The following is a 114464-nucleotide window of genomic DNA, read 5'->3' on the forward strand; positions in this document are numbered from 1 at the left end:
AGTACAGGTTGGCGAACTGCTGGGTAGGGAGCTGATAGAGGCTGCCATCGGGGCCGGTGCCATACTGCAAACCGATGAAGTCGTCCAGGTCCAGCGTGGGCAGGGTGTAGTCCGCCCACTCGTTCTCCATCGCTTGGCTGAGGTTGATGGTAGTGCCGTAGCGAATATGGGTGCCGATGGAGTCGGTGTCGTTCACGAAGCCGTCGTAGATGCTGTTGCCCGACTGCATCTGGTTCTGCATGGTGTCGACCACGTCACCTTCGCCAATGATGTTATGGGTCAGGTTGATGCCGGTCAGCTCGCTAAACGCGGGAGCGAGCACTTCGCTTTCATACACGTGCGTTGTCAGGCCTTCGGCTACGGTCTGAATATCCATGCCGCGGAACGGCTCGGCCGCTTTGGCAAACCAGAGTAGTTCTTCGATCTGCTCCTCGCGGCTGAGCGTCGAGTCTTGGAAGTGCTCGTCTACCAGGCGCTCCGCTATGGCCCGCGCGTCGTGGTCATCTGCCATGAGACTTCCCGATGCGAGCATTAGGCTAGCGGCGAGGGTAGTGAGTTTGAACTTGTTATTACGCATATTGACCTCGTTTTGTTGTGCTCTTCCTTGATGACGTGAGCGTCCTTGATACCGCCGTACATCCGCTGAGAAAGCCGTTGGCCTAGCCCCAGCGCATCAACACCAGCAGCCATACCGCTGATAGTGCCAGCGCTATCCAAATGGATAGCGTTGTGAAGCCAATCACCCCCAGGTGAATAAACGCGGCGGAGAGTAGGCCGATGAACAGCCGGTCGCCGCGGGTGGTGCTAATGGGTAGAAACCCCTTGCGTTCGACGGTGGGGGATAAGATCTCCCACAGCGTCATCCCTGCTAGCATCGCTGCAATGGATGAAAAGAAAATGGCAGTCGGTGTCGTCCATACCATCCAAGACATAACGGTGCTCCTTAGGTGCGGCCCAGGGCAAAGCCCTTGGCGATATGGTTGCGAACGAAGTACACCACCAAAATGCCCGGCACGATGGTCAGCACCCCGGCGGCGGCCAGTGTGCCCCAATCGATACCCGACGCGGTGGAGGTCCGTGTCATGATCATGCCAATCGGTTGGGCATCGGTCGCTGTTAGCGTGCGAGCCAGCAGCAGCTCGACCCACGAGAACATGAACAGGAAGAAGAGCGTCACACCGATACCGGAACGGATCATAGGGATGAAGATCTTGATGAAGAAGCGTGGAAAGCTATAGCCATCGATATAGGCCGTCTCATCGATCTCTTTCGGCACGCTGCTCATGAAACCTTCCAAAATCCAGATGGCCAACGGAATGTTGAACAGGCAGTGGGCCAACGCCACGGCAATGTGGGTATCGAACAAGCCTACCGAGTAGTAGAGCTGGAAATAGGGCAGCAGGAACACCGCAGGCGGTGCCATCAGGTTGGTGAGCAGCCAGAAGAACAGGTGCTTGTCGCCGATGAAGCGGTAACGGCTGAACGCATAGGCGGCAGGTAGCGCCACACAGATGGTGATCAGCATGTTGAGCGCTACATACAACATCGAGTTCACATAACCCATGTACCAGCTTGAGTTAGTGAAAATACCGATGTAGTTATCGAACGTTAGGTTTTGGGGCCATAGCGTCATCGAGCCCAAAATCTCGCTGTTGGTTTGCAGCGACATGTTGATAAGCCAGTAAATTGGCAAGATCATCATAAACAGATAGAGCCCCAAGAGAAACCGCGCGCGAAAGCGACTGCGAGCGTTGCGCTTGCGCCGTTGGGCCGGGGTCGTGCGGCTAAATATGGTGTTGTACTTCTCGCCCTGCTGGGCGTTGTCTATGCGGTACATATCATGCTCCCCCGTGCGGGTTCTTATCTTTTTGCATGTGCATGATGGTGGTGTAGAAGACCCAGCTCACCAGCAAAATGACCAGGAAGTAGATGATCGAGAACGCGGCAGAGGGTCCTAGATCCTGCTGGCCGATGGCCATGGTGGCCAGCGACTGGCTCAGAAAGGTCGTGGAGCTACCCGGGCCGCCGCCGGTCAGTACGAAAGGTTCGGCGTAAATCATGAACGAGTGCATGAAACGCAGGAGCACCGCAATGACCAGCACGTTGGTGAGCTTGGGAAGCTGGATGTAGCGGAAGATGGCCCACTTGGAGGCGCGGTCGATACGCGCGGCTTGGTAGTAAGCCTCGGGAATCGAACGCAGGCCGCTGTAGCAGAGCATGGCCACCAGTGGGGTCCAGTGCCACACGTCCATCAAAATGATCGTCGCCCAGGCATCCCCCGCATTGCGGGTAATGTTGTAGTTGATGCCCAACTCCCGCAGACCCCAGCCCATCAGGCCGATATCGCCACGGGTGAAGATCTGCCAAATGCTGCCCACCACGTTCCAAGGGATCAGAAGCGGCAGGGTAATCAAGATCAGTACGGCAGAGGCCTGCCAGCCGCGCTTAGGCATGATCAGCGCAATGCCAATGCCCAAAGGCACTTGGATGGCGAGAATGGTCAGGGAAAACAAAATCTGACGCACGAAGGCATCGCGCAGCGCCGAGTCGTTCAAGATGCTATGAAACCACTCGGTACCGGTGAAGAAGCGGGCATTAGGGCCGAGCACGTCCTGTACCGAGTAGTTGACCACGGTCATCAAAGGAATGATGGCGGAAAAGGCCACCAGCACCAGCATGGGAAGTACCAGTAGCCATGCGCGGTTATTGAGTACTTTGTTATTCATGGCCGATCTCCACTAGGTATTCATCGACATAAAGCGCGATGTGCTGATCGGAAAACGTGGCGTGGGCCGCGTCCCCGATCGGCGCATGCCCCTCGGGCAGCCTTGCCTTGAACAACTGGCCATTGAGGGTAAAGCTCAGCAATGAATAGGTGCCCAAGTCCTGCAGGTTGACCACTTCAATAGGTACGCTGTCAGCCCCGGGGGTTTGGCTGACGGAAATGAACTCAGGGCGAATGCCGAGTTTGATATTGCTAGAGCTAGACGCCGCCACGCTGCGGCTAATGGCCTCGTTCACAGGTAGTGGCAGATCGCCAAACATCACATTGCCCGCTCGATGGGTAACGCTCATGAAGTTCATGCCTGGGCTGCCAATGAAGTAACCCACGAAGGTATGCGCCGGTTTTTCGAACAGCTCACGAGGCGTGCCGAACTGCACCACCTGGCCGTCGTACATCACTGCGATCTTGTCCGCGAAGGTAGAGGCTTCGAGCTGATCGTGGGTGACGTAGATCATGGTGATATTGAAGCGCTCATGGATCTCTTTGAGCTTGCGGCGCAGCTTCCACTTCAGCTGTGGATCGATCACCGTGAGCGGCTCATCGAACAAGATGGCGGAGACGTCGTCACGCACTAGGCCGCGGCCCATGGACACTTTCTGCTTCTCATCGGCGGTGAGGTTTTTGGCTTTCCGAGAGAGCAGCGGCGTGAGATCGAGTATGTCGGCAATTTCACGAACTTTCGGGTCGACCTTGTACTCGGGAGTGTTCATGTTGCGTAACGGAAAAGCCAGGTTGTCGTACACCGTCATGGTGTCGTAGATCACCGGGAACTGAAACACCTGGGCAATGTTGCGCTCCTCCGGTGGCAGCTCGTTCACGCGATGCCCGTCGAACAGTACGTCACCTTCTGAAGGCTCCAGCAGGCCCGAAATGATGTTCAACAGCGTTGATTTACCGCAGCCCGACGGGCCCAGCAGGGCATAAGCGCCGCCCTGATGCCACACGTGATCCATTTGACGAATCGCGTAGTCGCTGTGGCTGCTAGGACTTTTGCTATAGCTGTGCGCCAAGCCTTTTAAAGTAATCTCAGCCATGGGCAACGCTCCCTTGAACAGAAGAGGGGATGTGCACGGTGCTGCCCTGTTTATCGAAGGCGTAGAGCTGATGCGTTGGGAAGTACACGTTGATCGCATCGTTGACGTGAAACTCGTGAATTCCCGATAAATGTAGCACCAGAGGGAAGCGCTCATGGCGCACGTGTAAGAACGTTTCAGAACCGCTTATCTCGGCGACGTCGACCCTGACTGGCAGCTCGAGATCGTCGACTGACTGGGGGTTGAGGGTGATATGAGAGGCGCGCACGCCAAAGTCGTAATCGCCAGGGGCTAGCATCTGCAGCGCTGGGTCGCAGGGAAAATGTAGCGACTGATCGAAGGTGATGTCCGTCGCGGTGAGTTTGCCGGGCACGATGTTGATCGGCGGCTCGGAGAACATTTCGGCACTATGGCGGCCGTTGGGTTCGCGATATACCTGCTCGGTGGGGCCGTACTGGAGCAGCCGTCCTTCGTGCAGCACGGCCGTATTGCCGCCGAGTGCCAGCGCTTCGTTGGGTTCGGTGGTCGCATAAACGGCAATGCAGTTACGGGCTTTGAACAGCTCACGCAACTCGTCGCGGAGTTCTTCGCGCAGTTTGTAGTCCAGGTTGACCAACGGCTCGTCGAACAAAATCAGATCGGCATCTTTGACGAGTGCCCGTCCCATGGCCGTCCGCTGCTGCTGTCCGCCGGAGAGCTCTTGCGGGTAGCGATCAAGGAGATGTTCGATATGCAGCATTTCGGCAATGCTGCCGACACGGCGATCGATTTCCTGCTGAGGCGTTTTGGCTAGTTTCAGCGGTGAAGCAATATTGTCGCGTACCGTCAGGCTGGGGTAATTGATGAACTGTTGGTAGACCATCGACACGTTGCGTTTGCGAACCGACACGCCCGTGACGTCTTTGCCGTCCATGAAGATGCGCCCGCGGGTAGGTTGCTCCAAGCCTGCCATGAGACGCATGAGCGTGGTTTTGCCTGCCAAGGTCCGTCCCAGCAATACGTTGAAGGAACCGGGTTCCAGTTCGAGATCCACCCCACTGATGTGGGATTGACCCCCGACGACATGGTCGATGTGTTGCAAATGTAAGGACATGCCAATCTCGCTAGCGTCGTTGTTATTGATAGGTGGTATCGATATGGGTGGTATCGTCGATAGTTGCGCAGCGCGCTGATCGCGGGATGGGTGGTTGGTCATGTTTGTTGACCGTTTATTATCAGACAACCTACCCAGGCGATATTTTCATTAACGAAAGGCTAGTTGATCATTTTCGAACTTGCAACGCTTTTGATGGCCGTTTGTATTCGCTTTTAGGCGTAGAAAGAGCCCGAATGGTGCTTTTTTGACTCGTTGAATCGACAGCTGAGCGTTCGGCAACGGCTTTTGAGTGCTTTCATGTTCGTTTGCTTCGTTTTAGAACATGACGTCCGCGCAAAAAAAACCGGCCCCAAAAGGGCCGGTCGAGGGTCTCGCTAGATGAGGGTCGTGTTATTTGACGCTGGTTTCTGCCGATGGTGACGCCTTGGCCGATGTTGCGTTGTGGTCGATCAATGTCGACTTGTCGTTGGCAAAGGCGTCGTAAGCGAAGTCATCGACGGTCAGCATTTCCAGTACTTCGGCTTCGAACGTGCGCATGAAGGCAGCGTCCTCTTCGTTGATCAAGCCTTTCTCCAACGCGGCTTCCACACGTGCTTCGGGGTGCAGCGCGGTTTGTGGCAGTTCCCCTTTGGAGTAGGCTTTGTTGACCGTGCGGTAGATCGCCTCGGCGCGGTCGTAATCACCCAGCAGAGCGTTGTAGCGTGCCAGCGGATTGCTCACCGCACCGTCGTCTTTGTCCCAGGTGTTCGAAAGCAGCTTGCTGCGCAGCGCGCTATGCGTCGATACCCGCTGGGCAATATCCCGCGCCAGGTCGTCATGGGGTTTGTTCCAACGGCGTCCCGTCGGCATGACGACTACTTTTAGCGTCTTGCCAAGCGCACGGTTGGGGAGATTGTCGAAAATCTCCACGAAGGCCTGTTCAGCGCGATTCAGCAGGAAGCGAAGACTGTAATGCAGGAGGGCTTCTTCACCTTCGACCTGATTACCGGTATGCCACTGCTTGAGCACCATGGAAGCCAGGTAGAGGTTGGAAAGCACGTCGCCCAAACGCGCCGAGAGCATTTCGCGTTTTTTCAGCGTGGAGCCCAGGCTGGCCATGGCGGCGTCGGCGCAGAGGCCAAAGCCGGCTGAGAGGCGTGCGATATCCTGGGCGTAGCCAGCAGCGGGGCCGCTAAACGGTACGCTCGGCTTGCCCATGCCTAGCCCAAGGGTGAAAGCGCGCGCCGCGTTGCCAAAGATCAAGCCCGCATGCCCGAAGAAGGCTTTGTCGAAGGCTTTGACGTCATTGGCGTCTTTCGCAGCCAGCTCTTCAAGCACGTAAGGGTGGCAGCGAATAGCCCCCTGGCCAAAGATCATCAGGTTGCGGGTCATGATGTTCGCGCCTTCCACGGTGATGGCTACCGGGTTGGCACTATAGCCAATGCCCAGGTAGTTGCGCGGGCCAAGCGTGACCGCTTTACCACCGTGAACGTCCATCGCATCGCTGAGCAGCACGCGCTGGAATTCGGTCAGCTGGCTTTTCAGAATGGCAGAGGGGACCGCTGGTTTCTCGCCGTGGTCGATCAGGTTAGCGGTTTGGTACACCGTGGCCGCCGAAATGTAGGCCAGCGACGCCATACGTGCCAACGGCTCTTGCACGCCTTCCATCTCGGCCACCGGCACGTTGAACTGACGACGCACGCGGGTGAAACCGCCGCTCCAGCCCAACGCGTAGCGCGCGGTGCCGGTGGCGCCAGAAGGCAGCGTAATGCAGCGGCCAATGGAGAGACACTCGACCAGCATACGCCAGCCTTGGCCGATCATGTCCGGGCCGCCGATGATGGTTTCCAGCGGTACGAACACGTCTTTTCCCTTGATCGGGCCGTTCATGAACGGGCTACCGATGGGGTGATGGCGACGACCGATCTCCATGCCTTGGGTATCGCGGGGAATTAGCGCCAGGGTAATACCACGGTCTTCCTCATCGCCCAGCAGGTTGTCCGGGTCGAACAAGCGGAACGCCAAGCCAACCACGGTGGCGATGGGCGCCAGGGTGATCCAGCGTTTCTCGAAATTCAGACGAACGCCGACCACTTCCTCGCCATCGATGACCTGCTTACACACCACGCCGGTATCCGGCAGCGAGGTCGCATCAGAGCCTGCACGGGGACCGGTAAGACCAAAGCAGGGAATTTCACGACCATCGGCCAGGCGCGGCAGATAGTGATCTTTCTGTGCTTGGGTGCCGTACTTCAGCAGCAGTTCGCCCGGGCCGAGAGAGTTGGGCACGCCCACGGTGACCATCAGCGTTTCGTTGGCGGAGAGCTTTTGCAGCACCATGGATTGCGCCTTGGCCGAAAAGCCCAGGCCGCCGTACTCCTTCGGAATGATCATGCCGAAGAAGCCCTCTTTCTTCAGGAAGTCCCACAGCTCCTGGGGCAGGTCGGCGCGCTCACGGGCGATATCCCAAGCGTTGCACATGCCGGCGGCTTTGGCGCACTGGCTGTCTAGAAACGCCTGCTCTTCATCACTCAAGCCGTCGTCTTTGAAGTCGAGCAGCGATTGCCATTGGGGTTTACCCGAGAAGAGTTCACCGTCCCAAGAGACGCTGCCCGCTTCCAAGGCGGTACGCTCGGTCGCCGATACTTTCGGGGCGACCTTTTTGAAAGTGGCAAAGATGCGCGGTGTCAACCATTGACGACGCAGCACAGGCAAGCCTGCAACGGCCACTGCCGCAGCGCCAATCAACAGCAGTGTGCCCACGACCGGGGCGCCGAGTACCAGGCCGACTAAGCCCAATACGCCTAATAGAGCAAGCGCAGGGGTGGCCCCTGCCTCGCGACGCATCACCACGAGCAAGCCGGCAGCGGCGAGCACGATGAGGAGTAAGGTGAGCATGGGTGTTCTCCGTGGGGTGGTTATCAATGAACGTATTTAAACGTATGTTTGAATATTCGCAGAGTCATGATGCTTAGTGCAAGCCTTTCACCGTTATACGTTCGCTTTATATCTTCAATGTAGCGCAGTTAGGGCATAAAAAAACGCCATGGCGCGGAACCATGGCGTTTTGACGCAGCGGGTCGATAAGCCCGCACTCGTCTCGGACTACGATGCCTGTTTGGCAGGCGCGCCGTTGGCGACGTAGTAATCGACGCTGGCACGGGGCAGGGGCTCGCGACCGCGAATACGGTCGGCGATTTTTTCGGCCAGCATGATGGTGGGAGCATTCAGGTTGCCGGTTGGAATGACCGGAAATAGTGATGCATCCACCACTCGCAGTCCTTCGAGCCCATGTACCCGGCCTTGGGCATCGGTCACCGCCATGTCACCCTCGCCCATGCGGCAGCTGCCGCAGGGGTGATAAGCAGTTTCGGCGTGCTGCTTGACGAAGTTGTCGAGCGCTTCGTCGCTCTGCACGTCTGGGCCAGGGGCAATTTCCCGGCCCCGGTAGCGATCAAACGCGGGCTGGGCGATGATCTCGCGAGTTAGGCGAATCGCGTCGCGGAACTCTTCCCAATCCTTCTCTTTGGCCATGTAGTTGAACAGAATGCTCGGTGCTGCATAGGGGTCTTTCGACGTAAGACGAATGCGTCCACGGCTCTCAGAGCGCATGGAACCGACGTGGGCTTGGAAACCGTGCGCCTCGACGGCACTTTTACCGTTATAGCTGATGGCAATGGGCAGGAAGTGGTACTGCAGGTTGGGCCACTCCTCGTCATCGCGGCTACGGATGAAGCCACAGGACTCGAACTGGTTGCTGGCGCCCACTCCGGTGCCCTTGAACAGCCATTCTGCGCCGATTTTCGGCTGGTTGTACCACTTCAGCGCCGGGTAGAGCGAAATGGGCTCCTTGCACTCGTACTGAATGTACATTTCCAGGTGGTCTTGCAGGTTTTCGCCGACGCCGGGCAGTTCATGCACGACGGGAATGCCTAGCTCTTTCAACCGCTCAGGATTGCCCACGCCGGAGCGCTGGAGGATTTGCGGCGAGGCAATCGCACCACCGCACAGCAGCACTTCGCGACGCGCGCGAGCCTGCTTGGGCTGGCCTTTCTGCTCGTAGCGGACGCCGACGGCACGCTTGCCATCGAATTCGATCACGTCGGTGACGGCGCGGGTTTCGATGGTCAGGTTGCTGCGCTGTTTGGCCGTGTCCAGGTAGCCGCGAGCGGTGGAGGCGCGGCGGCCCTTCGGCGTCACGAAGCGGTCCATCGGGCCGAAGCCCTCTTGTTGGTAGCCGTTGACGTCCTCGGTTTCTGGATAACCGGCTTGCTTGCCCGCCTCGATAAAGGTTCGGTAAAGCGGATTGTTGCCCGCTTTGGGCGTGGTCACGCTGACGGGCCCGTCGCCGCCGTGGTAGTCGTTCGGGCCGATATCGCGGGTTTCGCTCTTCTTGAAGTAAGGCAGGCAGCTCAAGTAGTCCCACTCCTCCAAGCCGGGCTGTTTGGCCCAGTGGTCGTAATCAAGCGCGTTGCCGCGGATGTAGCACATGCCGTTGATCAGCGAGGAGCCGCCAAGGCCTTTGCCACGGCCGCACTCCATACGGCGGTTGTCCATATGGGGTTCGGGGTCGGTTTCGAACGCCCAGTTGTAACGCTTGCCCTGCAGCGGGTAAGCCAACGCTGCGGGCATTTGGGTGCGAAAATCGAAACGGTAGTCAGGGCCACCGGCTTCCAACAGCAGCACGCTGACATCGCTGTCTTCGGTCAGGCGCGTGGCCAGCACGTTACCTGCTGAACCGGCGCCGATGATAATGTAATCAAACTCAGTTGCTTGAGACATAGCGGTTCTCTCATCCAGAAGGGGGAGTTCGGTGTACGAAAGCTGGGCTCAGCCTTTAAAACACCGACTCGAACGGCCCCATCTCGATCTGCACGGACTTGGTTTGCGTGTAGTGATTGAGCGTTTCCACTCCGTTTTCACGGCCAATACCGGACTCTTTGTAGCCACCCACCGGCATTTCAGACGGAGATTCACCCCACGTATTGACCCAGCAGATGCCGGCTTCTAACTGGTGAATCACACGGTGCGCGCGGTTCAGGCTTTCGCTGAAGACGCCGGCGGCTAGGCCGTACTTGGTATCGTTGGCGCGACGGATGACTTCCTCTTCGTCGTCGAAGGCCAGTACTGACATTACCGGTCCAAAGATCTCCTCTTTGACGATACGCATCTCGTCGGTGCAGTCGGTGAATACCGTGGGGGCCGCCCAAGCGCCTTTGGCCCATTCGCCGCTGTTCCACGCGTCGCCCCCGGCCAGCACGCGTGCGCCTTGCTCTTTGCCCAGTGCGATATAGGAGAGCACTTTTTCCTGATGCTCGAAGCTGACAAGCGGACCGAAATTGACGCTTGGATCCATCGGGTCGCCCGCTTTGATACGCGCTACACGCTCGACCAACTTGGCTTCGAACGCCTCTTTGACGCTGCGCTCGACGAACACGCGGGTACCGTTGGTGCAGATTTGGCCGCTGGAGTAGAAGTTCGCCATCATGGCGGCATCGGCTGCGCGATCAAGATCCGCGTCGGCAAACACGATCAGCGGAGATTTACCGCCGAGTTCCATCGTCACGTCTTTTAGCGTGGAACCACCGGCAGCGGCCATGACCTTCTTACCCGTGCCGACTTCCCCCGTGAACGAGACTTTGGCAATGCCCTCGTGCTCGGTCAGCATGGCGCCGACGCGACCATCGCCCTGTACCACGTTGAACACGCCGTTCGGTAGGCCTGCTTCGGTGAAAATGTCGGCAAGCTGCATCGCCGTCAGCGGCGTCACTTCGCTGGGCTTGAAGACGATGGCGTTACCCGCTGCCAGCGCCGGAGCCGCTTTCCAGCAGGCGATTTGAATCGGGTAGTTCCAGGCACCAATGGCGCCGATCACACCTAGCGGTTCGCGGCGGGTATACACGAACGAGCTGTCGCGCAGAGGAATCTGGTGGCCCTCGATGGCGGGGGCAAGGCCTGCGTAGTACTCCAGGGCATCGGCACCGGTCACGATATCGACGCTGGCGGTTTCGCTGATGGGTTTACCGGTATTGCGGGTTTCCAGCTCGGCGAGCTCATCGTTGCGTTCGCGCAGAAGTGCCACGGCGCGTAGCAGGATGCGCGAGCGCTCCATGCCGGTCATCGCGGCCCACTCGCGCTGGCCACGCTGTGCGGCCTGAACGGCGCTATCGACATCGGCTTGGCTTGCTTGACCAATGGTGGCCAGCAGGCTGCCATCATAAGGATTGGTCACGGTAAACGTTTCGCCGGAGGTGGCATCAACCGGGCGACCATCGATGTAGAGGGGCTGTACGTCTTGAGCGGCCATGTCGATCTCCTTAGTAAAATTCGGCAGCGGATGCGTCTTCGAAGCACCCGTGGTGTGTCAGTAACTGGTCGAGATAGGTGTGCGCAAGGAGCCGTGCCTCGTCGGCATTCAAGCCTTCGGGCGCCAGTGCACCGCGCAGCCAGAGCCCATCGATCATAGCCGCCAGACCACGGGCAGCGTTGCGGGCATCGGCTCGGGGCATGACGCGATGAAACTGGTGGCAAAGATTGGTATATAGGCGGCGGTCGTTGACGTACTGAAGACGTTGCAACACTGGCTTGTGCATGCTGCTTGCCCAGAAGGCAAGCCACGTCTTCGCGGCGGGCCCGGTGACCTGAGTCCGGTCGAAGTTACCCTCGATAATGGCACCAATATGGGCGCGGGGAGAGTCATCTTCTAGTGCACGGCGTCGCGCCGCAACGGCATCGCTGAGATCGGTCAATATTTGCCGCATCGTGGCTTCCAGCAAGCCATCCTTACCGCCGAAGTAGTGGCTAATGATGCCAGCGGAAACCCCCGCATGACGGGCGATACGCATGACCGTTGCCTCGGCAAGACCCATTTCGTCAATGGCCGCCATCGTTGCCTTGATTAACTGCTGGCGGCGTATTGGTTCCATTCCCACCTTTGGCACAGCTATCTCCTAATGACGTTGAATGCCCATTGGCTCCTCACCTTGAAATGAAGGAGTAGGCATGATTACCTAACCATGATGGCATTTTTTTATTGAACGTTCAATCAATAAAAGTGTGTCGAATAGTTTCTCGCCTCTGCATTGCTCGCCGTAGAGGGCGTTTCAACATAACGGATAACGAGGAAAGACGACGGATGAAACAGCTAACCAAACGCCACTTGAGTGCTCTGTTCGTGACCGCCTGCCTGCCGATGACGGCTGCTGCCAATGAGTGTAGTAGCGTTCGTTTTGCCGAGGTGGGCTGGACCGATATCACCGCCACGACGGCCTTGGCCAGCGAAGTATTGGAAGCGCTAGGCTATGAACCCCGTGTCGATACGGTCTCGGTGCCCATTGCCTACGCCGGCATGCGTAATGACGATTTCGACGTCTTCTTGGGTAACTGGATGCCCTCCATGGCCTCCATCAGCGACCCCTACATCGAGCGTGGCGAGGTCGAACGTCTAACGGCCAACCTCGAAGGGGCCAAGTACACCCTGGCAGTGCCGCAGTACGTATACGACGCGGGCGTGACCTCGGTGAATGATCTAGCCGAGCATGCCGATCGGTTCGAGCAGCGCATTCACGGCATCGAGGCGGGCAATGATGGCAACGAACTCATTCAGCAAATGATCGATGATGATGCCTATGGGCTAGGTGATTGGCAGGTGATCGACTCCAGCGAGGCGGGCATGCTGGCCGAGCTGAGTGCGCGGGTTCCCAATGAGAAGTGGATGGTGTTCCTGGGTTGGGAGCCGCACCCCATGAACACCAATTTCGAGATGGCGTACCTGTCTGACGCAGACGACTATTTTGGACCCAATCTCGGTGGCGCGACGGTCTATACCAATACCCGCGCTGGTTTCGTCGAGTCTTGCCCGAACGTCGGTGAGTTGCTGAGCAACATGACGTTCACGCTGGAGATGGAAAACCAGTTGATGAGCGCCATCATGGACGAGGGGGTCGAACCTCGAGAAGCGGCGCGTGACTACCTGAGTGCACATCCCGATGTATTGGAGGCGTGGTTGGAAGGCGTGACGACGCGTGATGGCGGCGACGCACTACCTGCCGTACAGTCGGCGTTGTAAGCGCGTGCGTTGAGCGCATGAAAAGGCAGGCCATTTCGGCTTGCCTTTTGCCGCTAATATAGGCATACTCTGCACCCGCTGATGTCGGAAAGGCTACGTAGCTCAGTTGGTTAGAGCACATCACTCATAATGATGGGGTCCCCTGTTCAAATCAGGGCGTAGCCACCAATCAGCGTCAGTATGCATTCAAACGCATACGATTATGGTGGCCCCTTAGGTCCTCCCGCAACGCTAAACTGCGAACCCCGCCAGGCCCGGAAGGGAGCAACGGTAGTGGTGGCTGCGTGTGCCGGGATGTGGCTTTTGGGGCCGCCTCCATTTCTGAGTTCTACTTTCCAGACAATTACCCTTCGTCCTAATTCGTTACCGCCTGTTAAGTCTACTGATTGCTCATGATCGCATCGTCGGAACGTGGGCAATGTCATCTGTCCGGTAAAAGTGCCAGTCATGGAATGGCGAGGGCGCTTCTGGAAAGCACCCTCGCTCTTGGCATGTGCTGATTGGCAACCCTCGTTATCACTCCGTGTGGAGTTGGTTGGAGGGAAGGGCGGGGCCACCCAACGAAGCGCCGTGATGGCTGACGAGCGGTCGCGATCCCGAGAGTTTACGCAGTGACACGTAAAACACCGGTGTCAAGAACAGGCCAAACAGAGTAACGCCGATCATGCCCGCAAACACCGCCGTGCCAAGTGCTGCGCGTACCTCGGCGCCTGCGCCGGTAGCGATCACCGACGGTAAAACTGCTGCCGTGAAAGCAATCGAGGTCATGATGATCGGCCGCAACCGTAGTCGGCAGGCTTCCAGGGCGGCTTCCACGATGCTCTTGCCCTGCAGTTCCAACTCGCGGGCGAATTCCACGATCAGTATGGCGTTTTTACACGCCAGGCCAATCAGCACGACCAGCCCTACCTGCACGAAGATATTGTTATCGCCACTGCCAAACCATACGCCGATCAGCGCGGCCAGCATCGACATGGGTACAATCAGAATGACGGCGAGTGGTAGCGTCCAACTCTCGTAAAGCGCGGCCAACACCAAAAATACCAGTAGGATCGACAGCGGGAAGACGATCATGGCCGCATTACCCTGGGTGGATTGCTGGTAGCTCAAGTCGGTCCATTCAAGCGCCATGCCTGGTGGTAACACTTCTTCCGCCACGGCGTTAATAGTCTCCATTGCTTGGGCAGAGGAGAGGTCGCGGGGATCAAATTCGCCGGCCAAGTCCGCCGCTGGGTAGCCGTTGTAGCGCAGCACCGGGTCGGGCCCGAAGGTTTGCTTGATATCTACCATCGTGCCGATGGGAACCATCTCCCCCCGATCATTACGGGTACGTAGCCGGGCGATATCTTCAACGCTGGTGCGGTAAGGGGCGTCCGCTTGGGCGATTACCTGCCAGGTGCGGCCAAAGCGGTTGAAGTCATTCACGTAGGTCGAGCCAAGATAGGTCTGCAGGGTATCGAACAGTTCGGTCAACGGCACGCCCTGGGCCTTGGCTCTCAGCCGGTCCACCTCGGCATCCAACTGCGGTACGTTGGATTGATAGCTGCTGATCGGAAAGCCCATCCCCGGTGTTTGCGCAATCGCGCCCTGGAGTTGATTGACCGCCTGCTGCAGCGCCCCGTAGCCAAGATTGCCGCGATCCTCAATGAATAGCTGGAACCCCGATCCATTGCCCAAGCCAAGAATCGGTGGTGGCATGAAAGAAAACGCAAACCCCTCTTTCAAACCACCAATGCCCTGGTTGATGCGGGCGTTTATCTCCGCGGCGCTAAGACTTCGCTCATCAAAGGCGCTGAGGGTCAGAAAGGCCACCCCGGTGTTGGAGGTGTTGGTGAACTGCAGCGCGTTCAGGCCGGGAAAGGCAATGGCGTGCTCCACGCCTTCGGTCTCCATGGCAATATCCACCACGTCCTGAAGCATCTCGTCGGTTCGCTCCAGCGACGCCCCTTCCGGCAGGATGACACCAGCAATCAGGTAAAGCTTGTCTTGCACTGGAATGAAGCCAGGCGGCACTGCTTTGAACATCACGCCGGTGCCTAATAGAAGTAGGGCGTAAATTACGAACACCGCGCCACGATGCTTTAGGGAGCGGGCCACGCTGCTCTGGTACTTGTTGGAGCTGGCATTAAAGAAACGGTTGAAAGGACGGAAAATCCAGCCGAACAGGGTATCTATCACACGGGTGAGGCGATCTTTGGGCGCGTTATGGGGCTTGAGTAGCATCGCCGCCAGCGCGGGAGAGAGCGTCAGGGAGTTGATGGTGGAGATCACCGTGGAGATGGCAATCGTCACCGCGAACTGTCGATAGAACTGACCGGTCACCCCAGACAGGAAAGCCATGGGGATAAACACTGCACACAGTACCAGGCCTACGGCAATGATAGGGCCAGAGACTTCCCGCATGGCCTGATGAGCGGCGGCCTGTGGCTTTAAGCCCTCTTCGATATTGCGCTCGACGTTTTCCACCACCACGATGGCGTCGTCCACCACGATACCGATGGCCAACACCAGGCCAAACAGTGTCAGCGTGTTGATGGAGTAGCCCAGCAGGTAGAGCGCGCCAAAGGTGCCGATCACCGAGACCGGTACCGCCAGCAATGGAATGATAGAAGCTCGCCATGTTTGCAAGAACAGCGTGACGACCAGCACCACCAGCAGTACGGCTTCCAGTAGGGTGGCGATCACCGACTTTATAGAATCATTCACAAAGATCGTGGTGTCGTAGACGGCTTCGTACTCGACACCTTCTGGGAACTGCTCGGACAGCTCCTCCATGGTGGCAATCACCTGCTCGCGAATCTCCAGCGCATTGGCACCCGGTGCCTGGAATATACCCACTCCTACCGCGTTATTGCCGTCTAGCTGCGAGCGCAGCGTATAGTCCCCGGCACCCATTTCCAGCCGGGCCACATCCGCCAGCCTCAGTATTTCGCCGCTGTCACCACGACTAAGTACGATGTCACCAAACTCTTCCACCGTTTCCAACCGCCCGCGGGCGTTGATCAGAGTGAGAAAATCGCTATTCGCGATGGGTTCGGCGCCCAACTGCCCGGCAGAGACCTGCACGTTCTGCTCGCGCATGGCCCCAACGACATCGCTGGCCGTCAGGCCTCGGGCGGCTATTCGGTCTGGATCCAGCCATGCGCGCATGGCGTAATCTCCGCCACCGAAGATTTGCGCATCCCCTATCCCTTCGAGCCGGGCGAGTCGGTCGCGTACATTCAGTCGAACATAGTTGCGCAGATAAAGGGTGTCGTACTCACCGCTAGGTGAGGTTAGATGAACGACCATCAAAAACGTTGGCGATTGTTTTTGGGTAGTGACGCCTTGACGACGTACGGCTTCCGGCAACCTAGCCTCTGCCTGGCTAACGCGGTTCTGCACGCGAACCGCCGCCTGTTCAGCATCGGTGCCGGGACGGAAGGTGACGGTCATTTGCAGTACGCCATCAGAGCCTGCAACAGACTTGAGGTACATCATGTCCTCAACGCCATTGATGGCTTCCTCCAACGGCGTCGCTACGGTCTCGGCAATCTCCTGCGGATTGGCACCGGGGTAAACGGTTCTCACCACCACTGAGGGCGGCACGACATCCGGGTACTCGCTTATCGGTAGATTGGGAATGGAGATCAGCCCCACCGCCAGAATGATGATCGATAGCACGGCCGCAAAAATCGGACGGTCCACGAAAAAACGGGAGAAATTCATGGCGATTTACTCTTCCCTGGCCGCAATGGCGGGGGGCTCATTGGAAGCACGGATGTTAGCCACCGGTGCGGTCGCTACGCTTTTGGGGCTCACTTCCATACCGGGGAAGAACACTTTTTGTACACCATTGACGATCACTCGATCACCTGCTTGAAGCCCATCGATGATGACGGTACGTTCTGCTACCTGCCTTCCTGTGGTGACCTGTCGCTGTTCTGCTAGGTTATGCTCATTGACGACATAGACGTAGCGGCGATCTTGATTAGTCAGCACTGCCTTACGGTCTATCAGTAAGGCTTGCTCTAAGCGAGCAACCGGCATTTCGACCCTTGCAAACTCTCCAGGCCGAATGCGGCCATCTGGATTGGCCAGCACCGCCCGGAATTGTAAGGTGCCCGTACTGGGATTTAAGCGATTGTCGATAAAGTCTAGGGTGCCCGTGTACTGCCGTTGCGGGTCGCCGCCCAGTTCGATGGCCAAGTGATTCGACACCTCATTGCTGAAGAGTGCACGGCTGGCAAATGCAGCTTGCTCGTCTGCATCAAAGTAAACGTGTACCGGATCAATACTCACCAGCGTGGTCAACAGGCTCTGGTCGGCATTGGCTAGGTTGCCGCGAGTTACCATCGCCCGTCCGATGCGTCCACTAATCGGAGCCGTTATGCGTGTATACGCGAGGTCAAGCTCGGCGGTCTGCAGCGCAGCTTCGGCAGCAGCCACCATAGCGCGGTTATTATTCAGAGCCGATTGGCGCTGATCATGCACCTCTTGGGAAATGGCCTGACGCCCCAGTAACACCCTGGCACGCTCGGCCTCGCTGCTGGCCTGAGCCAATTGGCTCCTGGCTTGTGCAAGATCCGCTTGGGCCGCGCTCACGCGGGCTTGGTAGGGACGTGGATCGATGAGAAACAGTAACTCTCCCTGTTCGACCAGGTCGCCCTCTACAAAGGCCACCTCTTGGATATAGCCGCTAACCCGAGCTCTCAACTCCACCGTTTCGGCGGCTTCTACCCGTCCAGTGAATGACTCACTCAACACCATCGGCTGAGTCACTACTTCCACTACGTCAACCTCGGGTGGCGGCTGCGAGGGGGCGGCTGCCCCATCGCTCTGAGCCTCGCAGCCAGCGAGTAAGACCATGATGAGTAAAAACGGTATGACAGCCCGACTACGTTCAAGGCGGACTCTTCGAGAAAAACTTCTCATGAGGGTTTGCTCCCTTGGCTACCGGCAACCGGTAGTGGCTTTCGTTATGCTGTTGGAGGGCGCGTTGGCAGTCATGTCGTTGATTCAGTAGCGCCAGATTCGACCAGAGACCCTAAGCACTGATTGGATACGAGCTAACATAGGGGATCGGGGATCGTGAGAGGTATCAGGTTCCTGCGGAAAGATTGCCTAATTCTGTCGCAGTGAGTGAAAGCGCAAAGAAGCCGGTGGAGGCGAAACAACGACGTGTGTCAACGACGTGTTTCGGTGCAAAGGAAAGATGACAACCTGATGACACTGAGTGCGAATTGTCGGTTTCGACGGCGTACTTGCCTAATTCTGCAAAACCAACCGAAAAGCCTTCGGTTCTTCAGGAGAGGGCATATACTGCAAATTATTAAGGAGGAAATCCCGTGACCGTTATCGCGCCCGAACAGATTGCACAGTGCAGCGACAGCTTGTTACCGCAATTGAGCCAGGTCGTCCGCCGTTGGTCGCCGCTGGAAGCCCTTCAGGACACGGCGATTGCCGAAGTCCAACTGGTGCGCACTGATGCCCCTAGTAGTTTTCACTGTGCCGTCTATGAGCCGTGCCTGTGCTTCGTTATTCAGGGGAGCAAAACCGTATTGCTGGGTGACAAGGAGATCATCTACACCGGCCCCAGCTACATGGCGAGCGCCGTTCATTTACCGGTGGTGGGCAGGATTGACCATGCTTCACCAGAAAAACCTTTCCTAGCAGTAAAGGTCTCGGTGGACCCCCAGGAGGTGGCGGGGCTAATACTAGAGTTAGGGGATAGGGCTCCAAATGGGGGGCGTGATGCTATCTGTCCTGAGATGGACTGCGGGTTAACGTCGGCGTACATGGATCCCCTGATGCAGGGCGCGCTCTATCGTTTGTTAAGTCTACTCGACTCACCGGAAGATATTCAGGTGCTTTCGCCGCTAGCGCGACGAGAGTTAATCTATCGAGCATTAACGGGTGCCATGGGCCCGCACATGCGTCGGTTTGCTGCCTCAGACTCCCAGGCTAATCGGATTGCGCAAGTGATTGACACGCTTAAAGAGCACTATGCCCAGCCGCTTAAGATCCGCGAATTGGCAGCGACCGTTAACATGAGCGAATCGACGCTTTATCATAGCTTTCGTCAAGTGACACGCATGTCGCCCCTGCAGTACCAAAAGAAGCTGCGTCTACACGAGGCGCGACGGCTGATGCTGGCGGAGGGGCTCGAGGCAGCCACTGCAAGCTACCGGGTAGGCTATGAAAGCCCTTCCCACTTCAGCCGCGAATATAGCCGCATGTTTGGCGCACCACCACGCGCCGACGTTAGCCAGTTGCGAGGGGCATACGCAGAGTCGCAGCCCGCCTGAACAATAGCGTCATGGATAGTTGCTGCAGTGGATTCCCCTCTCTCATCTGGATAGTTTCATGAAAACCGTATTGCGCTGGCTGGCTGCCGTGACGGCCTTGTTGGTCTTATTGCTGGCAGGCCCGGTGTGGATATTGGCCAGTCAACAGGTCATTACCGATGGGCACTGGTCGAATCTCGATCGTTCGTCTGCAGGGTTGGCCCCCTCTCCGGATCGCGTCCAAGATGCTGTCGTACAGGTCTATGCGGCCCGTGCCTATAGCTGGCGCGGCGCCTTTGGTGTGCATATTTGGATTGCGACCAAAGCAGAGGGCGCGCGGGAGTATCAACTGCATCAAGTGTTGAGCTGGCGACGCCCAACGGTCGTCTCCTCCATCGATACGCCTGACCGAGCCTGGTTTGGACACCCGCCTGAGCTGCTTGCTGACTATCGCGGCGCGGCGGCTGCCGATTTGATCCCCCATATACAAGACGCCGTAGCGCGCTATCCGCAAGCCGATCTGTACCGAGTTTGGCCAGGCCCCAATAGCAACAGCTTCATTGCTTGGGTGATCCGCGAGGTCGATGGTTTCGATGTGGCGCTACCCACGACCGCCGTGGGGAAAGACTATCTGTTCAATGGCGTCGTCGCCCGCGTGCCCAGCGGGACGGGGTATCAGCTCTCGCTGGGAGGCGTGTTGGGCATTATGCTAGCGCTGGAGGAGGGCATCGAGCTCAACCTGCTGGGCATGAGTGTCGGTATCGATATTATGCGCCCCGCTCTCAAACTGCCTGGCATTGGTCGACTGGGTATGCCTGCCAAGGTGGCGGGAAGCAGTAACGCATCGTCGTTAGCGCAGTGATATGGCGTTGCCAGTCTTGAGTAGACGCGCACATGTCTTTCTAGGCACTTTTGTTCTAGAATGGTGTTTGTAGACATTAAGCTGGGAAGTGCCATGCAAACAGCGCAAGAGTTTGCCCATGATAAGTCAGCGGCTGCGGTGGGGTTGAAAGCCGCGGTACGTATTCTCGAGAAGTGGCGAGCCTCTGGAGAGCAGGGCGAGGCGATTCTGCGCGTCTCTCACAGTACCTACGCTCGTGCTCGGCGCGGCGATCTGGCAGCGATCAAGTTAGATAGTGACCAGCTTACGCGTATCAGCTATGTGCTGAACATCCACGCGGCACTGCGTATGATCTTCGACAACCCGGACAACCTGTATGGGTTCGTGAACATGGTCAATCACAACCCTTTTTTCAATGGTCGCACACCGCTGGCCATTATGGGCACGGGGGACTTTGCCGCGCTTTACGAAACCTATAAACGCATCGACAGCCTGCGGGGTGGGCAGTGGTAAAGGCGGCTGATTTGCCCGTACTGCCAGCCCGTGACGTCACCGGCTATCGATTGGTGAACAGTAAATTCCCGCCCATCGATTTGTTCGATGACGTGGCAGACCCTGACGAGTTCGCCGCTCTCCATGCGCTTCAGTCGCTCACCAACCCGCGGTTGCAAAACGAGGTGGGCGACTTGGCGCTGCTGCCGCTCGACCAGATTCCTTTCGGTATTCGTGGCTGCTCGTATGCCGTGGCACCCTTTACGCACATCAATCCCGAAGGGTCACGTTTCAGCGATGGCAGTTTTGGCGTGCTGTATTTTGCCGATACGCTGGAGACTGCGATTGCGGAGGTCAAACATCATCAGCAAACGTACTGGCGGCGCGTGCCAGGTCTTCGCTATGAGCGGTTCGTTTTTCGGGGGTTGAGAGGCGTCTTCAATGAGGTATCAATAGGCGATGCGCTGACGCTGCCGAGCGATCATCTTGTCTACGCCCCCGATCATTACACGGCGTCTCAGCCCTTCGGTACAGACGTCCGACGTACGCTAAACGGTCTCCGTTACCGCTCGGTCCGTCGACCCGGTGCCCACTGTTGGGCGCTCATGACGCCGCGTCATGTGACGGACATCATCCAGACCACCCATTTGGAGATGATCTGGAGCGGCGCCATCACCCAGGTGAATCATCTACGTGTCACCCAGCCATAGCGGCGTGCGGAAAAGAGGTTCAGTTATTTTGCTGCTGGTCAGTGAAGCGCTGCATGATCGTGAGCGTCTCATCGCTGACATGGTGTTCCATGCCTTCTGCGTCGATGCGGGCAGTGCTGTCGTCCACGCCTAACGCTCGCAAGAAATGCAGCACGATATCGTGACGAGCACGAGACGTTTCCGCCATTTTTTGACCTTCGTCGGTCAAAAACAGCGAGCGATATGGCTTGCTGGTCACCAGACCTAACTCGTTCAATCGACGGATCATTTTCGATACCGTCGCTTGACTAACGGCCATTCGGTTAGCAATGTCGGCCGCGCGCGCCTCACCGCGATGACGAATCAGGTCGCCAATCAATTCGACGTAGTCTTCGATGAGCTCCGTTTCGTGGGCATTGCGCACGGCTTCGTATTGCTGGGCGTGCTGTTCCACAGGCGGTAGTGCATCACCACTGTGTCCAGAGGGGGGTGAGGTGCGCCGCTGTTGGTGATCACTCATTGGCAAAGGTTATCAAAGTTAGTGGAAACGTTAATTGGCGATGGTAGCGCATTTTTGAAGATAATTGTTAGCCAAGGCTAAACTGTTTGCACATTGCTTTTTTGTTGAGCTAAAGTTATCTGTAACACGAGCCTAGCACAGAGGAGAGATCCAGTGGCTAAACCATACTTGCTAGCAGTCTTGAGCGTGCCGTTCGCTTGGTGTGGCGTTGTGACCAGTGCTCAGGCCGATGAGTTGCAAAACCCGCCCATCGAGATTGCCGTGACGTTTTCAGTTCTTGGCGACTTGGTGAAGAAAGTGGCCGGCGATGATGCGAACGTCACGGTGCTGACACCGATCAACGCCGAAGTGCACGAGTGGGAGCTCACCCCAGATAATTTTGCTGCGCTCGAGGACGCCGACATCGTTTTTTATAACGGCTATCAGCTCGAGCAGTGGATGCGCCAAGTATCGGCGACGGTCAACGATGACATACCTATGATCGCCGTGGCAGAGGCGTCGGGTTACCCGACGCAAACGATCGTCACCGGTGAGATGGAAGGCGACGTGGACCCACACCTGTGGATGGACCCGCGGGCTGCCAGTGCCTATGTGCAAGCCATTGCCAACACGTTGGAGGATAGCCTGCCCCATCAAGCCGATGCGATTCAGCAGCGTGCAGCGGCACTGGAAGCGCAACTGCACGACCTACATGTCGAGCTCCAAGAAACGCTCGAAGCCATTCCCGAAGAGCGCCGCGTGCTGCTCTCCAGTGAAGCAGCCTTTCTCTACTTTGCCGACGCGTATCGGTTCGAGCACGACGGCATTTGGGGGACCAATGCCGAAACAGAGGGCTCTCCACGTCAGTTGATGCGGGTCATCGATCGAATCAACGAGCGTCAACCGGCGGCACTGTTTTGGGAAAGCACGATTTCTGACCGCCATGTGACCAGTATCGCACGTGATACGGGGCTGCCCGTTGCCGGGCCGCTGTATGTCGACTCGTTGAGTGAGCCTGACGGGGAGGCTGCCGACTACTTTGCCATGCAGCGTCATAACGTTGCCTTGCTGCGTCGCTACTTGGCTAGCGAGTAAATCACGATGTCCTCACTACCGTCTCAACCAGCCAGCGCCATCGATGTGAGCGGTGTCTATGCGGCTTACCAGCGTCAGCCCGTGCTAGAGGATATTCACCTCTCGCTGCCAAGCGGGCGTTGGACGGCCATCGTCGGGCCGAACGGCGCAGGCAAGTCGACGCTGTTTCACGTGCTGACCGGTAGTATGAAACCCTTACGCGGCCGCGTGACGGCATTTGGTCAAGCCATCGAGCACCATCGAAAAGCCGGGCGCATTGCCTACATGGCCCAGCGAGAGGCCATCGAATGGGACTTCCCTATTTCGGTGTGGGAAACCGTGATGAGCGCCCGCTATGGCCACATGCGTCAAGATGCGTGGTGGCGGAGGCTACTGTCTGCGCGGTGGCATGCGTCACGGCATCGTGATGCGGTGGAAAAGGCATTAGACGACGTTGATATGCTGGCATATGCCGAGCGGCCCATCGGGGCCTTATCGGGTGGACAAAAAAAACGCGTGCTGTTAGCGCGTGCGTTGGCGCAAGAGGCGAGTATCCTGCTGCTCGATGAGCCGCTCGCGGGGGTCGACCCACCTAGCGAGCGACTCATTCTCGACGTGCTCAAACGCGAACGCGAAGCCGGACGAACCATCGTGATGGTGACGCACGATATGCCGGGCGCGCGTCGCTACGTGGACCATGTGGTACTGATCAATCGATGCATTCGCGGCGAGGGCGCGCCCGACGAAATGCTGAGCGATAGCAAGTTGGCCGAACTTGCGGTGAGTTCTATTGCAAATTCTCCAGCGGATGCCGAGCGTGTCCGTCTTCCTGCATTTGCCAGCAAAGAATAGGCGACTCGAATGTTAGAAACGTTGGATGCTTGGAGTAGTGCGCTGGTGGCGGGGCTCATCGCGGCGCTGATGGTGCCCGTGAATCTAATGCCCGACAGCGTATCAGAGGCGTTTCAGTACGCCTTCATGCAGCGTGCGCTGCTCACGTCGATGATGGTGGGAGCCATCTGCGGCATGCTTTCGTGTTACGTCGTGCTCAAGCGTTGGTCGTTGCTGGGGGATGCGATCTCTCATGCGGTGCTGCCCGGGGTGGCGGTTGCCTACCTGCTGGGCCTGCCTTTTTTTATCGGTGCCTTCGTCACGGGAGCGCTGACGTCGCTCGGCATTGGAGCAATCGAACGGCATACACGGATCAAATCCGATGCCGCCATGGGCATCATGTTTACCGGGGCATTTGCGCTGGGCGTCGTGCTGATCAGTAAAATCGCCTCCAGCACCCACTTGATGCATATTCTGTTCGGCAACGTGCTCGGAGTGCAACAGTCGGCACTACTGCTCACGTTGGCGGCCAGCCTCGTTGCGCTGCTGATGGTATGGCTAGCTTATCGTCCGCTCATGCTCTACGCCTTCGATCCCACGCAGGCCCAAGCGCTTGGCTTCAATACGGGAGTGATTCATTACGGTTTGATTCTACTGCTCACGCTCACCATCGTGGCCAGTTTGGAAACCGTCGGTATCATCCTCGTGGTGGCCATGCTGATTACGCCGGGCGCCACGGCCCACTTGCTGACCGACCGCTTCAAAACGATGCTGTTTATCTCCGTGGGGATTGGGGTGGGGTCTGCTGTGTTGGGGCTATGGCTGTCGTTTGCGTTTGACGTAGCGTCCGGTGGCACCATCGTCTTGGTGGCAACGGGGTGCTTCTTCACGGCGCTGCTGTTTTCGCCCAAGCACGGTGTGCTGATGCGGCTTTGGCGGCATCGGAACTTGGGCGGCGCTAATTAGTTTCCCACCCGATGACGAGCCGTGGGTAGTCGATGATCCCAATGACGCTGTGTTTTGCATCCACGACCGGTGCTTGGGATAAACCAAACTGAGCAAACAGGCGAGCGCAATAGCGAATATTCATTTCCGGACGGACGCTAATGATCGGTTTGCTCATGATTTCGTAAAGGCTTACACGGTCTGCAGAGCGATTGACTGCGAGCACTTTTTTAGCAATATCAGAGGCTAACACAAGCCCCAGTTCATCTTTCTCATCACGCCTATCAACGATGATAGCGGTGGCATCGTATTGCCTCATTAGTTCAATGCCGTCAGTAACGGTCATAAAACCATCGGTCGTCACATAGCGGGAGTGCATGACGTCCTGGGCAGTGCGCTCCGTCAGTGATGGGCTTGCCATTGTTAAAGCCTCTCTCTAGCCTAGCGGTTGATCGAATGCATCTTCGAGGGATTTCACTTGGTGTGCGACGCCTACCGCATCCTCGACGTCTAGCTGAAAGGCGATGCCTGTTCCCGACGTGTCGTCAAACGCACCCACTTCCGCGATCGCTTCGAGAATTGAACGGCTAATATGCTCCTCCACTAAAAAGAGCAGCACGTCGCGTTGCGACGTAATGTCCATGCCAAAAATGCCTTTTGCTTTTTTTAAGCCTTCGCCACGCGCGTTATTGATGACAGTGGCGCCGGTGGCTCCAGCATCTCTAGCTGCCTGAAGTATCTGGTCGCTTAGCTCATCTTCTACAAGTGCGACAATGAGTTTAAAGCGCATGGGTATCTCCTTGATGAGACTTTGTCACTGACGTGCCTGAGAGCGACTGTATTTTCGATGGCCTATTGCTTCGCCATCGAGCAATTTGGGCGTATCCCATTACCGTGATAATAGGGAATAGGCAGGCAAGCGCGATCATTCCAAAGCCATCCATTAACGCGCTACGACCGGGTATCGAGGAGGCTAATCCAAGACCTAGCGCGGCGATGATCGGCACGGTAATGGTCGATGTCGTGACGCCCCCGGAATCGAATGCCAGGGGGATAATCGACTTTGGGGATCGTAGGGTTTGGACAATCACTAGGCAGTAGGCTCCTAGCACGAACCACTGCAAAGGTAGGCCCATGACGATGCGCCATGCGCCCAGGGTGATTCCAAAGGCCATGCCGAGGGCAACGGCGAGCCGCAGGGTAAAAGGGTTGATCGTACCGCCGGATATTTCGCCAGCTTTGATCGACACCGCGATCAGCGATGGCTCGGCAATCGTAGTGCTTGCGCCAATCGTAAACGCGAAAATATAGACCCAGTAGTAGTCGCTCCAATGCCGCTGAGCTCCCTCTGTCATGGCAGGTAGAAAATCGGGGTGCGTCAATTGGCTGGCCATCAACTCACCCATGGGAAACAGGGCTTGCTCTAGCCCTATCAAAAAGAAAGAGAGTCCTACCCATACCATGAAAAAACCAACAGCGACCTTTAGAAACCGTTTGACCGGCTTGCGGATCACCAAATATTGGAAGCCAAAAATAATCGCCACAATGGGAAGAATATCGCGTAGCGTGCCCCAAAAAATAGCCAGCATATTCATGATCTTCCCTCTGCAACGAGATCAAGGCCAACAATACCGAAAAGCAGTACGAAAATGATGGGCATAACGGAAGCAAATGCAATCAAACCAAAGCCGTCCAGCATAGGGTTGCGGCCTTTGATGGCCGTGGCCAAGCCAACACCGAGTGCCGTAACAAGAGGGACGGTAATGGTGGATGTCGTGACACCGCCCGAATCATAAGCAATGCCAACGAGCTCAGCAGGCGCTAACAGCGTCAAGAGCAGTACAAGAATATAACCACCAATGATCATCAAATGCAGCGGCCAGCCTTTAAAGATACGCAGTACGCCAACGACCACGGCGGTGCCTACGGAAAGCGCTACGATCATGCGGAGCGTAAACGCAAAGGACGTTTGGGCGAGACTGCTATTCTCGATCAGACCACTTTCGGAGACGACAATCGCTGCACGAGCCGCCACGGCAATCAGTGCTGGCTCTGCGACGGTGGATCCAAACCCCAGTGCAAAAGCAAATAGAAGGAGCCAAACGACAGAACCTTTATGAACGAAAGCACGTGCGAGGTTCTCTCCTAAAGGAAACAGTCCCAGCTCTAGCCCCTTGATGAAGAGCGTTAGCCCGATCACTACAAACAGTAGCCCTAGTGCTAAATCGAAAAGCGCCAATGTATCGGGAAGAGGTTGTTGGATGACGAGCGTTTGAAAGAAGCTCATAACCAGCACAACGGGTAGTAAATCCCGAAGGCTGTTTTTGAGCTGCAGGGCGAGAGAGTGAATAAAGTTCATTAGCGCCCTTTTTCAATGGCTGATACGTCTATGCTCATCAGTGTAATGGTTACGCATGTCGTCTCTTTTGATCTAGGACACGTTGCGAGTGTTCTCTAGTCAACAAAGTTGGCTGCCTAACAGCAGCATCGAAGGGTCTAGTGCGTGCCAGCCCCACCATGCCAGCAATATCAAGCCACTCACTATCGGTAGAGCAATCAAACTCCACCATAGACTTGAACGCATCATGTCGTCACCTGTCCCGCAGAGGGGCGTGACAGCGGCTTCTCACTGATGAACCAGTGGAGCGCGGCGGCGACCACGGACAGCACGATGGCAATCTGCCACACCGTATCGTAGTGGCCGGTGAGGTCGTACAAAAATCCACCCAGCCAAACGCCCATGAACGAGCCCAGCTGATGAAAGAGAAACACGATGCCGCCCAACATCGAGAGATGGCGAACGCCAAACACCGATGCGACGATACCGTTGGTGAGCGGAACGGTGGAGAGCCATAACAGCCCCATGGCGATCCCGAAGAGATAAGCGCTGGTCGTCGTCAGGGGCAGGGCGATAAAGGCCGTGATGATCACGCCCCGGATGAGGTAAAGCCAGCTCAACAGGCGCGGTTTCGACCAGATACCCCCCATCCAGCCAGCGGTGTAGGTGCCCACGATATTGAACAGACCCACCAGCGCGAGCACCGTGGTGCCGACTTGGACGGCCAAGCCGTTATCGAACAGGTAGCCTGGCAAGTGGACCGCAATGAACACCACTTGGAAGCCGCAGACGAAAAAGCCCAGGCAAAGTAGCCAAAATCCTTTTTGCCCCGCCGCTTCGTTAAGCGCATCGCGCAGGCTCAAGTCGCCCAGTGCCTTGGGGCTGGGCCGGTCTTTGAGCATGGCGCCCAGCGGTATCATGAGTGCGGCAATCGCCCCCATTGCCAGGAGCGCAGAGGACCAGCCTAGCCACTCGATCAATCCCAGCGTGCCGGGCAGCATGGCAAATTGACCAAACGAGCCCGCCGCACTGACGATCCCCATGGCCATGCTGCGCTTCTCAGCGGGAACGGCCCGGCCGACGGCGCCCAGAATCACCGAAAACGTCGTTCCCGATAGGCCGAAGCCAATCAGCAGGCCCGCGCTGACGGTCATGCCGAGCGCGCTGGTCGAAAGGCTCATGAAGCAGAGCCCCAGTACGTAGAGGATGCCGCCCGCCACGATGATTTTGGCCGCGCCAAAACGGTCGGCCAGCGCCCCGGTAAACGGCTGGGACAGCCCCCAAATGAGGTTTTGGACGGCCAGTGCGAACGCAAAGACGCCGCGCCCCCAGCCGAAATCGCTGCTCATTGGCTCGAGAAACAGCCCGAACCCATGACGCAGCCCCATGGCCGTGGAAATAACCAAGCTGGCGAGCACGATCAACAGCAGCGTATGGTGTTTCTGAAGGGCCATGGCACGTCTCTTATGGTGGATTGGTTAACGCGTTAATCAACTATCGCATGGCATTGGCGACTTTAGAAGCTTCCAAATAGGGTGCCGAGCGTAATCACACTCGTCAGCGCAGCGATGGGGAGCACGATGGTGACCATGGCGACATTGCCATACGACTGGCGGTGGGTCAGCCCGCAAATTGCCAGAAGTGTAATGACGGCGCCGGAATGGGGGAGCGTATCCATGCCGCCCGCGGCCAGCGTCGCCACGCGGTGCATGAGCTCTGGGTCGATGCCAGCCTGTTGCGCCATGGCCAGATACTCGCTACCCAAGGTTTGGAGTGCAATGGAGAGCCCGCCGGAGGAGGAGCCGGTGATGCCTGCCAGCACGCTCATCGCCATGGCTTCGGAGATGAGGGGGTTACCGGGGGAAACATTGAGCACCGCATCGCGAAGGATGGCAAAGCCTGCCAAGCTGGCGATGACCGCGCCGTAACCGACTTCAGAGGCCGTGTTGAAAATAGGTAGCAGCGAACCAAAGCAGCCTTGATTGATGGTAGCTTTCAAGTCTTGCCAGTGGCGCCAGCGGGTGATGATCAGCCAAGCCGAGGCGCTCAGCAGGGCAATCAGAATGGCCCAAAGCCCGGTCTGTCGGCTGGGTGTGACGTTATCGAACGCGTCGCTGATGAAGCTCAGGTCCATGGCCGGGAATACCCCGTAAGTAAAGAGGGCATTGAGGCCAATCACCATAACCAGTGGAATCAACGCGATGGCCAGCGGCATGCCGGGTGCTGTGTCGGTGTCGCTGTGGGTATCTGTTTCACGCTCCGTGTGGGTACCGTAACCCTCCCCTTGAGCAGCGGCTTTCTTGACTCGGGACTGAAGGTAGAACGTTCCTAGACCTAGCATGATCGACCCAGCAATGATGCCAAGCCCCGGTGCCGCGAAGCTGTTGGTGCCAAAGTAAGGGATGGGAATCGCGTTTTGGATGGCTGGCGTGCCGGGCAGCGCCGTCATGGTAAAGGTGAAGGAGCCTAAAGCGATAGAGGCGGGGATGAGGCGCTTGGGCACATTGGCCTGGCGGAACAGCTCACGGCTGATCGGGTAAATGGCAAAGGCCACGACGAACAGCGAGACGCCGCCATAGGTCAGAACGGCGCAGGCCATGACGACCGTCAGTACCACGTGATGAGTGCCCAACCGTTTGACGATGCCGTTGGAAATCGACTGAGCGGCGCCTGAGTCTGCCATCAACTGACCGAACAGCGCACCAAGCAAGAAAAGCGGGAAGAACTGCATGACATAGTTGCCCAGGGCGCCCATGAAGGTGTCGGTGTAAATCGGCAGTAAAAAAGCGCCGTCGCCTGATAGTAAAACCGCTAACGCGGCCATTAACGGCGCAAGCAGGAGGACCGAGATACCTCGGTAGGCCAGCAGCATCAACAGCGACAATGAGACGATAATAGCGAGCATGCCCATACAGGCTCCTAAGCATTTGTTAATTTAGTCATCGGTGCGTGTAAACGAAGGCCGGGATACTAGGCATTATGTTGCATAGCAGCAATAGCGTTGGGACTAAAGTCGTAACCAAAAGAGAGCGTCACTTTCGCCTGCTTAAGCGCGCCCCATCTGTTAGAATCCGCCACCTTTGGCGTTGATGACCTTCCAATAACCCTGGGTATTTCCATGAATGCAGTAATTCTCGCAGTGCTCGTCATGGTGGCACTGTCGCTTCTTCGTGTGTCCGTTGTATTTGCGCTGGTGGTCGGTGCGTTAGTAGGGGGGCTGGTCGGAGGCCTTTCCCTGGACGATACGCTCAGCGCGTTCAACGAGGGCGTCGGCGGGGGCGCGCAGGTGGCGCTGGCGTACGCAACCTTAGGCGCTTTTGCCGTGGCCATCTCTCGTTCTGGGCTGCCGGACATGCTGGCAAATCGATTGATCACTTTGCTAGGTAAAGAGGCGACCGCCGCCCACCAAGCGCGGGTGAAGATGCTGCTGCTGGTGGCCGTGTTACTGGTCGCCATCTCCTCACAAAATGCCATTCCGGTCCACATCGCGTTCATTCCCGTGCTGATTCCACCGCTGCTGGCGGTGATGAATCGCCTGCAACTCGACCGCCGTGCCGTGGCCTGCGCGCTGACCTTTGGTCTTACGGCACCCTATATGCTGCTGCCGGTAGGATTCGGGGCGATCTTCTTGAACGATATTTTGTTGGCAAACCTGAACAGTGCCGGAGAGCCACTAGGGCTGGAGATCTCGCGTGGCATGGTGCCCATGGCCATGGCGATTCCGGTGGGCGGCATGGCCATGGGCCTGTTGGTCGCCCTGCTGTTTAGCTACCGCGGCCAGCGTAGCTACGCGAGCAAGGACGTGGCCGCGCCCAATGGCCAGACACACACGCCTGTCGAACCGCACCTCTTAGGCTTAGTCATGTCAGGCGTGGCGATCGTGGCAGCGTTAGGCCTTCAGCTCTACACCGGCTCGATGATCGTTGGAGGCTTGGTGGGTATCGGCTTGCTGTCATTGGGTGGTATTTTCAAATGGCGCGAGGCTGATGATCTGTTCACCAGCGGTATGCGGATGATGGCTTTGATTGGCTTTATCATGATTTCGGCGGCAGGCTTTGCGGAAGTCATGAAAGCCACCGGCGATATCGACTCGCTGGTTGCGGGTGCCTTCAATCTGTTTGGCGATAATCGTGGCTTGGCCGCTTTGGTCATGCTGCTGGTCGGCCTGTTCATTACCCTGGGCATCGGCTCTTCGTTCTCAACCATTCCCATCATTGCGGCGATCTTCGTACCACTGGCCGTGCAGTTTGGTTTCTCACCCATGGCGACTGTAGTGCTGGTGGGCACCGCTGCCGCCTTGGGCGATGCGGGTTCGCCAGCCTCGGATTCCACTTTGGGGCCCACCTCAGGATTGAACGTAGACGGTCAGCACGACCATATGTGGGACAGCGTGGTGCCCACGTTCCTGCACTATAATCTTCCGCTGATTGCGTTTGGCTGGCTGGCGGCCATGACGCTTTAAGCACACTCAATACTTACCAAAAGGGCAGCGCTAAGGCTGCCCTTTTTTGATGGAAGTGCTTGATGAAAACGCGTTGAGTGGATAAGACGTTACTGTTTAGGCAAGTGCGCTTCAAAGGCACTTAGCAGACCACGGAGTAGGGACAGCTCTTTGCGGCTCGGCTGTGCACGGGCAAACAGCGCTTGGAGCTGCTCTTCGGTACGTGCGTGGGGCTGGGTTAAAAAACCGCTTTGCTGCATCAAGCGGCCAAGATGTTCCTGGAAATAGCCAAACTGTTCGCGGCTAGGCGGCGTGGTTTCCAGCGGTCGCTGATACTTAAAACCGCTGACGTCGCGCTTGCGCCAGACGCGATGCACTTCGTAGGCAAGAATCTGGACCGCTTGCGATAGATTGAGAATGCCATACTCGGGATTGGCGGGAATGCTGACTTGGTGGCTGCAGCAGCGAATCTCATCGTTGGTCAACCCGGAGCGTTCGCGGCCAAACACCAGGGCCACCGGGGCTTGGTGGGCGTTGTCGATGACTTGCTGGGCCATCTCGTCAGGCTCGTCGAAATGGGGCAGCGGCATGCTGCGCAGCCGAGCGCTGGCACCGACCACTTGCACGCAGTCGTTCACGGCCTCTTCGAGTGTCTTTACGCAGCGAGCGTTTTCTAATACGTCCGTTGCACCGGCGGCTAGGCGAGTGGCTTCTTCATCGGGGAAGCTACGAGGATTGACCAGCACGAGCTCCGTCAGCCCCATGGTTTTCATGGCGCGGGCTGTTGCGCCTATGTTGCCCGGGTGGAACGTTTGCACCAGCACGATACGAATATTGGAAAGCACGAGAAGTCGAACCTAAAAGCTGCCAAATAAAGTCGGTGATGGTAGCACGCTTTATGACGCCATGACGTCGGTACTAATGAAAGAACCCCGCCGAAGCGGGGTTCTCGTTCAACGTCAGAGCGTTAGGCTCATGGGTGCATTACATCATGCCGCCCATGCCACCCATTCCGCCCATGCCACCCATATCCGGGGCAGCTTCTTTCTCTTCCGGGTCGTCGGCGATCATGCACTCGGTGGTGATCATCAGGCCAGCGACAGAACCAGCAGACTGCAACGCAGTGCGGGTTACTTTTGCCGGGTCGAGTACGCCCATTTCGAACAGGTCGCCGTACTCGCTGGTTTGCGCGTTGTAGCCGAAGTTGCCTTCACCATCTTTGACGCGATTGATGACCACAGCGGCTTCTTCGCCCGCGTTGGTGACGATCTGACGCAGCGGTGCCTGCATGGCACGCAGCGCCATGTTGATACCGTGGTTCTGATCTTCGTTGTCACCGGTCAGGCCCTGTACTTTGGCCATCACGCGAACCAGGGCAGTACCACCGCCAGGTACGACGCCTTCTTCTACGGCAGCGCGAGTCGAGTGAAGCGCATCTTCGACGCGGGCTTTCTTCTCTTTCATTTCGACTTCGGTCGCCGCACCGACGCGGATAACGGCAACGCCGCCTGCCAGTTTGGCAACGCGCTCTTGCAGCTTCTCTTTGTCGTAGTCAGAGGACGTTTCTTCGATTTGCGCGCGGATTTGATTAACGCGTGCTTCAATGTCGTCCTCGGCACCTGCGCCATCGATGATGGTGGTGTTCTCTTTGGACATGGTCATGCGCTTGGCAGTACCCAGGTGATCCAGGTTCGCCTGCTCAAGGGTCAGACCTACTTCTTCGGAGATCACGGTGCCGTTCGTCAGGATAGCGATATCCTGCAGCATGGCTTTGCGACGGTCGCCGAAGCCAGGTGCTTTGGCAGCCGCGACTTTCACGATGCCACGCATGTTGTTCACGACCAGCGTTGCCAGCGCTTCACCTTCGATATCTTCGGCGATGATGGCCAGCGGCTTGCCTTGCTTGGCAACGGCTTCCAGCACCGGCAGCAGTTCGCGGATGTTGGAGATCTTCTTGTCGACGAGCAGGATGTATGGATCTTCCAGCTCGACGGTCATGGTGTCTTGGTTGGTGACGAAGTAGGGCGAGAGGTAGCCGCGGTCGAACTGCATACCTTCGACCACTTCCAATTCGTCTTCGAAGCCGCGACCTTCGTCAACGGTGATGACGCCTTCTTTACCGACTTTTTCCATCGCTTCGGCGATGATTTCGCCAATGCGCTTGTCGCCGTTGGCAGAGATCGTGCCTACTTGCGCAATGGACTTGGTGTCGGTGCAGGGCACGGACATCGCCTGAATCTCTTTGACCGCTGCGGTCACGGCTTGGTCGATACCGCGTTTCAAATCCATCGGGTTCATGCCCGCGGTCACGCCTTTCAGGCCTTCCGCTACGATGGCCTGTGCCAGAACGGTGGCCGTGGTGGTACCGTCACCGGCGGCGTCGGAAGTCTTGGAAGCGACTTCTTTCACCATCTGGGCGCCCATGTTCTCGAACTTGTCTTTCAGTTCGATCTCTTTTGCGACAGAGACACCGTCTTTAGTGACGGTCGGCGCGCCGAAGGATTTGTCCAATACCACGTTGCGGCCTTTCGGGCCCAGCGTGACTTTAACGGCGTTCGCCAAGACGTCGACACCACGTGCCATGCGTTTGCGAGCATCATCGGAGAACTTAACTTGCTTAGCTGCCATGTTCGTTACTTCCTAACAATTGAAATAAAAATGGGAAAGTAATTAGCCGAGTCGGATTAGCCTTCGACGACGGCCAGAATATCGGCTTCGCTCATGATCAGAACTTCTTCGCCGTTGATTTTTTGCTTCTCAACGCCAAAGCCGTCTTTAAAAATCACCGTATCGCCCACTTTTACATCCAGTGGACGTACGTCGCCGTTATCCAGAATACGGCCATTACCAACGGCCAGAACTTCACCACGCGTGGGTTTTTCCTGCGCATTACCCGGTAGCACGATGCCGCCAGCGGTTTTCTGCTCTTCTTCCACGCGACGGATGACGACGCGATCGTGCAAAGGACGGATATTCATGCTCACGTTCTCCTGAGGTTCGTCAAAGCCCAAAAGGGGCAGTTAGCTTAAAGGGATTTCCGCGGGCTCAGCCCTCGGAAAGCGAAGGCGTGCTGCCTTCATGTCAATGGCGAAAGCAAAGCCTTCGCCGAACCTGTGTGCTGACACAAAAGTGGGGGCTGCCCAACGCCTTTCAAGGGGTAGGTATGAAAAAAAATACCTCGCCACCTTTGGCAATCAGGTGAATGACTTAGCGACGGCGCGGCTCATCGTCACCGCTTATGAATTCACCTTCGATAGGGCCTTCTTCACGATGGGAGGAGGGCTGTTCGTTCGACCGCCCCCAGTCTTCTGCGCCACGCTGATACGTGTGCCGATGCGAAGCGCTTTTTAAACCAATCCAGGTCAGGGCTTTCATGAGTAGTTGGCGAGCGTTGGGAATCAAGCAGGCGATACCCAGCGCGTCGGATAGGAACCCTGGGGCAAGCAAAAGAGCGCCACCAAAGATGAGGGCGGCGCCAGTCAGTAGCTCCTGAGAGGGGATTTCACCCATTTGCATGCGCTGTCGGGCGCGGGCGAAGGTGGAGACACCTTCCTTGCGAATGAGGTGAAGTCCGATGAAGCCGGTGCTTAACACCAATATCAGTGTGGCCAATAAGCCTATCTGGCTGCCGATTGAAAAAAGCAGCACAAAGTCCAGTAGCGTAAAGAGCGATATAAAGAGAAGAATAGGCATAGCCAGCTCCAAGACGGTCGTAATTAACGGATATGGTGACAGAAATATAAAAAACAAGCAGTCCCATGAGTGTCCCAACGCCCTGGTGGGCTCGATATTTTTCGTGGGCTATTCTATGCTGCAATGCAAAAAGAAAGGCGACGCGTGCTGGATGGGTTGTCGATGCGGCAGACAAACCTGCTAAGGAGAGAGAGATGCAAGTGGACAAGAAAGTGATTGCAATAACGGGGGGCGCTCGAGGCCTTGGGTTTGCTATTGCGCAACGGTTAGGTAGACAAGGAGCCCACCTTGCGCTGTTGGATATGAGTGCTGAGGCCCTGGATGGGGCGGTGTCTGCTTTAAGTGCAGAGGGGGTGACCGCTCAGGCTTTCGTAGTCAACGTTGCAGATGAGGCATCCGTCGAGCGTGCGTTTGCCGATATCGCCGATCGAATGGGCCCGGTCAGTGGCTGTGTGAACAATGCTGGGATTACCGATGATGGCCTATTGATCAAAGCTAGAGATGGCGTCGTTGAAAAACGCATGTCACTCTCCTCGTGGCAGCGCGTACTGGACGTTAATTTGACGGGGGTATTCTTATGCGGTCGTGAGGCGGCGGCCCAGATGGTCGAGGCGGGACATGACGGCGTTATCGTCAATATTTCCAGCATTTCTCGCGCGGGCAATATGGGGCAAAGCAATTACGCTGCCGCCAAAGCGGGAGTGCATGCCCTAACCGTTACGTGGGGAAAAGAGTTGGCACGCTACGGGGTGCGCACCGGTACCGTCGCGCCTGGCTTTATCGAAACCGAGATGACGGCCTCGATGCGTCCCGATATGTTAGAAAGAATCGAATCTAACGTTCCGTTAAAGCATTTAGGCGAGCCGGATCATATTGCTCAAAGTGTCGCGTTCATTTTTGATAATGATTATTTCACCGCACGCATTATCGAATGTGATGGGGGGTTGCGGCTTTAAAACCGCTTACCGATGACGACGCTGCGGTTAGAATTGAAAGTAGTCTCGCTGAATATCACGCTGAAAGTACATTTCTAAACGCAGTGTCATTGCCCAGCGGGGGTCGTAACTATCCTCGCGCTGAAAATGCAGCTCTGGTATGACATCGCCAAACAGAATGCCTTTGTGAAGATCGCGACGGTAGCGGGTTTGTAGGTAATAGTTGGTCATGCGTGGATTGGAAGCGCTTTCACCAATCGCAATGGCTGAATGACGTAGTGCACTGCGGTCGTTCAGACGCTGATTGAGCTGAGCGACTTCGCTAAACTCCAGCTTGTCTTCTTCCTCTCGCCATTGGACGGTAGTGATAAAGCGCAAATGTCTATTTTCGGAGAGCGGGCGACCTATGTCCCACGTCGTGCGTGCCGAATAGCCTTCATTATTGAACCAGGATAGACGGTTGAAGGACTCCAGCTGCCAGGGGCCGTCGCCAATGTCCCACAGCCGCTCGCTAGTGAAACGAACATACGGGTCGAGTGGCATACGTAGGCGAATACCTGCGCCTATCCGATTGCTCCAATTTTCTCGTTTATCACGGCTTTCTAACCAATCGAGGCCAAATGTCGAAGTGCTACGGTCTCTCTGATCATTGTAGAGGCGACCCGAACCTTGATCGGCTAGCGTACCCTGCGACTCTTCTGGATCGCTCTCGACCACGAGTCTCAAACGCTCCTCGGTGGTGGGTAGGTCGATGCGATAACGAACGCTAATGTCACCGTTGGTGCCGTCACCTTCCATCCAGTCGATTTCTTGGCCTAAACGTAAGTAGGACTTGTTTTGGACAGTGGCCGAGTGTTCACCGCCAAAAAAAGCATCAATATTACGAGACGTATTGTCGACCCAATTGCCGATGCGGGCGCGGAAAGGTTCTACCCGTTCTTCGGCCCAGTCAGGTAAGTCGCTGTCTTCCTCATCCGCATGCACACCGAACGAGAGGGTACTCAGCGCGCCTAACCAAACGAGCGCAATGATAGGTTTCATAGGAACGTCCCCGCCTTTTAATTAGGTGCGCACATCATTGTGCTTTATGCATCTCGATGGCTTTTGCCCACTCCAGTACTCGCTTACGATCGCGCCGACTGTTCATGCGCTCGGTATCTACTTTAAGCGGCGTGAGTTGATGGAGCGGATCTGCGTTTAAATCCAAAGCAAAGCGCCTCGAGGCACCGACCGGCATATCTTCGGAGCCATAAATTGCGATGACTCGTATCTCGAGCTCTGGTGTTTGCTCTTGCAAGGTGCCTTGGTCTAGCTTCCAGTGCTGAACCAACTGATCCACGATCGAGCCAAACGACTGTATGTGCAAATAATCTCCCGATGCCAAAGGCCCCTGATGGGTGCGGTAGCACTCTTCGTTGTCATCCCCGCTTTGCTGCTGATACTCGACGACATCCAATTCATACACTCCTTCGCGAGTGTGCAGGACGGCGACCAAGTGTTGAATATAGATAGCCTCACTGCTCATATTGCTGATCAAGCACAGGGCTTTGGTGCCGATACCTTTACCCCGATTGACGATGATGCGAGGTCGGCGTTGTCGCACGTAGCCGTTATAGAGCAATTGCGCGTAAAACACCCATACGAACAGTGTACAAATACTGGCCACTGCAGAAATTGCCTGAGCATTGTCGTTCAGCCATTGCATAAGTTGAGATCCTTCTCAAAATTGACGGCGTAGATAGACCGATAACGTAGCCTAAAAAAAGGGCGAAGTCAGCTAGTTAGGTTGATACGATGAAGGGGAGTTGGAAACAAAAAAATTCGGCTAGCTATGCGCTACCGAATCCTTTGAGGTTTTACATTTTAAATTGGTGCGGATGGGGAGACTCGAACTCCCACACCTTACGGCACTAGAACCTAAATCTAGCGTGTCTACCAATTCCACCACATCCGCAGAAGACGAGGCGTATATTATCAACTTCAGCGTTAATGTCAATCACGATGCGCTGCTATTTTGACTGTCAGACATGGGATGTACATACAATGATGAAATGGACCATGGTCATGAATCAGTGGCTTAAGCGAGGTTTGCCAGGTTACTGCGCCTTTTGTTTGTGCTCTCGAGCAACTGAAAGCGGATGGTGTGAGGAGTGCTATGCGCAACTGCCTTGGAATCGAGTGAGCTGCGAGCAGTGTGCCGAACCGCTTTTGGGCGCCGGTGAGAGTCGCTGCGGCCACTGTTTGGTAGAGCCGCCGAGCTTTACGATCACCACTGCAGCACTTTGCTATCAAGAGGTTGTGTCGCAACTAGTGCATGATTTCAAATTTCAGGCGTCGCCTCGTGCCGGTCAGTTGCTAGTGAATTTGATGCTTTCACAACCACCGCCCGCGTTGGGTAACGCTTTGCTTCCCGTCCCCATGTTTCCAGCGCGGGCTAAAGAGCGTGGCTTTAATCAAGCACATTGGCTGGCCAAACGGCTCGGCAAGAACACGGGTATGCCAGTCCTTCGAGCGCGTTGTATCAAACAGGTGCCTTCACAACGCTCTTTGAATCGTAAAGAGCGGCGCCGAAACGTAAGCGACGCCTTTAGGATGGAGGGGGGCATACCTGAACATGTCACCATCGTCGATGATGTAGTCACCACAGGGGCAACCGGCCATGCCTTGGCCGCCGCTGCGCTGGCACAGGGTGCGAAGCGCGTGGACGTGTGGGCAGCTGCTCGCACACCCTTTCAGAAGAGTTGATAAACTAGTCAGCTCTTTTAAGGAGTCATTTATGTCGCATCCGTTTAGTGCGCTGTCACCTGACCTCGTCATGTCGGCAATAGAGTCAATCGGTATCTGGCCTTCAGGGGAACCCTTTGCTTTGAATAGCTATGAAAACCGTGTGCTGATGTTCCGTGATGACACGGGTGCCCGTTGGGTCGTGAAATTTTACCGGCCGGGACGTTGGTCCAACGAAGCGATCGAAGAAGAGCACGCGTTCTTAACCGAATTGACCCAGGCAGGCGTGCCTGTCGTCGCACCTTGGCGAGATGCGCATTGCAGATCTTTGCATACGTTTGGGCCATTTCGTTTTGCGCTGTTTTCTCAATGCTCTGGTCAAGCGCCGGAGTTGGATAACCCGGATCACTTGTTTGCCTTAGGGGAGGTGTTAGGACGGCTTCACGAAGTGGCAGCGCAAGCCCCTTTTCAGCACCGTGACACGCTGCGGCTAGCGGAAGGTGTCAGTGATGCCGAGCGGCGTGTTCTGGCAAGCCCGTGGCTGAATGACCATCAGGCGCGCGCTTATCAACGGGTAGTGAATAAGATACGTCAACATTTAGAGAGCGTAGCGTTGAGCGCTGAGTGTATGATTCGGGCTCACGGTGACTGCCACTTAGGTAACGTATTAGGTCGTGATGGAGACTTCCATCTGGTCGATTTCGACGACTGCTTGATGGCGCCTGCCATTCAGGACGTTTGGATGCTGTTACCCATGGAAGAGCCTCAGCAGTGGCGCACGCAGCTTAGTGAAATCGTCGAGGGGTACGAAGAAACCAGGCCATTTCCGCATGAGCAAATGTCACTCATCGAGCCTTTAAGAGCGTATCGTCTCACACGACACGCGACTTGGTTGGTTAGTCGCTGGGAAGACCCGGCTTTTCCTCGCGCATTTCCCTGGTTGGCGGAAGCGGGTTACTGGGATCAACACATACGACAGCTCGAGCAGCAGTTGCTTCAGTTAGAAACGCCATTGTGGCTGGCCTAGCATCGAACAACGATGAGGAAAGGACACAGCGACCTTTCGTATTCAACGACGAAAGGCCGCGGTATGAAAAAGTAGGCGTTAATTAGGCTGTTCAGTCGGCGCTGGGTTTTCGATACTTTGGTCAGGATCAGGGCGTTCGCCAGGAATTGGGTTGGCCACGCCTTCACCATTGGCTTGACGCCGAGTCGCGTTTATCTCGGCAGAGGGGTTATCTTGCGCGGCGATCTGAATGCTTTCATCCAACGTAAGAACGAACGATTGTCCAGGTGCAAGCGTGCAGTCACTGTTACCGCAGGGGATACCATATTGGCCATCTTCGGCGTAAGCGCTCGCAGAGAATGAGCCGGAGTAAATGGCGCTTTCTGCATCATGGGTTTCAATGCAGGTGGCATCCTGCGTGGTAATACGTATGCGATCACCGTTTAGCTGTGCGTTCGCCACCAGCAAGCAATATTCAGGAAGCGCGTCTGTGGTCCCGTTAGCGGTCGTTGGATGAAGAAGAATGTCGCTATAACGTGACTGGGTATTATCGAACGCCAGAGCCTCGACGACTTCAACGCCCACCTTTGCGCCGCTTGGCAAGGTCAGCATCGACTCTTCTGCATAAGTAGGAGATACCCATAACGTACCCAGCAGGGCGGCTAGCCAAAAGGGCGATGATTTAAATGACATGGCTTACTCTCAACAGTGATACCTGCATTGTCAGCAGGAAAATGATGCCCATAGCATAGCACAGCTCCTATAGTGCCGAAGGGGGGTGCGTGTCACTCTGCCACAGCCTGCTTAGGTGCGTTAAAATAGATTAATAGGCCGTTCTTGTTGTACATAAATTTTTTAAGGTATATTTTTTGTACAGGATGGTTGTCCAAGATAGGCGTTCAGCTAGCACGCTAGGTAAGGCAGCTAAACGGATAACACTGCAAGCTAAAAATAGCTTGCCGAAAATGAGGCTCGCTGGCGCGATGACATTGCTGCAAAGCGATTGAGTGATAGCGAACAAGCACAGTTTAATGAGGCCTACCATGACCGACGACATCGCCCAACATTACCGTCACATCATTACCGCTTTGGGTGAAAACCCGGATCGCGAGGGCTTAAGAGATACGCCCAAGCGAGCCGCTAAGGCCATGCAGTTTTTGAACGCTGGTTATCACCAGTCGCTCGAAGAGATCGTCAATGGCGCCGTGTTCGAATCACAAACCGACGAAATGGTGTTGGTCAAGGATATCGAGCTCTACTCGATGTGCGAGCACCATTTGCTGCCATTTATTGGCAAGTGTCACATAGCTTACTTGCCCAGTGGCAAGGTGTTGGGTCTGTCCAAGTTCGCGCGCATCGTCGACATGTATGCGCGACGTATGCAGATTCAGGAAAACCTGACCAGAGAAATTGCAGAAGCGGTGCAGCAAGTCACCCAGGCGCGAGGAGTGGCGGTCGTCATCGAAGCTCGACACCTTTGCATGATGATGCGTGGGGTCGAAAAGCAGAACTCAAGCATGACCTCTTCCGTCATGCTGGGAGGGTTCCGCAGTAACCAAGCCACTCGCCAGGAATTTTTGACATTGATTAGTTAGGCCGAGTGGCGCTGACCTTTTGTATCAAAGGTTTGGTGAAACGCGTCGTTTCGTCTTAGCATGAACGGGTCAATGAGCCGATTAGGCCGTCATTTGGTCAGGAGTCTGTCATGGAAGCGCTGAGAGAAACGCAGCTATATTGCCCATTTGCCTATATCGATGGCAGTTGGGTAGCCGCTGACAGCGGTGAGCAAATCAACGTTACGAATCCCGCTACCGGCGAGCCAGTAGGGGATATCCCTCGACTGGGTAGAGCGGAAACCGAGCGTGCCATCGAGGCAGCCGATGCAGCACTGCCGGCATGGCGGGCGCTAACTGCTCAAGAGCGGGCGGACTTGTTGCTCAAATGGCATGATTTGATGCTCGAACATAAGCAGGATCTCGCGCTTCTCATGACGCATGAGCAAGGTAAGCCGGTCAAAGAAGCTGAAGGTGAAATCGTTTATGCTGCGAGCTTTCTACGTTGGTTTGCTGAAGAGGCTCGTCGCGTTTACGGTGAAACGATTCCTGCCGCCAATGCCAATCAGCGCATCGTCGTTACCAAGCAGCCCGTGGGTGTAGTGGGGGCGATCACTCCTTGGAACTTCCCAGCAGCGATGATTACCCGCAAAGCCGGTGCCGCTCTGGCTGCTGGTTGCACGATCGTTGTCAAGCCTGCAAGCCAAACCCCGTTTTCGGCGACGGCATTGGCTTTGCTAGCCGAACGTGCAGGCATTCCTCGTGGTGTGTTCAACGTGGTGCCTGGCAGCGCGTCAGATATTGCCAAAGCGCTGACTGAGTCTCCCAAGGTGCGCAAAATCACCTTTACAGGATCGACGGAGGTGGGGCGCAAGCTAATGGCTCAAGCAGCGGAACACATCCAAAAGATTTCGCTTGAGCTGGGTGGCAATGCGCCGTTCATTGTGTTCGAAGATGCGGATTTAGACGCCGCGGTAGAAGGCGCCATGGCGGCAAAGTTTCGTAATGCGGGTCAGACATGCGTATGTACGAACCGATTTTTGGTTCAATCCAGTGTCATCAATGCGTTTTGCGAAAAACTGGCCGTTGCGATGAACAGTGAACTCAAAGTGGGGGATGGTACTAAGCCAGGCGTAAACATCGGGCCGTTAATCGATGCGAGCGCCGTGAAAAAGGTGAGCGAACACGTCCAGGATGCCGTCGATCACGGTGCCGAACTGCTGCTAGGTGGCCATCCGCACCCCTTAGGGGGCAATTACTTTACGCCTACGCTCATCAGTTTTGCCACCGATGCCATGAAAGTGGCGCATGAAGAGACGTTTGGTCCGCTTGCTGCCGTGTTTCCTTTCGATGATGAGGAAACCGCTATCGAGATGGCCAACGATACTCAGTACGGCTTGGCGTCTTACTTCTATTCCCGGGATTTGGCTCGCGTATGGCGTGTAGCAGAGGCGTTAGAATATGGCATGGTAGGCATTAATACCGGCCTTATCTCTAATGCGGCGGCACCGTTTGGTGGCGTCAAGGCGTCAGGTCTCGGCAGAGAAGGGGGACATCAGGGCTTGGAAGAGTACCTGGAAACGAAGTATCTCTGCATCGATCTTGGTAAGTAGTTCATCATAGACCTGAAAGCCCTCACTAGTGAGGGCTTTTTTAATGCAGGTGAGATGACCTGACCGTTTAGTGGCGGAAGTGACGCATGCCGGTGAAGACCATGGCAATGCCTGCTTCGTTAGCCGCATCGATCACTTCTTGGTCGCGCATGGAGCCGCCAGGCTGAATGACGGCAGTGATGCCAGCGGCAGCGGCGGCGTCGATGCCGTCCCTGAAGGGGAAGAAGGCATCGGAGGCCATCACTGAGCCTGGTACGGAAAGCCCTTCATCGGCGGCTTTGATACCTGCGATCTTAGCGGAGTACACGCGGCTCATCTGTCCTGCGCCGACACCAATCGTTTGGCCCGCTTTTGCATAAACGATGGCGTTGGATTTCACGAACTTGGCAACGCGCCATGCAAAGGTGAGATCGCGCATCTCTTCGCTGGTCGGGGCGCGCTCGCTGACCACGGTGAGCGCCTCTTCAGTGACCATCCCTTGATCACGATCTTGTACCAATAGGCCGCCATTCACACGTTTAAAGTCGAATGCGGGCTGCACAGTACCCGGCCAATGGTCGCCGACATCCAGCAAGCGGACGTTCTGTTTCTCCGCCACGATGCGGGCCGCTTCATCATGGACGCCAGGCGCAATGATGACTTCCACGAACTGGCGGTCAACGATGGCTCGCGCGGTGTCCGCATCAAGCGGCACATTAAAGGCAATGATGCCGCCAAAGGCGCTGGTGGGGTCGGTGGCAAAGGCCTTGTCGTAAGCTTCCAATGCGGTCGCGCCTACGGCGACCCCGCACGGGTTGGCGTGCTTAACGATGACACAGGCGGTCTCGTCAAAGGCTTTCACGCACTCGAATGCTGCGTCGGTATCGGCCACGTTGTTGAAAGAGAGCGGCTTGCCTTGCAGCGTTTTGGCGGTGGCTACACTAGGCTCGCTGGCGGCGGGGTCGACATAGAACGCAGCATTTTGATGCGGGTTTTCGCCGTATCGCATGTCTTGCTTTTTGTGAAGCTGCAGGTTGAAGGTGCGAGCAAAGGTGGTGCCGTCGCTGGCGACCTGGCGACCAAGGTAGTCGGCGATGGCGCCGTCATAACCGGCGGTATGTTCGAACGCTTTAACGGCCAGGTCAAAACGCGTGGAAGCGCTGACTTGGCCCGCATTATCGTCGAGCTCGCCAAGCACACGAGTGTAATCGTCGGCATTCACCACGATGGTGGTATAGGCATGGTTTTTGGCACAGGCGCGCACCATGGTGGGGCCGCCGATGTCGATGTTCTCGATGGCATCTTCGAGCGTGCAATCTGGTTTAGCGACCGTTGCTGCAAACGGGTACAGGTTGACGACCACCATATCGATAGGGGTGATGTCATTGTCAGCCATGACGGCATCGTCCTGGCCGCGGCGCGCCAAAATGCCGCCATGGATTTTCGGATGCAGCGTTTTGACCCGACCGTCCATGATTTCTGGAAAGCCGGTGTGCTCCGATACTTCTTTTACCGTCATTCCGTTTTCTTTCAACAAACGGTAGGTGCCGCCGGTGGAGAGCAGCTCGACGCCGTGTGCGGCAAGGCCTTGGGCAAACTCCACGATGCCGGTTTTATCGGATACGCTCAGCAGGGCGCGGCGGACGGGGGTAGGGGTGCTATCAGCCATAAGGATGCTCGTCATCTACGGGTCTAAGGTGAAAAAACGGCAACGCCCCATCAAGGGGCGTCACTTTCAATCAATCCATACTGCTTGAGTTTTTTGCGTAGCGTGCCACGGTTCAGACCAAGTACGTCGGCGGCGCGAGTTTGATTACCGTCGGTATGCTCCATCACGCACGCTAACAGTGGGGCCTCTACTTCGGCCATCACCATGGCATATAAGTCAGATGTTTGGCTGCCATCGAGATGCTCGAAGTAACGGCGCATGGCGGTCTCTACCGCTTCTCTCAGTGGCTGTGGCTGTGGCTGTGCGCTGGCGGAGGGGGCTGCTAGCGTGCCTGAGAGTCGTGAGGAGCGTTCGCTGGAGAGCAGGTCGCGTTCAGTCATGCCGCATGGCTTCCTTTGGCTAGCAGACGCTTCGAAGCGTCCTGGGTCATGGCGTTGTGGATCCAGTCAAACTGCTCGTCAGGCGTGGTCAGAGCGTTGAACTGCTGCTTGAGCGTGCGCTGCTGGGTACTGTTAAAGCGCGTGTCGTCGTCGAGATACCAGCCGACGTGCTTGCGCGCGATGCGCACTCCCATGGTGGTGCCATAGAAGTCATGAAGTGCCTGCAGATGCTCCAGCAGGACGCTGCATCGCTCAGCCAAGCCGGGTGATGCCAAGTGCTCACCATGGGTCAGGTAATGCGTGATTTGTTGAAAAATCCACGGATTGCCCTGTGCGCCGCGGCCAACCATCACTGCATCAGCGCCAGTGTAACGCAGCACATGAGCGGCTTTCTCCGGGGTGGTGATATCGCCATTGGCAATCACGGGGATCGTGAGGTGCGATTTTATGTCGGCGATCGTGTCGTACTCGGCTTCACCAGTATAGCGCTGTTCGCGGTGACGGCCATGAATGGCCAGCGCTTGGATGCCCGCAGATTCCGCCAGCTTGGCAATACGCAGTGCATTGTTAGAAGCGGCACACCAACCGGTGCGTATCTTAAGCGTGACGGGGATGTCCACCGCTTTCACAACGGCATCTAAAATCTCGGCGACCAGCGTTTCATCACGCATGAGGGCTGAGCCAGCGGCTTTGTTGCACACTTTTTTTGCCGGGCACCCCATATTGATGTCGATGATTTGCGCGCCTAGTTCGACATTGAGTCTCGCCGCCTGCGCCAGCATCTCGGCATCCCCGCCAGCGACCTGTACGACCCGTGGGTCGGGTTCGCCCTGATGATCCATACGTAGCTGGGATTTGCGCGTGTGCCAAAGCGAAGGGTCTGACGTGACCATCTCTCCCACGACCCAGCCCGCGCCTAACCGACGGCATAGCTGGCGAAATGGGCGATCAGTGACGCCCGCCATCGGGGCCAGCATGACCGGGTTAGGCAGTTGGTAAGGCCCAATCGCAGGTGGCGAAGTAGTCATCAACGTCATGGCGGTATACTTTGCTAGGCATGAAAGCGGCGAGTAGGGCGTTTCAAGGGAGCGTATGATACGCCTACTCGGCAAGCTATTGAAGGCCAATCCCGATTTTATGCGGGGCGACGGCCTGTCAAACGCACCCAGCCCTCTCGAAGGGTAGGCTCATCCATGTAGAGCCCTTGTGCTTCGTAGGCTTCTCGTACTTCGGTGGCTTGGTTGGCCAGTATGCCTGATAGCGCGATACGGCCACCAGGGGCCACGTGTCCAGCAATCGTATTGGATAGCTCGACCAGTGGGCCTGCTAAAATGTTGGCTGTAACGATGGGGTAGGGGCCGCCTTCCAACTGTTCAGGGTAACAGAGAGTGAACTGCTGGGCGTCGATGGCATTGCGCTCGGCATTGTCACGGCTAGCCTGCAATGCTTGCGGGTCGATATCCGTGCCATCGGCGTGGGAGGCGCCTAGCTTCAAGGCCGCAATGGCGAGAATGCCAGAGCCACAGCCGACGTCCAGCACATCTTTGCCCTGCAGTTCATGGTTTACCGCTAAACCATCCAGCCACTCGAGACACAGCGCGGTTGTCGGATGAGTGCCGGTCCCGAACGCAAGGCCCGGGTCGAGGATCAGATTGACCGCGCCCGCCTCGGGCGGCTCATGCCAACTCGGCACGATCCATAGTCGTTCCCCCATCCGCAGCGGCGTGAAGTCATCCATCCACTCCCGCTCCCAGTCGCGGTCTGCTAGCAGTTCGTACTCGATGGCCGGGCAGGGTTCACCTGGCATCTGTTCTGCCCAAGCCGCTTCGATACGGCTCAGCATGCCATCGATCCCATCAAGATCGTCGTAAAGCCCCGTCAATATGGTGTCTTGCCATAGCGGTGTCGTGCCGCGCTCGGGTTCGAAGACCGGGTCGTCGTGGGCATCTTGCATACCAATTGCCGTCGCGCCCTCTTCGAGCAGTAATTCTTCGAGAAGCTCGGCTTGTTCGGGAGCGACGTGTGCTTTTAATTGGAGCCAGGGCATGGGGAGTCTCCACGGCGAATAAGGAAGAAACAAACGGGTGATATCATCAAGACGACATCACGAAGCGGGTGCATTAGCGGAATGATAGGGGCCACCTCACGAAAATGCCCGCCAATAGGCGGGCATCGTCGCCACCAAAAGATTAGCTGCTCAGCTTTTTCTCGAGGTAGTGGATATTGACACCGCCCTGGCGGAAGTAGCTATCGCGGACCAGGTCTTTCTGCAGGTCGATGTTGGTTTTGATGCCTTCGACCAGCAGCTCGTCGAGTGCGTTGCGCATGCGCGTCAAGGCGATGTCGCGGTCAGCGCCCCAGGTAATCAACTTACCGATCAAGGAGTCGTAATGCGGCGGTACGGTGTAGCCGGTATACAGGTGTGAGTCCATGCGAACGCCGAGCCCACCAGGCGCGTGAAACAGGGTCACCTTGCCGGGAGACGGCATGAAGGTGCGCGAATCTTCAGCGTTAATACGACATTCGAACGCATGGCCGTTCAGCTTCACATCTTCCTGGCGAATCGACAGGGGTAGGCCGGCTGCAATGCGCAGCTGCTCTTTGACGATATCGACACCCGTCACCATTTCCGTCACCGGGTGCTCGACCTGAACACGAGTGTTCATTTCGATGAAGAAGAATTCACCATCTTCGTAGAGGAATTCGAAAGTGCCCGCGCCGCGATAGTTGATCTCGATACACGCTTGGCGACAAGCGTCGAGTACTTTCGCGCGCGCGTCAGGATCGAGGCCTGGCGCAGGTGCTTCTTCTAACACTTTCTGATGTCGACGCTGCAGCGAACAGTCGCGGTCATAGAGGTGAATGGCATTCCCCTGGCCGTCAGCCAATACCTGCACCTCCACATGGCGAGGCTTCTCTAGAAACTTCTCCATGTAGACCGTTCCGTCGCCGAAGGCTGCATGCGCTTCGGTTTGCGTGACGGTAATGGCAGACAGTAAGTGGCCTTCGGTGTGCACCACGCGCATACCGCGGCCGCCGCCACCCGCCGCTGCCTTGATGATCACCGGATAGCCAATGCGCTTCGCTGTGGCCAAGTTGGTGGCGTCATCGTCGCCAAGCGGCCCATCGGAGCCAGGCACAGTGGGAACGCCCGCCGCTTTCATGGCGTTGATAGCGCTCACTTTGTCGCCCATTAAGCGGATGGTCTCAGCGCGTGGGCCGATGAAGGTGAACCCCGAGCGCTCTACCTGCTCGGCAAAGTTGGCATTCTCAGAGAGAAAGCCATAACCGGGGTGAATGGCGCTCGAATCAGTGACTTCCGCCGCGCTGATCAACGCCGGGATGTTTAAGTACGACTGCGCTGATGAGGCGGGGCCGATACACACGGCTTCATCGGCGAGACGAACGTGCATCAGTTCGCGATCTGCCTTGGAGTGAACCGCTACGGTTTTGATCCCGAGTTCTTTGCAGGCGCGTAAGATACGAAGGGCAATCTCGCCGCGGTTCGCGATAAGTACCTTGTCCAGCATGGGAGAATCCACCCGTGTTGATATGAAAGATTAAGCGAGGACGATCATCGGTTGATCGAATTCCACTGGCTCGCCATCTTCCACTAGGATGGCCTCGACCACGCCATCGCGGTCAGCTTCGATTTGGTTCATCATTTTCATGGCTTCGACGATACAAACGGTATCGCCTTGCTTCACGGTGTCGCCCACTTCAACGAAGGCTTTGGCACCCGGTGCCGGGCTGCGGTAAAAGGTGCCTACCATGGGGGAGTTGACGGCTTCACCACGGTAGCTGGCACCCTGAGGCTCGGCTTCGGCCGGCGAAGTGGCTGCCGATGCTTGAGGAGCTGCCGGTGCGGGCTGCGCGTACTGCGGCATTGGCTGCGGCTGCCAAACGGCGCCATTGGGGTGACGGCTAATACGAACCGACTCTTCACCTTCTTGAATTTCGATTTCGCTGATATTGGACTCTTCCAGCAGCTCGATTAGTTTTTTGACTTTGCGAATATCCATCCGTAGGCCCCAAAAGTTGATCAAATTAGCACGTTGTCACAGGCCGACTAGGCCCGTATCGCGTGGCGCTCGCAAGCGCAGTAAACCAAATTCAAAAACGAAGAGAACGAGGCACGATCTCGAACGTTACCCCACGCTCATCGCTAAAAGATGCATTTTTAGCAAATATGGCTGCGGAGTTTGCCGAAAAACTCTACCAGTGTCTAGTATCCACCTAAAGAGGAGCAAATTTTGCGATTTAAACAATTGTTTGACGACGTTCGCGTCACAGTGGCTGTAAAGGTGTGCTGAAGCGCTGTCGTTTAGCGTGTTGCCTGTCTAGCTCTCTTGCCAGCGTTTGAAGGCATTTAAATGCTGCACGAGGGCTCCGGCAGACACCTCCCCTTGGATACGCGCTTCACGCACTTCTTGCCCTTGGTCAAACAGTAGCAGGCTAGGAGGACCAAAGAGTTGGAAATGATCGAGTAGTTCTCGGCTCTGCGTATTGGTCTTCGTGACATCGACCGAAATGAGTTGAAAATCGTTCAACGCCTCGGCGACTTGCGGAGTCGGGTAGACATCACGCTCCATGAGTTTGCACGATATACACCAATCGGCAGTGAAGTGTGCAAATACGGGACGTCCTTCGTGTGAGGCTTGCGCTAGGGCAGCCTCTAGCGCATCGAGACTGTCGACGTCTTCAAATTCTAGCGTGTCCACGGCCTGGGCAGTGCCAGAGGTAGTGGCCGCCAGAGGGCGAAGCGGGTTGCTACTGCCTTGAGCCGCGCCAAGCACCAGAGCGACCCCCCATGCCAGTAGCATCAAGCCTAGCGTTTGGCGCACTTTGGCCCAGCCAGATGTGCTTGCCGTCGTGAGAGCGCCAAGTGCAAGTGCGCTGCCGATGGCTAGCGCCGCCCACAGCAAGAGCGCCACTGAAGGGGCGATCAAACGCTCGACCATCCAAACGGCAACGCCGAGTAATAAAAGGCCAAACGCAATTTTGACGCCATTCATCCAGCCGCCAGAGCGTGGCAATAGTGTGGCGCCAAACGTGCCGACGAGCAATAGTGGGACCCCCATGCCGAGCCCTAGTGCAAACAGCACGGCGCCGCCCATGGCGGCATCTCCGGTTGAGGAGATGAATACTAATGCGCCCGCAAGGGGGGCCGTGACGCAAGGTGATACCACCAGTACCGATAGCGCGCCAGCAGCGGCGAGACCAAGTGGGCCGCTGCGCTGGGCGCGTGCTTGCCAGGTGTCTACTTTACCGGCAAGACGTGGCGAGACACGTAGATCGAACGCACCAAACATCGCCAACGCAAAAAGGCTAAACAGAATGGCGAAGGTGATCAGAACCGGTGCAGACTGTAAATGTGCCTGGAGGTTCAGCCCCGCGCCAAATAGGCCCATCAATACGCCCACCAGCGCATAAGTGACGGACATGCCAAGTACGTAGCTGGCAGAAAGTAAGAAAGCACGGGGTTTGGTGGGGTTCTGTCCAACGACGATGGACGCCAGGATTGGGATCATGGGCAGCACGCAGGGGGTAAAGGTAAGACCGATACCCGCGAGAAAAAAGAGCCCAAGAGCGAGCGGTAAACTGGTATTGCTGATGAGCGCGCTGAATTGGCTATCCTCACTTTGCGGCGCAGCGAAGCCAATGTTTCCGCCCGCTAGTGACGCTGAGTCGTTTGATGCGGATTCGACTGAAGCAGTCGACGTTGATGCGCTTGATGTTTTCTCGTTTTGCCAGTGGGCAAATACGCTGGGGGGTGACGCTTCAGCAGCCGTCAAGGTAATTTGCTCTGGCGGGTAGCACAGCCCTGCATCGGCACATCCCTGAAAGGTCAACGCGATGTCGATAGGACCGCTATAGGGTTGGCTAAGCGGGATATCGAACACTACTTTTTCGCGGAAAACGTACACGTCTCCCATGAATTCATCAGTAGTAAAGATGCCCTGTGGCAGGGTGGGCGTACCGAGTTCAATGGAGGGTTGCTCGCTTGTGACCGACAGCTGATGACGGTAAAGATAGTAGGCATCGGCAATGTCGAAGCCAACGCTCAGCGTTTCCCCATCGTGCCATGCGCTCGGCTGAAACGCTTCCATGACGGGCAAGAAGTCGCTGTCGCTGCTGGAAGAGAACCACTGCCCGTGGGCGAATAGAGGTAGCCAACAGAGCATGAAAAACAAGCTGAAACGTCGCATGAGTGGCACGTAGTATCCTTACGCAGTGATATCGAAAGGGCGCAAAAGAGCAGGATAACGCACCTGTCGAGGTTGGCGTACTGTCTGCGGTGACGTGACGCGGTCCTACGCCGTTCATCCCTACGTAAAAGGCCGCCTCGAGAGGCGGCCTTTCATAGGGCAGTGAGGCTTATGCTTTCTTGTAAGCAGCGGCCGATTTTTCGATAGCTTTACGCGCAGCTTCTACGCCTTCCCAAGACTCGACTTTCACCCACTTGCCTTTTTCGAGGTCTTTGTAGTTCTCGAAGAAGTGTGCGATTTGTTGGCGCAACAGTTCGGGCAGATCGGTCACTTCCTGAACGTCGTCATACAGCGATGAAAGTTTCGGGTGCGGTACGCAGACCAGTTTGGCATCTTCACCCGCTTCATCGGTCATGTTCAAGATGCCCACCGGGCGTGCGCGAATGATGCTGCCGGGCGCAACCGGGTGAGGAGTGACGACCAGGGCGTCCAAGGGGTCGCCGTCATCTGCCAGAGTATGCGGAATGAAGCCGTAGTTGGCCGGGTAGAACATGGGTGTAGCCATGAAACGATCAACGAGGAGGGCACCCATATCCTTGTCGATTTCGTACTTAATCGGCGCGTGGTTAGCAGGAATTTCAATGGCCACGTAGATATCGTTGGGCAAATCCTTTCCAGCGGGGATGTTATCAAAGTTCATCGTTGGTTCCTTGGCTTGGCTTTTCTTACCTAGTGCAGATTGCAGTAGCTAAGCAGTTGATGCATTGCATTAATGGTGAAGAATTATACGAACAAGGTGGATAGATTACCAATGCGACATAGGTGTTTGCCGTCACATATCCGCATCGATGGCAGCTTGACCTTCCTCGGCGATCTCGGTGGCGTCTCTTGGTGCATTGGCTGGGTAGTGGGCATGGCAGGGTGTCTTTTTGTGCTACTCTCGACGTTTGGTGGGCATCGCTTCGTCATGCCAGCATGTATGATAGCGCCTGATGCAGTAAGGATCGCGAGAAGTGCTCGCAATGATCGTTGCGATGGTGAGCCGTAAGTCTAGGAGGATGAGTTGGCGCACGCCCAGTTGCTAATGAGTTATGGACAAGCGTTCGTAGCCCCAGAACGCCGGCAGCACCGCAGTTCAATGTCGGTACGCCTACCAGAAGCGCCGCTGTTGAAGTTAAAGGGCGGCTGCGCAGTGATTAGTGACTCGATTTCTCGCAATACGATGGCGAAGCAGGCGGGGGATTTGAGCGTGCGCGGATTTCTTGCCGATTATTACTCCACGCCTGACCACTGGGACACCAAGACGTCGGCAACCCGCGTGCTACGTGCGTTGAATAGTTGGTGTTACAGCCAGAGCCAGCATGTCAAAGAGGGTAGCTTCGTCTCGTCGCTCTCGGCCATGGTGTTTTTAGGTCGCGAAGGTCATCTGTTTCACATGGGAGATACGCTGGTCTTTCGCCTACGAGGTGCCGAGTTTGAGCAGCTTACCCGTGATCACGTGACCGATGTGGGTGGGTATCGCTACCCCTCTCGCGCGTTAGGCATGGATGGCAGCGTCGATATCGATTACACCCATCTGGGCTTGAAGCAGGGTGACTTGTTCGTTTTCACCACTCAGGCCGTGCGCGGCACCTTGATGCCCTCTGATTATGTGCGGCTCATTCGCCAAGATGCTAGCGACCTAGATGCTGCTTGCGAGCGCTTGGCTGGCGAGGCAAAGCAGCGCGCGCAAGAGCGAGGGTATGGCGGCGATCAATTTTGCTTCCAATTACTCCGCATCGACGAACTGCCGGAAGAGGCAACCGATCACCCCAGCTTACTATATGGCGACCTGCCCATTCCTCCCGAATTGGCTCCCGGCGAGCGTCTAGATGGGTTGGAGGTGCAGGCCGTGCTGTCACGCAATGCACAGTCGAGGGTGTATCGCGTCCGCGATGTCTACAGTGATCGAGTCATGGTGATGAAGGCACCAAGCCCCGAGCTATCGTTGCGTAACGCCTATCTAGAGCACTTTTTGCTGCAGCAGTGGGTGGTCGAGCGGGTGAACTCCCCCTTTGTCGTCAAGGTCATGGAACCATCACGCCCGCGAAGATACCTCTATTACCTCATGCAAAACGTAGAAGGTGAGACGCTGCGTCAATGGGCCGAGCGGCACCCCCAGGCCAGTCTTGCTCAGCGTTTGGATATCGCCAACCAGTTGGGTAAGGCGGTACAAGCCCTGCACCATCGCGACATCATTCACCAACAGATCATGCCTGACAACGTGCTTATCGACTCGCACGGTAAGCTCGTGCTTGCTGACTTTAGTGCTTGCCATATGCGAGAAGTCGATGGACACCGCCACTCGGGCGAGCTGCTTCGTCAAATCGGTTTCAACGAACATACAGCTCCAGAGTATGCGCTTGGCGACAGCGTGGGTCGCCGCAGCGACCAGTACTCGTTGGCTTCTACGGTCTACTGGCTTTTGACCGGAGCATTACCTTATACGCTGACCCCCAATAAGTTGCGTTGCCATACCGATCTGGAAGAGCTCAGCTACCGTAGCGCTCGTACCACCAATCCAGAGATTACCCCTGCGCTTGACGAGGCGCTGCGTCGCGCGCTGGACCCGCAACGGCCACTGCGTTTTCGACGGATGTCGGAGTTCCTTCACGCGCTGAGGCTACCCCTGGGGCGTGCTGTGCAACGCGAAGAGCCCCGCACGGAGTCTCGACGCTTTTGGCAGGGCGTGGCGGGTATTTTGCTGCTGCTGTTGGTGCTCTCGTGGCTGCTGCGCTAGGCACGTTTCAAGCGCATACTGCGAATGTCAAAAGGGCGATGACACGAGTCATCGCCCTTTTATCTTTCGCCATCTCTGATGTTAGAACAGAGGTTACAGCGTGAAGGTTGGCAACTTCTGTTCCACTTTCGCAAGCTTCAACTTGGCGACTTTCGGAAGACCATTCTCGAACGGCGGAAAATCTTCGCCCTGGATCAGCGGTGATAAGTAGTCACGACACGCTTGGGTAATATCGAAACCGCTCTCGCTGATAAAGTCGCGGGGCATGAACTTCTCTTGGTTGGCGATTTGCGATAGCGGAGCAGAAATCACGTCCCACTGGTACGGGCTTTGTGAGATGCGGCGTATGGCCGGCATCATGGAGTTTTTGCCCGCCAGCGCCAGCGTGACCGCTTCACGGCCAACGGCATAAGCTTGTTCAACATCGGTTTTGGAAGCCAAGTGACGCGCCGCACGCTGCAGGTAGTCGGCCACGGCCCAATGGTATTTGTAGCCCAGGTCCTGCTTGATCATGCCGGCCAGGGTGGGCGCCACGCCGCCTAGCTGGCGGTGACCAAAGGCATCGGTATTGCCTGCATCCGCAAGGAAAGTGCCATCTTCGTAGCGCGCGCCTTCCGACACCACGATCACGCAGTAGCCAAATTTTTTGACGCTTTCATCGACTCGCGCCATGACCGCTTTACGGTTAAACGCCACTTCCGGGAAGATAATCAGGTGCGGTGGCTCGCCTTCTCCTTCGCCAGCCAGGCCTCCAGCCGCAGCAATCCAGCCCGCATGGCGTCCCATCACTTCCAGTACGAACACCTTGGTCGAGGTGGCGCACATGGACGCGATATCCAGCGACGCTTCCCGGGTCGAGGTGGCGATGTACTTCGCAACGCTGCCGAAACCAGGGCTGTTATCCGTGATGGGAAGATCATTGTCGACGGTTTTGGGAACGTGAATGGCCGTCAGCGGATACCCTAGTTTTTCGGAGAGCTGCGAGACTTTTAGGCAGGTATCGGCACTGTCGCCACCGCCGTTGTAGAAGAAATAGCGAATGTCGTGCGCTTTGAAAACCTCGATAAGACGCTCGTACTGCGCGCGGTGCGTATCGATGTCTTTCAGCTTGTAGCGACAAGAGCCAAACGCTCCGCCCGGGGTGTGTCGCAGAGCGGCAATGGCGTCATCGCTCTCCTGAGTGACATCGATCAAATCTTCCGTCAGTGCACCAATAATGCCGTTATGGCCGGCATACACCTTGCCGATCTGATCAGGGGCTTGCCGGCAAGCTTCGATAACGCCACAGGCGCTGGCATTGATGACGGCGGTAACGCCACCGGACTGGGCGTAAAAGGCATTATGCTGGGCCATGGAAACGTCTCATCTCCTCAAAACGGGTGGGATATCACATTGTAGCGGCAAGCGTTGGCTGCATTGCTTGCCTGAGAGCCAAGCGCTCGTAAATGACGTAAAGTTTATCGTAAAGCCATTTCTGGTGCATTAGATGCTGTTTCAAACGCGCTGCTGGCGGATTTATTCATCGCCGCCATCTAGCGCTTGTTCACGCTGAGCCAGCCGCCAGCCGCCTAAGTCTTTGTAGCGGTTGACCATGGCGCAAAACAGTTCGGCCGTTCGCTCGGTGTCATAGCGTGCCGAGTGGGCCGCCTTGTTGTCGAACTCGATCCCCGCGGCACGGCACGCTCTGGCGAGCACGGTTTGTCCATACACAAACCCCGCCAACGTCGCCGTGTCGAAACTGGAAAAGGGGTGAAACGGATTGCGCTTGACGTTGCAGCGGTTGGCCGCTGCATTCAAAAAGCCATGGTCGAATGCCGCATTGTGACCCACGAGTATCGCCCGGGAACAGCCGTGCGCCTTTAGCGATTTGCGTATGGGGCGAAATATTTCCCCTAGTGCTTCAGCCTCGCTTAACGCAACGTGCCGACGAAGCGGGTCATCCAGGTTGATGCCGGTGAAATCCAACGCTGATTGCTCGACATTGGCGCCTTCAAAAGGGTGAACATGATACGCGTAGGTGGCATCAGGCAGTAAATTGCCGTCGGGGTCCATGGTGAGTGTGACCGCTGCAATCTCCAACACGGCGTCCGTTTGGGCGTTAAACCCACCTGTCTCCAAATCAATGACAACCGGTAAGTAACTGCGAAAACGCTGGGCCATCAATTCGCGGGCAATTGCCTCGCTCATGCAGCTCTCCTTAGTAAAGCGAGTAGTCGGTCAGGGGTAGCGGTCAAGCTAGCCGCTAGGGTTTGGGTGATTCTAGCAGCTTTACCCCCAAGGCGTCGTTGACGGTATTCGCTGGGCATCGAGAACGCTATACTGCAGTTTGAATGAACAAGTAGTGCGTAAGGGCGCTACTCCTTCTGGTGAACTGCTTTTTACAAGGAGCAAAGAATGTCCGATGTCAAAAAGGTTGTGCTGGCATATTCAGGCGGCCTGGACACATCCGTTATCGTCAAGTGGTTGCAAGAAACCTACAACTGCGAGGTTGTGACCTTTACTGCCGACATCGGTCAGGGTGAAGAAGTCGAGCCTGCCCGCGCCAAGGCTCAGGCTCTCGGCGTCAAAGAGATTTACATCGAAGACCTACGCGAAGAGTTCGTGCGTGACTACGTCTTTCCGATGTTTCGTGCCAATACCATCTATGAAGGTGAGTACCTGCTGGGCACCTCCATCGCTCGCCCGCTGATCGCCAAGCGCCTGATCGAAATCGCCAATGAAACCGGCGCCGATGCCATCTCCCATGGCGCAACGGGTAAAGGTAACGATCAAGTGCGTTTCGAACTGGGCGGTTACGCGCTAAAGCCGGGCGTTAAAGTCATTGCTCCCTGGCGCGAGTGGGACCTGACGTCTCGCGAAAAGCTGATGGCTTACTGCGAAGAACACAGCATCCCGGTGGATTTCTCCAACAAGAAAAAGAAATCTCCCTACTCCATGGACGCCAACCTGCTGCACATCTCCTATGAAGGCGGCATTCTGGAAGATCCGTGGGCGGAAGCCGAAGAGGACATGTGGCGCTGGAGTGTTTCTCCCGAAGCTGCGCCCGAGCAACCCACTTACGTTGAGCTGACGTTCGAGAAAGGCGACATCGTGGCCATCGATGGCGAAACGATGAAGCCGCACGAAGTGCTCGAAAAGCTCAACAAGCTGGGCGGCGACAACGGTATCGGACGTTTGGATATCGTCGAAAACCGCTACGTGGGCATGAAGTCGCGGGGTTGCTACGAAACGCCGGGGGGTACGATCATGCTGCGCGCCCACCGTGCGATCGAATCATTGACGCTAGATCGTGAAGAAGCGCATCTTAAAGATCAGCTCATGCCCAAGTATGCCGAAGTGATCTACAACGGCTATTGGTGGAGCCCTGAACGCCGCATGCTGCAAGCTGCTATCGACGAGACCCAGAAGAGTGTTTCTGGCGTGGTGCGTATGAAGCTGTACAAAGGCAACGCAACGGTCGTTGGCCGTAAATCCGAGCAGTCTCTGTTCGATGAGTCCATTGCCACGTTTGAAGACGACGCGGGTGCGTATAACCAAAAAGACGCCGAAGGCTTCATTAAGCTGAACGCGCTGCGTCTGCGAATTGCCGCTGGCAAAGGCCGTCAGCAGAGCTAGCGTTGAGCGGTGGCCAGTGAACACTGGCCACCGCCTACCAGGAGTCTTTATGTTTAAAAAATTGCTTTCAGGCCTGTTTGGGGGCCACGGCAGCGACGAAACGAACACCGGCACCAAAGCCGCCGAACCGGTGGAGTACAAAGAGTATCTCATCGTTTCGCAGCCCGATCATCAAAGTGGTCAGTATCGGGTAAGCGGTTGGATCCGTAAACTGGACAACCAGGGCGGGGCGCAGGAGCACCGTTTCGAGCGTTCTGACATGGTGCCTGGGCGGGACGCATGCGACGCCTTGATGGTGTCGAAGGCGCAGCGCTATATCGATGAAGTGGGCGATGCGATGTTCGAGTCAGACCCTCGCCGGGAGAACCCACCCACTAGCTAATGTGCGAGTCCATTAGCGTTCGTGCTTCAGCCGCCGCCTGCAGTATCAACTCTGCAGGCACATCGGCAGGAGGGCTACCGCGCTCAGTGGCTTCGATATGTGCAAGCAGCTCGCCAAGTGGGCCTTGACGTTGGATAAGCGCCTGATGGATCGGCTGGCTCAGTGGTAGCTCCTTAAGCATCGTTTCGAGGTCGATCCCTATGATGACCGGCATATGCGAAAAGAGTCCGGTGATAAAGCCTTCTTCCTCGTCTAACCCGCGTTGCTCGGCAAGTGCTTCGCATGCAAATGCCCGAGTCAATCCGCTAATGAGGTTGATTTTGCTCGCAGGATTATTGCCCGCTAACATGATGATCGATACCAGCGTGCGTAACTCTTTCAACCCGATGATATGAATACAGTCGAGTAGTTTGTGGACAGGGTGCTGAGCTGCCTTTTCTGCCGAATTGGCGCGTTTAAGGACGGCGTTCAATAAATAGGGGTCACGTGCAATGAGCGTACTCAAAGCAGGCAAGCGCACTCTATCGCTGTAAAGCTGAGCCAGCAGTTGCATTTGATTAGCGCGTGATGTGCTATGTCGCTGCGTGTTTGTGGTTTGTACCTGAGGCCGCTGGTAAAAATACCCTTGAAATAAGCTAAATCCAAGCGCCTTACACTTTTCAAACTCTTCGTAAGTTTCTACACGCTCGGCTAACAGCGTATAGCCATCTTTATAAAGACGTTGAATGAGCGCAGTGGGGAGCCCGGTAGAGATATCGAATTTAACAATATCCGCTAAGGCTAATAGTGCACGGTTTGCGTCGGTCAATTCGAAATCATCAAGCGCTAACGTATAGCCTTGGTATTTCAGCTTACGTAATGCATGCAATAGCGCGTTATTGACCTCGGTATCTTCGAGTATTTCAATGACGATTTGACTCTGCGGCAGGCCGCCTAAGTCGGGGTTGAGTAACCACTCTCCAGAGGCATTGATAAAAAGCTTACGCTGACCACACAGTTTATCCAGGCCGATTTCATAAATAGCGACAGCACAAGCACGAGCGGTGGCTTGCACATCATCGAAAATGGCGGCACTACTGGCCGAACAGTCGCCACGATACAGTAGCTCATCAGCTACATGTTGTAGGCGAGCGTCGACAATTGGCTGTATTGCAATGGTGTACTGGTCGGTAGTCGTCTTATCTTGCGCTGACCCTTGCATAATGCCGCTGCTCCAACTGTCAGAGGGAAAACGGGCGGACGCGCAGAATAGCGTAAAAATACAAACGTGTGCTAGTTACACTAGGTCACAGTGCGTTGAATGGCACAATTGTTTACTTAAACGATGTGTCGTGGAAGCGAAAGCGTCATCGCAGCACCGCCTAAAGAAGAAGCGTCTACCCAAAGCTCGCCATCTAAGTGGTGAATAATGGCACGGCTGATGGGTAAGCCTAAACCGCTTCCTTTGGGCCGGTGAGACGCATGCTCGTTTTTCGATAACGTCAATTGATAAAACTTTTCGAATACATTGTCACGTTCACCGATCGGGATGCCTGGCCCATTATCCTCAATGCTCAGGCAATATCCTTGGTCCGCTTCGTAAACGTGTAAACGTATGCGCGGATGTTCTGGGTTGGCAAACTTTCGCGCATTCTCCAACAGATTGATGATGACCTGTTCAAGGCGATCTGGATCGGCCATGACGGGCGCATTGGAGACATCACAAACCCACTCGACATCGATGCCCTGCTCGGCGTGCAGTCGTGCCAGTGCTTGGCGGCTTTGCTGCGCAATGTGAATCAAGTCAACCGTAATGGGCTGGAGGGATAGGTGGCCGCTCTCGAGCCGCGCCAAGTCAAGAATTTCGTCGATCAATCGAGACAAACGCTCACTCTCGAGCACCATGATGTCCAGAAATTGCTGGCGTTTTTCAGCCTCAATGGTGGGTGTGTCACGCAAAATCTCGGCAAACGAACGGATGGAAGTGAGCGGAGTGCGAAGCTCGTGACTGACCATCGCCACGAACTCATCCTTCATTCGATCCACTTCCCGCAGCTGCTCATTGGCACGGCGCAGCTCCTCGCCAATGCGAGCTAACTCCTGGGATTTTTGCTCTAATTGGCGGTTGTACTCCAAAGCCTGCGAGGTCGTGTCGAGAATGGTGAGTATCGAGGCCATGTCCAGTGCCTCACCGCGTAGAACGGAGTGTATCAAGACGCTGGCAGACGCGTTGCCAAGCGACCCGGCCAGAGCTTGTTCGGCACGAGTGATCAACTCTCTCGACGCGGGACGTTGCTGAGCATCGGTCTCCTTCAAGAGCGAAGGAGGGGCGTTGCGAAATACCTTGTGCGTTGCCCCATGGCCCAGATAGCGGACGAGTAGGGCATATAAGTCACCTTCGGTAGTTTGGCCTTGCCAGCTAGACGCTGTAGGTAAATGGGGGTGCAGAGCCTCGGTGAAGAGCGCTGCCTGCGCTTGCTCCATGGGCGTGGCTCGCGTGAAGAGCGACACCGCGACCAATAAGCCGACGTTTGCGGTCATGCTCCAAAACAGCGAGTGTGTGTAGATATCCCACCCGCTGAGTCCCAGTAAGGCGTAGGGGGCGAGCCAGCCGATGCCCCAAGGGCCTTGTGTCATGAACTCTGCTTCCAACCAACCGGACTGGGCAAATCCCGGCAGTAGCAGCGTGTAGCACCATACCCAAAAGCCTGCCACTAATCCCCAGGTGGCGCCTTGACGAGTCGCCCCGCGCCAATAAAGGCCGATCAATAGCGCAGGGGCAAATTGTGCCACGCCCGCAAACGAGACCAGTCCAATAGTCACCAAACTGTAGCTATCGCCAATCAGTGCATGGTAGAGATAGCCCATGATCAAAATGACCAAAATGGCGATACGCCGGATGTTCAAAAGCCAAATGGCGAGGCGACCATGGCGTCCTGTTTGCCAGCCTTTTAGTTTTAATAAAAGTGGCATCACTAGTTGGTTACTCACCATGGTAGACAGCGCGATGGTTTCGACGATGACCATGCCGGTGGCCGCCGAGAGTCCGCCAATGAACACCAATAGTGGTAAACCATCTAGCCCTGCGGAGAGCGGTAGCGTGAGCACGAAGCTATCCGGGTCACTCTCGCCCAAGAGGACGCCTGCCAACGCAATAGGAATGACGAACAGGTTGATCAGTAGCAAATAGAGCGGAAAGAGCCAACTGGCACGCTCCAAGTGCTGCTCATCCACGCTCTCTACGACCAGGACCTGAAACTGCCTGGGCAACGTGAAGAAGGCCAAAAACGCGAGCATTAGCATGCCGACCCAGCCCGTCGCACCACCAGGAACGTTCTCCAAATGCATGCTAGTGATGAGTGCTGGCGCCTCGGCGGTGGCTGCTAGAAGAGCGCCAGGGCCTTCGAACAGAAGGAAAGTGACGAAGATACCGACTGCCAGAAACGCCACCAGCTTGACCAAGGACTCGACGGCGATGGCCGCTACCATGCCTTCATGTCGCTCGCTGGCATCAAGATGACGGGTGCCGAACAGAATGATGAACAGGGCCAAGACGATCGCAATCCAAAAGGAGCGATCCATCCAGAAGCGTTCATGTTCGAGCGTGGTATCGGCACCTAGGGGATAGTTCATCAGTACCGCATGACTCACCGTGATGGCTTTGAGCTGGAGTGCTATATACGGCGTAATCGTGATCAATGCCATGACGGCCACCAGTGCGCCAAGTAGCGAACTTTTCCCATAACGGGCGCTAATGAAATCGGCGATGGAAGTGATACGCTGCCGAGCGGCGATCCGCACCATTTTGCGCAACGTAAAAGGGGCCAGCAGCATGGCCAGCGTGGGTCCCAAATAGATCAGCAAGAAGCTAGGTCCGAACTGCGCTGCGCGCCCGACGCTGCCGTAAAACGTCCAGGCAGTGCAGTACACGGCTATCGATAACGCATAGACAGTAGGCGAGTTGATGAGTGAGCGCCCCTGTTCGGCTCGTCGGTCCCCCCAGGCTGCGACCAAGAAAAGCAGGGCTAAGTAGCCAAAGGCGGCGCCCAACACTACCCAGTCGCTGCGCATGTTCATGGTTGCTTGGGGCGTTTTGCCAGCCAGGCAGCCAGGCCAATCACCCACCCCCAAGCCAAGAAGAGATAGAGCGGTAGCCAGCCCAGTATACCAGGCAACCGATCGACTATAAGTAAGATGGGCGGGCTGAATAAAAACAGCGCTAGTAGCGCAAGGGCGAAGCGACGCGCCTGCTGCCGAGGGTGAGGGGCAGGTGCATTATGGCGCACTGGCGTCTTCCTTATCGAACGCATTGGCCTGGAGGGCCAGCAGCTCTTCTAGCGTGTCGATACCGCGGGCTTCCAAACGGGGCAAGAGGGCTAGCCAAAGCTCGGCGGTGACACGAGCATCGCCCAGTGCGGTATGCCGGGTGTTGGGCGGAAAATGTAAATCATAACGCCTGGCTAACGTATCCAGGTCGTGCCCATCCAGCGCTTCATCTAGCGCTTTGGAGATCAGCAGCGTGTCCAGCACGGGGATGTCGAAATGAACGCCGTGCCCGCTGATGGCCAACATGTCGAACGCCGCATTATGAGCGAGCATGACGGCGTCCCCTACGTAATCCCGGAACTGAGCCAATACGGTGTGAAGCGGTTCTGCATCCGCTACGTCCGCGTCAGTAATGCCATGAATGACGGTGCTGGCGGCGGGAATGGGCCGCTGGGGATCGACGTAGTGATCGAACGCGTCGCTTGCCAATAAGCGGCCATTGACGATGCGACAAGCGCCAAGGCTTACCACCGTGTCTCCCCGGCGTAGCTCGAGACCAGTGGTTTCGGTATCGAACGCCACGATCTCCAAGCAGCGTATCGCCCGATGGGCGAGGGCTTCGTCGGGCGCAGGTAGCTGTGCGATACCAAAATCATGAAATTCCGGACGAGGGGGAGCCATCTCTCTTGGCGCGTGGGTTTGTGTAATCGCGGGTAGCGGGAGTCGCAGTCGAGCATGGCACTTATCCGCATCGGCTACGCTCCAAATATCTGTAGCGTGCTGACGCAGAATATCGGCCACCGCCGGGCCAAGTGGTAGCGTGTTCAAGATCGTATCTCGCCAAACGCTGAGTTCGCCTTCAGGAACGGGCGCGCCCTGCCACATCAAGTCAACGTAGGCACGTTTCGGTTGAAGCGAGATTTCTCCTTCAAAGCCACGGGTAGGCAAGTGGCAGCGAAGATGTTCCACCAATGATGCGAAGAGTTCGATCAGTGCCGGGGCATCCCCTTTGAACCAAGCGGGAACACCAATCGGTGTAATCAAACGGTGGGCTGGGTCGAGACGCTCATCCAGCGCCTGCCAGAAGTCATTGGACCAAATGGGCCGCAAGCGTTCACCGTGATACTGAAGATCATCCAGTAGCGTGGCGAACTCAGCCACGTGCTGATTCAGTGCTTGGCTCTCATCGTGCATGACCCCCTCTAAGCGTGTTCGCAGTTCAAGGGGGACGTTCGTGGCGTGGATATGACGCAGCGCGTCGACGGCACTGCTAACGTTGGCGGCATGCTGGCGCAGTGGCGGGAGGCGACGGTTGAGCTCGGCCCGCACGCCCATTTCATTGTTCCAAGTGGTCGTGGCATCGCTACAGGTCACGAGCGTCTCGCGCTCACTGCCTGGAACCCGCCGAATCACCACTTTTACCCAGCGCTGGCCGCAGTGGGTGAGCATTTCACGAGGTGAACCATCGTCGGGCAGTTGTGCCATGGCATTGGCTAGCGTTGCGGTCGGCAGTAGGGCATCCAGGCGCTTCCCCAGCCCTAACCCGGTATTGCCAGTAAAGAACGTTTCGGCGGCTTGATTGAACAGCATCACCCGACGATGCCGATCACACAGCAGCAGTGGTGTTTCCAGTACCTGAAGCAGGGTTTCCAACTCTTGCCGAATACGCGAAGCGCTACGCGCCCCCTCGGCATGGGCGGTGGCGAGCCGCATGCGGTCGGCGCGCCAGCTTTGGCTGACGCGGCGTAGATCAGGGCCTAGCCCTTTTAGCCAACCTTCTGGAGCCTCCTCGTCTTGGGCGTCTGGGTTGGCCACCCACCGGGCCAACTGAGTTTGTAAATGCCGTAAGGGCGCTAATAACCGACGTTCTAGCAGTACGCCCATCAGGCACAATGTCATCCCCCCGGAAAGGCTGCCAAGCCACAGCGCCACACGCGCCAAGCCGGAGAGCGCGATCTGACTATCCAGCCACGCCGCAAACAGCACGCCGCCCAGCAGGCTGATGCCACTGAGAAGCAGCCAAGCACCCACCAGGCGCTGTCGCTTTGGAAGGCCTTTGAACGTCATGTGTCACGCTCGCCAAGCAGTGCTTTGACTTTCTCGACTAATTGGTGGGTCGAGAACGGCTTAGTAACGTAGTCATCGGCACCCAACGCTAATCCCTTTTCGCGCTCTACTTCCCGCCCATGTGCCGTTAACATGATGACCGGCAGGTGCCGCTCGCGCTCTGAGCGACGCAGCTGTTCCAATACTTCGAAGCCACTGATACCCGGCAGGCTAATGTCTAGCAGCAGCAGGTCGGGAGAGGTGTCGGCAATTCGCTGCAATGCCGTTTCACCGTCGGTAGCGGTAATCACCGTCAGCCCGGCATGGGACATGAGGAACTCGAGGGACAGTAGAATATTCGGTTCATCATCGACCACTAATACATTGGCCATTACGGTTTCCCCAGCGGCGTTAGATGCGCAGTCAGACTGCAAGCGATGATTTAAGTGTATGTAGCGTGAGGCATTCGGCCAAGACGACCTTGGCCGAATGTGGCACACGGCGAGGACGCTTCACCGGTAGAGAGATGATGCGCATTTTATTGTTATCGGCTTACGAGGCGGTTAGCCACCGCTATTGGGCAAATACATTGATGGCGGAGGTGACCGAGGTCGAATGGACGCTGCTGAGCTTGCCAGCGCGTCACTTCTCTTGGCGTATTCGTGGCAACCCTTTGAGTTGGTGGTTGAAAGAGCAGGCGACATTGAGCCAGCGCTACGATGTGATCCTGGCGACTTCCATGGTGGATATCGCCACGTTGGTGGGATTGTTCCCCCACTTAGGACAGGCACGCAAGGTGGTCTATTTTCATGAAAACCAGTTTGCTTACCCGGAATCCAGCGAGCAAATTCCCCAAGTCGAGGCAAAGATGGTCAACCTGTACGCTGCGCTGGCGGCAGATGAGCTGGTATTCAACACGGCCTACAACCGTGACTCCTTTTTCGATGGCGCGCGACGTTTCTTGAAAAAAATGCCGGAGAATCTGCCCGCGGCCCAGCCCCTTGAACGTTTGCGGAGAGCGGCCCGCATCGTGCCCGTGCCGATTGCTGCCGCCGGTGGTCGTGCGGTCGTCAACCCCAATCCGCAGCGACTGATTTGGAACCACCGCTGGGAGTATGACAAAAACCCAGAGGATTTCTTCAAGGTACTGTTCAAGCTTAGCGAGCAGCAAGTGCCGTTCGAGTTGGCGGTGTTGGGACAGCAGTTTCGCGAGGTGCCGGGGATTTTCGCCGAGGCCCAGAAGCGTTTGGCGGCACATATCGTTTGCTGGGGGGCGCAGCCAGAAAAAAAGTATCGCGCGCTGCTCGAAGGCGGCGGCATCGTCGTATCGACCACCTGGCATGAGTTTCAAGGATTGGCCATCATGGAAGCCACCCAACGAGGTGCCACGCCGCTAGTGCCGGACCGGCTTTGTTTCCCGGAGCTTTACCCAAATGAATATCGCTATGATGGCACGCAAGAGGGGCTGTTTCATCGTTTAAAAGCGTGGTTATTGGATCCGACGTGCCAGCCTGCGTTGCTTGACACGTGCTCCTGGGAGTGGCCGCGTTGGCAAGCCGTATATCGTCATCTGCTGATGCAAGGGGCGTCGAGTGACTCCATGCGCCGGGTGGGCCAGTGAACGATCGCCGTATGGCGGCGCATCTTGTCGGCAAGCCCAGGGTGATGATCGCGAATCACCTGCTCGGCAAAATTCGATAAAAATCGCGATTTCAATACGGCCCTCGCACGGTCCACACCGCTATCTTGGTAAGGCGTTGACGCCAAAAGCATAAAACCGTCCTTGGGAATTCGCCCCGCACGCATGTTGGCCTCGATAATGCTTGCGGCGGTCGACAATGGGGCCGCCAGGTCTGGTCCGTAGGGACCGATGATCAACGCGGTGTTAGGTAGGTGCAAGAAGTCGAAGCCGCGTCCAATGCAGATGACCCACTCGCGATGCTCGATTTCGAGCTCTCGGGTCACGCCGCTTAGCTCGCTTACATGGGCCATGTTGCCCAGCAGCAGCGGCAGCAGATCTCGTTGAACATCATCTGGCATGTCGGGACAAAGGCTCGCTAACGTGGCATGTAAATCATTCGCTGGTCGATCGATCCAGTCGCGTATATCGAGCACCTCGCCACCTTGGCCGTGAAGAATCATGGCGTCGCTGTCGGTTTCAAAGCCGCACACGAGCGGGTAGACCTGCTGATGGTCGTGGCCAAACAGCTGGCCTGCTTGCTGAGCAATGGCGTACGCGTGGGCTTTGGCCGCGTCGGCATCGCAGTTGAACCCGGCGCACCCCCGTGCGGGATGTCCGCTGGAAAAATGGTAAGTAATCAGCAACAGCGTGGCGCGACCGCTCTGAGTGGCTTGCAAGACAGTCTCGGTGAGCAGCTCGCCGAGATAAGGCCAGCCTAGGTCGAAAATACCGCCTAGATTACGAAACGGTGTGATGATTCCAAGCGGTGTCTGCGTGGCGTGGGGAATATGGATTCGGCCATCCATACATTTCATCACCACAATCGACGTCGGATGCTTGGCCATATAGCGCTGGCGGGCCAGCCAGGCATCGGGGCTGCAAAAACGTTCGGCGTGCTGCCTGGAAAGTTGCAGCAGGGCATCGATACGCTGGGTAATAGGCTGGCGGTAGAGGTCAGCAGTGGTGCTTGGCATGGGACGATCCTGGCGGTGGCATGCCGTTAGGCAAGCTCGGTCTTTTCTTTATAGTCGCACAGATCTTCGATGATACAGCTACCGCAGCGAGGTTTTCGCGCAATGCACGTGTAACGCCCATGTAGTATCAGCCAATGATGGGCGTCTTGCTTGAAGACACTGGGGACATGGCGCAGCAGCTTTCGTTCGACCTCGATGACGTCCTTGCCCTTGGCGATGCCGGTGCGGTTCGATACGCGAAAAATGTGCGTATCCACCGCAATGGTAGGCTGACCAAAGGCCGTATTTAAAATCACATTGGCGGTCTTGCGACCCACCCCGGGGAGCGCCTCAAGCGCTTTGCGAGTTTGCGGGACCTGACCGCCATGCTGGTCGACCAGCAGGTGGCAGGTTTTCATGAGATTGTCTGCCTTGGTATTGAACAGCCCAATGGTTTTGATGTGCTGTTTTAGGCCGTCGATACCTAGTTCGATAATGGCTTGGGGCGTATTGGCGACCGGAAAAAGCCGGGCCGTTGCTTTGTTGACGCCTACGTCGGTGGCTTGGGCGGAAAGCAGTACCGCCGCGAGCAGCTCGAACGGCGTGCTCCAGTTGAGTTCGGTGGTGGGGTGCGGGTTTTCCGCCTGTAGGCGCGCGAAAATCTCATGACGCTTTTGGGCATTCATGGTGTGTTCTCTTGGTTACTTGATGGTGCCGGTCACTCGCACGCGCCGCTCGGCGCGCGGGGTGCTCGTCGTCGGCGCTGCCCGGAAAGCGCGCCGCGCATCCAGCGCATTTTTGAGTGCGATCAAAAGCCCGGCTACGAAGAAAGCGCCAGGCGGCAGAAGGAAAAAGAGAAACTGGTAATCCGCCACCAGGGTGATCTGCCAGTCAGCGGCCACGGGCCCCAACAGCAGCGCCATGTCGCTCAACAGGGTGCCCTGGCCCATGAGCTCGCGAATCGCGCCCATGAGCACCAGCACGGCACCAAACCCCAATCCCATCATCAAACCATCGATCGCCGCGGGCAGCACGGGTTGGCGGGAGGCAAACGCCTCCGCGCGACCCAATATGGCGCAGTTGGTCACGATAAGCGGAATGAAGATGCCTAGTATTTGATACAGCGAATAAGCAAACGCGGCCATCAGTAGCTCGGCGCAGGTCACGAAGGCGGCAATCACCATGACGAACGCAGGCAAGCGCACGGCACTGGGCACTTGGTGGCGAATCAGCGAGATCGTCGTGCTGGACCCCACCAGCACCAACAGTGTCGCCAGCGCCAAGCCTAATGCGTTCACTACGCTGGCGCTGACGGCCAGCAGTGGGCATAGCCCGAGTAATTGCACCAGCGCTGGATTGTTCGACCAAAGCCCTTCACGGGCCAGCTCTCTCCATTGGCTCATAGGGCTGACTCCTGCCGGGCGAGCTGTTGGTGATAATAGCGTAACGTATCGTGTACGGCGTTGATCACGGCCCGTGGCGTGATCGTTGCGCCGGTAAAACTGTCGAAGTCGCCGCCCTCTTTACGAACCGCCCAGCCGCTGGGGGATAGGCTTTGTAGGCTCAATCCGTCGAACGATGTGATCCAGTCGCTCCGGGAGCGTTCGATATCGTCGCCAAGCCCTGGCGTCTCTTGATGGTGAGTGACGCGCACACCGGTTATCTCGCCGCTCTGGTCAATGGCTACTAGGAGGCGAATCTCGCCGTTATATCCTTGGCGGGTAACGACCGGCAGAATGGTGACGGCGTCGCCGCCTTGCTGCACCCGCCAACCCTCTTGTGGCGTCCGGTGGCCCAATAATGAGGGAGCGGGTAACGAAAACGTGCCCTCTAGAACGGTTTGAACCGGTGCCGTGGCCAGTGGCGCGGGGAGTACTTCCTGCAGCTGACGATGCTGATAGGCGAGCTGATGCGCGGCAATACGTTCCGCCGTCACGGCGCGGGTGAGGGTGACGCTGCCGGCAGTGACGAGGGCAAACAGGCCCAGAGCCAACGCACCGCGTCGCATGGCGTGCTGGGGCGTCATGGCGCGCTCCTCTTGGTTCCGGAGTGAGCGGTAGATTGCCCCACTGGGCGTGGTACGCTGACAGTATCCAGCAGTGGCACGCAGAGATTCATCAGCAACACCGCAAAAGCGACGGCATCGGGATAACCGCCTAAATGTCGAATCAGGATGATCAGTACCCCAATGCCCGCGCCGTAGAACAGCTTTCCCCGGCGGCTGGTGGCTGACGACACCGGGTCGGTGGCAATGAAAAAGGCGCCAAACAGCGTTGCCCCAGTGACAAGATGAAACAGCGGAGAGGCAAAGTGGCTGGTGTCGCTGGCGTAAAACAGCGCAGAGAGCAGCAGCATGCTGCCCAGCATGGCAACCGGGATATGCCAACTGATCAGCCGCTTGACGATCAATACCAAGCCCCCTATCAGCCATGCCAGGGCGATATTGCGCCAAGCCGCCAACGTGCCTTCTGGAAGTGGCGACGATGCCCAGAACTCACTGGCGAGCACGGCCTCGCCCTTGTGTTTGAAGGCATCGAGTGGCGTAGCGCCGCTGAGTGCATCCAGCGTGGTCATGGGCACGGTTCCTAATATTTGCGGCCATAACGTATCGGACCAGATTGCTTGTGGAGGTGCCCAGAGCGTCATTTGCGTGGGAAACGATACGAGCAGAAGTGCATAACCCACCATTGCAGGGTTGAACGGATTGTGGCCCAAGCCACCGTAAAGTTGCTTGGCAACGACGACGGCGGCGATCACACCCACGCCTATTAGCCACCATGGGCTGGCAGGCGGTAGTGAGGCACCTAGCAAAACCCCGGTGAGCAGGGCGCTGGCGTCATTGAGCGTTGGCCAGACGGGGCGACGGCGTAGTCTCAGAATGAACGCTTCAGCGGCGACGGCCAAAAGCGCCGCGATCAGTACGTTGCTGAGCACCCCGAGTCCAAAATAGAGCGTCATCATCCCGAGACCGGGTAGCATGGCGGCGATGACCCAGCGCATGGTATGAGCTGTCGAGGGAGTGCCCCCTAGATGAGAGGCGTGCATCATGCTCATGGGGCTTCCTTATACTCACTGGCGGCGCGGGCTTCGGCCAGTCGCGCTTCTGCCGCTTTGAGATTCTCTTGAGCAGTGGCGAGTTGGGTCTCCAAGTCGTCGTGGCGCTGCTGCGGGTCTTCAGCGGCGGCCCGCGCCAATACTTTCTCCGCTTTACGCACGGCCGCTTTTGCAGCCGTTTGAGCAATGCGCAAGCTGCGCAGATCCGCCACGGGGAGGGAGGGCGAGTCCATGGTGCCATTCGCGCTGGGCGACTGTTGGGCAAGGCGAGCCTGGCGGCGCGCTTTCTTCTCTGCCTCTTCTCTGGCCAGCCGTGCCTGACGAAATTCAAAGCGATGTTTGGCGTGTTCCGCTTTGGCGGTCTCGATGCGTTTATGTCGAATGCGCTGTTTCGCCGAGCGGTAGTCCTGCACCAGGGGGATCGCGCTCGGGCAAACGTAGCTGCAGGCACCGCACTCGATGCAATCGAACAGATGGTGAGCGTCGAGGGCGGTGTCGTTTTGGGCGCGGGCATACCAGTGCAACTGCTGGGGAAGCAATTGAGCAGGACACACGCTTTCACACGCTCCGCAGCGAATGCAGGGGGCTTCCGCTGGCGCTGGCGGCAGCTCCTCTTCTGTGGCAGCAATCAGACAGTTGGTGGTTTTGGTGACGGGAGCGGCCAATGAGGTTAGAGGCGTACCCATCATCGGCCCGCCGACTACCACGCGATGGAGCCGTTCTTGCACTAAGCCCACCTGCTCCAGAAGCGACGCGATCGAGGTGCCTACACGCACCCAGTAGTTGCCAGGATGAGCAATGGCATCACCGGTGAGCGTGACGACTCTTTCTACCACAGGCGTCCCGTCGCGAACCGCTTGCAGTGCCGCCATCAGCGTTCCGGGGTTGTGGCACAGCACGCCGATATCGGCAGGTAGACCGCCGCTGGGCACGTCGCGATTCAGCAGTTTTTTGATGAGCTGGCGTTCCCCCCCACTGGGGTAGCGCGTCTCGATGACCTTGAGTGCCACCTTGGCGGGCCGCCCAAGGTCAGCGAGAACGGCTTGGAGCGCTTGACAGGCCTCAGGCTTGTTATCTTCGATACCGACGATGATGTGTGCGGCTCCGCATAGACGGGCCAGCAACTGAGCTCCCTCGAGCACATCCGCCGCATGGTAACGTAGCGTCAGGTCATCGGCGGTAATGTAAGGCTCGCACTCGGCGGCATTGACCACTAGCGTGTCAATCGCGTGCTGCTGGCTGACATTGGCTTTGAGGTAGGTTGGAAAGCCTGCACCGCCCAGGCCCACCAGCCCCGCCTCGTCCAGTCTTGATAGCAGCGCGTCGCAATGGGTGGTGCGCCAATCCAATGGCGGTAGCGTTATCCGGCGATCTTCACCATCGCCTTGAATGACGATGTCGCTGTCGGTGATCTCGATCACGGTGCCGCTGATACTGGCGTGCACATTGGCTGAGACCATTCCGTCGCGACGGGCGACTGGCGTGCCTGTGTCGACCGCATCGCCCACGTTCACGCAGGGCAGCGCCGCTTTACCGGTGTGTTGCGACAGCGGTAGCGCGACCACATTGGGCAGCGGTGCGATGCGCAGCGGCGCTCGATTCGAGCGCTCTTTGCGTTCGGGCGGGTAGATGCCGCCTGGAAAGTCATTGGCTCGCATGCACGCTCCTAAGTGGTTGGCGGTCGCTCACGATCGGGTCCCACTGAGTCAGCGGTTTGCGTCGGGGCAGCATATCGATGCAATCCACCGGGCAGGGCGCCACGCAGAGGTCGCAGCCGGTACATTCGTCCTCGATCACCGTATGCATCTGTTTGGCCGCGCCGACAATGGCATCCACCGGGCACGCCTGAATACACTTGGTGCAGCCGATACACTCGGCTTCGCGAATGTAGGCCACCGTATCCTCATCAGTGGCTTCGCCGTCCAGTGGAGCGGGGTCACGGCCCAGCAGGTCCGCCAGTGCTTGTATGGTCGCATCGCCCCCGGGAGGGCACTTATTGATGGCGTCGCCCTGATTGATCGCTTCGGCGTAGGGTCGGCAACCGGGGTAGCCACACTGACCACATTGGGTTTGAGGCAGCAGCGCATCGATGTTCTCGACGAGGGGGTTCTCTTCGCCTTTGAAGCGAGCGCTTGCCATACCCAACAAGGCGCCAAACACGATGCCCAGGCCGGTAAGGACGCCAGCGGCGCTCAGCACGCCCCACCATGAAAAAGGTTCGCTCATGGTCGTTACCCCTGTGCCAATCCAGAAAAACCAAGAAACGCCAGCGACATCAGACTGGCAGTGATCATGGCAATGGCCGCACCGCGAAAGGGTTTGGGCACATCTGCACTGGCCAAGCGTTCGCGCATGGCAGCGAATAGCACCAACACTAGCGAGAAGCCTAACGCCGCGCCTAGACCATACAGCGTGGTATGGAAAAAGCTTAGCTCGCGGTTGAGCGACAGTAGTGCTACGCCTAGCACGGCGCAGTTGGTGGTGATGAGCGGCAGAAATATACCTAATACCTGATGCAATAACGGACTGAGCTGGCGCACCATGATCTCGGTAAATTGCACGACAGCGGCAATCACGACGATGAAACTGATGGTTCGTAAGTAGGTGACGTCCAGCGGAACGAGCAAGCCATGGTAAACCACGTAGCTCGCGGCGGACGCGAGGGTCAAAACGAACGTGGTCGCCAGTGACATGCCCAGAGCCGATTCGAGCTTGTTCGACACGCCCATGAAGGGACAAAGCCCGAGAAACTGGACCAGCACGAAATTGTTCACCAGCGCGGTGGTGATCAGGATGACGAAGAGTTCATTCATGACGGCGTATTTTGCTTCGAAATTGGGCAGCTGACTAGAGACGGCTCGAAGAGGATGACACAGTGGCGACCTTGTGCTTTGGCAAGGTAGAGTGCTTGGTCGGCGGTCGTCATGATGGCGCTGGGGAGTGATGCCTCGCTATCGTCTAGCATGCCAATCCCAACGCTGATGGTGACATGTTCGCAGACCGGGGAGCGTTCATGGCGTAAGTGTAACTGATCCACGGCATCGACCAGCGCGTTGGCAAGTGTCTTGGCGTGCTGTGAGGTGACGCCTGGCAGCAACGCACTGAACTCCTCGCCGCCAGTGCGTGCGATGAAAAAGCCGTGACGGCTTGCCACGTCCTGTAGTGCAGCGGCTACTCGTTTTAAGCATTCGTCGCCTTGTTGATGGCCGTAGCCATCGTTGTAGAGCTTGAAGTGATCGATATCGAGCATCATGACCGCCAGCGGTGCCACCTCCTGCGTGGCTTGACTCACCGCAGCCGTCAAGCGCTGGTCGAACAGCCGCCGATTGGGTAGCTCTGTCAACGCATCGTGGGTGGACATACGCAATAGCTCCGCATTGAGCTGGTGCTGGCAGGCGAGCTGCTCGCGAAATGCCCTGGAAAGGAGACCGATTTCATCGCGACGCTCGGTCAACCCCTCGCTGTCATCGAATTGGCCCGCAAACTGTGTGAACGCAGTGAGCTGGCGCAAAGGCTTCAGCACCATACGTTCTAGCAAAAACAGTACCAAACCAATGACGAGCAGCATCAAACCCGCCGTCCACACCAACAGATAGCGAAACGTAGTAAGGTTTGCCAGGTACTGCACGCGATTGAGTTCTATCGTCAACGACACGGCCTCGGAAGTGCCGTAGGCAGCGAACAAGTGAGAGGCCGTTACCTGATCCCCCGAGAACGTGAGCTCGGTTGAATGGGCAGCGGCAAAGGGCTCGACCTGCAGCGATAGAGAGAGCCCTGTGTAATCCGTCATTCTTTCGAGCCAAGCATCATCCAGGGCGCGGACCTTGAATAGCCAGCCGTTAGGCGGACCGCTCTCGTCGGTGTGGAGTATGTGGCTGGCGGCGACAAGGGCGGGCCACTGTTCGATGTACATGGCCATTGGCGCTACCTGGGTAGCGATGGCCGACTGCATGGTATCGACCCAGGGTGCCATCCACGCGCAGGGACCAACGGCGGCTGTGCAGGTTTGGTAGCGCCCGGTGGTCGGCTCCAACCCCGCCAAGAAATGAACCTCACCTTGTAGCGTAAAGAACGCCATGAGGTGATAGTTCATATCTTCGAACATTTGCTGGCTAAAATTGACCTCGGCGTAGCGAGGATAGCTGCCCTCGATGAACTGGTAGGTGTCATCCCAGTGTGCCCAGTCCTGCGCCTGAGCAAGCAGGCTTTCCTGGTTGAGCTCGAGGCTACGCGTCGCCCGGTCGAGTTCACGCTGCACCGCAGTGCGCTCTTCGGCTTTCAGCGCTGGAAAAATCAGCCATTTGCTGATGGCTGCGAGTGCTACCATGGCCACGATCAATACTCCGCCCAGTACGGCAAAGAAACGAAAACGCAAGGACAAGGAGAAGCGCTGGCCCATAGAGCAGACTCATGTTGTTGTTAATGAATGAAGGCCACTAACGGTGTGAATGAAAGTCCCTTAAAGACGAAAGGGGCAGGCTCATCGCCTTGCCCCTTTCGTCCATGAACGGCGGCGTTACGTTACACGTTGACCTGGTTCCGCGCCAGCGTCCGGTGAGAGCAAATAAATGCCCTCTTTGTTAGCCGAGGCGAGTACCATACCTTCGGAAATGCCAAATCGCATCTTGCGAGGAGCTAGGTTGGCGACCATGACGGTCAGGCGGCCTTCCAACGCTTCGGGCGAGTACGCAGAGCGAATGCCCGAGAAGACGTTGCGGGTTTCGCCGCCCAAATCCAAGGTAAGCTGGAGGAGCTTGTCAGCGCCCTCGACATACTGCGCTTTGGCAATGCGTGCAATACGCAGGTCCACTTGGGCGAACGCGTCAAAGTCGATTTCCGCAGCGATGGGCGTCTCGGCCAGCGGGCCCTTGGGTGCGCTTTTCAACTTCTGCTCTTCGACCAGATCCTCTTTCGATGCCTCGATCATTGCATCGATTTTCTCACGCTCGACGCGAGTCATGAGCGGCTTGAATTTGTTGATCGAATGATTGACGAGTACGTTACCACGGCTTCCCCAATCCAGAGTGTCAACATTTATAAACTCGCGTGCCTGCTCTGCCATGGCGGGGACGACGGGTGCCAAGTAGACCATCAGCTGGCGGAACAGATTAATGCCGACCGAGCAGATGTCCAGCACCTCCTGGTCACGTCCCTCTTGCTTGGCCAGCGCCCAGGGCTCTTTTTCAGCAATGTAGGTATTCGCTTCATCGGCCAATTCCATGATTTTACGCATGGCGCGGCTGAATTCGCGGGCTTCGAAATCGGCGGCGATCTCGTCGCCTGCAGCGATGAAACGCGCGACCATTTGCGGCTCGGCGCAATGCGGCGAGAGCGTGCCGCCACCGAGCTTTTTGACGAAACCGGCGCAGCGGCTAGCGATATTCACGACCTTACCCACGAGATCCGAATTCACGCGTGCGGCGAAATCCTCGAGGTTCAAGTCGAGATCATCCACTTTCGAGGTGAGCTTGGCAGCAAAGTAGTAGCGCAGGTACTCAGGATTGAGGTGTTCGGCGTAGGTGGCCGCTTTGATAAAGGTGCCGCGGGACTTCGACATCTTCGCGCCATCGACGGTCAAGAAACCGTGGCAGTTGACCGCGGTGGGAGTACGCAGGTCGGCACCGTGGAGCATGGCGGGCCAGAACAGCGCATGAAAGTAGACGATGTCTTTACCGATGAAGTGGTAGACCTCGGCGTCGGAGTCCTTTTTCCAGAAACGGTCGAAATCGATCCCATCGCGCTCGCATAGGTTTTTGAAACTGGCGAGATAGCCAATCGGAGCGTCGAGCCAGACATAGAAGTACTTGCCTGGGGCGTCGGGGATCTCGAACCCAAAATAGGGTGCGTCGCGGGAAATGTCCCACTCGTTGAAACCGGACTCGAACCACTCCATTAGTTTGTTACGGATTTGCGGCTGCACGTGGCCGTCGTTGATCCACTCCTGTAGAAAATCAGCGAAGTCCGGCAGTTTGAAGAAGTAGTGGGTAGAACTCCGCACCTCGGGCGTTGCACCAGAGATGGCGGACACCGGATTGATCAAGTCTGCTGGCGTGTAGGTCGCGCCGCATTTTTCGCAGTTGTCGCCGTACTGATCGTCCGAATGGCATTTCGGGCAGGTGCCTTTGATGAAGCGGTCAGCAAGAAACAAGCCTTTCTGCGGGTCGAACATCTGCTCGATATCGCGAGTCGCGATATGGCCTTTGTCACGCAGGCGGGTATAGATCAATTCGCTAAAGTGGCGGTTTTCGTCCGAGTGCGTGGAATGATAGTTATCGAAACCTACACCGAAACGGGCAAAATCTTCCTGATGATCTTGTGAGACGCGCTCGATCAGCGCTTCTGGCGAGATACCTTCCTGCTCGGCACGCAGCATGATCGCCGTGCCGTGCGCATCGTCGGCGCAAACGTAGTAACACCGCTGGCCACGGCTTTTTTGAAAGCGTACCCATATATCTGTTTGGATATACTCCAGCAGGTGACCGAGATGAATGGCGCCATTGGCATAGGGAAGGGCGCTCGTCACCAGAATGTTGCGCGGGGCAGTATTGGACATGGTGAGTGAAAATTCCGGTTAGACAATACAAATAAAGACGGCGAAGGGGAGGTGCTTCGCCGGTAACGTCAGGTTGAAGGCGAACTGGTCGCCAGTAACAACGGCTTAGTAGAGCGCCTGCTCTTCTTGCACCACTTCGCGCAATAGTTCTAAGAACAGCTTATCAGCCTCGGAGTGCTCGGCAGGGTCTTCGGGAATATGCACGCTGGTCGTGTCAGAAATTTCATTGGCAATGCGCGCCATGACGGCTGGGCTGCTGCCTTCGGTGAGCTGCGAACGGGCAATGGCCAAAGACTGCTCGAGAATTTTAGGATCTTGTAGTAGTTTGCGGATAAAGCCGCGTAGCTCATTGATAATACGTGTTTTTTGAATTTCTGATGCGGACATGGGGAGTCTCCTTAAGACCGCGCTTGGCAAAACGACCAAGCGTGACCAATGAATGCCTTGACCATAGCACTTTTTCTACTCGTCAGCATGCGCAGATTGACGGCTAAAGACTCAGCCTGCCTGCCTTGTGTTTCACAGGGTTGGCGTACTGCTCGAGCCAATAGGGACGCAGTGCTTCGGGGACACTGGCCAGGCGCGCCTTGAACCGCTCACGATCCTGTCGAGTAATCGCTTTACGGGCGACCAGCTCGGGTGACTCGCCTAGTGCTTCCAGCGCCAAATAGTGGCTGGGGAAGAGGCGATAGCCGCCAATGACTTGCCGATCGATTTCAGCGGCCACCTCGTCGGGGGTGGCCATGTCGGCACCGACCGGCGTGCCGAATTTGAGCTGGACGCGCCCTTTAGACCCGGTGATGCCTGCTACGATAGAGCGAATGTCTTCAAACTCGCTTTTGGCGTAGCTGCCCTGGTGGGCGATATCGTGCAGCTCTTGGGCTTTTTGCACGTCGCAGGGATCATACTCGTAGCTGATCGAGACCGGCACCAACTTGAGCTCGGCAATGGCGTCACCAAACACCATGTCGCGTTCGGCGTGACGTTTGGCCATGATGAGCATTTTGATGATGGCAGGGTCCGTTCGGTCAATGCCGTTTTTGGCACGGCCTTCGCGCTGAGCCATCCATATGGAGTGGTTGTCTTCGGTAATCGAGTGGCGGATGTACGAAGAGAGCTGCTGATAGGCGGCCAGCATGGCCCGCTTGCCGCGCGCGCTGCGAGGCACGATGAAGCTCTTGTTAAGGCGCATCAGGTCGGTGACATAGGGTTTTTTCAGTAAGTTGTCACCTATGGCGATGCGCACGGTGTCTCGTCCTGCTTCGTAAAGCGCATAATTGACGAAGGCAGGATCCAGTGAAATGTCTCGGTGGTTACCAATGAAGAGGTAAGCGCCGTCATCGTCGAGTTTGTCGAGGCCCGACACATCGAAGGCATCGGTCGTCGTACGGATCATGCGCACCATATAGCTGGCAATGCGCATCTGAAATTCTCGGACGCTGGTCACTCCTTTGACTTCTCTTCGAACGGCATGGCCTGCCAGCGCGCGCGCTAGCGGTGGCGCCCACTTGGCCATGCGGGGCAGCCGGAAGCGGGTTAGTGCATCGAGCAGCTCGCTGTCGCGAGAAAGCCTTTCGAGTACATCGGCTACCTCATGATCCGCATAAGGACGAATGTCGGCCCAGGGGTCATTCGGCGTGTCAGCGTGTGGTGCGTTATTGTGTTGAGTCATGCGATCCGTTGGGTATCTACTAAATAATCGAGTGACGGTATCTGTACGTATCATTCGTTAGGCGTCTGATGAAGTCGTCGGTTCCCGCTGAGTTTCGCCACCGAGCCATTCGAGTAGGCGGGATACGTCCTCGGACAATGCCTGTGCCATCAAAATAAAATCGGTTTCCAATCGAGCCAGCGCATCGTCGCCGTCATCGGCATGATCCGCTTCTTCGATGAGCGCGTCGCCAAAGCGTAGCGATTTGAGCGCTAGATCGTCGTGCAGCACGAAGCTTAGACGGCCGTCGAGACTCATCGCCAGTTTGCTGGCTTGGCGCCCGCTTTCGAGAAGCTGTTGAATTTCGTCGCTGTCGAGATCGACCTGGCGCGCGCGCAGTACGCCGTCGTCACCTTTGGCCTTGAGCTCCACTTGGTCGCCAAGCTGGAGGTCGGCAGGGCGGCTGGCCGGGTCGCCAAGCCAAGTAGTCATGGCGCGGATGGGCAACGTTTGGCTACTGAGCGGCGTGACTTTCAAGCTGCCGAGGGTTTCGCGCAGCAGGTCCAGTACATCCTCAGCGCGGCTGCGCGAGCTGGCATTCACGCCAATGAGCTGACGCTTCGTGTCCCACCAGAGGTCGATTTTTTGGCTGCGGACGAAGGCGCGGGGCAAGAGCGCTTCGGTAACTTGCTCTTTGAGTGCCATTTTTTCTTTACGGGTCACTTTACGCCCTTCGCTGGCCTCGATGTCGGCGACCTTTTCATCGACTTCTTCTTTGACGACCGAGGCGGGAAGCAGACGTTCCTGGCGCAAGGCCGAGAGTAGGCGGTGCCCCTGAATCTCATGGACACGCTGGTCGCCGCCTAGCCGTCCGGCAGGAGCCGTCCAGCCCAAGCGGCGTGCATCCGCATTGCCTAGCGGCTTGGCCGCGTGCTCATCCAGTGCATTGGCCAGGGTTTGGCTATCTAGCTCGGGAGCGCCGTGCAGGCGATATAAATGCAGGTGCTTAAACCACATGTCACCGATCCTATGAAAAAGGTGGCACATTATGTCGAAACGCGGCCTTTCCTACCAGCACCTTGGCGCAGCGACTTGCTGTTGCACTAGTTTAAAACTTGTGTTTGATTTGCAAGGTGTTAACGATTCCTTGCCCATTTCCATAAGCAGTGAAAAAGAGGATGCTATGTCTGAATCAATTTCCCAAGTTGGTATGCGGGTTCGTGGTTACCATTTGGATGGCTATGGCCATGTCAACAATGCGCGCTACTTGGAGTTCATGGAGGAGGGGCGATGGGCGTTCTTTGATGAACATCCCCGGCTCATTGGGCAGCTTCACAGTGCTGGTCGCGCTTTCGTCGTCGTCAATTTGAACATCGACTATCGCGCGGCGGCCGTGCAGGGGGACGATTTGCAGGTATTCACGGGCATCGTCGACGTGGGTGAGCGAAGTGCGCTCTGCCATCACCGTATCATTCGATCTGACGGCACCTTGATCGCCCAGGCCGACCTCACCTTCGTTCTGTTGGATGTGAAGGACAATAAAGCCGCCGCCATCGAAGGGGAGGTGCGCGATGTGCTGCAGGGGATGGTCGTGGCCAAGGAGTCGTTCACGCCCTGAGTGGTAATGGTGGTGTCATCGACTGCCCTTGATGCGTATGCAGTGGTATGATGGCCTGGTCTCTGCGCGCCGTCTTCCCGTGCTAAGTCTCGTACGGCAAAAGACGGCATTTTCAAGCGCTTTCAACTCTCGCAGTGCCAATGCAGTGCAAAGGATCTGACTTTCATGGGTGACATCGCCAGAGAAATCTTGCCCGTCAATATTGAAGACGAGCTCAAACAGTCGTACCTCGACTATGCGATGAGTGTCATTATCGGTCGCGCGCTCCCCGACGTGCGCGACGGCCTAAAGCCCGTTCACCGGCGTGTGCTGTTTGCCATGCACGAGCTGGGCAATGACTGGAATAAACCGTACAAAAAGTCGGCGCGTGTCGTCGGCGATGTCATCGGTAAATACCACCCGCACGGAGATAGTGCGGTGTATGACACCATCGTACGCATGGCGCAGCACTTCTCCATGCGTCATGTGCTGGTGGATGGACAAGGTAACTTTGGCTCCATCGACGGTGACAACGCGGCGGCCATGCGTTACACCGAGGTGCGCATGGCGCGTCTAGCCCACGAGCTGCTGGCGGATCTCGAAAAAGACACGGTCGATTGGGTCGATAACTACGACGGCACCGAACGAATCCCAGACGTACTGCCTACGAAAGTTCCCAACCTGTTGATCAACGGGTCGTCGGGCATCGCGGTGGGCATGGCGACGAACATCCCGCCGCACAACATGCGGGAAGTGATCGACGGATGCTTGGCGCTCATCGACGACTACACGCTCTCGGTGGATGATCTGATGCAATACATCCCCGGTCCTGATTTCCCCACCGGGGGGATCATCAACGGACGTGCGGGCATTCTCGATGCTTACCGCACTGGCCGTGGACGTATTTACGTGCGCGCGTGCCACACCATCGAGCACGACGATAAAACCGGCCGTGACCACATCATCATCACCGAGCTGCCGTATCAGGTGAACAAGGCGCGGCTGATCGAGAAAATTGCCGAGCTGGTCAAAGAGAAGAAAATCGACGGCATCGCCGAGCTGCGTGACGAGTCAGACAAGGATGGCCTGCGCGTGGTGATCGAAATCAAGCGCGGTGAGTCCGGCGAGGTCGTCGTCAATAACCTGTTTGCGCAAACTCAGCTTCAGAACGTGTTTGGCATCAACATGGTGGCGCTTGAGAACGGCCAGCCGCGTACGCTCAATCTCAAAGAGATGCTCGAGGCGTTCATTCGCCATCGCCGCGAGGTCGTCACCCGCAGGACGCTTTTCGAACTCAAGAAAGCCCGTGAACGTGGTCATCTGTTGGAAGGCCTAGCGGTGGCCATCTCCAACATCGATGAGGTCATCGAGCTGATCAAGGCCTCTCCCAATGCCGCTGAAGCGCGTGAAAAGCTGCTGGCGAAGGTGTGGCGGCCCGGGCAGGTGACGGCCATGCTGGAGCGCGCTGGCGCGACTTCCTGTAAGCCAGAAGAGTTGGAAGAGGGCTTTGGCCTCAACCCCTCGGCCACGGAATATCGGCTCTCGCCCGCCCAGGCGCAGGCCATTCTAGAGCTTCGCCTACACCGTTTGACCGGGCTGGAAACCGAGAAGCTGCTCGATGAGTATCTCTCCATCCTCGAAAAGATCGCCGAGTTTACCGAGATTTTGGCCTCCGCCGATCGCCTGATGGAAGTGATCCGCGAAGAGCTACATGCGGTGCGTGATCAGTTCGGGGACGATCGCCGCACGGAGATCCAGGCAAGCCACTTGGATCTTTCCATCGAAGATTTGATTGCCGAAGAGGACATGGTCGTCACCGTTTCCCGCTCGGGCTATGCGAAGACGCAACCGCTATCGGATTATCAGGCGCAGCGCCGCGGCGGTCGTGGCAAGTCGGCGACGTCCATGAAAGACGAAGACGTCATCGAGCACCTGCTGGTGGCCTCGACCCACGACACCGTGCTGCTCTTCTCCAACCGTGGCAAGGTGTACTGGCTGAAAGTGTACGAAATGCCGAATGCCAGCCGTGGCTCCCGTGGTAAACCGTTGGTCAACATGCTGCCGCTGGAAGAGGGCGAGTCGGTCAACGCCATTTTGCCGGTGCGCGACTATGACCCCGAGCACTACATCTTCTTCGCTACAGCCAATGGCACGGTGAAGCGTACCAGCCTCGAACAGTTCTCCCGTCCGCGCAGCGTTGGTTTGATTGCGATCGATCTTGAAGAGGGCGACCGTTTGGTGGGGGCGGCGATTACGTCGGGCTCCGATCACGCGATGCTGCTCTCTTCCAACGGTAAAGCGATCCGTTTCGAAGAGGGTAACGTGCGCGCTATGGGCCGTACCGCTCGCGGCGTGCGTGGCATGCGTCTCGCCGATGAGGCGGAAGTGATCAGCCTGATCATTCCCAAGAGTCAGCAGATCGATGCCGAAGCCGATACCGACGCAGATGTGGATGCCCCAGAAGAAGCCCTTGCTTCAAGCGAAAGCGAGGGCCAGATATATATCCTTACGGCCAGTGAGAATGGATACGGCAAGCGTACACGCCTCGAAGAGTTCCCGCTGCGCGGCCGAGGTGGACAAGGCGTCATCGCCATGCAAACCAGTGAGCGTAACGGCTCGCTAGTGGCGGCGATGCAGGTCTACGACAGCGACGAAATGATGTTGATCACCGATCGCGGTACGTTGGTACGCACCCGCGTGGAGGAGGTCTCCATCACCTCCCGAAACACGCAAGGGGTCATGCTGATTCGTTTGGGGAAAGAAGAGAAATTGGTGAAAACCGTTCGCGTGGACGAGCCTGAAGAGACGGATGACGTAGACACGGGCGAACCAGCAGACGCAGACAATGGCGCACAGGAACCGGGAACCGATGACACGTCATTATAATTTTTGTGCAGGGCCCGCAGCCCTGCCTAGCGCCGTACTCGAGCGCGCCCGTAGCGAGCTGCTGGACTATCAAGGTCGCGGCTTGTCGGTCATGGAAATGAGTCACCGCAGCGACGAGTTCGTTGCGATTGCAGAGCGAGCCGAAGCCGATCTTCGTGACCTGTTAGCCATTCCTAGTCACTACCGCGTGCTCTTTCTTCAGGGCGGCGCGAGCATGCAGTTCTCGATGATTCCGATGAACCTGCTGGGCCAAGGGGGCAGTGCCAATTTCATCCAAACGGGGATTTGGGGGAAGAAAGCGCTGAGTGAGGCCAAGCGACTGGGTTTTGCCTGCCACGTCGCGGCCAGCAGCGAGGCAAATGGGCATACGGCCGTCCCCGGTGAGGAATCACTGACGATCAGCGATGATGCGGCTTACTTGCATTACACCTCCAATGAAACCATTGGAGGGTTGGAGTTCGACTACATCCCGCAGGCGATTCGAGCAGATGGCAACGACGTGCCGCTGGTGTGCGACATGTCGTCGAACATCCTCTCTGGCCCCATTGATGTCAGTGAGTTTGGCGTCATTTATGCGGGCGCTCAGAAGAACATTGGTCCGGCAGGTTTGACCATCGTTTTGGTGCGCGATGACCTGCTGGGAAGCGCGCCCAGCACCATCCCGTCACTATTCGATTATCAACTGCTGGCGGAAGCGGGTTCCATGGTGAACACGCCACCTACTTACGCGTGGTATTTATCGGGCCTTGTTTTTCAATGGTTGAAAAACGATGTGGGTGGCTTGGAAGCGATGGATGCGATGAATCAGCGTAAAGCGCAAAAGCTATACGCCGCGATCGACGGCAGTCGTTTTTACAGCAATCCCATTGCGCGACAGAACCGTTCTCGTATGAACGTACCGTTCGTACTGGCAGATGAACGTCTGGACGCGGTGTTCTTACGGGAGGCCGACGAGGCTGGGCTGCTCAACTTGAAAGGGCATCGTAGCGTAGGCGGCATGCGCGCTAGTTTGTATAACGCCGTTCCCGAAGAGGCGGTCGATGCTTTAATTGCCTTCATGGCGGATTTCGAACAACGAAGAGGCTAACCAACATGTCCGATACGCCGATCCATTTAGACGACTTGCGTCAACGTATCGACCAGTTGGATGGCGATATTCTGCGCTTGATCAGTGAGCGAGCGAACTGTGCTCAGCAGGTCGCTCATGTGAAGCTTGCTCAAGATAAAGATGCCGTCTTCTATCGTCCTGAGCGGGAAGCGCAGGTGCTGCGACGCATCATGGCGCTGAACAAGGGACCGCTGGACTCCGAAGAGATGGCTCGCTTGTTCCGTGAAATCATGTCGGCCTGCCTCGCGCTAGAGCAGCCGGTCAAAGTGGCTTACCTCGGCCCAGAAGGCACGTTTACCCAGCAAGCCGCGCTGAAGCACTTTGGTGAAAGCGCGGTCAGCTTGCCCATGGCCGCGATCGACGAAGTGTTTCGTGAAGTGGAAGCGGGCGCGGTGAATTATGGCGTCGTCCCGGTGGAGAACTCCACCGAAGGCGTCGTCAATCATACGCTCGACACCTTCATGGATTCGTCCATCAAAATTTGTGGCGAAGTGGTGCTGCGTATTCATCATCATTTGTTGATCAGCGAAACCACGCGTCAAGACAAAGTATCGCGGATCTATTCGCATCCGCAGTCATTTGGCCAGTGCCGCAAATGGTTGGACGCGCATTATCCCCATGCCGAGCGTGTGCCGGTGTCGTCCAACGCAGAAGCAGCGAAGCTAGTGAAAACCGAGTGGCACAGCGCTGCGATTGCTGGGGACATGGCCGCCAAGCTTTACGGTTTGGAGCGCATCGCCGATAAAATCGAAGACCGTCCGGATAACTCCACGCGCTTTTTGATCATCGGCAATCAAGATATTCCCATGTCGGGTGAAGACAAAACCTCCATCGTCGTGGCCATGCGTAACCAGCCGGGTGCGCTGCACGACCTGTTGGAGCCTTTTCATCGTCATAAGATCGATTTAACGCGTATCGAAACGCGCCCGTCACGTACGGGGGTTTGGAACTACGTTTTCTTCATCGATTTCAAAGGCCACCGCGACGAGCCACAAGTGGCGGCGGTACTAGAAGAGGTGCGCCTGCGCGCATCCGAGCTTCGCGTGTTGGGCTCCTACCCTCAGGGCGTGCTGTGACAGTGTCGGCGCGCTCGAGTAAGCACACTCCTTGCCTCGAATCACGTGTGCTGATCGTGGGTCTTGGATTGATAGGAGGGTCATTGGCCGCTGCGCTTCGCGTCGACGGCTATCAGGGCCATATCGTGGCCTGCGATCCCAATCCAGATGAGATCGCGCTCGGCATCGAGCTTGGGGTCGTCGATTCTGGGGGCACTCGGCTTGACGAGCTGCTCGAGGGCGTCTCAATGGTCGTCCTGGCAGTGCCTGTGCTGGCTATGGAGAGCGTCATGGCCCAGTTGGCCGCGGCGCTCCCTCGTGCGGCTCGCGACGTCGTCATTACCGACGTGGGCAGTACCAAGGCAACGATCCGCGAGTGTGCCGAGCGGGTCTTTGGCAGCATGCCGCCGAACATGGTGCTAGGTCATCCTATCGCAGGGTCCGAAAAGAGCGGTGTGGCGGCGGCCAACCCCACGCTGTATGTGAATCATAAGGTGATTTTGACACCGGAGCCCAACGTCGACGAGCAGGCGCTGATGCGAGTAGAAGCGTTATGGCTGGCCTGTGGCGCGGACGTTCTCCACATGAGTGTGGAGCGCCATGACCAAGTATTGGCGCGCACCAGCCATCTGCCCCACCTGTTGGCCTTTTCCCTGGTGGACACCCTAGCGCGTCAGGATGAGCGGCTGGATATTTTTCGTTATGCCGCAGGCGGGTTCCGAGACTTCACGCGCATTGCGGGCAGCGATCCGGTCATGTGGCGGGATATTTTCATTGCCAACCGAGAGGCAGTGCTATCGTCGCTAGATGATTTCGAGGCCGGTCTAAAGCGTCTGCGTCAAGCCGTGGAGGAGGGGGATAGCGATGCACTCATCGCCACCTTCGATCGGGCCAGTCATGCGCGTCACTATTTCGATACGTTATTGAACAAAACCAGTTATCAGGCGGAATATCATATGCAACCACACGGTAAAGTGACTTATCGGGTGCAGCCAGGCGGCAAGGCGCAGGGGCGCCTGCGCGTGCCGGGCGATAAATCCATGTCCCACCGCTCGATCATGCTAGGTGCTCTGGCCGAAGGCGTGACGGAAGTCAAAGGCTTCCTGGAGGGCGAAGATAGTCTGGCCACCTTGCAGGCCTTTCGTGAAATGGGGGTGGCCATCGAAGGCCCCCACCAGGGACGCGTGACCATTCACGGTGTTGGTATGCACGGTCTCAAGGCGCCGGCAGGCCCGCTGTATGTAGGTAACTCTGGCACCGCCATGCGCCTGTTTGCCGGGCTGCTGGCGGGTCAGGCGTTCGATAGCGAATTGACTGGCGATGAGTCGCTCACCAAGCGTCCAATGGGCCGAGTGGCCGACCCGCTGCGCCTGATGGGCGCAATGATCGAGACCGCCGAAGGCGGTCGCCCGCCGCTGAAAATCCACGGTGGCAAAGCGCTGAAAGGCATTCACTACGATATGCCCATGGCCAGCGCCCAAGTGAAGTCTTGTCTGCTGCTCGCGGGGCTTTATGCCGAGGGCGAAACCCGTGTGCGTGAGCCGGCGCCGACCCGTGACCATACCGAACGCATGCTCAATGGGTTTGGTTATGAGGTGTCCCGTGATGGCGATACCTGCTGGCTGCAAGGCGGTGGTCGACTCACTGCAGGGCCCATCGACGTTCCCTCCGATATCTCTTCGGCGACGTTCTTTCTCGTCGCGGCTGCGATTACGCCAGGTTCCGATATCGTTTTGGAGCACGTGGGCATCAATCCGACGCGGATTGGCGTTATTAATATTTTGCAGCTCATGGGCGCTGATTTAACGCTTCAAAACGAGCGCGAAGTGGGAGGCGAGCCGGTTGCCGATATTCGTATTCGTTACGCGCCTTTGAAAGGCATCGATATTCCCGTCGATCAAGTGCCGCTGGCCATCGATGAGTTCCCCGCGCTGTTCATTGCGGCGTCCAATGCGTACGGGACGACGCGCCTGCGCGGCGCAGAAGAGCTTCGCGTGAAGGAGTCCGACCGTATTCAGGCAATGGCCGATGGCCTTGCGGTGCTTGGCGTTGAACATACGGTGGTAGAGGATGGTATCGACATTGTCGGTAACGGCAATGACAGTGGCCCGAGCTATGGCGGTGGTCGTATCGATAGTCTGGGCGATCACCGTATTGCCATGGCGTTTGCCATTGCGTCGCTACGTGCGGGTGCCGAGATCATCATCGATGACTGTGCCAACGTGGCGACCTCGTTCCCCGATTTCGTCGCGCTCGCTCAACGGATTGGGATGAGCATCGAGGTGGAGGGTGCCAATGACCACTAAGGTACCTGTGCTGACGATCGATGGCCCCGGCGGTGCCGGTAAAGGCACGATTAGCAGCCTCGTGGCCGAGCGGTTGGGTTGGCATCTGCTGGATAGTGGGGCGCTTTATCGTTTGACGGCGCAAGCCGCCGTCAAACATGGCGTCTCGTTGGAGAATGAGGCGGCACTGGCGAGTATCGCGGCATCGTTGGATGTCGAGTTTCCGGTAGAGGATGGCTTGCCTTGCACGCTCTTAGAGGGTGAGGACGTTGGTCGCGCCATCCGTACAGAGCAAGCCGGTGAACGCGCCTCCAAGGTGGCCGCTTTGCCGCAAGTGCGTTCGGCACTGCTCCAGCGCCAGCGCGATTTTTGTCAAGCGCCTGGGCTCGTGGCAGATGGGCGCGATATGGGAACGGTCGTCTTCCCCGATGCCCCCTTGAAGATTTTTTTGACGGCCAGTGCCGAAGAACGGGCACGCAGACGGTATCTACAGTTGCAGGAAGCAGGGGTGGATGCTAGTCTGTCGAGTCTTTTAAAGGAGATTCAGGCACGCGATGCACGCGACACGCAGCGCAGTGTGGCTCCTCTCAAGCCGGCAGACGATGCCATCACGCTTGATACCACGCGCCTGAGCATACCGGAAGTGGTTGATCGGCTGACCGAACTGCTTGCCCAACGCGGCATGGCTGACGGCATTTGATTCTCCCTTGCGGCGTTTTTGGAAAGGTGTCACGACGTGGCAGGGCGACAGCCTCATCTCAGTGAGCCCGGTCAGGTCTAACCAGCGCTAACGCCTCCAAAAGCTGAGTGACATTAGGCCCGTACTCGCTGGTGGTACGGAGAAGGCAGTTATGCCTCAACAACGTTGATCACGTAGGAAAACCATGAGCGAAAGCTTTGCTGAACTGTTTGAACAGTCTCTTAACGACATCAACATGGAGCCAGGCGCCATCGTCGCGGCTCAGGTTGTCGACATTGACGGTGACTGGGTTACCGTTAACGCGGGTCTGAAGTCCGAAGGACAAATTCCTGCGGCACAATTCCGCGATGAAAACGGTGAACTGACCATCGCCATCGGTGACGACGTTCACGTTGCATTGGAAGCCGTCGAAGATGGTTTCGGTGAAACACGTCTGTCCCGTGAAAAAGCCAAGCGTGCAGAAGCTTGGAAGATTCTGGAAGCAGCCTTCGAGAAAGACGAAATCGTCAAGGGCGTGATCAACGGTAAAGTCAAAGGCGGCTTCACTGTCGACGTCGACTCTATCCGTGCCTTCTTGCCGGGCTCTCTGGTTGACGTTCGTCCGGTTCGTGACACTGCGCACCTGGAAAATAAAGAGCTGGATTTCAAAGTCATCAAGCTCGATCCGAAGCGCAACAACGTCGTCGTATCGCGTCGTGCCGTGCTGGAAGCAGAAAACAGCGCCGAGCGTGAAGCGCTGCTGGCCACTCTGCAAGAGGGTCAGCAAATCAAAGGTATCGTCAAGAATCTGACCGATTACGGTGCCTTCGTTGATCTGGGCGGCGTCGATGGCCTGCTGCACATCACCGACATGGCGTGGAAGCGCATCAAGCATCCGTCTGAAATCGTTGCCGTTGGCGACGAAATCAACGTCAAAGTGCTGAAGTTCGACCGTGAGCGCAACCGCGTATCACTGGGTCTGAAACAGCTGGGCGAAGATCCGTGGGTCAACATCAAAGACCGTTACCCGGAAGGCACCAAAGTGCACGCGGTCGTCACTAATCTGACGGACTACGGCTGCTTTGCTGAGCTGGAAGAGGGTGTCGAAGGTCTGGTTCACGTGTCCGAAATGGACTGGACCAACAAGAACATTCATCCGTCTAAAGTCGTTCAAGTGGGCGATGACGTTGACGTGATGGTTCTTGATATCGACGAAGAGCGTCGTCGTATTTCTCTGGGTATCAAGCAGTGCACTGCTAACCCGTGGGAAACCTTCAACGCCGAGTACAACAAGGGTGACCGTGTTTCCGGTACCATCAAGTCCATCACTGACTTCGGTATCTTTATCGGTCTTGAAGGCGGTATCGACGGTCTAGTTCACCTGTCCGACATCTCCTGGACTGAAACAGGCGAAGAAGCCGTTCGTAACTTCAAGAAGGGTGATGAAGCAGAAGCGGTTATTCTGTCTATCGACCCGGAGCGCGAGCGCATCTCCCTGGGTATCAAGCAAATGGATTCCGATCCGGTTGCCGAGTACCTGTCTGTCAACGACAAGGGCAGCATCGTGACTGGCCGCGTTGTGGAAGTTGACGCCAAAGAAGCGCACGTTGAGCTGGCGACAGACGTTATCGCTATCCTCAAAGCCTCTGAAATCAGCGCTGACCGTGTTGAAGATGCACGCAACGTTCTGAATGAAGGCGACAGCGTCGAAGCGCGCATCGTGAGTGTCGATCGTAAGAGCCGTCAGATCAATCTGTCGGTGAAAGCGAAAGAGCAAGACGATACTCGTCAGAACTTGAAAAAACTGCGTGAGCAAGAGCCGGAAGCTGCCGGCGGCCCGACGACCATCGGTGATCTGATCAAGCAGCAGATGGGTCAAGACTAATTCATTAGTCTATTGCCTATGAAAGCGCCGCCCCTAAGGGCGGCGTTTTTTTTAGCAAACATTTATTTTGTCTCGTTCTGAGTGTTTGTTCGTTATTAATCGCGGTGTTTTTTTGAAAAAGTGGCTTTAAGCGTTACCTCGTTGTCGAAGTTGTCGCTTAAAAAAATGTTTAGTAAGTAGGTCAAAATCAACTAGACTGTTGTCAATTAGCATAATTAAGGCAATAATGTCATCGCATCCTGAACTCGTCGGTATTGAGTTGTCCAGCTGAATACCATTGCCGTTGAATCTAAGCAGAAAGGGACCCCTCATGTCTTTGTTAAACGACTACATCCAGAAAGAACAACAGCTCAAGCAGCTACAAGAAGAGTTGCAGCGCTTAGAAGGTGATCAGCGTCTTAAGAGCGAGCTAGAATTTAAAGCTAAACTTGAAGCATTGATGAACGAGTTTGGTAAACGTCCTGCCGACGTCATTGCGCTGCTCGACCCTTCAGCGGACCAGCGTGTCAATGCTAAAGCACCTGCCTCTGCCTCACGCCGCAAGCGTCGTTTGAAGATTTACAAGAACCCGCACACGGGCGAAGTCATCGAAACACGTGGCGGCAACCATAAAGGCCTGCGTAGCTGGAAAGACGAACACGGTGACGATACCGTCGAGTCTTGGCTCGTTCGTATGGAAGATTAAGGTCGCCGTACCGGCACTTCTGCAAAGAAGTGCCGGATTTGCTTAAAGGGTAATGAAAGAACGACGTGCCAAAACGCTATAAGCCCTGGCAGTACTCTAAGGGAACGCGTAGCTCTAAATGACTTGGGTGCCATAGCACTCTTGGTGGCTCGCCGCTGATTTGAAACGCCTCTTCTTGTTGAGTGACGCGACAGAGGGTGGAAGCCAATACATCAGAAAGCTGTTCGAATTGCTCAAAGCGACTGCTGGCATAGTGTTGAGCAGGCGAGTCTACCCTTCGATAAGCCAATGGAAGTGCCAAATTTTCCATGGTTGCTGTGGGTTCTAAATAGAGGCCAACATCGGTTCTTGCTTTGCTATGGTGCTGTGACGTATCTAATGCAGACACGGTGTCGGCCAGTAGGTCTGGCAAAGCAACGGTCGGCGTGGCACGTCCCAGCTGTGCCTCAAAGCAGCTTAGGTGACTAGCGTGGTGTTTTTTGTTTCCCAGCCCTAAGATGGTGTCGGGCGCTTCATAGACACGCATAAAAACGGCCTGGCGCGGGCGGCTCTTCTCTATAGAAGTGATAAACTGATGTCGATGGGCAGTCAAATGTCGCATACCGCTGAGTGCCTGGCGATAATGCCGTGGCGTTAGCTGGTAGCGTCTTTGAAAGGCTCTCGAAAAAGAAGAGTGATTGACGTACCCGCAACGTAAGGCGATGCGAGCTATATGATGCGACGTCAGCGATAATAAAACGGCGGCGCGCTCCAAACGACGTTGCTCTCGGTAAGCACTTGGGGATAGATGAAAGCATTGTCGAAATTGTCGGCGTACCTGCGATGCGGAATAGCCCAGGTGATTGGCTAAGTCTTCGATACTCAATGATTGATCGAGCGTGTCCTGTAGCCAGATTTCAGCTCGTGACATGGCAATGAACATTATCTGGCCTCCTATGCGTCAGTCATACAGGTCAGTATTTGCCTGTAGAGCACCGTCCCGGTGCGTATGGTGCAAGTGCTGGTAGCTCTTCAGCCCAATTCTCTGTGCAGAATGTTGAGGAGAGAGCTAATATTCATGGCGTCGATAGCGCAAAATGTCACCATTGATACGCTATCGGTAAACCACTGTTACCGATTAGTGTTGCTAGAACGGTATTGTCTTTATGCTGCTAAGCTCAAGCAAAGGCAAGTTTGCTCTGCATGTTTACGCGTTTGTGCACAGTTTTTCGTGAGATTGACCTATTAGGCAGACGTATCGACCATTTCTGTAAGGTGTAAATGAAACATCAATGAAATATCAAAAGGTTCAAAAGCAACTGGATGAGCGTGAAAAGCTACGTAAATTTCGTGAGCTGGATGACGCCTTTGCGCAAGCACTGCGTCAGTTGGACGATCCTGATAGTGATGTTGATATCCCCACTGGGCCGCCTGTGCGCTCGTTAGAGGCACTTGAAGCGGATGATCAGGTAGCGCACGAAAGAACGCAGCAAGCGCGCTTTGCAGAGCGCCTGACAGCGCTCATGATCGAATACGGTCAGTCAGACCGTGAAGTGAAAGAGCTCATCGAGACGCTACTTGCTTACGGTTTATGGGAAATAGATCAGTTACCGGTGGTAAAAAGTGATCCACTAGCGGTAGCGGTAAACGCGTAAGCTAGGCAAAAACACATCACTTTCTAACTTTTCATCCCGCCGTTTGGCTCGTGTTCGGTGTGCAGGTGGTTCTGAAGGAGGCGCCTTTATGTGTGGCAGGCGTCCTTCGTGGGCAGGCACGATCAGCGGCATGGCAATATTTAGCGCCCGCCGCGTGTGTCCGTCTTCGAGAGGCTCTGTATAAAAGAGGTTAGCCCGCATCAAAGGCGCCTGATTCTGTACCTGAGCCAATGGCTCACTACTGGGAATGCCAGCGAGCTTACGTAGCTGTATGCGAACGTGCGGGGCATCGCTATCGAGCTGCAATAGCTTCTGCTCTGCTTGCTGGACAGTAATGCGTTTGATGGAGCGTCCGCTGCTGTACCACGCTAACCGAACTCGCGCGACAGGCGCATCGGCAATGGGAAGTTGACGCCAGCACTGTTTTAAATGTAAGCGCGCCATCCCCCCTTGGCGTAGCACACTATCGACCCCTGGGTGACGTTGAGGAAGGCGTCGTTTTACTTCACTGAGCCCACTTGGCTGACTTTGCTTGATCCGTTGCAGTAGGGCCCTAATGGTGCTCTTGACCGTATTAACCGCGTTGAAGGCGTCCATCAGTGGCTCATCTGCGGCAATGAGGGCAATGTAATTACGTGTTTCTCGCCCGTCTTGATCTTGCTGATGCCACATGTCGAGCAGTGCGTTCCTCAACCAATGGGGATCACTGGTGCCTTCCAAATGCCATGTCGGAGGTGTGCGGGTTTCATAGAGCGTTGCAGCACGATGAATGGCCGCCGTTAGCTGGTCGAAGTGAGCATCCAGTTCATGCAGCAACCGGTAGTGCGCAGGCGTGGCGTTAGGCATGGGCAAGGGGGCGACTCAAGTGAGTGGTGCGTCTTTATCGGCTTGCGCCAAAAGCGTTTCGATATCGGCCTCATCCATGGCGGACTCTCCAGATATACGGTGCGACTCTTCAGCCCAAGCCCCAAGATCGAGAAGTTGGCACCGTTTACTGCAAAAAGGACGATAAAGACTATTGGGTTCCCAAACTACCCGTTTGCTGCACTGCGGGCAATCGACCTCTAGAGGGGCGTCATTGGCGGGAATCGTCACAGGGTAAATCTCCTTCAAGTTATAGGGTCTCGATACTGCCGGTCCAGTGCGAGCACTTGGCGGCGGGTGTCGTCACGCCCCCGGCTATTATCGATAATATCGTCGGCACGAGCGCATCGCTCGTCGCGGGGTAGTTGGGCGGCGAGAATAGCACGCACCTGCTGTTCGCTCACATGATCCCGGGCCAACGTGCGCGCAATCTGCTCGGCTTCGGAGACATCTACGACGAGCGTGCGATCTACTAGCGCGTCCTGCCCGGATTCGAAGAGCAGTGGAGAGACAAGCAACACATAAGGCGAATGAGCCACTAGCCGCGTTAGGTGCTCAACCAACCGTTCACGGATGCGTGGATGGGTGATGGATTCCAACCAAACACGCTGGTTGGCGTCTTCAAAAACGATGTCGCGCAGTGCGGCTCGGTGCAGGGTGCCGTCTTCGTGCATTACCTCGGGGCCAAAGCGTTCGATGATGGCATCGAGCGCTGGCTCGCCAGGCGCCACGATGTCACGCGCTACGTCATCGGCATCCACCCAGCCGATTCCTAACTCTCCGAACAGGCGGGCAACGGTCGATTTGCCTGAGCCAATACCGCCAGTAACGCCAATAATCATGTCATCCCTTGAGTGAAAAGTGACTATGTCGGTCAGTAGAGCAAAGCCAAATAGAGCGCCATGAGATCATCCCCCACGAGCAAGCCCACCCAACCCGCCAATGCCAAAAAAGGCCCAAAAGGCATGGCTTGGCCACGTAGCCTAGGCATCAGCATTTGGACCACTAGGCCAATGAGCGCCCCGAGTCCTGCCGATACGATAAGCAATAGGGGAAGCATACTCCACCCTAACCACGCGCCCAATGCGGCTAGGAGTTTGAAGTCCCCGTAACCCATGCCCTCTTTGCCCGTCACGAGCTTGAAGAGCCAATAAAAGCTCCACAACACGAGATAGCCAGCAATCGCTCCCAGTACAGCACTCGATAGCATGACGGGCTGGTACAGAAGTTGGTAGGCCAATCCTGCCCACAGTAGCGGCAGTGTCAACATGTCTGGCAGCAGATAAGTACGCAAATCGATGACTGCCAATGCCAGCAGTGTCATGCAAGCAGCGTAGATCCACAGGCTCGATAGTTGCCAGCCATGCAGTGCCAGAACGGTAACTGCCAGCACGCTTCCGATGAGTTCAACGATGGGGTACTGAGGGCTAATACGCGTTTGACAGTGCGCACAGCGCCCGCGGCGTTTTAGCCAACCGATCAGTGGCAGATTGTCGTGCCATGCAATCGCGTGCTCGCAACGAGGACACATCGAGGGTGGGTAAGCGAGATTGAAACGCGGGGTAGACTCTGTTGGTTGTTCTAGCGAAGCGAGCGCCTCGTTTCGCCACTGTCGCATCAGCATGACCGGCAGTCGGGTGATCACCACATTCAGAAAGCTACCCAAACATAGGCCCATCATTCCTGCAAAAAACGTCAATAGTAGTGGCGGTAAACCCATGGTGCTCCTAACAGATTGAGTGGCGCGCTTTATAGCGCCGTGCCGATTTCGAAAATGGGCAGATACATCGACACTACGACACCGCCAACCAGGGCGCCAAGCACGACAATGATGATGGGCTCCATGAGTGACGTCAGCGCGTCGACTTTATTATCGACTTCCTCTTCGTAATAATCTGCTACGCGGTTGAGCATTGCATCGAGCGAACCGGCCTCTTCACCGATGCTCACCATTTGAACGGCGAGGGCGGGGAAACGGTTCGTCATCCGCATGGCAAAATGTAGCTGCTGGCCCGTCGTCACATCCTGGCGCACTTCATTGATGGCTTTGATATAAACACGATTATCGGCCGCTCCGGCGGCGGTTTCTAGCCCCTCGATCAGCGGTACCCCAGAAGCAAAGGTCGTGGCAAGCGTGCGCGTGAACCGCGACACCGCAGATTTATGCATGATATCGCCAATCACCGGGAGCTTCAGTAGCAGGGCATCGAGCCGATACGCCACCTTGGGAGAGCGGCGAGAGGCCGTTTTCAACAGCATGACGCTGCCGACGAGGAAACCCAAAGCGTGCAGCCAGTACTGCTGGGCCAGATCAGAGAGATTGACGGTGAATTGTGTCAATGCGGGTAGCTCGGCGCCAAAACCTTGAAACATGCTTTCGAACTCAGGTACCACTTTGATCAGCAGCAGCATGGTTACCCCCACGCCGATGGCCATGACCGATGTGGGATACCAAAGGGCTTTTTTAACCCGGTTTTTGAGCGACTCGACTTTCTCTTTGTAGCTGGCGATGCGTTCGAGCATCTGATCGAGCGCGCCAGCCTGTTCACCAGCATCCACCAAATTGACGAACAGACGGTCGAACTGCTTGGGGTGTTTGGCCATGGCGCTGGAGAGACTGTCCCCCGAGGAAACGTCTTCCATGATGTGTTGTGTCAACGCGACCATTGCAGGCTTCTTCAAGCTTTCCGACACGGCCTGAAGTGCCTGCAAGATAGGAATGCCAGCCCGCACCATGGTCGCCATTTGGCGAGCGAAGACCATGATATCGACATTGGTGACTTTGCCTCGTCCGCTGAAGCTGCTGCGTTTTTGAATTTTGCTGGCCACGATGCGCTGTTTCGCCAGCTGCTCGACGATCTCGGCTTTGGTGCGACCAATCAGCTCGCCTCGCATGGGGCGATCCTGCGGACCTTTGCCCGCCCACTTCCAGCGATGAAGCGGCGCGGGTTTGTTGGCGCGGCGTGCCTTGGCTTTAGCCATGGGCGGCGTTACTCCTTGCTGATACGATTGACTTCTTCCAGGCTGGTGCTGCCATCCAGAACTCGGCTCAAGCAGCTCTGATACAGGCTAGGGTAACCTTCGCGGCGTGCCTGCTGGTCGATCTCGATAGCGTTGCCATCGCGCATGATCAGTTGGCGCATGTCATCGGTAATCGGCACCACCTCGTAAACGCCTAAACGCCCTTTGTACCCCTGGGTGCACTGCTTGCAGCCCACCGCTTTATAGATCGTCGCGTTGCGGATATCTTGCTGAGTGAAGCCTGCTTTACGAAGCGCCTCCGCCGGAATGTCGGCTGGTGTTTTACACTGATTACACAGTTTGCGTGCTAGTCGCTGTGCAATGATCAGGCTGACCGAGCTGGCGATGTTATAGGTAGCCACCCCCATGTTCGCGAGACGGGTCAGCGTTTCCGCCGCCGAGTTGGTATGCACGGTAGAGAGCACCAGGTGGCCGGTTTGGGCCGCTTTGACCGCAATTTCTGCGGTTTCCAAATCGCGAATTTCCCCCACCATGACCACATCTGGGTCTTGGCGCAGAAATGCGCGCAGCGCACTGGCAAAATTGAGCCCGATTTTAGGCAGCACGTTGACCTGGTTGATGCCCGATACTTTGATTTCGACCGGATCTTCAGCGGTGCAAATATTGCGTTGAACTTGGTTCAAGATATTGATGCCGGTGTAGAGCGTCACCGTTTTACCGCTACCCGTTGGTCCCGTCACCAAAATCATTCCTTGGGGCTTTTTTAACGCATACTCATAGGCGGCCTGCTGTTCAGGACTAAAGCCGAGCTGGTCGATCCCGAGCTGAGCGGACGTAGGATCCAAAATCCGCAGTACGACTTTTTCTCCCCATACCGTGGGTAGCGAGTTCACCCGAAAGTCGATAGAGCGGGTCCGTGACAGTTGCAGCTTCAAGGCGCCATCTTGTGGCAAGCGGCGCTCTGAAATATCCAGTCGAGACATGATCTTCAAGCGGGCCGCAATGCGGTGGCGCAGCGCAAAAGGTGGTCGCGCGATTTCGACCAACATGCCATCGATACGGAAACGCACCCGGTACTGCGTTTCGTAGGGCTCAAAATGAATGTCCGACGCGCCTCGGCTGATTGCATCGAGCAGGATTTTATTGACGAATTTAACGACTGGCGCGTCATCGCTATTTTGAGCGGCTTTGTCGAGTTCGACCTCGTCTCCATCAGCGTGCTGAACGATATTGAGCGCGCTGACGGCATCATCGATATTTTCCAGCTCATCGAGCATGCTGCGCTCGTTCTGCGCTAGGTACTGCACTAGCGTATTGCGCAGTTGATCGGCAGGCGCCAGAACGCCATCCACACTCAGCCCTGTGGCGAACTGCAGCTCATCGAGCTGGGTCAATGTGGCCGGGTAGGGCACGGCGACGGTCAAGCGGTGACCGTGACGAGCCAGAGGCAAAATATCCAGCCGCTCGAGTATTTTGACGGGGTAGTCGCTGGCAGGCGGTAGTGCGCTGACACGTATGGCTTCGAGATCCACCACCGGCAAGCCATATTCCCACGCAGCCGCCACCGCTGCGGCATCCGCATCGACCAGGCCACTATCGATGACATGTTGCAGTAGCGATATCTCGAGTTCAGCCGCCGTGGTCTCTGCAACGGTCGCTTGCGCATCCGTTAAAAGACCATGCTTGACCAGGCGCTTAGCAATGCCTCGCAACCCTCCATTGAGGGCCGCATGGCTAAGCGTCGACTCTGGGACGGTTTGGCTCATGGCGTACTCGGAAGCTAAAGAATCGTGCTGAGAGTTGTACCATATTTGCCTGACGTGAGGTACTGACGAGGTGCTTGTAACGTACCCAAATAGGCTGAAAAAGCGTCGATGAGCGGTTGAGAAACCTAGTTGCCAACCCTAAGGCGGTAGGCTAGTGTAAGCCGTATGTTAGGCCCAGGTTCACTTACCTTTGGTCTGCTGATGACTCTAACACTGCAAGGGAACCCCGCAATGCAAACAACCCAATCCAACCAGCCCCGTCGCTTCAAGCAGCAGGGCTTCACTCTTATCGAGCTGCTGATCGTTGTGGCGATTATCGGTGTGCTTGCCGCTGTGGGTGTGCCGCAGTATGGTAATTATTTGGATCGTTCTGCTGTCGGCGCTTGTCAAGCTGAACTTTCATCTTTTAGGAGTTCTGTAGTTGCAGAGTCAGCCACTTCCAATGACACATCTGCTAATGTTGCAAGCAGCGTGGATTTTGATTTTCAAGCATGTGATGTTTCTGACGAGACTGCTTTGGCTGATGCGTTTATCAACGATGGAAGTGTTGCTTCAATTCCAACGACTCGCACGCGCTCAAATGCAACAGAGAACACAATTCGCGTAACAGATGGTCGTATTGAGGTTGCCGATACCACAGGCTCAGGTAGCGATACCACTCCGTAAGCACAAGATTAATTTATTACGTTATGTTGGATGCATAGCTCTTTTAGGGCTATGCATTTATTGATTGAATTCAAGATCAAGCGCTTCGATATTGTTCTGCTCAGTTTTCCATACTCTGTGCGTATTTGCGCTATACACTCAAGGCTCCTAACTAATTGACAAGCCTCTAGGAGTCTTTATGAAATCCACGCGCTTCTTGATTTTGCTCACCGCGCTACTTTTGCAAGCCAATGCATGGGCCCAGCCTGCACATGCGCCAGCCCACGGTGCGCGCCAACACCACGATCAGCGATCCCATGAGCACTCGTCGCGCCACGAAGAGTCTCGCAGACATCATCAGCGGGATTATCGCTCGGTCGATTTGCCACGTATCAACGAGCGTGAGCTGCTTCGTCTATTGAGTCAGTACGATGCGCCCCGTGCCGAGCCGTTGCCGCCGGGGATTCAGCGCCGCCTTGAGCGGGGCAAGCCGTTGCCTCCCGGTATTGCCCAACGTTTCGATGGCCCCATTGCCAACCAATTGCCCCGTTATCCCGGCTATGAATGGGAGCGTGTGGGCGCGGATGTGGTGCTGATCGAAGCAGCCACGCGTGTCGTGGTCGACGTGCTGGTAGACGCACTGCGCTAGCCGCCGAAAAGAGCAGCGTTTATGCTAGTTTATGTGTGATGTACCTCATAAACAGCAGGAGCACTTATGGCGAACGTTTCCTTGGAAGAGCGCTTGGCGCTGGCCATATCGATTGCGGAAGAAGCAGGGCAGATGATTCGACATGCTCGTGACCAGCAATCATTTAGCCAGCGGTTAAAAGCGGGGATAGAGCTCGTGACCGATGTCGACGTTGCCGTCGATAAGCTCATCAGTGAGCGATTAGACGCGCACTTTCCCGGGGAAGCACGCCTTAGCGAAGAGTTGCGTCCTGAGGAGGCCTTACACAACCCCGCCGAGCAGTTATGGGTAGTGGACCCCATCGATGGTACGGTGAATTTTGCCCAAGGGCTTCGTCACGTTGCCGTCTCGATTGGATGGATCGAGCAGGGTGTCGGCAAAGTGGGGGTGGTACACGCGCCGTTTTTGAACGAGACGTTCAGTGCCGCTCAGGGGCTGGGGGCATTTTGCAATCAGCGGCCTATAGCACCAAGTCATGCAGTGTCCCTCGACAATACGTTGGTAGCCACTGGTTTCCCCTACGATAAAGCTGCCCGTAAGGCCCTGTTGCCTCGTTTGGAGGCGGCGCTGACCCATTGCCAAGACGTACGACGTAATGGCTCTGCGGCGCTGGATATTTGTGACGTGGCCTGCGGACGTTTAGACGCCTACTACGAAACCGTCTCCCCCTGGGATTTTGTCGCTGGCTGGGTCATTGCCCGTGAGGCAGGCGCACGCGTGGGGCATCTGGTAGACATACCCAAGGAGGTGCCGGCCGACCTTTATCCTGAACAGCTCTTGATCACCACGCCGAAGGTGTATGATGCAATGGCCAAGCTGTTAAAAGAGTCGGATCGTTAGCGGCCTCTTGGACGCATCGGCAACCATTTGAAAAGAAAGCGCAAAAAGGGCTTTTCATTTGGCTAATAAAGCGCTAGTATACGCACCGTCTTGAGGCAAATGCCAAACAGACATCGGAGTGTGGCGCAGCTTGGTAGCGCGTTGCAATGGGGTTGCAAAGGTCGCAGGTTCGAATCCTGTCACTCCGACCAATACTGAAAAGCCGCTTCGTTTATCGAAGCGGCTTTTTTGTGTTTCACTCAACATAAAAACGGGCCCCGTTTCAGGGCCCGCCGGGTAATAAAAGGATTAGCGGTGACTGTCGCTAGGGGAGTTGGGCTGCCGAGGCGTGCTTCTTCCTGACATCGGTGTGGAAGCGCCCGATGGACGCTTCCGCTGCCCGCGTAAGTCATTCCAGGCTGCTTTGGCTTTCTGGCGATTGGCTGGCTTGCGAAGCCAGTTGACGAGGGCCATCACTATCCATTTCCTCATAGAAACCTCCGGGTTTCCTGTGCGCCAATTATCGGTCTCCGGTTCTCAGCTCTGCGTCACGATACTGTATGTGTGAAACGTCATCAGCAGCGAGATGATTATCCCTGCGCTTTGTGATCGGCGAGCGCTGCCGCCACGGCCTCTTCCCATTGACCGGCGGTAATACCCCAGTGCTCCATTTCTGCTTGATCGGGAGCGCCTTCTGCGGCGCTGTTGAGCTCCTCGGGGGAGTTACGCTCGAAACAGTGCTTGGCGAAGGCTTTGGTTTTACCGTCTTGCAGTTGGTCGATCATTTCCATATCGAATTTCTCTCCTTGAGACGCGGTGATATGACTCCATGGCCGACGGCGATGTGGGGTCGTCGAACTCAGGCTTAGTGTAGCGGCAATTGGGCTACTCTGCAGAGAGAAGGAGGCTGTCGATCATGCCCAATACGTATCGATGATGATTTTCAATGCAATACTGGCTAGCAGGCACATGATCAGGTTATCGAACCAGCGATGTGGCAAGCGCTTACCTAACCGAGCACCCAAAGGCATGCCAGTGAGAATCACTATCAGCGCACCCAGGCTGTAGAGAGTGCGTTCAGCCGTCAGAATGCCTGCGCTTAGAAGGGCAGGAATTTGCACCAGGGTGATGGCGACGAAGAATACCGAAATGGACCCGATGAAGACGCGTCGCTCCAGTCGCATGGCGTTTAGGAAAGTGACCGATGCCGGTGCGGACATTCCTGCGGCGCCTTGAAGCACTCCCGCCAACAGGCCAACGGGAAGAGCGATGCGTTCGGCCACGGATAAAGGTAGCGTGGCCGAACGTTTGGAAAGTTTGATGGCAAGATACATGGCAATGGCGCCCGCGACTCCCAGCGAGAGATAGTCTGGGGAGATGACGACGAGCCCCCAGGTGCCGAGAACGATGCCTACGCCGCCAGCGATGGCGAACGTCAACAAAAAGCGCCAGGGCAAAAGGGAGTGGCGGTATTGCCATACCTGAAGGGCATTGCTAAATAAATTAGGCGCAACCAACACCGCAATGGCCAATTTGACATCGTAGAGCATGGTCAGCACTGGGACGACGACAACGGGGACGCCAGAGCCGATCGCACCTTTGATGATGCCAGCAATGACAAGAGTAAGCAGAGCTATGATCACGGTCAGAACCTGTCGGCAGGCACCGATGTGCCTGCCTGGGCGATAGTGCTATTTCAGCACGTAGCAGGGCGTGTAGGGCTGCCCATCCAGTTTCATGCGGCCTTGAGCAACAAACGAGCTGAGCAGGGCGTCCAGTCGCTCCATGAGCGCCGGTTCGGCGGTCAGCACGAATGGGCCATGGGCTTCGATGGCTCGGATGCCAGGTTCTTTGACATTACCTGCCACGATGCCAGAGAAAGCACGGCGGAGGTTGGCGGCTAGCTCATGCGTGGGCTGCTGGCGGTGGAGTGCTAGCGCACGCATGGCGTCGTGAGTGGGCTCGAAGGGGGCTTGAAACTCACGCGCGATGGTCAAGCGCCAGTTGTAATAGAACGCATCCTGGTGTTGGCGGCGGAAATCGGCAATTTGATCGATGCCCTCACGCATTTTGCGCGCGACCGCCACCGGGTCGCCGGTAATGATGGTGTAATAGCGGCGGATCTCCTCTCCCAGCGTGTAGACCAAGAACTCGTCGATTTTCTGGAAATAGGCCGCCGAGCTGGCTGGGCCGGTGAAGACGAGCGGAAAGGGAATCTCTTTGTTGCTGGGGTGCAGCAAAATGCCCAGCAGGTAAAGGATCTCTTCGGCGGTGCCCACGCCGCCGGGAAAGACGATGATGCCATGGCCTAGCCGAACGAACGCCTCCAGGCGCTTCTCGATGTCGGGCATGACCACCAGTTCGTTGACGATGGGGTTGGGGGCTTCGGCGGCGATGATACCCGGCTCCGAAATACCCAGGTAGCGGCCATCTTTACGGCGCTGTTTGGCATGCGCCACGTTGGCACCTTTCATGGGGCCTTTCATTGCGCCGGGGCCACAGCCGGTGCAAATGTCCAAATCGCGCAACCCAAGGTGGTAACCCACATCCTTGGTGTACTCATACTCTTCGCGAGAAATCGAATGGCCACCCCAGCACACGACTAGACTCGGGTCGCGGCCCGGTTTAAGCGTGCCCGCCTTGCGCAGGATGTGGAACACCGCGTTGGTCGTGCCTTCGCCGGTGGTTAGGTCAAAACGGTTATGTTGCTGAATCTCGTTATAGACGTAGACGATGTCGCGAATGATCGACGAGAGATGTTCACGAATACCGCGAATCATGCGCCCATCCACGAAGGCTTCAGCGGGGGCATTGGTCAGCTTTAGCCGAATGCCCCGGTCTTGCTGTAGGACCTCGATATCGAAGTCTTTGTAGGCTTCGAGGATCGCCAAGCTGTCATCGGTGGGGCTGCCGCAATTGAGAACAGCTAGCGCACATCGGCGCAATAAATCGTGCAAACCACTTTTGGACGTGCTCTTCAGCCGGTTGACCTCATGCTGAGAGAGGACTTCAAGGCTGCCTTCGGGAGAAATAATGCTGGAAATCGTGGCACGAGGCGCTGGGGTCTGCGTCATTAGTTGAACTATCCCTAAGTGTGTTCATAACGAGCCTGCATACTAGCACGCTGCTTGGTACGGTTCAGCAGTGGGTCGACCCCGCGGGGTTTATGCTACTCTAGGCCAGCGGCGCGCAGGGTAGGCCGAACCGCGACGGTGACGTTAGTACGCCAAAGAGCGCTAACGATGATGGATAATGAGGATGTTGTTCGAACCCTATGTTTAATGCCCAATATTTTCGGACGTTTATAACGTTGGTGGAAACTGGCAGTTTCACACGAACGGCGCGTCGCCTAGAAATGACGCAGCCAGGGGTTAGCCAGCATATTCGCAAGTTGGAAAGCTATCTGGGCAAAACGCTGCTCGAGCGTCGTGGTAGGAGCTTCACACTGACCGAATCGGGACGTCGTGCCTACGACTATGCGTTAAAGCTTTTTGCCGAGCATGAGCAATTTCGCCATGGTCTCGATGATGATTCGCTGGATAGCGGCGAGTGCCGCATCGCCTCGCCCGGCAGTGTGGGACTGATGTTTTATCCCTATATCCTAGGGCAGCAACAGATGCATCCCAATCTCACGGTCAATTACAGCTTTGCGTTCAACCATGAGATCGTCAACGACCTGTTAGAAGGGCGGTACGACATCGGTATCGTGACCGAGCAGGTCAATCATTCAGAGCTTACCTGTACGGTATGGCACAAAGAGCCACTTTGCTTGGTGGTGCCCGCTGACTTTGCAGGCAGTACGCTATCGGAGCTAATGGGCATTGGCTTCATCAATTACTACGACGGTATCAATCACGCCAACGCCCTGTTGCGCGCGAATTACCCCGATGATTTTCGCTCCATGACACACTTTCGCCATCAGGGATTCACCAATGAGGTCAGCATGGTGTTGGACGCCGTAGCTCGTGGCTTGGGCTTTACGGTGGTATCGCGCTTAGTGCTCGAAACATCGCCTTGGCAGCGGCAGGTCAAGGCGTTAGCGCTGCCGCAAGCGATTAATGAAGTTCTCTATCTATTGCGCCGCCAAGACTCCGTGCTGCCTAAGCGCTATGAAAAACTGCTGAACGGTTTTCACGACCAGCGTCTTCAAGAAACGACGCCCCTGGTACCCGAATAACGGGCCAGGGGCGCTATTGGCTGCTAAACGTTTAAGCGTTATTGGCGATATTCGTCGATACTAGGGCACGAGCAGATCAATTGGCGATCGCCAAAGACGTTGTCGACCCGGTTCACCGAAGGCCAATATTTAGACGCCATCACCGCTTCGGTAGGGAAGGCGCCAAGCTGACGGTCGTAGGGCCGTTCCCAGGTGCTATCCATCAGGTCGGCTTGCGTATGCGGCGCATTCACCAGCGGGTTGTTATCCAGCGGCCACTCACCGCTTTCAACCCGGGCAATCTCTTCACGAATCGCAATCATGGCATCGCAGAAGCGGTCAATTTCGTAAAGCGACTCTGACTCCGTCGGCTCGATCATCAGCGTGCCCGGCACCGGGAACGACATGGTCGGCGCGTGGAAGCCATAATCCATCAAGCGCTTGGCGATATCCTCTTCACTAATGCCAGAGGCGCTCTTTAGCGGACGGATATCGATGATGCATTCGTGAGCGACCGTGCCGTTCTGACCGCGATAGAGAATCGGGTAGGAGGCTTCTAAACGCTTGGCAATGTAATTAGCGTTGAGAATGGCCAACTCGGTGGCCTCGCGCAGACCACGGGCTCCCATCATCTTAATGTACGCCCATGAAATCGGGAGGATGGACGCACTGCCGAAAGCCGCCGCCGAGACCGCGCCGCTGCCTGGGTTGACACCGTTAATGGGTGTCACCACATGGTTGGAGACGAAAGGAGCAAGGTGCGCTTTCACACCGATGGGGCCCATGCCGGGGCCACCGCCGCCGTGGGGGATGCAAAACGTTTTGTGTAGGTTGAGGTGAGAAACGTCACCACCGAAGTCACCAGGGCGGGTTAGGCCCACTTGGGCATTCATGTTTGCCCCATCGACATACACTTGTCCGCCATTCTGGTGTACCACGTCACATACCTTGCGAACGTGAGATTCGAATACGCCGTGCGTCGATGGATAGGTGATCATGACCGCTGAAAGACGCTCGCTGTGCTGTTCGGCTTTGCGGGTCAAATCCTCTAAATCGATGTTGCCGTTTGCATCACATTCGACGACGACCACTTCCATGCTTAGCATGGCGGCAGAGGCAGGGTTCGTGCCGTGTGCCGAGCTAGGAATCAAGCAGACGTCACGGTGCGCTTCACCTTGTGCTGCTTGGTAACGGCGAATGGCCAGCAGGCCCGCGTACTCCCCCTGGGCGCCCGAGTTGGGCTGCATCGAGATGTGGTCATAGCCGGTGACTTCGACCAGAAACGCCGCCAATTCATCGATCATTTGATGATACCCCGCCACTTGGTCGCGGGGCGCAAACGGGTGCAGGTTGGCAAACGCAGGCCAAGAGACAGGAATCATCTCGCTCGTCGCATTGAGCTTCATGGTGCATGACCCCAGCGGAATCATGGCGTGGGCTAGCGACAAATCTTTGTTTTCGAGACGCTTTAGGTAACGCAGCATTTCGGTTTCGCTGCGATAGCGCTTGAACGTTGGGTGCGTCAGGAAATCGCTGTTTCGCTGGTACGCCGTTGGAATCCCACTTAGCTGCTCGGCAACGACCTGCTCATCTAGTGCGGAAACCGCCAAACCATGCTCATCGCCCAGCAGAACGTCGAAAAGGGCAGCGACATCGTGAGCAGTGGTCGTTTCGTCCAGGCTGATGCCTACGTCACCATTGGCGAAATAGTGCAAGTTGATGTCGTGGGTCATGGCGCGGCCATGAAGTTTACCCGCGTCCACCTGTGTGAGGCGCAGCGTATCGAACCACGTGTCGTTGGCTAGCTGAACGCCTGCGCGCTTCAAGCCGGTTGCCAGCACCGTGGTGAGGCGGTGTACGCGGCCAGCAATTTTTCGCAGACCTTCAGCCCCATGATAGGTAGCGTAGAAACCAGCGATATTGGCCAGTAGCGCTTGCGCGGTGCAGATGTTCGAGGTCGCTTTCTCACGACGAATGTGCTGCTCGCGAGTCTGCATGGCCATACGCAGCGCCGTTTTGCCTCGGCTGTCTTTGGAGACGCCGATGATTCGCCCTGGAATCGACCGCTTGAGTTTGTCGGAGGTTGCGAAGAAAGCGGCATGTGGCCCACCAAAGCCCATAGGCACACCAAATCGCTGCGAGTTACCGACGACGATGTCTGCGCCCATTGCGCCCGGCTCTTTGAGGAGTACCAGGCTGAGCAAATCGGTCGCTACACATGTCATGATACCGCGCGCTTGCGCCGCCTCGAGCATTGGGGCGAGATCGATAACGCGGCCGCTAGCAGAGGGATACTGCACCAGTGCGCCAAATACATCGTGCTCGGCAAGGCGCTCGGCGGGAGCGATGATCAGTTCGAAGCCGAAGAACTCTGCGCGGGTCTTCACGACGTCTAGCGTTTGCGGAAAGAGGTCGTCGGCGACGAAAAATGCGTTCGACTTGCTCTTTTTGTTGCCACGCTTGCAAAGCGCCATGGCCTCTGCGGCGGCCGTGGCTTCATCCAGCAAGGAGGCATTGGCCAGTTCCATGCCGGTCAGGTCCATGATGACCTGCTGGAAATTGAGCAGGCCTTCCAGGCGGCCCTGAGAAATTTCCGGCTGGTAAGGCGTGTAGGCGGTATACCAGCCTGGGTTTTCCAACACGTTTCGCTGAATCACTGCTGGCATGTGGGTGTTGTAGTAACCCTGGCCAATATAGCTCTTGGTGACGCGGTTTTGACGGGCAAGCTGGCTCAAGTACTCCAACGCTTCCGCTTCACTGCGGGGGTCGTCAAGGGCAAGTTCACGACCAAGCCGAATATCGCTTGGCACGGTTTGCTCGATCAGGTCTTCCATGCGCTGCATGTTGAGCGCTTTTAACATGGTGGCGACATCGTCGGGGCTTGGCCCGTTATGGCGTTTGATAAAAGCATCGTGGTCGGCCAATTCGGCCAAACGGCGTGATTCGAAAGGCATGGGGAGATTCCGGACGTGATGAGAAAACCGTGCAGAGGCGATCGATCAGCGCCTGTCAGATGGGCAGGCGCTGAGGCGACGTTGATCAGTCGTCGTTGCTTAGCGTCGCTTGATACGCATCGGCGTCTAATAAGCCTTCAAGGGCTTGGTCGGTGACACGAACTTTCATGATCCAGCCACCTTCGTAAGGGGCATCATTGACCGTTTCAGGGGCGTCTTCGAGGGCTTCGTTGACTTCCACCACTTCGCCATCGACGGGGGAGTAAAGGTCGGAAGCCGCTTTGACGGACTCGATGACACCAAACTCCTTGCCTTTATTCAGGGCTTGACCGACCTCGGGTAGCTCGACAAACACCACATCGCCTAATGCTTCTTGTGCGTGGTCAGTGATCCCAACGGTCACGGTGCCGTCTTGGTTGTCCAGCACCCATTCGTGGCTGGCAGCGTAACGAAGATTGGCAGGAAGATTGCTCATGATGTTTCCCTTTGCATTCAGTGGACGGAACAACGGCATACTAGCGCTTGTCGTTCGCCTTGGCGACTGTAGCCAGCTCGATGGAGCGTATGAGTCTCTCTATGGTACCGTGTTTCTTATCGGAAACAAGTTTCTTCATTGGTACTAAAACCTCACTTGTGGAGCGCCTTTTCCTAGCCTCCGGTCGTTTGTCGATTTCATAAAGAGAAGCTTTCTCTGCTAGCAAGCGACACGGGCGTGGATGCCCACTAAGAAAATGGTGTAAAACATACTCATCATGCGTTTTTCCAGCGAGAATTAAGCGCTATGGTAGAGACGCTTGGTGTTTTCATCTGCCTGATGGGTGGTGGGTGAGCAACCTAACCTTCATAACAAACGCATCAATCGAATTGGGTAAGGAGAGTCGTGTGGAAACGTTGACCAGCCTATTAGGCGCTATTAACGGGGTTGTGTGGGGCCCGTTGATGCTGATCCTGTTGCTAGGGGTCGGTATCTATCTGCAAATTGGCTTGAAACTGATGCCGATACGCAAACTCGGCATGGGTTTCAAGCTAATGTGGCAAGGACGAGATGCCAAACCGTCTGCAAAGGCATCGTCAACGCCCAGCGATGAGGGGGAAATTTCTCCCTTTAACGCGCTGATGACCGCGCTATCGGCAACGATTGGTACCGGTAATATCGCCGGTGTGGCAACCGCCATTGCGCTCGGTGGCCCTGGCGCCGTTTTTTGGATGTGGATCACCGCGTTAGTGGGTATGGCGACCAAGTTTGCCGAGGCAGTGCTGGCGGTGCGCTACCGGGAGACCGATAGCACCGGTTATCATGTGGGCGGGCCGATGTTCTATATCAAAAATGGCCTAGGCCGTAAGTGGCTCTGGTTGGGCGGCCTGTTCTCTTTCTTTGGCGCAGTGGCGGCGTTTGGAATCGGTAACACCGTTCAGTCCAACTCGGTAGCGGACGCCATGGATGCCACTTTTGGTGTTCCTCACTGGTTAACCGGCGTCATCATCATGGTCCTGGCAGGCGCGGTGATTCTCGGCGGCATCAAACGTATTGCCAAGGTTGCTGGTAAACTGGTGCCGGTGATGGGCATTGCCTACGTCATTGCGGGCTTGCTGGTACTGGTCGTCAATGCAGGCCAAATTGGCGATGCCTTTGGGCTGATCTTCTACTACGCCTTCAACCCCATGGCAGCGGCCGGTGGGTTTGCTGGTGCCGCGGTGATGGCTGCCATCCGCTTTGGTGTGGCGCGCGGTATTTTCTCCAACGAAGCCGGTTTGGGGAGCGCACCTATCGCCCACGCAGCGGCACAAACGAAAAATCCGGTACGTCAGGGTTTGATTGCCATGCTGGGGACGTTCATCGATACCATCATCGTATGTACCATCACTGCGCTGGTCATTTTGACCTCGACGGTGTGGATGGAAGGAGAGGCGGGAGCGTCACTGACCGCGCTCTCTTTCGATGCAGCGCTGCCTGGTTTTGGTAACCAAATCGTGGCCATTGCGCTGGCGATCTTTGCCTTCACCACGATTTTGGGATGGTCTTTTTATGGGGAGAAGTGCTGCCAGTTCCTGTTTGGCACTCGCTCCATCATGCTCTACCGCGTATTGTTCGTGCTGGCCATTCCGTTGGGTGCCATTGCTCAGCTGGGCTTTATCTGGCTGATGGCCGACACCTTCAACGCCATGATGGCTATCCCCAACCTGATTGCGTTGGCGCTGCTCTCTCCCGTTGTCTTCAAGCTGACTCGGGATTATTTTGCAGGTAAGGACGTGCTGCCGGGCGAAGCCCTGGATCATGACAAGTAAGGCCTGCGCTTAAGGGCCGCGCACGTTGTAGTAGAGCCGGGAAGCCTAGTTAGGCTTCCCGTTTCTCTTTTTTGATAGAGGATATGCCATGACTGATCTGAACCGAACGCCACTTCACACGCTGCACACACAACTGGGTGCCAAGATGGTACCTTTCGCTGGGTACGAGATGCCGGTGCAGTACCCGTTAGGGGTGAAAAAAGAGCACGAGCATACCCGACAGTACTGCGGTTTGTTTGATGTGTCGCATATGGGACAGATTCTAGTGTCGGGTGAGCAAGTCGCTGAAGCGCTGGAAAGCTTGATTCCCGCTGATTTGGTGGGATTGCAAAAAGGGCAGCAGCGTTATGGTCTTTTCACCAGTACCGACGGTGGCATTCTCGATGATCTGATGGCCGTCAATGCAGGGGATCACTTCTATCTGGTGGTGAATGCGGCATGCAAAGAGCAAGATATTGCCCATTTGCGTGCCAATTTGGGGAATAGCCACCAAATTGACGTGCTCGACCGCGGGTTGCTGGCGCTACAAGGACCCCAAGCGCGGGAAGTGATGCAGCGACTTTGCCCCCAGGCTTGCGAATTGACGTTCATGCAGCATGGGCGTTATACCCTGGCGGGGCATGACGTTTGGGTCAGCCGCAGCGGCTACACCGGTGAAGATGGTTTCGAGATCTCTGTCGCTGCCGACGAGAGCCAAGCGTTAGCAGAGACGCTACTAGCTGAGCCGGAAGTCGAAGCAATTGGCTTGGGGGCTCGGGATTCTCTGCGCCTTGAAGCAGGCTTATGTCTCTATGGCCACGATATGGATCAGAACACCACGCCCGTCGAAGCCGGTTTGATTTGGGCCATTGGTAAGTCGCGTCGGCGCGGTGGCGAGCGCGCAGCGGGTTTTCCGGGTGCCGATGTGATTCTGCATCAAGTGGATGCCAAAGATCATCCCCGAAAGCGCGTGGGCTTGGTCGGAGAAGGACGAGCGCCGGTCCGTGAAGGCAGCCTGCTAGTTGACGAAGCGGGTAACGAGATCGGTATGGTGACCTCGGGTGGCTTCGGACCTAGCGTCGGTAAACCCGTCGCCATGGGGTATGTGACTCGAGAATGGGAGGCTCCCGGTACCGCCGTCTATGCACTGGTGCGCGGCAAGCAGCTCCCGATGAACGTCACTTCCATGCCTTTCGTAACGCCCGGCTACTATCGAGGATAGTCGTTCAGATAGTGGAAGAGCCCCTCATCGTGGAGGGGCTTTTTGTCAGCGCAGTACTTGTTGTCAGCGCAGTACTTGGCGCGGATCGATGGGTTTGCCTCCTTGGCGTAAATCGAACAACAAATCATAGCGCTGTGTTGCGTTGCTTTGTCCCACTTCGCAGAGCTCGTCCCCCGCGCTGACTTGATCGCCTACCCGGACCAATATTCGTTCGCAAAGGGCATAGACGGTTTGCAAATTGTCTGCATGGTGAACGATGACGACATCGCCAAGCTGCCGCATGCTGTCTGCAAAACGAACCTCCCCAGAGGCGACGGCCTTAGCTCGGGCACCTTCCTGCGTGGCGAGTAACATGGGTTGCAGGGTGCCGCGGCTATCCGCCCCAAAGCGGCGCACTACGCGGTAATCCTCCAGTGGCCATGGCCAACGACGCGCTGACGCGGGCAGGCTCGCGCTGGGTGCGGGTGTCGGCGCCGATGAAGCACTCGACGAGCTGGTGCTTCGTGAGCCGTTACGCTGGCTTGACGGCGTGGTTCTGGCCGCACTGCTGAGAGGAACGCTGATAATTTGTCCGACGCGCAGCCCGGTCGGCGACGTGCCCTGATTCGCGCTCTGTATACGTCCGGACGTGGTACCAAAATGCCGTGCGATGCCTGAAAAGGTATCCCCAGGGCGAATTTGATAGCGGTAAGGGCCGCCAGAAGGCGCTCGTTCCTGCTGAGTGGGGATGAGTAGACGCTGTCCCACCGCTAAACGGCGTGGGTCGACGCCCGGATTGAAGCGCTCGAGTCGCTCCAGCGGTACGTTGGCTCGCGCCGCGAGCTGACCAAGCGTATCGCCTCGTCTAACGACTATCCAGTCACCACTGATACTGCTCGTCGAGCTGGCGGCAGGCACGCGCTGTCCCGAAGAAGAGGGCGACGAGCCAGCACAGCCAACGAGCATGCTCGCCAATACGCAAATCGTCAGCCAGTGGCTTAATCGTGGTCGCTGAGGCGGTCCAGCAAGGTATCTTTTTCCTGCCAGAGTGAATTGATCCATGCGTGGAAGCGTTCCTTGTGCTGCGGTTCGTCATGGTAATGAGCAGTCGACATCCACTCCGGAATGTCGATCTGCCGAGCTTTAAGCGTAATGGGGGCTTCTTTGCCACATAAAAAGCCTAAGAACGTGGGCGATGGGTTGGTATAGCTGATAGTGACATCCAGAATGCCATCTAACTGGTCGCCTAAAAGGCTCAATACTTGGGCAATACCGCCTGCTTTAGGGCGCAACAGGTGCTGAAAAGGGCTTTGTTGAGCGTCTCGCTTGGCGACGGTGAAGCGGGTCCCCTCGACAAAATTAAAGATCGCAATGGGCGTATGTCGTGCCCGGCGGCACATCCGCTCGGTGGATTCTCTATCCACGGTAGCCAGTCTAGGATTTAGCGCAATTTGTTCACGGCTGAAGCGGCGCATGAAAGGAAACTCTAGCGCCCAAAAAGCGAGGCCGACGATGGGAATCCAAATGAGCTGATGCTTGAGGAAAAAGCGCGGCATGGGAATACGGCGATGCAGCGCCATGAAAAGAATGAAAATATCGGTCCAACTACGGTGGTTGGAAATGACGAGCCACCACTGTTCTGGACTCAATGTATCGGGCACGTCAATCGATACATCGGGCTTGAGCCAGCGTCGCATCCACCATAAGTTGACGCCAATCCAATTTAGCGCCACGGCACAAAGCCCTTTCAGCAGCCACTCCTTTTGTCGCCGCCCAGGAGCGATGACTTTCAGCAGTGTCAATAAAATGAGGGGAACGCCCCAAAACAGCGTGCACAACGTCAGCAACAAGATGCTAACGCCCCCTTTTATGATTGGCATACCACAATCCTCACAGCGACCTGACAGCGTGTCCTGTCTTGCTCGACACGCGCTCTGGGACAAATGCTAATGGATCAACGTCACGCTGCCCAGCATAACCGCATCAAGATGTTAGGACGACGCCAGCAGCGAGGGTGTTTTGATGCATTCCAACAGAACGCTGCGCAGCGCATGGGCGGCTACCGAGAGTTCTTCTTGCGTGAGAATGCCCACTCGACAAGCGATACTGGGTGCTTCAAGGGGTACGCAGTGAGCCCCTAGTTCGTGCATTTGCCGAATGCACATCGATGGGACAGCGCTAACCCCCAGCCCCTCCGCCACCATACGGCCCACCGTGGCTAGCTGATGGCTCTCGAACGCGACGGGAAGCGCCATTTGGCGCTTCCCGAGTTCCTGTTCCAATAAACGCCGTACCATCGAAGGGCGCTGAAGTGTCATGAAGTCGTGCGCCAGGAGCTGCTGCCAAGAGAGTGAGGTGGAGCCCGCCAGCGGGGAGGAGGAGGAGACGACGGCAACGAATCGATCCTCAAAAAGCGGCGTAAAATTCAAGCTACCAGTGCCTTCCGGAGCAAAGGCAATGCCAATTTCTACCTGCCGAGAGCGAACCATCTCCATCACCTCTTCATTGATGACGTCATGAACGGTGACGTTGATCTTAGGGTACTGCTGGCGAAACTTGATCAGCGCGCTTGGCAACAAGTTACCGGCAAATGAGGGCATGGCGGCCACGCTGAGTCGTCCCAGCTGGAGGGTGAAGCGCTGACGCAGCCGCTCTTCGGTATTGTCCCATTGGGCTAGCAAATGCTTGGCGAGAGGGAGTAGGGACGCTCCCTCGGGGGTAAGTCTCACGCTTCGCGTACTGCGGATGAGTAGTTTTCCGCCGAGAGAATCCTCTAACCCTTTGATAGCTAGGCTCAAGGCGGGCTGTGAAAGGTGCAGACGCTCGCATGCTTGAGTGAAGCTGAGGGTTTGCGCTACAGCCAAAAAGGCGCGAAGCTGCTTAACGGTCATGGCGTCTCTTTATAAGTTATTAAAATAAATTGATAAGAAAAACAAACTTAACAAATATATCATCCGAGACAACACTGGCAATAGGGCGACAGCCGAGCTAACGCTGCTTACACTGTTTCAATCAGTATTCTCGACACCGAACCGTATTCAACAACAACGTGAGGCATGACAATGGCAGGATTCGATAAGCGTGTGGCTTCCTACGAAGAAGCAATGGAAGGCATCGAGAGCGGTATGACCGTAATTGCCGGTGGCTTTGGGTTATGTGGTATTCCTGAAAACCTGATTGCCGAGATCAAACGTCGTGGCGTCAAAGACCTTACCGTGGTTTCCAATAACTGTGGCGTGGATGGTTTTGGTTTGGGCGTACTGCTCGAGGACCGCCAAATCAGTAAAATCATCGCCTCGTACGTGGGCGAGAACGCCCTGTTCGAACAGCAGATGTTGAACGACGAAATCGATGTTGTACTGACGCCACAAGGGACGCTTGCCGAAAAGATGCGGGCAGGCGGGGCGGGTATTCCTGCATTCTATACCGCCACCGGCTATGGCACGCCGATTGGTGAAGGCAAAGAAGTACGGGTCTTTGATGGACGTCATTACATTTTGGAAGAGGCGATCAAAGGCGATTTTGCAATCGTCAAAGGCTGGAAAGCCGACCGGTATGGCAACGTCATGTATCGCCATACGGCACAGAATTTCAATCCCATGGCAGCAACCGCAGGCAAAATTACCGTCGTTGAAGTTGAGGAGATCGTTGAGCCAGGTGAACTGGAGCCCAGCCAGATTCATACACCGGGAATCTACGTCGATCGCATAATTCAAGGTACGTTCGAGAAACGTATCGAGAAGCGCACCGTGCGTAGTTAAGCGAAGAACGCCAACAATCAACCCATGACTAAGACAAGAGGTGGCACCATGGCTTTAACTCGTGAACAAATGGCGCAGCGTGTAGCGCGTGAATTGCAGGATGGTTTCTACGTCAATCTAGGTATCGGTATTCCCACGCTGGTGGCCAACTATATCCCGGATGGCATGGATGTCATGCTCCAGTCCGAAAATGGGCTGCTAGGAATGGGGCGGTTTCCCACCGAGGAAGAAGTAGATCCAGACATGATCAATGCGGGTAAGCAGACCGTTACTGCCCGACCAGGGGCGGCGATTTTCTCCTCCGCTGAGTCGTTTGCCATGATTCGCGGCGGTCATGTGGATTTGACCGTTCTGGGTGCGTTTGAAGTCGACCAAGAGGGCAACATTGCGTCCTGGATGATACCCGGAAAGCTCATCAAAGGCATGGGCGGCGCCATGGATCTCGTGGCAG

Annotated in this window: 104 protein-coding genes, 3 tRNA genes and 1 other RNA gene (2 of these 108 only partly in view); 38 read left to right on the forward strand and 70 right to left on the reverse strand. The window is 56.4% G+C overall.

Translation table 11 applies throughout. The features are described from left to right. The 10 genes from FHJ80_RS11740 to betI form a co-directional block, all read right to left on the reverse strand. A protein-coding gene (locus tag FHJ80_RS11740; protein ID WP_139527353.1) for an ABC transporter substrate-binding protein crosses the window boundary here: on the reverse strand, positions 1-577 show its start. It extends 1163 nt beyond the left edge of the window; only the first 577 of its 1740 coding nucleotides appear in the window; the start codon lies at positions 575-577; the stop codon falls past the left edge of the window. An 82-nt stretch (positions 578-659) separates the two neighbouring features. Beyond that, positions 660-932 carry a DUF2160 domain-containing protein gene (locus FHJ80_RS11745; RefSeq protein ID WP_044628030.1) on the reverse strand — a complete coding sequence of 91 codons (273 nt, stop codon included), beginning with the start codon at positions 930-932 and terminating at the stop codon, positions 660-662. A gap of 11 nt (positions 933-943) precedes the next feature. Beyond that, positions 944-1837 (reverse strand): carbohydrate ABC transporter permease, encoded by an 894-nt coding sequence (locus tag FHJ80_RS11750; RefSeq protein WP_139527354.1) that lies wholly within the window; start codon positions 1835-1837, stop codon positions 944-946. Position 1838: 1 nt separating this feature from the next. Then, complete coding sequence (locus FHJ80_RS11755) at positions 1839-2726, reverse strand: carbohydrate ABC transporter permease (RefSeq protein ID WP_044628028.1); 888 nt, start codon at positions 2724-2726, stop codon at positions 1839-1841. After that, positions 2719-3819 (reverse strand): ABC transporter ATP-binding protein, encoded by a 1101-nt coding sequence (locus FHJ80_RS11760; protein WP_139527355.1) that lies wholly within the window; start codon positions 3817-3819, stop codon positions 2719-2721. The genes FHJ80_RS11755 and FHJ80_RS11760 overlap by 8 nt, the downstream gene beginning before the upstream one ends. Next, complete coding sequence (locus FHJ80_RS11765; protein WP_139527356.1) at positions 3812-4912, reverse strand: ABC transporter ATP-binding protein; 1101 nt, start codon at positions 4910-4912, stop codon at positions 3812-3814. Before FHJ80_RS11765 ends, FHJ80_RS11760 begins: the two co-directional genes overlap by 8 nt. A 393-nt stretch (positions 4913-5305) precedes the next feature. Next, positions 5306-7792 carry an acyl-CoA dehydrogenase gene (locus FHJ80_RS11770; protein WP_139527357.1) on the reverse strand — a complete coding sequence of 829 codons (2487 nt, stop codon included), beginning with the start codon at positions 7790-7792 and terminating at the stop codon, positions 5306-5308. Positions 7793-7999: 207 nt separating this feature from the next. Continuing rightward, complete coding sequence (betA, locus tag FHJ80_RS11775; protein WP_139527358.1) at positions 8000-9676, reverse strand: choline dehydrogenase; 1677 nt, start codon at positions 9674-9676, stop codon at positions 8000-8002. Between the two features lie 55 nt (positions 9677-9731). Further along, complete coding sequence (gene betB / locus FHJ80_RS11780) at positions 9732-11201, reverse strand: betaine-aldehyde dehydrogenase (protein WP_139527359.1); 1470 nt, start codon at positions 11199-11201, stop codon at positions 9732-9734. A gap of 10 nt (positions 11202-11211) precedes the next feature. After that, positions 11212-11835: a transcriptional regulator BetI gene (gene betI / locus FHJ80_RS11785; protein ID WP_176558241.1), complete on the reverse strand. Its 624-nt coding sequence runs from the start codon at positions 11833-11835 to the stop codon at positions 11212-11214. Between the two features lie 194 nt (positions 11836-12029). Between betI and FHJ80_RS11790 the strand changes: the two genes are divergently transcribed. From FHJ80_RS11790 to ffs, 3 genes are all read left to right on the forward strand, one after another. After that, positions 12030-12962: a choline ABC transporter substrate-binding protein gene (locus FHJ80_RS11790; protein ID WP_139527361.1), complete on the forward strand. Its 933-nt coding sequence runs from the start codon at positions 12030-12032 to the stop codon at positions 12960-12962. A gap of 91 nt (positions 12963-13053) precedes the next feature. Beyond that, positions 13054-13130, forward strand: a tRNA-Met gene (locus FHJ80_RS11795). 44 nt (positions 13131-13174) lie between these two features. Then, positions 13175-13271: signal recognition particle sRNA small type (gene ffs, locus FHJ80_RS11800), an RNA gene on the forward strand. A gap of 207 nt (positions 13272-13478) precedes the next feature. On the opposite strand, the gene FHJ80_RS11805 is transcribed toward ffs, so the two are convergent. Continuing rightward, on the reverse strand, positions 13479-16670 hold the full coding sequence (locus tag FHJ80_RS11805) for an efflux RND transporter permease subunit (protein WP_139527362.1): 3192 nt from the start codon (positions 16668-16670) through the stop codon (positions 13479-13481). A 6-nt stretch (positions 16671-16676) separates the two neighbouring features. Then, the gene (locus tag FHJ80_RS11810) at positions 16677-17732 is read right to left on the reverse strand and encodes an efflux RND transporter periplasmic adaptor subunit (RefSeq protein WP_255303942.1); all 1056 of its coding nucleotides are present in this window, start codon (positions 17730-17732) and stop codon (positions 16677-16679) included. A gap of 557 nt (positions 17733-18289) precedes the next feature. On the opposite strand from FHJ80_RS11810, the gene FHJ80_RS11815 reads away from it, so the two are divergent. From FHJ80_RS11815 to FHJ80_RS11830, 4 genes are all read left to right on the forward strand, one after another. Next, the gene (locus FHJ80_RS11815) at positions 18290-19249 is read left to right on the forward strand and encodes an AraC family transcriptional regulator (RefSeq protein ID WP_139527364.1); all 960 of its coding nucleotides are present in this window, start codon (positions 18290-18292) and stop codon (positions 19247-19249) included. A gap of 58 nt (positions 19250-19307) precedes the next feature. After that, complete coding sequence (locus FHJ80_RS11820) at positions 19308-20090, forward strand: DUF3750 domain-containing protein (protein WP_139527365.1); 783 nt, start codon at positions 19308-19310, stop codon at positions 20088-20090. A 93-nt stretch (positions 20091-20183) separates the two neighbouring features. Next, the gene (locus tag FHJ80_RS11825) at positions 20184-20582 is read left to right on the forward strand and encodes an antitoxin Xre-like helix-turn-helix domain-containing protein (RefSeq protein ID WP_139527366.1); all 399 of its coding nucleotides are present in this window, start codon (positions 20184-20186) and stop codon (positions 20580-20582) included. 11 nt (positions 20583-20593) lie between these two features. Next, positions 20594-21271 carry an RES family NAD+ phosphorylase gene (locus FHJ80_RS11830; RefSeq protein ID WP_255303943.1) on the forward strand — a complete coding sequence of 226 codons (678 nt, stop codon included), beginning with the start codon at positions 20594-20596 and terminating at the stop codon, positions 21269-21271. 19 nt (positions 21272-21290) lie between these two features. Here FHJ80_RS11830 and mntR read toward each other — a convergent pair whose 3' ends face one another. Next, positions 21291-21770 carry a manganese-binding transcriptional regulator MntR gene (mntR, locus tag FHJ80_RS11835; RefSeq protein WP_139527368.1) on the reverse strand — a complete coding sequence of 160 codons (480 nt, stop codon included), beginning with the start codon at positions 21768-21770 and terminating at the stop codon, positions 21291-21293. A 153-nt stretch (positions 21771-21923) separates the two neighbouring features. On the opposite strand from mntR, the gene FHJ80_RS11840 reads away from it, so the two are divergent. From FHJ80_RS11840 to FHJ80_RS11850, 3 genes are read left to right on the forward strand one after another with little or no spacing between them, the layout of a single operon-like run. Continuing rightward, a complete protein-coding gene (locus tag FHJ80_RS11840; protein ID WP_255303944.1) occupies positions 21924-22844 on the forward strand; it encodes a metal ABC transporter substrate-binding protein in 921 nt (306 codons plus the stop codon). A 6-nt stretch (positions 22845-22850) separates the two neighbouring features. Next, positions 22851-23675 carry a metal ABC transporter ATP-binding protein gene (locus tag FHJ80_RS11845; protein WP_139527369.1) on the forward strand — a complete coding sequence of 275 codons (825 nt, stop codon included), beginning with the start codon at positions 22851-22853 and terminating at the stop codon, positions 23673-23675. Between the two features lie 9 nt (positions 23676-23684). Next, the gene (locus FHJ80_RS11850) at positions 23685-24620 is read left to right on the forward strand and encodes a metal ABC transporter permease (protein WP_139527370.1); all 936 of its coding nucleotides are present in this window, start codon (positions 23685-23687) and stop codon (positions 24618-24620) included. Here the strand turns inward: FHJ80_RS11850 and FHJ80_RS11855 are convergent. From FHJ80_RS11855 to FHJ80_RS11880, 6 genes are all read right to left on the reverse strand, one after another. Continuing rightward, positions 24613-25020 carry a CBS domain-containing protein gene (locus FHJ80_RS11855; protein WP_058577758.1) on the reverse strand — a complete coding sequence of 136 codons (408 nt, stop codon included), beginning with the start codon at positions 25018-25020 and terminating at the stop codon, positions 24613-24615. The genes FHJ80_RS11850 and FHJ80_RS11855 overlap by 8 nt on opposite strands. A gap of 15 nt (positions 25021-25035) precedes the next feature. Then, entirely contained in the window at positions 25036-25389 is a 354-nt protein-coding gene (locus FHJ80_RS11860; protein ID WP_044628015.1) for a P-II family nitrogen regulator, read from the reverse strand. After that, a complete protein-coding gene (umpB, locus tag FHJ80_RS11865) occupies positions 25379-26194 on the reverse strand; it encodes a Na,Li,K/H(+) antiporter subunit UmpB (protein WP_139527371.1) in 816 nt (271 codons plus the stop codon). Before umpB ends, FHJ80_RS11860 begins: the two co-directional genes overlap by 11 nt. Then, positions 26191-26958, reverse strand: a complete 768-nt coding sequence (locus tag FHJ80_RS11870; RefSeq protein WP_128082409.1) for a DUF1538 domain-containing protein — start codon at positions 26956-26958, stop codon at positions 26191-26193. Before FHJ80_RS11870 ends, umpB begins: the two co-directional genes overlap by 4 nt. 224 nt (positions 26959-27182) lie before the next feature. Next, a complete protein-coding gene (locus FHJ80_RS11875) occupies positions 27183-28391 on the reverse strand; it encodes an MFS transporter (protein WP_139527372.1) in 1209 nt (402 codons plus the stop codon). 62 nt (positions 28392-28453) lie between these two features. Next, the gene (locus FHJ80_RS11880; RefSeq protein ID WP_139527373.1) at positions 28454-29848 is read right to left on the reverse strand and encodes a GntP family permease; all 1395 of its coding nucleotides are present in this window, start codon (positions 29846-29848) and stop codon (positions 28454-28456) included. 207 nt (positions 29849-30055) lie between these two features. On the opposite strand from FHJ80_RS11880, the gene FHJ80_RS11885 reads away from it, so the two are divergent. Then, complete coding sequence (locus FHJ80_RS11885) at positions 30056-31399, forward strand: Na+/H+ antiporter family protein (protein WP_139527374.1); 1344 nt, start codon at positions 30056-30058, stop codon at positions 31397-31399. Between the two features lie 89 nt (positions 31400-31488). On the opposite strand, the gene FHJ80_RS11890 is transcribed toward FHJ80_RS11885, so the two are convergent. The 4 genes from FHJ80_RS11890 to FHJ80_RS11905 all read right to left on the reverse strand — a co-directional run bounded on the left by FHJ80_RS11890 (position 31489) and on the right by FHJ80_RS11905 (position 35071). After that, positions 31489-32223: an RNA methyltransferase gene (locus FHJ80_RS11890; protein WP_139527375.1), complete on the reverse strand. Its 735-nt coding sequence runs from the start codon at positions 32221-32223 to the stop codon at positions 31489-31491. Between the two features lie 139 nt (positions 32224-32362). Further along, positions 32363-34006, reverse strand: coding sequence for a chaperonin GroEL (gene groL, locus FHJ80_RS11895; protein WP_139527376.1), 1644 nt, complete (start codon positions 34004-34006; stop codon positions 32363-32365). A gap of 56 nt (positions 34007-34062) precedes the next feature. Continuing rightward, positions 34063-34356: a co-chaperone GroES gene (locus FHJ80_RS11900; RefSeq protein ID WP_139527377.1), complete on the reverse strand. Its 294-nt coding sequence runs from the start codon at positions 34354-34356 to the stop codon at positions 34063-34065. 229 nt (positions 34357-34585) lie between these two features. After that, the gene (locus FHJ80_RS11905) at positions 34586-35071 is read right to left on the reverse strand and encodes an FxsA family protein (protein WP_139527378.1); all 486 of its coding nucleotides are present in this window, start codon (positions 35069-35071) and stop codon (positions 34586-34588) included. A gap of 194 nt (positions 35072-35265) precedes the next feature. Between FHJ80_RS11905 and FHJ80_RS11910 the strand changes: the two genes are divergently transcribed. After that, the gene (locus tag FHJ80_RS11910; protein WP_139527379.1) at positions 35266-36027 is read left to right on the forward strand and encodes an SDR family oxidoreductase; all 762 of its coding nucleotides are present in this window, start codon (positions 35266-35268) and stop codon (positions 36025-36027) included. A gap of 27 nt (positions 36028-36054) precedes the next feature. Here FHJ80_RS11910 and FHJ80_RS11915 read toward each other — a convergent pair whose 3' ends face one another. The 3 genes from FHJ80_RS11915 to FHJ80_RS11925 form a co-directional block, all read right to left on the reverse strand. After that, entirely contained in the window at positions 36055-37047 is a 993-nt protein-coding gene (locus tag FHJ80_RS11915) for a hypothetical protein (protein WP_139527380.1), read from the reverse strand. Between the two features lie 34 nt (positions 37048-37081). Beyond that, positions 37082-37711: a hypothetical protein gene (locus tag FHJ80_RS11920; protein ID WP_139527381.1), complete on the reverse strand. Its 630-nt coding sequence runs from the start codon at positions 37709-37711 to the stop codon at positions 37082-37084. A gap of 164 nt (positions 37712-37875) precedes the next feature. After that, positions 37876-37960 (reverse strand) — tRNA-Leu (locus tag FHJ80_RS11925). A gap of 110 nt (positions 37961-38070) precedes the next feature. On the opposite strand from FHJ80_RS11925, the gene FHJ80_RS17555 reads away from it, so the two are divergent. Both FHJ80_RS17555 and FHJ80_RS11935 read left to right on the forward strand, forming a co-directional pair. Further along, positions 38071-38751, forward strand: coding sequence for a double zinc ribbon domain-containing protein (locus FHJ80_RS17555; RefSeq protein WP_369692951.1), 681 nt, complete (start codon positions 38071-38073; stop codon positions 38749-38751). A gap of 31 nt (positions 38752-38782) precedes the next feature. Next, the gene (locus FHJ80_RS11935) at positions 38783-39757 is read left to right on the forward strand and encodes a serine/threonine protein kinase (protein ID WP_139527383.1); all 975 of its coding nucleotides are present in this window, start codon (positions 38783-38785) and stop codon (positions 39755-39757) included. 78 nt (positions 39758-39835) lie between these two features. On the opposite strand, the gene FHJ80_RS11940 is transcribed toward FHJ80_RS11935, so the two are convergent. Further along, positions 39836-40429, reverse strand: coding sequence for a hypothetical protein (locus tag FHJ80_RS11940; RefSeq protein WP_139527384.1), 594 nt, complete (start codon positions 40427-40429; stop codon positions 39836-39838). 350 nt (positions 40430-40779) lie between these two features. On the opposite strand from FHJ80_RS11940, the gene folE reads away from it, so the two are divergent. Together folE and FHJ80_RS11950 are read left to right on the forward strand one after the other, a co-directional pair. Then, the gene (gene folE / locus FHJ80_RS11945; RefSeq protein WP_139527385.1) at positions 40780-41331 is read left to right on the forward strand and encodes a GTP cyclohydrolase I FolE; all 552 of its coding nucleotides are present in this window, start codon (positions 40780-40782) and stop codon (positions 41329-41331) included. A 110-nt stretch (positions 41332-41441) separates the two neighbouring features. Then, the gene (locus FHJ80_RS11950) at positions 41442-42902 is read left to right on the forward strand and encodes an NAD-dependent succinate-semialdehyde dehydrogenase (RefSeq protein ID WP_139527386.1); all 1461 of its coding nucleotides are present in this window, start codon (positions 41442-41444) and stop codon (positions 42900-42902) included. Positions 42903-42969: 67 nt separating this feature from the next. Here the strand turns inward: FHJ80_RS11950 and purH are convergent, their stop codons facing one another. From purH to ppa, 8 genes are all read right to left on the reverse strand, one after another. Next, positions 42970-44550, reverse strand: a complete 1581-nt coding sequence (purH, locus tag FHJ80_RS11955; RefSeq protein ID WP_139527387.1) for a bifunctional phosphoribosylaminoimidazolecarboxamide formyltransferase/IMP cyclohydrolase — start codon at positions 44548-44550, stop codon at positions 42970-42972. 50 nt (positions 44551-44600) lie between these two features. Then, on the reverse strand, positions 44601-44930 hold the full coding sequence (gene fis / locus FHJ80_RS11960; protein WP_139527388.1) for a DNA-binding transcriptional regulator Fis: 330 nt from the start codon (positions 44928-44930) through the stop codon (positions 44601-44603). Continuing rightward, the gene (gene dusB, locus FHJ80_RS11965; RefSeq protein WP_139527389.1) at positions 44927-45967 is read right to left on the reverse strand and encodes a tRNA dihydrouridine synthase DusB; all 1041 of its coding nucleotides are present in this window, start codon (positions 45965-45967) and stop codon (positions 44927-44929) included. The genes fis and dusB overlap by 4 nt, the downstream gene beginning before the upstream one ends. A gap of 98 nt (positions 45968-46065) precedes the next feature. Then, on the reverse strand, positions 46066-46977 hold the full coding sequence (prmA, locus tag FHJ80_RS11970; protein ID WP_139527390.1) for a 50S ribosomal protein L11 methyltransferase: 912 nt from the start codon (positions 46975-46977) through the stop codon (positions 46066-46068). Positions 46978-47119: 142 nt separating this feature from the next. Further along, positions 47120-48460 (reverse strand): acetyl-CoA carboxylase biotin carboxylase subunit, encoded by a 1341-nt coding sequence (accC, locus tag FHJ80_RS11975; RefSeq protein WP_139527391.1) that lies wholly within the window; start codon positions 48458-48460, stop codon positions 47120-47122. Positions 48461-48490: 30 nt separating this feature from the next. Next, positions 48491-48952, reverse strand: coding sequence for an acetyl-CoA carboxylase biotin carboxyl carrier protein (accB, locus tag FHJ80_RS11980; RefSeq protein ID WP_139527392.1), 462 nt, complete (start codon positions 48950-48952; stop codon positions 48491-48493). Positions 48953-49270: 318 nt separating this feature from the next. Further along, entirely contained in the window at positions 49271-51139 is a 1869-nt protein-coding gene (gene dsbD / locus FHJ80_RS11985; RefSeq protein ID WP_139527393.1) for a protein-disulfide reductase DsbD, read from the reverse strand. A 169-nt stretch (positions 51140-51308) separates the two neighbouring features. Beyond that, complete coding sequence (ppa, locus tag FHJ80_RS11990; protein WP_139527394.1) at positions 51309-51839, reverse strand: inorganic diphosphatase; 531 nt, start codon at positions 51837-51839, stop codon at positions 51309-51311. Positions 51840-52202: 363 nt separating this feature from the next. Between ppa and FHJ80_RS11995 the strand changes: the two genes are divergently transcribed. After that, positions 52203-53918, forward strand: coding sequence for a bifunctional protein-serine/threonine kinase/phosphatase (locus FHJ80_RS11995; protein WP_139527395.1), 1716 nt, complete (start codon positions 52203-52205; stop codon positions 53916-53918). A 93-nt stretch (positions 53919-54011) separates the two neighbouring features. Here FHJ80_RS11995 and FHJ80_RS12000 read toward each other — a convergent pair whose 3' ends face one another. Both FHJ80_RS12000 and rnt read right to left on the reverse strand, forming a co-directional pair. Beyond that, positions 54012-55271, reverse strand: coding sequence for a 6-phosphofructokinase (locus FHJ80_RS12000; RefSeq protein WP_139527396.1), 1260 nt, complete (start codon positions 55269-55271; stop codon positions 54012-54014). Between the two features lie 162 nt (positions 55272-55433). Further along, a complete protein-coding gene (gene rnt / locus FHJ80_RS12005) occupies positions 55434-56105 on the reverse strand; it encodes a ribonuclease T (RefSeq protein WP_139527398.1) in 672 nt (223 codons plus the stop codon). 207 nt (positions 56106-56312) lie between these two features. On the opposite strand from rnt, the gene FHJ80_RS12010 reads away from it, so the two are divergent. Beyond that, positions 56313-57533: an argininosuccinate synthase gene (locus FHJ80_RS12010; RefSeq protein WP_139527400.1), complete on the forward strand. Its 1221-nt coding sequence runs from the start codon at positions 56313-56315 to the stop codon at positions 57531-57533. Between the two features lie 49 nt (positions 57534-57582). Next, positions 57583-57915, forward strand: a complete 333-nt coding sequence (locus tag FHJ80_RS12015; protein WP_139527402.1) for an HlyU family transcriptional regulator — start codon at positions 57583-57585, stop codon at positions 57913-57915. Here FHJ80_RS12015 and FHJ80_RS12020 read toward each other — a convergent pair. The 5 genes from FHJ80_RS12020 to FHJ80_RS12040 all read right to left on the reverse strand — a co-directional run bounded on the left by FHJ80_RS12020 (position 57908) and on the right by FHJ80_RS12040 (position 64598). Then, a complete protein-coding gene (locus tag FHJ80_RS12020; protein WP_139527404.1) occupies positions 57908-59116 on the reverse strand; it encodes an EAL and HDOD domain-containing protein in 1209 nt (402 codons plus the stop codon). The genes FHJ80_RS12015 and FHJ80_RS12020 overlap by 8 nt on opposite strands. Before the next feature lie 116 nt (positions 59117-59232). Then, positions 59233-61965: a sensor histidine kinase gene (locus tag FHJ80_RS12025; protein ID WP_139527405.1), complete on the reverse strand. Its 2733-nt coding sequence runs from the start codon at positions 61963-61965 to the stop codon at positions 59233-59235. 2 nt (positions 61966-61967) lie between these two features. Then, positions 61968-62180 (reverse strand): hypothetical protein, encoded by a 213-nt coding sequence (locus FHJ80_RS12030; protein ID WP_139527407.1) that lies wholly within the window; start codon positions 62178-62180, stop codon positions 61968-61970. Further along, on the reverse strand, positions 62170-64227 hold the full coding sequence (locus FHJ80_RS12035; RefSeq protein ID WP_139527409.1) for a 3'-5' exonuclease: 2058 nt from the start codon (positions 64225-64227) through the stop codon (positions 62170-62172). The genes FHJ80_RS12030 and FHJ80_RS12035 overlap by 11 nt, the downstream gene beginning before the upstream one ends. Beyond that, complete coding sequence (locus FHJ80_RS12040; protein WP_139527410.1) at positions 64224-64598, reverse strand: response regulator transcription factor; 375 nt, start codon at positions 64596-64598, stop codon at positions 64224-64226. Before FHJ80_RS12040 ends, FHJ80_RS12035 begins: the two co-directional genes overlap by 4 nt. A gap of 137 nt (positions 64599-64735) precedes the next feature. Here FHJ80_RS12040 and FHJ80_RS12045 point away from each other — a divergent pair, with 137 nt between their 5' ends. After that, a complete protein-coding gene (locus tag FHJ80_RS12045) occupies positions 64736-65827 on the forward strand; it encodes a DUF3524 domain-containing protein (protein WP_139527748.1) in 1092 nt (363 codons plus the stop codon). Here FHJ80_RS12045 and FHJ80_RS12050 read toward each other — a convergent pair. The 13 genes from FHJ80_RS12050 to FHJ80_RS12110 all read right to left on the reverse strand — a co-directional run bounded on the left by FHJ80_RS12050 (position 65773) and on the right by FHJ80_RS12110 (position 79115). Further along, on the reverse strand, positions 65773-66861 hold the full coding sequence (locus tag FHJ80_RS12050; RefSeq protein ID WP_139527412.1) for a hypothetical protein: 1089 nt from the start codon (positions 66859-66861) through the stop codon (positions 65773-65775). The genes FHJ80_RS12045 and FHJ80_RS12050 overlap by 55 nt on opposite strands. 26 nt (positions 66862-66887) lie before the next feature. Next, complete coding sequence (gene nth / locus FHJ80_RS12055) at positions 66888-67526, reverse strand: endonuclease III (protein ID WP_139527415.1); 639 nt, start codon at positions 67524-67526, stop codon at positions 66888-66890. A gap of 15 nt (positions 67527-67541) precedes the next feature. Next, positions 67542-68243, reverse strand: a complete 702-nt coding sequence (locus FHJ80_RS12060) for an electron transport complex subunit E (protein ID WP_139527417.1) — start codon at positions 68241-68243, stop codon at positions 67542-67544. Further along, a complete protein-coding gene (gene rsxG / locus FHJ80_RS12065) occupies positions 68240-68866 on the reverse strand; it encodes an electron transport complex subunit RsxG (protein WP_139527419.1) in 627 nt (208 codons plus the stop codon). Before rsxG ends, FHJ80_RS12060 begins: the two co-directional genes overlap by 4 nt. Continuing rightward, positions 68863-69894: an RnfABCDGE type electron transport complex subunit D gene (locus tag FHJ80_RS12070; protein ID WP_139527421.1), complete on the reverse strand. Its 1032-nt coding sequence runs from the start codon at positions 69892-69894 to the stop codon at positions 68863-68865. Before FHJ80_RS12070 ends, rsxG begins: the two co-directional genes overlap by 4 nt. After that, the gene (gene rsxC / locus FHJ80_RS12075) at positions 69891-71552 is read right to left on the reverse strand and encodes an electron transport complex subunit RsxC (protein ID WP_139527423.1); all 1662 of its coding nucleotides are present in this window, start codon (positions 71550-71552) and stop codon (positions 69891-69893) included. Before rsxC ends, FHJ80_RS12070 begins: the two co-directional genes overlap by 4 nt. Further along, positions 71539-72120, reverse strand: a complete 582-nt coding sequence (rsxB, locus tag FHJ80_RS12080; protein WP_139527425.1) for an electron transport complex subunit RsxB — start codon at positions 72118-72120, stop codon at positions 71539-71541. Before rsxB ends, rsxC begins: the two co-directional genes overlap by 14 nt. Before the next feature lie 5 nt (positions 72121-72125). Further along, a complete protein-coding gene (gene rsxA / locus FHJ80_RS12085) occupies positions 72126-72707 on the reverse strand; it encodes an electron transport complex subunit RsxA (RefSeq protein ID WP_139527427.1) in 582 nt (193 codons plus the stop codon). Then, positions 72704-74293: a diguanylate cyclase domain-containing protein gene (locus FHJ80_RS12090; protein WP_139527428.1), complete on the reverse strand. Its 1590-nt coding sequence runs from the start codon at positions 74291-74293 to the stop codon at positions 72704-72706. The genes rsxA and FHJ80_RS12090 overlap by 4 nt, the downstream gene beginning before the upstream one ends. Positions 74294-74410: 117 nt before the next feature. Then, the gene (gene metG / locus FHJ80_RS12095; RefSeq protein ID WP_139527430.1) at positions 74411-76447 is read right to left on the reverse strand and encodes a methionine--tRNA ligase; all 2037 of its coding nucleotides are present in this window, start codon (positions 76445-76447) and stop codon (positions 74411-74413) included. 105 nt (positions 76448-76552) lie between these two features. After that, positions 76553-76834, reverse strand: coding sequence for a hypothetical protein (locus FHJ80_RS12100; RefSeq protein WP_139527432.1), 282 nt, complete (start codon positions 76832-76834; stop codon positions 76553-76555). Between the two features lie 103 nt (positions 76835-76937). Continuing rightward, a complete protein-coding gene (locus FHJ80_RS12105; protein ID WP_139527434.1) occupies positions 76938-78119 on the reverse strand; it encodes a 1-acyl-sn-glycerol-3-phosphate acyltransferase in 1182 nt (393 codons plus the stop codon). A gap of 57 nt (positions 78120-78176) precedes the next feature. Beyond that, positions 78177-79115 (reverse strand): recombination-associated protein RdgC, encoded by a 939-nt coding sequence (locus FHJ80_RS12110; protein WP_139527436.1) that lies wholly within the window; start codon positions 79113-79115, stop codon positions 78177-78179. A gap of 166 nt (positions 79116-79281) precedes the next feature. Between FHJ80_RS12110 and FHJ80_RS12115 the strand changes: the two genes are divergently transcribed. From FHJ80_RS12115 to FHJ80_RS12150, 8 genes are all read left to right on the forward strand, one after another. Then, the gene (locus FHJ80_RS12115; protein ID WP_139527438.1) at positions 79282-79716 is read left to right on the forward strand and encodes a thioesterase family protein; all 435 of its coding nucleotides are present in this window, start codon (positions 79282-79284) and stop codon (positions 79714-79716) included. Between the two features lie 165 nt (positions 79717-79881). Continuing rightward, positions 79882-82581, forward strand: coding sequence for a DNA gyrase subunit A (gene gyrA / locus FHJ80_RS12120; RefSeq protein WP_139527440.1), 2700 nt, complete (start codon positions 79882-79884; stop codon positions 82579-82581). Further along, positions 82565-83668 (forward strand): 3-phosphoserine/phosphohydroxythreonine transaminase, encoded by a 1104-nt coding sequence (serC, locus tag FHJ80_RS12125; RefSeq protein ID WP_139527442.1) that lies wholly within the window; start codon positions 82565-82567, stop codon positions 83666-83668. The genes gyrA and serC overlap by 17 nt, the downstream gene beginning before the upstream one ends. Before the next feature lie 5 nt (positions 83669-83673). After that, a complete protein-coding gene (pheA, locus tag FHJ80_RS12130) occupies positions 83674-84765 on the forward strand; it encodes a prephenate dehydratase (protein WP_139527444.1) in 1092 nt (363 codons plus the stop codon). 2 nt (positions 84766-84767) lie between these two features. After that, the gene (locus FHJ80_RS12135; RefSeq protein ID WP_139527750.1) at positions 84768-87050 is read left to right on the forward strand and encodes a bifunctional prephenate dehydrogenase/3-phosphoshikimate 1-carboxyvinyltransferase; all 2283 of its coding nucleotides are present in this window, start codon (positions 84768-84770) and stop codon (positions 87048-87050) included. Then, entirely contained in the window at positions 87040-87729 is a 690-nt protein-coding gene (gene cmk / locus FHJ80_RS12140) for a (d)CMP kinase (RefSeq protein ID WP_139527446.1), read from the forward strand. Before FHJ80_RS12135 ends, cmk begins: the two co-directional genes overlap by 11 nt. 184 nt (positions 87730-87913) lie before the next feature. Further along, positions 87914-89593 carry a 30S ribosomal protein S1 gene (gene rpsA / locus FHJ80_RS12145; protein ID WP_139527448.1) on the forward strand — a complete coding sequence of 560 codons (1680 nt, stop codon included), beginning with the start codon at positions 87914-87916 and terminating at the stop codon, positions 89591-89593. A gap of 310 nt (positions 89594-89903) precedes the next feature. Next, complete coding sequence (locus FHJ80_RS12150) at positions 89904-90278, forward strand: histone-like nucleoid-structuring protein, MvaT/MvaU family (RefSeq protein ID WP_139527449.1); 375 nt, start codon at positions 89904-89906, stop codon at positions 90276-90278. Positions 90279-90354: 76 nt separating this feature from the next. Here FHJ80_RS12150 and FHJ80_RS12155 read toward each other — a convergent pair whose 3' ends face one another. After that, entirely contained in the window at positions 90355-91200 is an 846-nt protein-coding gene (locus FHJ80_RS12155) for a helix-turn-helix transcriptional regulator (protein WP_139527451.1), read from the reverse strand. Between the two features lie 349 nt (positions 91201-91549). On the opposite strand from FHJ80_RS12155, the gene FHJ80_RS12160 reads away from it, so the two are divergent. Further along, entirely contained in the window at positions 91550-91912 is a 363-nt protein-coding gene (locus FHJ80_RS12160; protein WP_139527453.1) for a hypothetical protein, read from the forward strand. Here the strand turns inward: FHJ80_RS12160 and FHJ80_RS12165 are convergent. Genes FHJ80_RS12165 through pilB form a run of 6 tightly spaced genes read right to left on the reverse strand, consistent with a single transcriptional unit; the run spans position 91889 to position 97524 of the window. Next, entirely contained in the window at positions 91889-92758 is an 870-nt protein-coding gene (locus FHJ80_RS12165) for a DNA replication terminus site-binding protein (RefSeq protein ID WP_139527751.1), read from the reverse strand. The genes FHJ80_RS12160 and FHJ80_RS12165 overlap by 24 nt on opposite strands. A gap of 15 nt (positions 92759-92773) precedes the next feature. Continuing rightward, on the reverse strand, positions 92774-93007 hold the full coding sequence (gene yacG / locus FHJ80_RS12170; protein ID WP_139527455.1) for a DNA gyrase inhibitor YacG: 234 nt from the start codon (positions 93005-93007) through the stop codon (positions 92774-92776). A gap of 14 nt (positions 93008-93021) precedes the next feature. After that, positions 93022-93618, reverse strand: coding sequence for a dephospho-CoA kinase (coaE, locus tag FHJ80_RS12175; protein ID WP_139527457.1), 597 nt, complete (start codon positions 93616-93618; stop codon positions 93022-93024). A gap of 32 nt (positions 93619-93650) precedes the next feature. Then, the gene (locus FHJ80_RS12180; protein ID WP_139527459.1) at positions 93651-94496 is read right to left on the reverse strand and encodes an A24 family peptidase; all 846 of its coding nucleotides are present in this window, start codon (positions 94494-94496) and stop codon (positions 93651-93653) included. 29 nt (positions 94497-94525) lie between these two features. Continuing rightward, positions 94526-95758 (reverse strand): type II secretion system F family protein, encoded by a 1233-nt coding sequence (locus FHJ80_RS12185; RefSeq protein ID WP_139527461.1) that lies wholly within the window; start codon positions 95756-95758, stop codon positions 94526-94528. 8 nt (positions 95759-95766) lie between these two features. Beyond that, positions 95767-97524, reverse strand: coding sequence for a type IV-A pilus assembly ATPase PilB (gene pilB / locus FHJ80_RS12190; protein ID WP_139527463.1), 1758 nt, complete (start codon positions 97522-97524; stop codon positions 95767-95769). A 231-nt stretch (positions 97525-97755) separates the two neighbouring features. Here pilB and FHJ80_RS17515 point away from each other — a divergent pair, with 231 nt between their 5' ends. The 4 genes from FHJ80_RS17515 (at position 97756) to FHJ80_RS12210 (ending at position 99888) form a co-directional block, all read left to right on the forward strand. Further along, positions 97756-98190: a prepilin-type N-terminal cleavage/methylation domain-containing protein gene (locus FHJ80_RS17515; protein WP_139527465.1), complete on the forward strand. Its 435-nt coding sequence runs from the start codon at positions 97756-97758 to the stop codon at positions 98188-98190. Positions 98191-98368: 178 nt separating this feature from the next. Then, positions 98369-98818 (forward strand): anti-virulence regulator CigR family protein, encoded by a 450-nt coding sequence (locus tag FHJ80_RS12200; protein WP_139527467.1) that lies wholly within the window; start codon positions 98369-98371, stop codon positions 98816-98818. 66 nt (positions 98819-98884) lie between these two features. Continuing rightward, on the forward strand, positions 98885-99697 hold the full coding sequence (locus FHJ80_RS12205) for an inositol monophosphatase family protein (protein ID WP_139527468.1): 813 nt from the start codon (positions 98885-98887) through the stop codon (positions 99695-99697). 114 nt (positions 99698-99811) lie between these two features. Then, a tRNA-Pro gene (locus FHJ80_RS12210) sits at positions 99812-99888 on the forward strand. Between the two features lie 378 nt (positions 99889-100266). Here FHJ80_RS12210 and FHJ80_RS12215 read toward each other — a convergent pair. From FHJ80_RS12215 to ppnN, 3 genes are all read right to left on the reverse strand, one after another. Next, positions 100267-100467, reverse strand: coding sequence for a hypothetical protein (locus FHJ80_RS12215; RefSeq protein WP_139527470.1), 201 nt, complete (start codon positions 100465-100467; stop codon positions 100267-100269). Between the two features lie 123 nt (positions 100468-100590). Then, positions 100591-101319 (reverse strand): sulfite exporter TauE/SafE family protein, encoded by a 729-nt coding sequence (locus tag FHJ80_RS12220; RefSeq protein WP_139527472.1) that lies wholly within the window; start codon positions 101317-101319, stop codon positions 100591-100593. 48 nt (positions 101320-101367) lie between these two features. Then, positions 101368-102750 carry a nucleotide 5'-monophosphate nucleosidase PpnN gene (ppnN, locus tag FHJ80_RS12225; protein WP_139527473.1) on the reverse strand — a complete coding sequence of 461 codons (1383 nt, stop codon included), beginning with the start codon at positions 102748-102750 and terminating at the stop codon, positions 101368-101370. A gap of 200 nt (positions 102751-102950) precedes the next feature. Between ppnN and FHJ80_RS12230 the strand changes: the two genes are divergently transcribed. After that, the gene (locus FHJ80_RS12230) at positions 102951-103853 is read left to right on the forward strand and encodes a LysR family transcriptional regulator (protein ID WP_139527475.1); all 903 of its coding nucleotides are present in this window, start codon (positions 102951-102953) and stop codon (positions 103851-103853) included. A 38-nt stretch (positions 103854-103891) separates the two neighbouring features. Here FHJ80_RS12230 and gcvP read toward each other — a convergent pair whose 3' ends face one another. Together gcvP and gcvH are read right to left on the reverse strand one after the other, a co-directional pair. Further along, on the reverse strand, positions 103892-106786 hold the full coding sequence (gcvP, locus tag FHJ80_RS12235; protein ID WP_139527476.1) for an aminomethyl-transferring glycine dehydrogenase: 2895 nt from the start codon (positions 106784-106786) through the stop codon (positions 103892-103894). Positions 106787-106871: 85 nt separating this feature from the next. After that, entirely contained in the window at positions 106872-107261 is a 390-nt protein-coding gene (gene gcvH / locus FHJ80_RS12240) for a glycine cleavage system protein GcvH (protein ID WP_139527479.1), read from the reverse strand. A gap of 407 nt (positions 107262-107668) precedes the next feature. Between gcvH and FHJ80_RS12245 the strand changes: the two genes are divergently transcribed. Both FHJ80_RS12245 and gcvT read left to right on the forward strand, forming a co-directional pair. Beyond that, the gene (locus FHJ80_RS12245) at positions 107669-109072 is read left to right on the forward strand and encodes a sodium:alanine symporter family protein (protein ID WP_139527480.1); all 1404 of its coding nucleotides are present in this window, start codon (positions 107669-107671) and stop codon (positions 109070-109072) included. An 88-nt stretch (positions 109073-109160) separates the two neighbouring features. Continuing rightward, positions 109161-110273 (forward strand): glycine cleavage system aminomethyltransferase GcvT, encoded by a 1113-nt coding sequence (gene gcvT / locus FHJ80_RS12250; RefSeq protein WP_139527482.1) that lies wholly within the window; start codon positions 109161-109163, stop codon positions 110271-110273. 63 nt (positions 110274-110336) lie between these two features. Here gcvT and FHJ80_RS12255 read toward each other — a convergent pair whose 3' ends face one another. From FHJ80_RS12255 to FHJ80_RS12265, 3 genes are all read right to left on the reverse strand, one after another. Then, positions 110337-111128, reverse strand: a complete 792-nt coding sequence (locus FHJ80_RS12255) for a LysM peptidoglycan-binding domain-containing protein (protein WP_255303952.1) — start codon at positions 111126-111128, stop codon at positions 110337-110339. 122 nt (positions 111129-111250) lie between these two features. Beyond that, positions 111251-112132, reverse strand: coding sequence for an acyltransferase (locus tag FHJ80_RS12260; protein ID WP_139527484.1), 882 nt, complete (start codon positions 112130-112132; stop codon positions 111251-111253). 111 nt (positions 112133-112243) lie between these two features. Then, positions 112244-113143 (reverse strand): LysR family transcriptional regulator, encoded by a 900-nt coding sequence (locus tag FHJ80_RS12265; protein WP_139527486.1) that lies wholly within the window; start codon positions 113141-113143, stop codon positions 112244-112246. 171 nt (positions 113144-113314) lie between these two features. Between FHJ80_RS12265 and FHJ80_RS12270 the strand changes: the two genes are divergently transcribed. Together FHJ80_RS12270 and FHJ80_RS12275 are read left to right on the forward strand one after the other, a co-directional pair. Further along, a complete protein-coding gene (locus tag FHJ80_RS12270; RefSeq protein WP_139527488.1) occupies positions 113315-114013 on the forward strand; it encodes a CoA transferase subunit A in 699 nt (232 codons plus the stop codon). A gap of 48 nt (positions 114014-114061) precedes the next feature. Then, positions 114062-114464, forward strand: partial view of a CoA transferase subunit B gene (locus FHJ80_RS12275; RefSeq protein ID WP_139527491.1) — the 5' portion only. The gene runs 260 nt beyond the window's last position; only the first 403 of its 663 coding nucleotides appear in the window; it begins with the start codon at positions 114062-114064; the stop codon falls past the right edge of the window.

It is taken from the genome of Halomonas sp. BL6, assembly GCF_006228115.1.
Classification (GTDB): domain Bacteria; phylum Pseudomonadota; class Gammaproteobacteria; order Pseudomonadales; family Halomonadaceae; genus Vreelandella; species Vreelandella piezotolerans.

What these genes read in the sequence shown, in the direction of transcription:
- FHJ80_RS11745 (WP_044628030.1), bottom strand. Translation starts at nt 932, where the DNA reads ATGTCTTGGATGGTATGGACGACACCGACTGCCATTTTCTTTTCATCC.
- FHJ80_RS11750 (WP_139527354.1), bottom strand. Translation starts at nt 1,837, where the DNA reads ATGTACCGCATAGACAACGCCCAGCAGGGCGAGAAGTACAACACCATA.
- FHJ80_RS11755 (WP_044628028.1), bottom strand. Translation starts at nt 2,726, where the DNA reads ATGAATAACAAAGTACTCAATAACCGCGCATGGCTACTGGTACTTCCC.
- FHJ80_RS11760 (WP_139527355.1), bottom strand. Translation starts at nt 3,819, where the DNA reads ATGGCTGAGATTACTTTAAAAGGCTTGGCGCACAGCTATAGCAAAAGT.
- FHJ80_RS11765 (WP_139527356.1), bottom strand. Translation starts at nt 4,912, where the DNA reads ATGTCCTTACATTTGCAACACATCGACCATGTCGTCGGGGGTCAATCC.
- FHJ80_RS11770 (WP_139527357.1), bottom strand. Translation starts at nt 7,792, where the DNA reads ATGCTCACCTTACTCCTCATCGTGCTCGCCGCTGCCGGCTTGCTCGTG.
- betA (WP_139527358.1), bottom strand. Translation starts at nt 9,676, where the DNA reads ATGTCTCAAGCAACTGAGTTTGATTACATTATCATCGGCGCCGGTTCA.
- betB (WP_139527359.1), bottom strand. Translation starts at nt 11,201, where the DNA reads ATGGCCGCTCAAGACGTACAGCCCCTCTACATCGATGGTCGCCCGGTT.
- FHJ80_RS11790 (WP_139527361.1), top strand. Translation starts at nt 12,030, where the DNA reads ATGAAACAGCTAACCAAACGCCACTTGAGTGCTCTGTTCGTGACCGCC.
- FHJ80_RS11805 (WP_139527362.1), bottom strand. Translation starts at nt 16,670, where the DNA reads ATGAATTTCTCCCGTTTTTTCGTGGACCGTCCGATTTTTGCGGCCGTG.
- FHJ80_RS11820 (WP_139527365.1), top strand. Translation starts at nt 19,308, where the DNA reads ATGAAAACCGTATTGCGCTGGCTGGCTGCCGTGACGGCCTTGTTGGTC.
- FHJ80_RS11825 (WP_139527366.1), top strand. Translation starts at nt 20,184, where the DNA reads ATGCAAACAGCGCAAGAGTTTGCCCATGATAAGTCAGCGGCTGCGGTG.
- mntR (WP_139527368.1), bottom strand. Translation starts at nt 21,770, where the DNA reads ATGAGTGATCACCAACAGCGGCGCACCTCACCCCCCTCTGGACACAGT.
- FHJ80_RS11845 (WP_139527369.1), top strand. Translation starts at nt 22,851, where the DNA reads ATGTCCTCACTACCGTCTCAACCAGCCAGCGCCATCGATGTGAGCGGT.
- FHJ80_RS11850 (WP_139527370.1), top strand. Translation starts at nt 23,685, where the DNA reads ATGTTAGAAACGTTGGATGCTTGGAGTAGTGCGCTGGTGGCGGGGCTC.
- FHJ80_RS11855 (WP_058577758.1), bottom strand. Translation starts at nt 25,020, where the DNA reads ATGGCAAGCCCATCACTGACGGAGCGCACTGCCCAGGACGTCATGCAC.
- FHJ80_RS11860 (WP_044628015.1), bottom strand. Translation starts at nt 25,389, where the DNA reads ATGCGCTTTAAACTCATTGTCGCACTTGTAGAAGATGAGCTAAGCGAC.
- umpB (WP_139527371.1), bottom strand. Translation starts at nt 26,194, where the DNA reads ATGAATATGCTGGCTATTTTTTGGGGCACGCTACGCGATATTCTTCCC.
- FHJ80_RS11870 (WP_128082409.1), bottom strand. Translation starts at nt 26,958, where the DNA reads ATGAACTTTATTCACTCTCTCGCCCTGCAGCTCAAAAACAGCCTTCGG.
- FHJ80_RS11875 (WP_139527372.1), bottom strand. Translation starts at nt 28,391, where the DNA reads ATGGCCCTTCAGAAACACCATACGCTGCTGTTGATCGTGCTCGCCAGC.
- FHJ80_RS11880 (WP_139527373.1), bottom strand. Translation starts at nt 29,848, where the DNA reads ATGGGCATGCTCGCTATTATCGTCTCATTGTCGCTGTTGATGCTGCTG.
- FHJ80_RS11885 (WP_139527374.1), top strand. Translation starts at nt 30,056, where the DNA reads ATGAATGCAGTAATTCTCGCAGTGCTCGTCATGGTGGCACTGTCGCTT.
- groL (WP_139527376.1), bottom strand. Translation starts at nt 34,006, where the DNA reads ATGGCAGCTAAGCAAGTTAAGTTCTCCGATGATGCTCGCAAACGCATG.
- FHJ80_RS11900 (WP_139527377.1), bottom strand. Translation starts at nt 34,356, where the DNA reads ATGAATATCCGTCCTTTGCACGATCGCGTCGTCATCCGTCGCGTGGAA.
- FHJ80_RS11905 (WP_139527378.1), bottom strand. Translation starts at nt 35,071, where the DNA reads ATGCCTATTCTTCTCTTTATATCGCTCTTTACGCTACTGGACTTTGTG.
- FHJ80_RS11910 (WP_139527379.1), top strand. Translation starts at nt 35,266, where the DNA reads ATGCAAGTGGACAAGAAAGTGATTGCAATAACGGGGGGCGCTCGAGGC.
- FHJ80_RS11915 (WP_139527380.1), bottom strand. Translation starts at nt 37,047, where the DNA reads ATGAAACCTATCATTGCGCTCGTTTGGTTAGGCGCGCTGAGTACCCTC.
- FHJ80_RS11920 (WP_139527381.1), bottom strand. Translation starts at nt 37,711, where the DNA reads ATGCAATGGCTGAACGACAATGCTCAGGCAATTTCTGCAGTGGCCAGT.
- FHJ80_RS17555 (WP_369692951.1), top strand. Translation starts at nt 38,071, where the DNA reads ATGAATCAGTGGCTTAAGCGAGGTTTGCCAGGTTACTGCGCCTTTTGT.
- FHJ80_RS11935 (WP_139527383.1), top strand. Translation starts at nt 38,783, where the DNA reads ATGTCGCATCCGTTTAGTGCGCTGTCACCTGACCTCGTCATGTCGGCA.
- FHJ80_RS11940 (WP_139527384.1), bottom strand. Translation starts at nt 40,429, where the DNA reads ATGTCATTTAAATCATCGCCCTTTTGGCTAGCCGCCCTGCTGGGTACG.
- folE (WP_139527385.1), top strand. Translation starts at nt 40,780, where the DNA reads ATGACCGACGACATCGCCCAACATTACCGTCACATCATTACCGCTTTG.
- FHJ80_RS11950 (WP_139527386.1), top strand. Translation starts at nt 41,442, where the DNA reads ATGGAAGCGCTGAGAGAAACGCAGCTATATTGCCCATTTGCCTATATC.
- purH (WP_139527387.1), bottom strand. Translation starts at nt 44,550, where the DNA reads ATGGCTGATAGCACCCCTACCCCCGTCCGCCGCGCCCTGCTGAGCGTA.
- fis (WP_139527388.1), bottom strand. Translation starts at nt 44,930, where the DNA reads ATGACTGAACGCGACCTGCTCTCCAGCGAACGCTCCTCACGACTCTCA.
- dusB (WP_139527389.1), bottom strand. Translation starts at nt 45,967, where the DNA reads ATGACGTTGATGACTACTTCGCCACCTGCGATTGGGCCTTACCAACTG.
- prmA (WP_139527390.1), bottom strand. Translation starts at nt 46,977, where the DNA reads ATGCCCTGGCTCCAATTAAAAGCACACGTCGCTCCCGAACAAGCCGAG.
- accC (WP_139527391.1), bottom strand. Translation starts at nt 48,460, where the DNA reads ATGCTGGACAAGGTACTTATCGCGAACCGCGGCGAGATTGCCCTTCGT.
- accB (WP_139527392.1), bottom strand. Translation starts at nt 48,952, where the DNA reads ATGGATATTCGCAAAGTCAAAAAACTAATCGAGCTGCTGGAAGAGTCC.
- dsbD (WP_139527393.1), bottom strand. Translation starts at nt 51,139, where the DNA reads ATGCGACGTTTCAGCTTGTTTTTCATGCTCTGTTGGCTACCTCTATTC.
- ppa (WP_139527394.1), bottom strand. Translation starts at nt 51,839, where the DNA reads ATGAACTTTGATAACATCCCCGCTGGAAAGGATTTGCCCAACGATATC.
- FHJ80_RS12000 (WP_139527396.1), bottom strand. Translation starts at nt 55,271, where the DNA reads ATGGCCCAGCATAATGCCTTTTACGCCCAGTCCGGTGGCGTTACCGCC.
- rnt (WP_139527398.1), bottom strand. Translation starts at nt 56,105, where the DNA reads ATGAGCGAGGCAATTGCCCGCGAATTGATGGCCCAGCGTTTTCGCAGT.
- FHJ80_RS12010 (WP_139527400.1), top strand. Translation starts at nt 56,313, where the DNA reads ATGTCCGATGTCAAAAAGGTTGTGCTGGCATATTCAGGCGGCCTGGAC.
- FHJ80_RS12015 (WP_139527402.1), top strand. Translation starts at nt 57,583, where the DNA reads ATGTTTAAAAAATTGCTTTCAGGCCTGTTTGGGGGCCACGGCAGCGAC.
- FHJ80_RS12020 (WP_139527404.1), bottom strand. Translation starts at nt 59,116, where the DNA reads ATGCAAGGGTCAGCGCAAGATAAGACGACTACCGACCAGTACACCATT.
- FHJ80_RS12025 (WP_139527405.1), bottom strand. Translation starts at nt 61,965, where the DNA reads ATGCGCAGCGACTGGGTAGTGTTGGGCGCCGCCTTTGGCTACTTAGCC.
- FHJ80_RS12035 (WP_139527409.1), bottom strand. Translation starts at nt 64,227, where the DNA reads ATGACGTTCAAAGGCCTTCCAAAGCGACAGCGCCTGGTGGGTGCTTGG.
- FHJ80_RS12040 (WP_139527410.1), bottom strand. Translation starts at nt 64,598, where the DNA reads ATGGCCAATGTATTAGTGGTCGATGATGAACCGAATATTCTACTGTCC.
- FHJ80_RS12045 (WP_139527748.1), top strand. Translation starts at nt 64,736, where the DNA reads ATGCGCATTTTATTGTTATCGGCTTACGAGGCGGTTAGCCACCGCTAT.
- FHJ80_RS12050 (WP_139527412.1), bottom strand. Translation starts at nt 66,861, where the DNA reads ATGCCAAGCACCACTGCTGACCTCTACCGCCAGCCTATTACCCAGCGT.
- nth (WP_139527415.1), bottom strand. Translation starts at nt 67,526, where the DNA reads ATGAATGCCCAAAAGCGTCATGAGATTTTCGCGCGCCTACAGGCGGAA.
- FHJ80_RS12060 (WP_139527417.1), bottom strand. Translation starts at nt 68,243, where the DNA reads ATGAGCCAATGGAGAGAGCTGGCCCGTGAAGGGCTTTGGTCGAACAAT.
- rsxG (WP_139527419.1), bottom strand. Translation starts at nt 68,866, where the DNA reads ATGACGCCCCAGCACGCCATGCGACGCGGTGCGTTGGCTCTGGGCCTG.
- FHJ80_RS12070 (WP_139527421.1), bottom strand. Translation starts at nt 69,894, where the DNA reads ATGAGCATGATGCACGCCTCTCATCTAGGGGGCACTCCCTCGACAGCT.
- rsxC (WP_139527423.1), bottom strand. Translation starts at nt 71,552, where the DNA reads ATGCGAGCCAATGACTTTCCAGGCGGCATCTACCCGCCCGAACGCAAA.
- rsxB (WP_139527425.1), bottom strand. Translation starts at nt 72,120, where the DNA reads ATGAGCGAACCTTTTTCATGGTGGGGCGTGCTGAGCGCCGCTGGCGTC.
- rsxA (WP_139527427.1), bottom strand. Translation starts at nt 72,707, where the DNA reads ATGAATGAACTCTTCGTCATCCTGATCACCACCGCGCTGGTGAACAAT.
- FHJ80_RS12090 (WP_139527428.1), bottom strand. Translation starts at nt 74,293, where the DNA reads ATGGGCCAGCGCTTCTCCTTGTCCTTGCGTTTTCGTTTCTTTGCCGTA.
- metG (WP_139527430.1), bottom strand. Translation starts at nt 76,447, where the DNA reads ATGTCCAATACTGCCCCGCGCAACATTCTGGTGACGAGCGCCCTTCCC.
- FHJ80_RS12100 (WP_139527432.1), bottom strand. Translation starts at nt 76,834, where the DNA reads ATGTCCGCATCAGAAATTCAAAAAACACGTATTATCAATGAGCTACGC.
- FHJ80_RS12105 (WP_139527434.1), bottom strand. Translation starts at nt 78,119, where the DNA reads ATGACTCAACACAATAACGCACCACACGCTGACACGCCGAATGACCCC.
- FHJ80_RS12110 (WP_139527436.1), bottom strand. Translation starts at nt 79,115, where the DNA reads ATGTGGTTTAAGCACCTGCATTTATATCGCCTGCACGGCGCTCCCGAG.
- FHJ80_RS12115 (WP_139527438.1), top strand. Translation starts at nt 79,282, where the DNA reads ATGTCTGAATCAATTTCCCAAGTTGGTATGCGGGTTCGTGGTTACCAT.
- gyrA (WP_139527440.1), top strand. Translation starts at nt 79,882, where the DNA reads ATGGGTGACATCGCCAGAGAAATCTTGCCCGTCAATATTGAAGACGAG.
- serC (WP_139527442.1), top strand. Translation starts at nt 82,565, where the DNA reads ATGACACGTCATTATAATTTTTGTGCAGGGCCCGCAGCCCTGCCTAGC.
- pheA (WP_139527444.1), top strand. Translation starts at nt 83,674, where the DNA reads ATGTCCGATACGCCGATCCATTTAGACGACTTGCGTCAACGTATCGAC.
- cmk (WP_139527446.1), top strand. Translation starts at nt 87,040, where the DNA reads ATGACCACTAAGGTACCTGTGCTGACGATCGATGGCCCCGGCGGTGCC.
- rpsA (WP_139527448.1), top strand. Translation starts at nt 87,914, where the DNA reads ATGAGCGAAAGCTTTGCTGAACTGTTTGAACAGTCTCTTAACGACATC.
- FHJ80_RS12150 (WP_139527449.1), top strand. Translation starts at nt 89,904, where the DNA reads ATGTCTTTGTTAAACGACTACATCCAGAAAGAACAACAGCTCAAGCAG.
- FHJ80_RS12155 (WP_139527451.1), bottom strand. Translation starts at nt 91,200, where the DNA reads ATGTTCATTGCCATGTCACGAGCTGAAATCTGGCTACAGGACACGCTC.
- FHJ80_RS12160 (WP_139527453.1), top strand. Translation starts at nt 91,550, where the DNA reads ATGAAATATCAAAAGGTTCAAAAGCAACTGGATGAGCGTGAAAAGCTA.
- FHJ80_RS12165 (WP_139527751.1), bottom strand. Translation starts at nt 92,758, where the DNA reads ATGCCTAACGCCACGCCTGCGCACTACCGGTTGCTGCATGAACTGGAT.
- coaE (WP_139527457.1), bottom strand. Translation starts at nt 93,618, where the DNA reads ATGATTATTGGCGTTACTGGCGGTATTGGCTCAGGCAAATCGACCGTT.
- FHJ80_RS12180 (WP_139527459.1), bottom strand. Translation starts at nt 94,496, where the DNA reads ATGGGTTTACCGCCACTACTATTGACGTTTTTTGCAGGAATGATGGGC.
- FHJ80_RS12185 (WP_139527461.1), bottom strand. Translation starts at nt 95,758, where the DNA reads ATGGCTAAAGCCAAGGCACGCCGCGCCAACAAACCCGCGCCGCTTCAT.
- pilB (WP_139527463.1), bottom strand. Translation starts at nt 97,524, where the DNA reads ATGAGCCAAACCGTCCCAGAGTCGACGCTTAGCCATGCGGCCCTCAAT.
- FHJ80_RS17515 (WP_139527465.1), top strand. Translation starts at nt 97,756, where the DNA reads ATGCAAACAACCCAATCCAACCAGCCCCGTCGCTTCAAGCAGCAGGGC.
- FHJ80_RS12200 (WP_139527467.1), top strand. Translation starts at nt 98,369, where the DNA reads ATGAAATCCACGCGCTTCTTGATTTTGCTCACCGCGCTACTTTTGCAA.
- FHJ80_RS12205 (WP_139527468.1), top strand. Translation starts at nt 98,885, where the DNA reads ATGGCGAACGTTTCCTTGGAAGAGCGCTTGGCGCTGGCCATATCGATT.
- FHJ80_RS12215 (WP_139527470.1), bottom strand. Translation starts at nt 100,467, where the DNA reads ATGGAAATGATCGACCAACTGCAAGACGGTAAAACCAAAGCCTTCGCC.
- ppnN (WP_139527473.1), bottom strand. Translation starts at nt 102,750, where the DNA reads ATGACGCAGACCCCAGCGCCTCGTGCCACGATTTCCAGCATTATTTCT.
- FHJ80_RS12230 (WP_139527475.1), top strand. Translation starts at nt 102,951, where the DNA reads ATGTTTAATGCCCAATATTTTCGGACGTTTATAACGTTGGTGGAAACT.
- gcvP (WP_139527476.1), bottom strand. Translation starts at nt 106,786, where the DNA reads ATGCCTTTCGAATCACGCCGTTTGGCCGAATTGGCCGACCACGATGCT.
- gcvH (WP_139527479.1), bottom strand. Translation starts at nt 107,261, where the DNA reads ATGAGCAATCTTCCTGCCAATCTTCGTTACGCTGCCAGCCACGAATGG.
- gcvT (WP_139527482.1), top strand. Translation starts at nt 109,161, where the DNA reads ATGACTGATCTGAACCGAACGCCACTTCACACGCTGCACACACAACTG.
- FHJ80_RS12260 (WP_139527484.1), bottom strand. Translation starts at nt 112,132, where the DNA reads ATGCCAATCATAAAAGGGGGCGTTAGCATCTTGTTGCTGACGTTGTGC.
- FHJ80_RS12265 (WP_139527486.1), bottom strand. Translation starts at nt 113,143, where the DNA reads ATGACCGTTAAGCAGCTTCGCGCCTTTTTGGCTGTAGCGCAAACCCTC.
- FHJ80_RS12270 (WP_139527488.1), top strand. Translation starts at nt 113,315, where the DNA reads ATGGCAGGATTCGATAAGCGTGTGGCTTCCTACGAAGAAGCAATGGAA.